The organism is Mucilaginibacter panaciglaebae (genome assembly GCF_039539265.1).
GTDB lineage: Bacteria > Bacteroidota > Bacteroidia > Sphingobacteriales > Sphingobacteriaceae > Mucilaginibacter > Mucilaginibacter panaciglaebae.
The window spans coordinates 57,672-173,014 of sequence record NZ_BAABCV010000007.1 but is presented as its reverse complement, the minus strand read 5'-3'; the positions used below and the strand labels follow the sequence as shown (position 1 = coordinate 173,014).

Here is a 115,343-nt window from a genome sequence, read left to right as displayed (position 1 = left end):
GATTCTATGGAGCTTATTTCAGCATTTTCCGGGCCTTCTTTACACCAGTCAAGGAACATCTCGAGCATAGCAGGTTCACCTTCGGCTTCAATGAATACATCGCCATCCGGCTGATTTTTCACCGTGCCGCGTATACCCAACTGGTCGGCTACTGCTTTGGTTGATGCCCGGTAATATACGCCTTGTACTTTTCCTTTAACCGTAATATCTAGATGTTTCATGATAGGTCAAAAGTAAAAATTAAAAAGTCAACGTGTTTATTTAATACCACACTGTCATTCCGAACGTAGATGACAAATTTAATAATGAAGAGTGACTCTGTATACCTTACACCAATCTTTTAACTTTTGTTTCAGCGGTAATTTTCAGATCGTCCAAACCGGTTATGAGATTGAGGCCAGGCGTTTTATCGGGTTCAATACTACCTTTCTCCTTGTCGATACCTAACAGCACCGCGCCATTAAGTGTCGCCCATTTCAGCAATCGTTCAAGGCTAAGCGATGGAAAACTCTCTTGCAGCACCCGCATCTCACTTAAAATACAAAGCTTGTCGTTAGACGCCAGACTGTCGGTGCCCAGGGTAATATTAAAGCCCTGCTCCAGGAACAGATCAACCTTCGGTAATGTTCCTTCTATATATAGGTTAGCGTTTGGACAAAAGCACCAGTTTATATGGCGGTCAAACCGTTTAATAAAATAAATGTCTTTCAGATTGGTACAGGTATTGTGCACCATAAGTATCTTCTGCTTGCTGGTTAACAGCGGCAAAATTGACTGCAATGAATTACGCGCCTGCGGCTTAAAATAGCTGATATCAATACCAAAATGCTCATACAGGTCATTAAAGTTACCCAGCTTATAGCGATAAAACTTATTCTCGTCCTCGCTCTCCTGGTTATGTATACTGATAAGGTTTTTGTGGGGACGGCTGTCGCAATATTTTTTAATAAGCTTAAACAGCTCTTTTGATACAGAATACGGCGCATGTGGTGTTATCGAGCACGACTGTGCTTTAAATTGATCCATCAATTGCAAGGCACCCTCGAAAGTGGCGTCGGCATTTTCAGGAATAAAGCCGAAGGCCTCAACAAAAGTATGATAGTATATTTTGCTGTTGGCCTTTATAGGCACCGTGACATTACTGTTCGAAATATCGCCCACCGCAACAATGCCGTTTTCGTACATATCCTGATCAGCCTTTATAGCTGCGGCTTCTATTTCTTTTTGATTGGTGTTTCTAAGGCTCTGCAGGTTTTTAATAAACTGAACAAGGCCTTCGCCCTTTGAAACTTTATTGTGTAAATGCGAAAGCTCTACATGGCAATGCGTATTTACAAACCCAGGAATTATAACACCACTCAATTGCTCAACAGGAACATGTTCTGATCCACGCGGCATTTGGTCTGACACCGCGATGATCTTACCTTGATCATCAATGGCGACATAACCATTTTTTATCGGATCGGCACTAATAGGGAAAACGTAATCGGCTCTAAAAATTTTCATTAGTTATAACTTAGCAAGTACCTCATCCTTCTATCAATCCATTAACTAAATACATTAACTTTTGGTTATTGTTTTTACCTAACAATATAAAAGATAGATTTTTTAAAATTTCGTACTTTTGTAGCGTGAGCGCCGAAAAAGAGAAAATTGATATCCGTAGCCTAAGCCTGGCAGACCTGCAAAAGCATTTTATCCAAATGGACGAAAAAAGCTTCAGGGCTAAACAGGTTTATGAGTGGCTTTGGAAAAAATCATGCTTTTCGTTTGAAGAGATGAGCAATATTTCAAAAGAACTTCGTACTAAACTGAACGACAAATTTGTAATTAATAATGTACAAATCAATAACTCACAGTTTAGCGCTGATAAAACTATAAAAAATTCTTTCATTTTGCATGACAAGCACTTAATTGAAGGGGTTTTAATTCCAACACCTGAAAGGATGACTGCTTGTGTGTCATCGCAGGTAGGTTGCAGCCTTACTTGCAAATTTTGTGCAACAGGATATATGGAGCGTAAACGCAACCTCAATCCCGACGAAATTTACGACCAGGTAGTGCTTATTGACAAGCAAGCGCGCGAAAATTATGGCATCCCGTTAAGTAATATTGTTTACATGGGCATGGGCGAGCCTTTGCTGAACTATAAAAACGTGCTAGAGTCGGTCGAAAAACTGACCTCAGAGGATGGTTTGAACATGGCTGCCAAACGCATTACGGTGTCGACAGCAGGGATTGCTAAGATGATCAAAAAACTGGGCGACGACGGTGTTAAGTTTAACCTGGCCCTGTCTCTGCATGCGGCTAACGACGAAAAGCGCAATACCATAATGCCCATCAATGAGCAAAATTCGCTAAAAGCACTGGCCGAGGCGCTTAAATATTATTACGCTAAAACCAAGAACCCGGTAACTTACGAATACATTATTTTCGACGGATTTAACGACAACATCCAGGACGCCGATGAACTGGCTCGCTTTTGCAGGCACCTACCCTGTAAAGTAAACATCATCGAATACAATCCTATTGCTTTTGCCTCCTATTTAAATGCCGGCGAAGATAAAGTTGAAGCTTTCGCCGAGCATCTGCGCAGGCATGGTGTAAATACCCACATACGCCGCAGCCGCGGCAAAGACATTGATGCTGCCTGTGGGCAGCTGGCTATTAAGGACGCTAAGTGACTCTTGGTGAATATCAGCACTGAATGTTGATATTCGAATATAAAAGAACCCGGGCCGGGCAAGGCCTGCCACCCGGCGGTCTAGAAATTTGTATCTTTATTGTCAATTATTTGAACAGCTAAACCTTGAAACTTAAAAGCAGCTATCTGGCCAACTTCTTGTCGTTATTATTCCCTCAGCTGTGCCCTGCCTGCGGGAACGAATTAGTAACGCACGAAAAAGTTATCTGTACAGATTGCCATTATAATTTACCACTTACCAATTTTCATTTACAGGCCGATAACATAGTTGCACGCCAGTTTTGGGGTAAGATAAATTTAGAGGGGGCTTATGCGCTGTACTACTTTAGCAAGGGCGGCAAGGTTCAAAATCTGATGCATCATTTCAAATACAAAGGCATGCAACAAATTGGTAATGTATTAGGTAATATCGCAGGGTTGCAATTAGCAACAAACCCCAGGTTCGCATCTATAGACTATATCATTCCTGTACCGTTGCATAAAAGCCGGTTAAAAGAACGCGGTTATAATCAAAGCGCCTGCTTTGCATATGGGCTGGCCGAAAAACTAAACAGTACAGTCGAAGAAAACAACCTGATACGCACACGCGCAACAGAAACGCAAACCCATCGCTCCAGGTTTGAACGCTTTGAGAATATGCAGGAAGTATTTGCTGTAAAAAACCTGGAGAAACTAAAAGGCAAACACGTGCTGTTAGTGGATGACATAGTCACCACCGGTTCAACACTCGAAGCCTGCGCCATACCCTTACTTCAAATTGAAGGCTTAAAATTGAGCATAGCTACGATAGCGTATGCGGAGTAGTGTTAAGGCTGAATTAATTTGTGATACATAAATTCAATACACCATTAATTCTGTAATTCAACAATTAACCTACTGTTTTTGAAACCTGCTTAATTTTTCGAAGAGGATTTTTGGCTCGAATGGTTTAAGTATATAGTCATTCATACCGGCATTGCCAATGTCGCCCATTTGGCTGGTAAGCATAGAGGCCGTTAGTGCTATGATAGGTAATTGTTTAAAGTATGATTCAGGTTTATTTCGGATGATCTGCGTTGCTTCTATACCACCCATTTCAGGCATATGGATATCCATTAATACAACATCATATTTTTCAGATTCAATTTTGTTTACTGCTTGTACACCATTTTCGGCAAAATCAATCGTAGCCCCCCATTTAGTTAATATCTTATTGATTAATAGTCTGTTAATCTGATTATCATCAACCACAAGTACGCTAATATTTAGTCCTGTATCCACGTTTATATTATTGCTTTTTTTATTATCTGCTTTATTAAACGTTATAGTAAACCAAAATGTTGAACCTTTCCCCAGCTCGCTATCCACGTTTATGCGCGAGTCGTGCAGTTCAATTAAGCGTTTACTAATAGCTAAACCCAAACCAGTACCGCCATATTTACGGGCCGTACTGCTGTCAGCTTGTTTAAACGATTCAAATATCGTATTTAATTTATCACTTGCTATACCGATTCCTGTATCAGTCACAGAAAAACGTATGCGTACTTTTTTTTGGGTTTGATCAATAACTTCCAGGCCTATCCTCACCCCGCCCTGGTTAGTAAATTTAACAGCATTGCTGGCTATATTCAATATTATTTGCGATAGCCTTGTACTGTCGCCAATTACCACATCGGGCACGGCCGGGTCAACTTGTGACTCAAGGTATATATTTTTTTCTTTAGTTTTATATTGTAATGAAGCGGCAATATTTTGTATCATATCCTCCAGATCTACTTCAAGCTGTTCTAACTCGACATTGCCTGTCTCAATTTTAGTAAAATCAAGCACATCATTAATAAGCATCAATAAATTGTCTGACGAAAATTTGAGTACTTCCAGGTTCTCTTTCTGCGACTCAAGCTTTGGCCCTTCCAGCAATAGGTGCGACATGCCGATAACTGCATTGAGCGGGGTACGTATTTCATGGCTCATCACCGAGATAAACATATCCTTTGCGCGGCTTAGCTGCAAGGCTTCTTCTTTAGCGGCAATCAACTCCAGCTCTATCTTCTTTTTAGCGCTGATATCAATAACAACCTCAATGTATTTATCAACCTCGCCCTGTTTGTTCAGGATGACCGAGTTAATTACGGTAAGCCACATCGGCGTGCGGTCTTTACGATAGGCCAGCAAGTCAACCTCGAACGACTGTTTGTTTTTTGAAAGTTCACGGCCCTTCTGAATAATAGACATGTCCGTCAGTTCGCCCTTTAAAACATCGCCCAGATGCAGGTCACGAACGTCGTCGATATTAAAACCGGTAATCTTTTCGAAAGCGTCGTTCACCCACTCAATCTCACCCAAGGCATTGTTGATGACGACACCGCTGGTGGTATTGCTGGCTACTAACGATAACATGCTAAGCTCAGCCTGGGCCACTTTACTTTCGTTAATGTCCATCATGGTAGTAATCTGCCTTTCAACGTTACCGGCATCGTTAAACAACGGGCTATTTGACATAGCTACCCATAATGGCTGAGACTCTTTTGGGTAGATCAATATCTCACAATTGTATGGTCGTTGTTCTTCAATTGCTTTAACCGCCGCTTCAAATACTGCTGTATCGGTATCCTTCCCCACTAATATTTTGCCAAAACGTTTGCCTTGCATCTCCTCCAGCGTATAGCCGGTAATTTTTTCCAGCGCCTCGTTCATCCAGATCACCGTACCATCAACAGCACGGGTCATCATGCCACTTGGCGATTTACGGGCCGCAAACGACAATATTTGAAGATCGAGCTCTGCGTTCTTACGTTTGGTGATGTCATTTATTACGCGAATGTATTTGTCAACCTCGCCATCTTTATCATAAATAACAGTGGTGATTAATGATAACCATACTTCCTGCCCATCCTTACGCGTAGCATAAACGTGTACAGAGTATGATTTCTTGCTGCCAATAGCCTGGTTATAAAGTTGTGTTGGGTCAGGATTTGATTTACCGATAATTACATCGCGCAGACGCTTACCAACTACATCTTCATGGCTAAAACCAGTGATCTTTTCAAAAGCTTCATTGGTCCATATAATGTTGTCCTTGGCGTCGGCAATCATTACGCCGTTAATAATCTTGCTGGCCACCAACGATAGTTGCTCTAAATCGGCCAGTATTTTTTTCTGGTACGTAATATCGCGACCGCTTGCATACCATTTACCACTTTTATAAATACCGCACCAGCCTATCCACTTTTCGCATCCGTCCAGGTTTAAAGTACGCGTTTCCACATCAAACGCCTGACCGCTGGCTTTAGCCTTTTCTATTAAACCCACAAACTGGTCTCTGCCCTCGCCGGCCACAAAACTCCACAATGACTTGCCGATACACTGTTCAGGCACATAACCTAATATATCAGCAACCGCTTTATTGATGAGCTCGATGCTTGAATCTTCAGCTGCTATAAAATGGATATCAGGCGATGAATCGAACAGGTTAAAAAATTGTTTATGGGCTTCGAGTGATTTTTGTAGTTCGCGCTTTTGTTTACGCAACACCAGGTGCGACATCACCTCGTCGGCCAAGGTGCGCAATGCATCACGTTGTTCTTCGGTAAGTTTACGCGGAACAGTATCAACTACACACAATGATCCGAGCCGGTTGCCTTCGGGATCGATTAATGGAGCACCGGCATAAAACCGGATATGGGCCTCGCCTTTAACAAAAGGATTGTCTTTAAAAACATCGTCTTCGGCGGCGTTATTTACTTCCAGTAAGTCATCATTCAGAATGGTATAATTACAAAAAGCATCAACACGCGAGGTCTGATCAATGTCCAGGCCAACCTTTGACTTAAACCATTGCCTTTCGCTATCGATCAAAGAGATCAACGCAACCGGCACCTGGCAAATGTAGGAGGCCAGGCGGGTAATAGCATCGTATTCTTTCTCAGGCAACGTATCTAAAACATTATATGAACTAAGCGCCTCGAGACGCTTAGTTTCACTATCTGTCAAGACCTGTTGCTTTTGAATCATTTAATTTCTATTCCTTATATAACGGAAACTTTTCCGTTAACTTATGGACCTTTTTACGAACCTTCTCTAAAGAATGTTCGTTCTCAGGATCGTTAATTACTTCGTCAATCAGTTCTACTATCGTCTCCATTTGTTTTTCCTTCATGCCCCGGGTAGTCACGGCAGCGGTACCTATACGGATACCAGAAGTTGTAAATGGCGACTTATCGTCGTACGGCACCATATTTTTGTTAATGGTGATGTCCGCTTTTACCAAAGCGTTCTCGGCAGCTTTACCGGTTACGTTTTTATTACGCAGGTCAATCAACACCAAATGGTTATCAGTACCTCCCGATACGATCTCATATCCTCTGTCTAAGAAAGCTTTTGCAATTGCCGCGCCATTTTTCTTAACCTGCAGAATATATTTCATATAACTTTCAGAAAGTGCCTCGCCAAACGCAACTGCTTTAGCTGCAATAATATGTTCGAGCGGGCCACCTTGTGTACCCGGGAAGACAGCCATATCCAAAAGATTTGACATCATTTTGATCTCTCCTTTTGGGGTTTTTAACCCCCATGGGTTTACAAAATCTTTTCCCATCATAATCAGGCCACCACGCGGGCCTCTCAGCGTTTTGTGCGTAGTTGTAGTTACTATGTGGCAATGTGGCAGCGGGTCGGTTAGTAAACCGCGGGCAATTAAACCGGCAGGGTGCGAAATATCAGCCAGTACTATGGCGCCAATCTGATCTGCTACTTTGCGGATGCGGGCATAATCCCAGTCGCGCGAGTACGCCGAAGCACCGCAGATGATCATCTTCGGTTTTTCCTGAAGCGCTACCTGCTCCAGTTGTTCGTAATCAACATAGCCGGTATCCTTTTTAACACCATAGAAAAACGGCACATATAATTTACCTGAAAAATTTACGGCAGAACCGTGAGTTAAGTGGCCACCATGCGAGAGATCAAAACCTAATATTTTATCGCCGGGCTGCAGGCAGGCCAGCATCACGGCTGCGTTGGCTTGTGCGCCTGAGTGTGGTTGTACGTTTACCCATTCGGCGTTAAACAGTTGTTTGGCACGCTCAATAGCAATGGTTTCAATTTCATCCACTATCTGGCAGCCGCCATAGTAACGTTTGCCCGGCAGGCCTTCGGCATATTTATTGGTTGCAACAGACCCTGCTGCTTCCATAACTTGCCTGCTTACAAAGTTTTCTGACGCTATAAGCTCTAATCCTTCTTCCTGGCGCTGTTGCTCTTCGTCTAACAGCTCAAATATAAGTTTGTCTCTTTTCATTATGATATTTAAAATCGCCGCTAATTTAGTAAAGATTAACCTTTTAGACCACTGTTTTGCCGCATTTAAAACCGCTCGTGCAAAACTTTACAGATTTGTGGATAACTATGAAGGGACGCGTTTGCAAGATAAAGTGCTGATGGATTGAAAGAAATATAAGCGTTTGTCATTGCCAGGAGGAACGACGACCAACCGCCACGTATTCGGGCTTTTCTCCTGGCCGCTGCCACGCTTCGCGTTTAACGACAAAAAGTCGTTGATCCAAAAAATGACCTAAAAGTCAGAAAAAGCGATCCAAAGTGATCCATTTTTTTGCCCTCCAAAAATTAAACTGCTAAATATCAAATGGTTACGAAACAAAAGTGATCCAATTGATCCAAAGTGATACACATTCTCGCGTGGATCATTAACAACTAATCGCTAATCAACCAATCACTGCTCACTAACCTTCGCCGATATCCAAAAGTTATTATAACCTAATCCTATCTGGATATTGATCAGCTCCTGTTGCAGCATCTCGAGCACAGCCAGGAAATTGTATACAAAGTGCACCTTATTTTCAGATTCTTTGGCAATGGTTTTAAAGTCCATCATTTTATTGATGCGCAGCAGGTCGTCAATGGCTTTCTTTTGTTTTTCGATGGTATAAGGATATTGTACAACGGTGTGGATAACCTCTTCGCTTCGATTCTGGTAGTTGCGCATCATGCGGTTGTATACCATCATGAGGCGATACAAGCTCAGGTCGGTTAGTTCCTCGCCCGGAGTTGCTACGCGCTCGGCCGATTCAAGATCTGTCAGGATATTACCGCGGCGTTCCTGCATCAGGCGCTCTTCTTCCATCGGCCGCAGTTCTTCGCAGATCTCTTTGAATTTTTTGTATTCGATCAATTTGCGGATCAGCGCCTCCCGGGTGTCGACTTCGTTTTCCGGGTCCTCACTTTCGTGTCGCGGCAGCAGCATTTTAGCTTTAATGCGCATCAGCGTAGCGGCAACAAAAATAAACTCGCTGGCCAGTTCAATGTTCAGACTCGCCATGTGGTGAATATAGTTCAGAAAGTCGTCGGTGATACGCGCAATAGGGATATCCTGTATATCCAGTTCATCGCGTTCAATAAAGAACAGCAACAGGTCAAACGGCCCCTCAAACTGCGGTAATCTTATCTCAAAGCCTTCTTGCTCCATATCTACGGGTAAAAATACATTTTTTTGTCATTGCGCGTTTAAATCCTGCGACTCTTAAGTATAGCAGCACAATTTCAAGACTGTTAAACATATTGTCGGCATGTACCTGACAAGTTTATTTTAAACAAATATTACTGCCAAATGTCCTTAAATTATAAATTAAACTTAGTTAATTTGTAAGTTATTACAGTTGTATAAATATCAATGCAGGTAAAGGCCGGTGAATTATTAGAAAACATCAACTATCCGTCTGATTTAAAGAAGCTTAGTGAAGATCAGCTTGAGCAGGTTTGCCAGGAGTTGCGTCAATATATTATTGACATCGTCTCGGTAAACGGCGGACACTTTGCCGCCAGTCTGGGTGTAGTTGAGCTTACCGTTGCCCTGCATTATGTACTAAATACACCTTACGACCAACTGGTATGGGATGTGGGCCACCAGGCTTATGGTCACAAAATACTAACCGGCCGCCGTGATGTGTTTGACACCAACCGCTTATATGGCGGTATCAGCGGTTTTCCTAAGCGTTCTGAAAGCGAATACGATACTTTTGGCGTTGGCCACTCGTCTACTTCTATCTCGGCAGCATTGGGCATGGCCGTCGCGTCGCATTACAAAGGTGAGACCGGCCGTCAGCATGTAGCCGTAATTGGCGATGGCTCCATGACCGCCGGTATGGCTTTCGAAGCGCTGAACCATGCCGGTATTGAAAGTTCAAACCTGCTGGTTATTTTGAATGACAACAACATGGCTATTGACCCGAATGTTGGCGCATTAAAGGATTACCTTACCTCAATAACTACCTCAAAACCATATAACCGTTTCAGGGACGATATTGCCAGCGTGCTGGCCAAAATATCGTCAATAGGCCCGGACGCCTATAACATGGTGCAGAAAATAGAAAAAAGCATTAAGGGCACGCTGCTTAAACGCAGCAATTTCTTTGAGGCCTTAAAATTCAGATATTTCGGGCCGATTGACGGGCATGACGTAAAAAATATGGTGAAGATTTTGAAAGATCTGCGCGACATACCCGGACCTAAACTTTTACATTGCATTACTACCAAAGGCAAAGGCTATGCCCTGGCCGAAAAGGACCAAACCAAGTGGCACGCTCCCGGTCTGTTTGATAAGATAACCGGCGAGATCAAGAAAACCACATACGAGAAACCCCAACCACCAAAATATCAGGATGTATTTGGCCTTAGCATCATAGAACTGGCCGAAGTTAATCCTAAAATCATGGGTATTACGCCCGCTATGCCATCGGGTTGTTCATTGAACCTGATGATGAAAGCCATGCCAAACCGCGCATTCGACGTAGGTATTGCCGAGCAGCATGCCGTTACATTCTCGGCAGGTTTGGCTACACAAGGTTTGATCCCGTTCTGTAATATTTATTCGAGTTTTATGCAACGGGCTTATGATCAGGTGATCCACGATGTAGCAATACAGAAGTTGAACGTGGTATTCTGCCTTGACCGTGCCGGCATCGCCGGTGCCGATGGGCCTACTCATCACGGCGCATATGATTTAGCTTATATGCGCTGCATTCCTAACATGACGGTATCGGCGCCAATGAACGAGGAAGAATTACGCAACCTGATGTACACTGCTCAGCAGGACGATATGGGGCCGTTTGTAATACGTTATCCCCGGGGCAATGGAGTTATGGTAGATTGGCAACGTCCTTTCAAAGCTATTCAGGTGGGCAAGGGCCGCAAACTAACTGACGGCGACGATGTAGCTATATTAACTATCGGGCATGTCGGCAATCAGGCTGTAAAAGCTATTCAGGAATTAAATACTGAGGGTTACTACCCTGCCCATTATGATATGCGCTTTGTAAAGCCCCTGGACGAGGTTTTGCTCCAGGAGGTTTTCAAAAAATTTAGCAAGGTAATTACTGTAGAGGATGGTTGCCTTGAAGGTGGCATGGGCAGTGCCATTTTAGAATTCATGGCCGATCATAATTACAAGGCGCAGGTTGTTCGTTTAGGTATACCTGACCGCGTAGTCGAACATGGCGAACAACCGGAACTTTGGGCTGAGTGCGGTTACAATGCAGATGCTATAGCCGCCCAGGTGCGCGAAATAGGTATTAAAAGCAGTACCAACACCATCGCCAGTTAGTTAAGGCAAAAACAACAATCCTTGTCATCTTGATGAAGAACGAGGGAGATACCTCTAAACACCTACGACATTATAAAATCAAAAAAGCCATTACTTACATAATGGCTTTTTTATTTATGGGATATGCTTATGTTAATGAGTACGGTAACTGGCTATATCAGTGTACAACGTTTTGAATGAGCTGCGCAGACCAATGGTGATCATAGACGCCTTATCCGTAAATTGCGCATTGTTCTCTAACCGGTAAATACCACCCAATTCTATACGTAAATTATATTTGGGGTTAAGTACATAAGCTACCTTGCCCTCTATATAGGTCATGTTAGTAGTTAGCCCCTGCCCAATGTAATTACCGTACAAATGTGCCGGATTGGTATAAACTTTAAATATATCCTTACCATAATTGAGGCCATTAATATCCAGACCATAGTGCCCATAGTCCAGTTCGCCGCTAAAATCAAAGCGCCTGTAGCTGTAATTGAGCAAAGCTACTAACTCTTTAAAGTTAGCTCCCCAGGGATGTGCCAGCGGTTCGTTCTCTTCGCTATAATTTTTTATCCGCTGTGTTTCGGTATAAGTAAATGGTAGGGCTCCATTATACTCGGCTAAATAGTTCAAATTTTGCACGTCAAACAGGTTGGCTCCTTTAAAACCAAGTTGCCAGGCATATTTATTCTTGACACTACCTTTACCTGAGAAAAAATCCTGGGCTCTGAATTCATCCAACATAAACTGCCCGTAAGCGGTAATGCCGTCAGTGATCTTATATTTTCCGTTGAAACCAATCAATGCATTATCCGGCGATCCGTTTGATGCTTCGATAGGGCGCAAGAAAATAATGGGATTAACATATGCCAAATCCAAACCGCGGTGAACGGCAGTAGCCGAATCACGATCAGCAGCTATAATAGCATCAAAGAAGCCTAAAGACAAGCGCTTGCTCACGTTCCAGTCCAGGTAATGGAATATCCCCCATTTACGGTTATAGCCATTCTCATAACTTAATGCAGGCGATGCAGGGTCGGTCATGTAAGCCCACATAGCCATGTAACGCACATTTCCCAGATTAGCAGTTAGTTTCAGGAATGGATAATTGGATGCATAATCTGACAACAATACAGAGCGATAACCATCGCCAATAAATGTTTTGTCATGCCCCAGGGTAACATTTAGATATTTAACCGGTGTATAAGATACTATTGCGCTGACATCAGACCAATCCTTAGTTTTTTTACCAAAACTGCGGTCATAAGCTTTGCCGGGTATAATGCCCACCTGGTTGATATAGGTATTCAGATATTCAGGAAAAACCGCCTGATTTTCAGACCCGCTCGAGTAGAAATAAAAATTATTACCAACGGTACCACCTAATTGATAAGCACGCGTATTTGTCCATAAACTTTTATGGTCTGAAAAATCTTTGCCTATTATCAGATCAGGCATGAAATCGGCAAAAAAAGTAAAGTCATTAGTCTTTACGTCAAATAAGTGCTCATTAAAAAGCTTGCGGTAAACCCAGCCATGATGCTTTGTAGTATCAACACCATAATTCATCAATGAATCATACTTACCTTGCAATGAAGTATCTATAATGTATGGCTTTATTGCAGTATGCAAGCGGGTTTTGGTAGAATATAGCTCTTCATTAAATTTCTGATAGAACTGATATGAATAAGGTTGGTATGTGGCCTGAGCCATACCAACCTTAACAAATATTAAAAGCAATATTGCACTGCTTAGGATTTTTTTCATGTAGGTAAATTTAGTGAAGAACCTAAAACTTTATTCGAAATAGTTCAAGGTTTTGAAGCCACCTTTTTTCAAATAATCATCTTTCTTAACCAGGTGTAAATCAGATTCCATCATATCTTTAACTAAACCAGCTAAATCATATTTTGGTTTCCAGTTTAATTGTTTCTGCGCTTTCGTCGGATCGCCAATTAACAGATCAACCTCTGCCGGTCTGAAATATTTAGCATCAACTTTCACAACAGTCTGGCCCAGTTTAAGCAGTTCAGGATCTAAATTCAGTTCCGAAGCCCTGTCTTTGTCGACATCAATAACAACGCCACGTTCATTTTCATCTTTACCACTAAACTCAATTGTTATTCCCAATTCGCCAAAAGCCAGTTTAACAAATTCTCTGACAGTTGTGGTTACACCGGTAGCAATTACATAGTCTTCAGCCTTATCCTGCTGTAGTAACAGCCACATGGCCTCAACATAGTCCTTAGCATGGCCCCAGTCGCGTTGTGCAGAAAGGTTTCCCAAATAAAGGCAGCTTTGAAGGCCCAGGGCAATTTTTGATGCCGCACGGGTAATTTTACGTGTTACGAAAGTTTCGCCGCGTATAGGGCTTTCATGGTTAAATAAGATACCGTTACAAGCATACATGTTATATGCTTCACGATAGTTTACAATGATCCAATAGCCGTATAGTTTGGCTACTGCATAAGGTGAGCGTGGGTAAAAAGGTGTGGTCTCGCTTTGCGGAACTGCTTGCACCAGGCCGTATAACTCTGAGGTAGAAGCCTGGTAAACGCGAGTTTTTTTTGTCAAACCTAACAGCCTTACTGCTTCCAGTACACGCAGGGTACCAATACCGTCAGCATTAGCAGTATATTCGGGTGTTTCAAAGCTTACCTGCACATGCGACATAGCACCAAGGTTATAAATTTCATCAGGCTGAATTTCTTGTACCAGTCTGATCAAATTGGTCGAATCGGTTAAATCACCGTAGTGTAGCTTAAATTTAACATTTGGCTCATGAGGGTCATGGTATAAATGGTCTATACGGTCGGTATTAAATAGCGACGAACGCCGTTTAACGCCGTGTACCTCATAACCTTTTTTTAGTAAAAATTCAGCAAGATAAGCACCATCCTGTCCGGTGATGCCGGTAATTAAAGCTACTTTCATTGTAATTGATTAAGTCGGCTGCAATATTATTCAATTTTATTGTAAAACTAATTAGTTATTGCCTTATGTAAGTTCTATTATGCCGATTGTTTAAAAAAGCGCGGTATTTTAGATATTCTCATCATAAACGGCCACTGCTTCTTCAAGTTCGCGATACCATTCTTCGCCGTATTTCCGGGTTAGCGGACCTTTTAAAAATTCATGCACACGCACTTTCAACTCGTCACCAAAACTGCAGGCAGAACTACATATCGTCCAGCGGTCATAATGCAGTACGTCAAACTCGGGATACTTTGTAATACGGATAGGATACAAGTGGCATGAGATGGGTTTTTTCCAGTCGATAACGCCTTCTTCATAAGCTTTTTCAATAGCACATTTGGTTATGCCATTCTCCCAGGTAACATAAGCACATTCTTTATTAGTATCAACGCAGGGAGTTGTATAATCTCCTTCAAAATCGGTTACATAAGCCCCAACCTCCTCAACCGCGGCAATACCTTTTTCGGTCATATAGGGCCTTATTTTCGGATAAATTTCCTCGAGTATATGCAGCTCTTCATGGTCTAAAGGCGCACCCGAATCACCTTCTAAACAACATGCGCCTTTGCACTTGTTTAAATTGCAAACAAAATTCTCGCTCACTACATCGTGGTGTACTAAAACACTACCAACCTCTATCATCTATATTATTTTATGGGGTTAAGGGGATATTTAAGCCCTTTGGCATTGGTTAATTCCATGGTAACACTACCAACTATCAACCCTACATTTGCCTTCACGGGGATACGATTATTATCGTCGGTTATCCACAAATACAATTTACTATCTTTCTTAAAAATATGACCGGCTATTATAGTAGGGTTAAATTTAAGACATCTAAACTTACCGATGGCGCTGTTTATAACCTCCTTGCCGGCATAAGTAATACTCAGTGTATAAATACCATCATCTAAAAAATAGGGCAACACAAACTTATCGCCTACTTTCATTCTGGAAATATCCAACCCACGCGCAAAGTAATAAGCCGATACAAAATCAAATGTCTTCCCTTTGGTAAGGAAAGTACCTTTATTGGCAACGATCTTTCCCTCTGCCTGGTTAAACCTTACCCTATCGGCATGTTTCCAGCTACCCTCTTTCCTGTTCTCTATATACAAATATGGCAACAACGTAGTACGGTCTACATAACTCTCATAGCGGTTACGTACTTTATAAAAAAAATCAAAAGTGCCCGCTGTTTTGCCATCAGCTATAATATGATATGTTGGATGACCGTCTATTTTCTCACCGTCCTCAACGCGTAACGTACCCTCTGCTCCGGTAATAAATCCGTACTTAAACTTATAGCTTAACTGCTCACCGGTTTTAAATACAGGTTCGTTAATGTCCTTTAGCTCCTGGCAAAACCCGGCACTAACACCTAACGCTGACAGTATCAGTAATAAAAAATACTTTTTCATTTAATAGTTATTGCAAAAAGCAATCCAAGTACCGGCTATTATTCTTTCCGCTTATAAATAGGCACGGTGGAGCACGGCTCGCCAAACATCAGGCTTTTCACTATCGGGCTCAGTTTTTTACCTAACTCAACATAGGCGGATACCGGAATATCTATGTCGCCACAGCCTTTAATTACAAGCCGCTGGTCGCGGTACTGTTCTACGTCTACCTTAGTCAACTCCTTTACAAATAAAACAGTTTCTAATGTCTCTAAATCGCCAAAAACAACCTCTTTGGCATAAGGTGCCATACGGTTAGCTAAAAGCAGATAAGCCCAGGCCGGCACTATTGCATCGGCGGTACAGGTAAGGGCCACCAGTTTGTCCTGATATTGTACCCAGTCATGCGCTTTAACAAAGTCGCGAAAGTCTTTTTCGCGTAATATCAGCCCGTGAAACAAATTATCTTTTATATCATAAACCACACGTTCGCCTGCGGTATAAAAATCTGCCGGATCCAGGGTAACTAAACCGCTTTGGGCTACTTTGTTCACAAAGTTTTCTTGTATTTCCATTTTCCTTTTAAAATAAAAATCCGGGATAACGTATTATAAACGCTATCCCGGATACAAAATTACTTTAAATATCGACTACAGCACCCTGGCTCTGTTATCTTTTACATTGTCCTTATCTTTCAATGCTTCAAACAGCTGCCCTTCGGCACGTTGCAATAAGATATTGGTCATTTGCTCTTTCTCTCTTACAGCGTTGGTGAGTGGTGCCGGATTGATAAAGCTATCAACCACCAGTACATAAACACCTTGCTGACCGGCAATTGGCTTAGATATTTTATTAACAGGTAACCCAAATACAGTGCCGACTGGTTTATACTCGGCAGATGAGCCCGGAATAACCGGATTAGCAAAAACTATATTTTGTACCGGAGTAACTTTAGTACCTGCTTTTTGAGCAATCTGGTCTATAGATGATGAGCCATTGGCAGCCGCAGTAAATTTATCGGCCAGCATTTTGCCTTTTACTTGTTTAATCACTTCTGGTTTGATTTTGTCTTTAACCAGATCAAGCGATAAAATACCTTTAGGTTTAATTTCAGTTACTTTGGCCACTACATACTGATCGTCAGCAGTAAAAACCTGATCGCCAATTTCGCCTTTATCAGCTTTAAATATCCAACGTACCAGATCACGGGCTTCAAACAAACCAGGCAATGTTGACGCCGTACCTTGTATATCGTCGGCTTTTTGAATTTTTAAGCCTTCTTTGGTTGCCTCTGCATCAAAGTTATCCTTATTGACAGATGCCAGGAACTTTTGCGCTTTACTATAGGCTGCAGACTGTGTAGCGCTGCTTGCCGTTAATGGCTTATCAACAGTTGCAATCTTAACTACTTTTGATGATCCTTTTTGATCTTGGATCTCAATAAGGTGAACACCGTATTGGGTAGTAACGATTTTCAGGTCGCCTTTTTTACCTTCAAACACGGCGTCATCAAAAGGCTGAACCATTGCGCCACGGCCAAATGTACCAAGGTCGCCACCTTTAACACCTGATGCTTTATCAGCAGAAAAAGTTGTAGCCAGGGCAGCAAAATTTGCTTTTCCTGTTTCGATCAGTTTTTTTAACGAGTCGGCTCTTGCCATGGCTTTTTCCATGCCGCCGGCTTCGCCGGGAGCGATAAGGATGTGTCTGGCTTTTACCGAATCAGGGAACATACGGACAGCAACCAATTTAGACATTTTATAAGATCCGCCTGATTGATACGGGCCATAAATAAATCCCGGATCTTGTTTAAAGACGATGCTGTCGATCTTCGGATCAAGCTCGCCTTTACGCTGCCAGGTTAACGGCGTTTTTGTTTCTGAATTGATCTGAACAAATAACGAGTCGTCTTTTGAGGCGATAAAGTCAGGCAATAATTTAGTCAGCTGATCTTTTACTACTGCCGAGTCGGCTTTTGACGGGGCAGCGTTGAAAGCAACGTAGCTGATCGCTCTTGACTCCTGCTGATTTTTAAACTCATTTTTATGCTCATCGTAATAGTTGCTGTAATCTGCGTCGGTTAACTTAACCTTGTCGTCAGATATAGCAGAGTACTCCAATAAAGCATATTTAAAATTAGCCAGTTTGTTTTTGGCGTCATAATTATCTTTTGCATCAAGCGAGTTAATATAAACACCATTTGACACTAAAGCCATGTATTTTTCAGCACGTTTGGCATCAATCAGATCGGTCACAAAATTTGACCATTGTTCTTTTTGAGGATCACCGTCTTTCATGCTTTTGATAGCGGTTTGCGCATTAGCGACAGCCTGCGGATCAAATTTACCGGTTTGCGGATCGGTAAATGCCTGTACTACGCGAGGATTCGGATTTGAACCCGTCATCATACTTTGGGTTTCAACGCCACCTACAGTAAGGCCTAATTTATCAACTTCTTTTGATAAAATGGCTTTACTAACCAGTTGATTCCAGGTGTTTTCCTGTATATAGGTGGTAATCTGCGAAGTTGTGCGGCTTTGGCCTGATTGCGCTTTAAACTGCGCAAGATTCTGCTCAACAGCTGCATTAAATTTATCCAGCGGAATCTTTTCGTCGCCAACAGAACCTAATTCGTTATTATCACCCTTAAAAAAAGATCCTCCGCTTCTTACCGCTTCAGTAGCAATAAATGCGAAAAGCGAAAGTCCGATCACACCTGCGACAATTTTACCCATCCGGTCGCGCAGATAACCCATTATAGCCATAAACTTATTCTATGTTGTTTTAGTAATGTAATATTCTTAAAAAGAGGGCGCAAGATACAACTTTTAGTAAAATTTTATCATACAATTTTTTATGATAAACACAGCTTACTTTCCGGGGAAGTCTGAGACGTTAAATGAGCCTGTGGATTGTTTCATTTGCGGATACTGCAATTTATCATCACTGGTAAAGTTTATTCCGTTTAAAATGTCGCCGTTAGCCATTATAATTTGCACCGGCTTGTTAGAATACATCGTTTTTTTTGTCGGATCCCAGATTAATTCATCAGATTTAAATGTATCGCCCTTTTTGGTAGTATAAACTACGTGATGGTAAAACTCAACCTTTTGATCCACGGTGTGATATACGCCCGAGTCGGCTACTATATTAGCTGATTCCTGTGCACTATAATCATAAAATACAATTTTTACGCCTTTAGGTAATATATTAATAGGATCTGAAATATCGAAATGAACCATTACGGGGGCGGTCATTCTGCCTTTTACAATAGCTGAGTCGCTATAAATTACATCAACGCCTTTGGTTGTGTCAACTGGCTGGCTTACATATTTAGCTGATATTTCTTTGATCTTATTCAGGTCATTCTCGCACGCACTCAGTAACAGCATGCTTAAAAGCAATGCCGGCAAAATGAAGGATAACACCTGCTTTAACCGACTATGCATCACTCAATTAATCAAATTTGTAACGTTGGAACCACTTGTCATTAAGTGTAAAACCTAATCTGAAGTTTATAAAATTTTCTTTTACCAGGCCATTATTAAGAGTTCCCCGCTGACCAAACTCGGCAGATAAGTTCAATTTATAGAAACTGGTTTGCGAACCTCTGAGTGGTATACCAACACCCACATTAACAGACTTTGCTTTAATGTTGGTATAACCCGAGCCGTTAACATTAGGTACGTTATAATAAGTATTATCAAGCATTAAGCCAAAACGGTAATCTAAGGTAGCCAGCCAGCTGTGTAATGAGTTAATGTCAGGTGTATACTGGCCGCCAATATTAAAGGTACTGTTGTTAACCATGCCTGCGTTGGTACCGTCAATGCGCAAGTCGGCCCATTTACCCATGGAGTAATCAACTCCAACCAGGAATTTCAAGTCTTGCTGATATGATATCCCGAAGTGATGTATTTGAGGCAGTTGTATTTTTGATTGATTATTTTGCTGATTAACAACCGAGTCAAGATCAACATTACGATTGCCGTCAACATCAAAGGTATAATGGCTAATAATGTAGCTGCTTTTTGAGGTAAGCTGTGTGCCGGCCGACCCCGAATAACCCAAAACCAAGTGCCGTGTAAGCGACATATCATAAATGTATTGGAAGCCGTAATCATAATTAAAGCCACCAATAGCGTTATTACGCTCAACACTGGTATTTAAAGCCCCGGTTAATTGCGGCATTTCAACCTGCTGCGTGTGTTTAATATTGCCAAATATATAAGAAGCATTGATACCGAATAAGAAACTGCGCGCTATAGTAAAGCCGTAACCAAAATAAGCTTTATTTAGCCCCCCTTCGCCGCTATAAACGTAATTGGTGGCGTTTGTATCAACTGCCGAGCCGCTTCCGTATCCCTTAATTGATTTGGTGTAATTATAACCCACCTGGCTGTAAGGCATTAAACCAAAACTTAACGCAGAACCGGTGGTAACCGGTATGGCAAACGCTAAATGACTCATCCGGAAATTAGAATTTTTTTGTGTTGATTGCCCGGCTTGGCTTAACGATAGTTTATTAACATAAATGCCCGCATCAATGGTGGTAAAAGATATGGCTCCGTATGAGGCTGGATTTTGCGGGTTGATGCTTGAATACCTGTTTATGGTATTTACCCCGGTAGATATACCACCCATAGCCTGATTTTGCGGCAATGTCATAGGTACAAGGTCACCCAAGCCATATTGCGAGTAAGGCGAGCTTGTTGTAGCCGTTGATTGAGCGCCGGCTTTAAATACAATAACCGTCAATAAAAATGTTATAAAGAGCTTGGTATATTTAATCATTATGCTTTTTGTGTAGCTGCGTTTAATCCTTTAAGAACCAGGTATGGTTCATTTTTTATATAGGGGGCAAAGATGCTATTTTTTAACAGGCTATCAAAAAAAATACCGTCGCCCCCGGTTAGTATAATATTTAATTGCTGCTTGTTATAGGCATAACTTTCAATAAAGCCCAGCAGCTCAAATTTAATTCCGTTTTGTACCCCAGACCGTATTGCAGTTTCAGTGTCGTCGCCACTGTTGTTATCAAACCCGGCGTCCGGCTTAACCACCGGCAGCGCCGAAGTATAGTGGTTAAGTGCATTATAACGCATATTTAGCCCCGGCGATATACTGCCGCCGAAATAATTACCATCGGTATCAACCCAATCATAAGTAATACAAGTGCCACCGTCAATCACCAGGTTATCTGCAGCGGGATATAAATGGCGTGCCCCTATAACGCCTGCCAGCCTGTCCAGGCCTAAAGTATCCGGTGTACGGTAATGGTTGCGGATACTCGTGGTCATTGCTGTATTAAAATATGTCAGCGGTATTTTTTGCTTCAATACCGGCTCCCATTTCTGGCTTTGTTTTTTTACTGACGATATGATTGCCTTCTCAACGTTATATTGATCCAAAAAACCTTGAATTGATGCGGTGTCAAGCACCTCAAAATGTTCAATATAAACCAGCTTGTCCTGCTCAAATATGGCTGCCTTGGTAAAAGTATTCCCGATATCGACAACCAGAACAGGCATCAGGCCCTAACTATTGACAGGATAGATTCAAAAATCGCCAGGCCGTCTTCATTAGCCAGTACAGCATCGGCAGCGCGCTCGGGGTGAGGCATAAAGCCAAATACGTTCCGGTCTTTATTGGTTACACCTGCTATATTTTCTAATGATCCGTTAGGATTGGCATCAGGGGTTACATTGCCAGATTCATCGCAATAACGGAACAATATCTGATCATTATCTTTTAATGATTGCAATAACTCAGCATCTGCAAAATAGTTACCCTCGCCATGGGCTACCGGTATTTTAAGTGCACGCTCGGGATTAATTTGCGAGGTAACCAACGAATTTGTCGTTTCAGACTTCATGTGGATATTGCGGCAAATAAACTTACGGTTGGTGTTGTGTAATAAAGCGCCAGGTAATAAACCGGCTTCTGTTAATATCTGGAAACCATTGCAAATACCCAGTACATAACCGCCATTGTTGGCAAACTGAATTACCTGCTGCATAATTGGCGAAAAACGGGCAATAGCGCCAGAGCGTAAGTAATCGCCAAAAGAGAAGCCGCCCGGCAATATAATAAATTCGGCACCTTGCAGGTCATGATCTTTATGCCAAAGTCTCACCACCTCTTGACCCATTACTTTTTCTAATACGTGTATGATGTCTTCATCACAATTAGATCCCGGAAATATTACAACTCCAAATTTCATCAGCTATGCGTTTTTTGTTTTGTTCTGCGGGGTTATACAACAACCACAGAGATTTGATGCCACAAATCTAATATAACAGCCGAAATTTGAACGAATGTAAAAGTTAAAAAGTGTTAAACTGAAAATAAACAATACCTGCAAGCAATATAAAAAACAAGCTTTCATAAAACCAGCGGGCGCCGGCATACAGAAAATAATAGGCAAAAAATATACTTAGCGGGATAAGGCATAATAAAAAATGTGTTAGCGAAAACTGCGCCTTTACATAGAAGGATAGCCCTGTGATCAAGAAAATTACGAACAATAACTGGAACGATTTACGTATCTGCACATAACTTCTGAAGAATATTTGCTGTATACGTACAATGCCTAACATAAATATGATAACAACTGGTATCAAGACCAGGTAGTTGTAGTAATTAATGCTTATATGGGTAGGAAATTTGGTAGCCAGTGGTGTCCATATATTTGAAAACTGAGGAAGTTTATTACGCAAATAGTAGATCACCGCCAAAAAGAAAAACACGGTAGCATAACCCATAATACCGATAATCCACTCGCGCCAGTAAAATGGCCTGAAAAGCATGAGCGCCACCCATATCGCCAAAAACAAGTAGATAAATGGAAAATAAATGAGCGAGCCTATAGCAACAATCATCCCCAGATCATATGTGATAGATTTTGCATCATCACCTTTATACAGATCAAATAGCTTATACAGCATCCATATCAGTAAAAAGTTACAGATAAGCGGGGGGCTCAAAATCAGGAACGGCGTAAATAAACCAGACAGTGTTACATACATTAACGCCGGCAAGAAACTGGGCTTACCTAACAAACCAAACTGGCTGGTTAGCCTATTCACAAGTAACGCCTGTATAAAAACCAGCACCGCAGCCAAAAACACGTTAAGTAATGGCGGAAAATCATACTGATAAGCGCCCGGCGCCAGCAAACGGGCAAACGGTTCAAGATAAGTGAACTCTAACCTCGCAGGAACGTTGTAAATAAACCCAATGCGCAACAGAAACAATAAAATACCCAGCCATACAATATTAAGCGGGTTATAGGTTCTGAATACGTTTATCATGACTGCAATATTAGCAGAAAAATAGGGGATGTTAAAATAGAGGGGGATATTAATTGTTGCCCTGTCTTTCTATTCTGTCCTTGAATTACTAAATCCTCACAGCAATGACAAATTGTTTTTTTAGCGCCCGTAGCGCTTTACCATATCATGCACAATACCAGCCGTTTCATCAGGAAAATCGACCCATACGCGCTCATCGCTTTTTATCCAGCTATTAAGGCGTTTTACAAATGTATTGTCGATGGCTTGCACTACAGGCACGCCCAGGCGCGAGGCGGCCAGGGCGTTACACTGCTGTTCGTACTGGCCCTGCATCGGTATCATCATTACCTTTTTTTGCAGGTATAGCGCCTCGGCAGGGCCTTCAAAACCGCCGCCGGTGAGCAGGCCGTCACAACTGGCCAGGCTGATGTTAAAACCTTCGTTATTTACGGGTATTACCTGTACATTACCATCTGTATAGCCCCTTTTTTGACGTTTAGAGAAAACGTGCCAGTGCACATCTGTTTGTTTAAGCAGCGCTGTTAACTTCTTATCGTCGTATGCAGGCAGATAAACCGTGTAATGCCCCATGTTGCTGGTTTGCAGATTACGTATCTCGCTCCGAATGACCGGTGTGTGGATAAATTCGTCATACTGCTCAAAGTGAAATCCAACATGATGGGTAGTAGGCGAATAATAATTAAGCACCCACGCACCATAATTAAACCAACCGGACTTTGGACGTGGAGCTTTTGGCGATAAAAACGCACATTGGTGACTTAAAGAAACGGAAGGTATACGTTGCAGTTTGCAAGCCCAGGCGCTAACAGGTTCAAAATCGTTAATAATCAAATCATAGTCTTTAAGTGGCAGACTATGCATATCACGCCACATTTGCGGGAGATTCATAAGCTTGTAGGTTGCCCATCTGTCAACGCCGCCTTTTGTACCAAACACAAAACTAAGACCGTGGAATTTATATTTTACAGGTTGTGCAAGCGTAACCTCGGCTTCGGTACCACTTACCAGTAGGTCAAGCTCGCCATATTTTTGCAGCAAGGGCACAATCTCGCGTGCGCGGCTGATATGGCCGTTGCCGGTTCCTTGTATGGCGTAAAGTATTTTCATGAAATAGCACCGGCAAGTTAACAAACATCAGGCTTAAAAAATACAACCAACTCCACTAGTAGAGTAAGAATTGCAAAATGCAGTTGATCTTTATTAAAAATTCCGACTTGCTACACATCTGGCCAGGCTTAATAAATTAGCCCACCAAGGTTGTTTTTGTCTTAATTAAACAAGTAGCTCACCGTTAAAGCAAAACCGCTGTTTCTTTCGCCGTTCATTAAAATACCGTTGCCGTTGCCGGGACTTTGAAAATCACGGGTGTAGTGCAGGTTTAAGCCAAAGTTTTTATAAAAATTATAGCCCACGCCTAAATTGCCGCCAATTAAAACTTTTGTGAACCCGTTATTGGTATAATTGCTGCCATTTACAATATCAAAACTACCAACCTCACGACGGGTGGTACCTTGTGATAAAAAGAATGATGCCTGCGGACCTGCGGCTATGGTAAGCTTAGGAACAGGTTTAAACGTAATTAAAAGCGGTAATTCTAAGTAGTCAATCTCTCCATCAACCATAGTAGTATTAGAAGCAACAATCGCATTTTTTAATTTACCACCTTTTTGGGTAAATAAAGCTTGGGGCATAAAAGATAATTTATTGTTTATAGGCAGGTCGGCATATAATCCGATTTGTAGTCCGATTCGATAATGGTAACCGTTTACAGTGCCATTTTTGTTCATCGAGCCCAAGGTCATATCATCAACGCCTACTTTAAAACCAACACGTGGTTTGGTATTTTGAGCATAGGTTTTGTTGATACCGGCAAATGTTGCAGCGCAGACAATCATGCCAGAGAGTATAAAGTTTTTCATTGCATTTGTTTTTAGGTGATAAGTAGAATTGATTAACAAAAAGATTATTGAGAAATTAAAACAGATAGCCCGCGGTAAGTGCAAAGCCCTCGTTTTTAGCGCCTTTCTCTGCCCCGGCACTATTCTTGACTATTTTTTGAAAATCAAAAATATAGTTGAGGTTTATACTGGCATGATGGTTCAGGTAATAACCCAATCCTAAGTTGCCGCCAATTATCGCTTTCTGGAAATCATTTGTGCTGGTATTACTAAAATCTTGCGGCATATTGCCAATATTTTGAGTGTAACTTGTTTTTTGTGACAACAATAAAGCTAACTGCGGCCCTGCACAGAAAGAAAGGCTTGAATTAACTTTAAAACCAAACAGAACAGGTATGTCAAGGTAATTTATCAGAATTTTCGAGCTACCGCCAGAGCTTTGGCCTCCAAAACTTGAAGAAGGTTGATCTTCATTACCGCCCTTTTGAGTAAATAAAAATTGAGGCACAATATAGAATTGTTTGCTTACGGGAATCTCGGTAAACACGCCCGCCTGCACACCAATACGGTAATTATATTTAATAGCACTGCCTACTGATGTGGTTGTGGTGATGGACATCAGATCGGCGCCGACTTTAAGGCCTAAGCGGGGTTGTGTATTTTGTGCAAAAGATGGATTAATGCCAGCAAATGCTACTGCGCAGACCACCGCGCATGATAGGATAAGGTTTTTCATAATAGGTTTTTATTAAGTTACGAGTCGCAATATAGTTATTGATCGAAAAAATCAATAAAAACCTACACTAAAATTTTCTCTTAATGATATAATAATTGATAAAAACCTATAATACTTACAACAAAATCTTCCCTTACGATTGCTCCTGCCTGAACCTTTCAAGCAATAAATTTACATCCATCTTAGCGTCAAGATCTTCGGCATCAGTATGATCATCGTCTTCTTCAGTTTCTTTTTTGAAATCTTCGGGGCGATATTTAAAGATATTCCAGTTGCCCTGATGATATTCTAAAGCGGAGAGACTTTCTACCCAGTCGCCGCTGTTGAGATACAATACTTTGCCGGGCTTATCGGTAGCGGTAATTTCCCTGATCTCGGCCTGGTGAATGTGACCGCAGATGACATATTGATATTCTTTATCCACAGCCAGATCGGCAGCGGTTTGCTCAAACTGGTTAATGAATTTAACTGCATCCTTAAACTTTGCTTTGATCTTTTGCGAAAAACTCATCTTCTCGCGACCTATAGCGGTAAGCAGCCAGTTGGTAAAACTGTTCAGAATAATTAAAGTATCATAACCGATAGCACCTAATTTGGCTAACCATTTGGAGTGCTGCATGGTAACGTCAAAAACATCGCCATGGAAGATCCACGCTTTTTTGCCGTCAATGTTCAATACCACCTTGTTCATGAGTTTAAACGAGCCCAGATCAAAGTCGGCAAATTTACGGAGCATCTCATCGTGATTGCCGGTTAAGCAATACACCGGGATACCCTCAGTAATAAATTTCATAATACGGCGCACCACTTTCATGTGCGACTCAGGCCAGTATGATTTGCTGAATTGCCAGATGTCAATAATGTCGCCATTCAGGATCAACATCTTGGGTTTAATACTTTTCAGATACTTAAGCAGCTCTTTGGCATGGCAGCCATAAGTGCCCAAGTGCACATCGGAAATAATTACGATATCAACTTCGCGTTTAGCCATGAAAGTTTTGGGGGATAATAATCTGGCCGGGAATTTCTACCGGAAAATTTACATACTAGTCCAGAGCATAAGCGATTATTCTTCGCTCTTTTCTTCATCTACAGTAAGTTCATATGGGCTAAAGTAAAATACCCCTACCATAGCAAGAAGTATTATGACAACCATATATGCGTACTCAAATTGCATAACCTTAAATTTTAGCAAAGTTCAGATTCTCAGATTATTTTAACATTAAGACTCTGTTAAATATAAAAGGTTTCATCAATCAGAAAATTTATTTTTTATGCGATCGATTTGTTTGAGATGATGTTTTAAATGTATCAATGTAAACTTGAACCATTGCTTACCGTTAAGCATCCCCAGGCGAGAGTGTTTGATTTTATGTATACCGCTTTCGTCGGCGATATGCGGAGTAATGGCATCTATACGCCGGCGACATTTAATAATAAGATTACGGGCATCTTCTTTACTGATCTTGGTGACCGTCATTTTTGAGGCTTCAACTATCGGCGTTGCCACCCGAAAAGGGAATCGCCGAAAAAACAAAACAAACCGCCCCATCAAGCTTAACCCTTTGCGGGTGGTTTCACAGGTGCCATTTATACAACGCTCAACCGCAATTGAAGCGACCAGTGTAGCCTGTAAAATGTGCGAATATATTTCGGCTATGGACCAGCCACCAGCTTTGGGCGACGCGGCAAATTGCTCGTCGGTTAAAGTGTCCAGCAAATCACGGTAAGTATCAAGTGTTTGGTCGATGGCTTTATGTTCGGCACTTATATTCACAGTCAATAGATTGAAATTACTCCGAAATCAAACTTAAAAAATTAGACCTATAACAGTAAAGTTAATTCTTTCAGATCACTAATCTGCACTTTTACTTCATCGGGCTTTGGTGTGTTGAAGGGATTAAAATAGATGGCATCCATACCATAATTTAAAGCGCCAAGTACATCGGCCTCCAGGCTATCCCCTATCATTACACTTTGCTCTTTAGTAGTGCCCGCCAGGTTAACGGCATGCTCAAAAATTGCTTTATCGGGTTTGTTAATGCCTACCAATTCAGAAATAACAATGTGGGTAAAATATTTACTCAAACCTGTGCCATTGATCTTGATATCTTGCGATTCTTTGAATCCGTTGGATATTAAATGCAGCTGGTATTTATCGCGCAGGTATTCCAGCGTTTCATGCGCGTTCGGAAATAAGTTGGTTTTGGTTGGACATAACCTTACGTAGGCATCTTCGAATCCCACAGGTATCACGTCAGGATGTACGCCCAGATCTAAAAAAGTTTGCTTGAAACGCGCTTCGCGCAGGGCCTCTTTGGTAATATTGCCCAAATGATATTCGCGCCAAAGGCGGTGATTGTTTTCAGTATAGGTTTCAATAAAAACAGCTGCCGATGTTAAACCAATATCATTCAGGCGGTGAGTGAGATACAGTTCATGCAGCGCCTCTTCGGCATTTTTATCGAAATCCCAAATGGTATGATCAAGGTCAAAAAAGATGTGTTGATATTTGCTCATCTGCGAGCAAAGTTAAGGTTTTAAAATCACAGCAACCAGCCGGGAGCTGCTACTGTACCGTTATCTGAATGAGTACGATATACTGCCCTCCTGACTCACCGGCGCATGTTTGGCCTTGTTAAATTTCATATCTCCGACAGCATCCACTACTTTGCGTACAAAACGCCTGTCCATTACGGTTGTATGCAGGCGGTCGGCTTCAGCCCAGGTAACGTCGCCTTTGCGGTTCATTTTAAAATCGACGGTTACAGTGCCATAAGCATGACCTAGTTTATTAATACGAGCCTGCATGATAATGCTTCGTCCACGTGGGATGTGCACACTTTCGCGCTTAGGTAATTTTTGAGCAAAAGCTGTTGTGCTGCCCGCAAGGAGCAGTATAGTTAAAAATTTGGTGACAGATATTTTCATAGCGTTGTGAATTATATCGGATTAACTCTTTTGGCACCTGGATTGTTTAATCGAAAATAGATTAATCAATAAATCCGGCATCACACCCAACTCCTAATTCTTCTCTCCAAAAGCCAAATCCCCTGCATCGCCTAAACCCGGTACGATGTATGATTTGCTGGTCATCTCCTCATCCACCGCACAAACCCATATTTTAGCTTTAGGTAGGTTAGCTTTTACATGGGCAATACCTTCGGCACTGGCAATAACTGCAGCAATATGCAGCGAGGTAATTTGATAGGTAGCCAGCAATTCTTTACATACATCCACAATACTCTGGCCCGTAGCCAGCATGGTATCGCACAAAATAAAACTCCGGCCGTCAAGGTTTGGGCTTGATATATGGTCTATCTGTATTGTAAAAGCACCCGACCGTTTAACCTTGCGACAGGCGGTAATAAACGCCGACTCGGCATCGTCAAAAAAGTTCAAAAACCCCTGGTGCAACGGCAGCCCGGCGCGCAATATGGTGCCTAGTACCGGTGTTTCTGCCGGGAGCTTTAATGGGCAAATGCCTAGCGGCGTTTGCACCTCTGTCCATTTATATTTTAACGATTTGCTGATCTCATAAGCCAATATCTCGCCAAGCTTTTCCTGATTGTGCCTGAAACGCTGTTTATCCTGCTGCACCTGACTATTGCGCATTTGGGCCAAAAAAACATTAGCAATAGTGTCTGTTTTATTCAGTACGAAAACCATGGGCTTGGAGTTAGGAGGTTATAGATCAGTGATTAGTCGGATTGGTTAATACGTAAATTTAATTAATCCTCGTACAAAAACTAATCCGCAAAATAATTTTTATATGCTGACATAGGGTTGTCGCCGGGCTATGTTTATTTCGCTGAACATTAAACAGTCATAATCGTTATTACTAATCTCTAACCTCTGATTAACTGATCGGTAATCAGTATTTTTGTAAAAATGGACTTTAAATTAACATCTCAATATAAACCCACCGGCGACCAGCCTGAGGCCATACGCCAACTGGTTGAAGGTGTAAACAACGGCGACCCCTTTCAAACGCTGCTCGGTGTTACCGGCTCAGGTAAAACTTTTACGGTAGCCAATGTGATACAGCAAACGCAAAAACCCACACTAATATTAAGCCATAATAAGACACTGGCCGCGCAGTTGTATGGCGAATTCAAGCAGTTCTTCCCCGAAAATGCAGTAAATTACTTTGTGTCCTATTACGACTACTATCAGCCGGAGGCATTTATTCCTACTACCAATACCTATATCGAAAAAGATCTGCAGATCAATGACGAGATTGAAAAATTGCGTCTGCGTACTACTTCTGCCTTAATGAGCGGGCGTCGCGACGTGATCGTAGTATCGTCTATTTCTTGTATCTACGGTATGGGTAATCCAGAGGACTTTGCTAACTCGGTGTTTAAGTTTGCGGTAGGTACACGCATCAGCCGCAATGCTTTTTTACACCGATTGGTAGAGATATTATACTCACGCACCACTGCCGATTTTAAACGCGGCACGTTCAGGGTTAAAGGCGATACGGTCGACATTTTTCCGGCATATATGGATCATGCCTACCGTATTTCTTTTTTTGGCGATGATATAGAGGAATTAAGCACCTTCGATATTCAAACCGGAAAAACGCTGGAGAAAATGACACATATGGTGCTTTATCCGGCCAACTTATATGTTGCCCCGCGCGATCGTTTTACGCAATCAATCTGGGCCATACAGGAGGAATTGGAGACCCGAAAAAAGCAATTTATTGACGACGGTCGATATCTGGAAGCCAAGCGTCTGGAAGAAAGAGTTAATTACGATTTAGAGATGATCCGCGAGCTGGGTTATTGCTCGGGTATTGAGAATTACTCACGATTTTTTGATGGTCGTCAACCAGGTGCGCGCCCATTCTGTTTATTGGATTATTTCCCTGACGACTACCTGATGGTGATTGATGAAAGCCACGTAACTGTTCCGCAAATACGGGCCATGTATGGTGGTGACCGTTCGCGCAAAATATCATTGGTTGACTATGGTTTCCGGCTGCCTGCCGCGCTGGATAACCGCCCGCTTAACTTTACCGAATTTGAACGACTGGCGCCACAAACTATTTATGTAAGTGCTACCCCTGCTGATTTTGAATTAGAAAAATCGGGTGGGGTGGTGGTTGAGCAGGTGATACGCCCGACAGGATTGTTGGATCCGGTAATTGATGTTCGTCCGGTGATTAACCAGGTGGATGACCTGCTTGACGAAGTAGATAAAACCGTAAAAATGGGCGATCGGGTATTGGTAACTACCCTTACCAAACGCATGGCCGAAGAACTGGCCAAATACATGGACCGGCTTGGTATCAAGTGCCGGTATATCCACTCGGAAGTTAAAACCCTGCAACGCGTAGAGATATTGCGCGACCTGCGTTTGGGCGTATTTGATGTGCTGATTGGTATTAACCTGCTGCGCGAAGGGCTTGACCTGCCCGAAGTGTCGTTGGTGGCAATTTTAGATGCAGACAAGGAGGGTTTTCTACGTAGTGAACGGTCCTTGATACAGACCATTGGCCGCGCTGCACGTAATGACCGTGGACGGGTAATTATGTATGCCGATAAGATCACCGACTCGATGGACATCACCATGAATGAAACCGCACGCCGCCGCGAGAAACAGATTGCTTACAACGAGAAACATGGTATAACGCCAACAACTGTAGGTAAAACCAGAGCCGAGATCATCGAACAAACCTCGGTGGTCGACTTCCAGGGCGGTGTACAGAAAGCTTATGTAGAGACCGAAACACTCACGTTGGCTGCCGACCCTATTGTTCAGTACATGTCAAAAGCCGACTTGAAGAAATCAATCGATAATACTAAAAAAGACATGCTGGCCGCCGCCAAGGATATGGATTTCCTTCGTGCCGCCAAACTGCGCGATGAGATGTTTGCTTTGGAGAAAATGATGGAAGAAAAGTTTGCATAAAGCAATTGTAATGCTGTGCGATAGCCCGGCAATGACATAACGTTTAATAGGCTTCGTTATCATATATCTTAAATGACAATCCGCTGATGTAACAAGCTTAACATACGGCCGTCTTAAACTAAAGGCTCAATCATAACGAAACAATTTTGACGTTATAATAATTATATTTGCAGCCGCTTTAACAGCAAGAACTTAAGTAATGGAATATATACTTCATTTTATATTTTACGTAATTGCAATATTATATCTGGTAAGGGCTTTACTGCGATGGGCAATACCCGCACTTTTTCAAAGCGTGGTAAATAAGGCTCAGCAACAACACCAGCAAGCTAATTATCAAGGTCGCCGGCAAGAACAAGCCGGACGCATAAAGGTTGATTACGTTCCCGAAAAAAAAGATAAAAGCAATTTCACAGATAAGGCAGGCGAGTTTGTCGACTATGAAGAGGTAAAATAAAAGCCTATGGAACCTAGAAGGGAGTTATTTACACGCAGACGCCGGCATAACAATACCCCAAAGTATGTATTGCTGATCATTGCTAACTACGTTGTTTTTTGCGCCCTTATTACGCTCGATTCAAAGTTAAACTGGTTCTTCTTCCTGACTATCGGCCTGCTTGTGGTTTATAACTACTTTAACATCCGCAGAAATATTGAGGAGTATACCAAGCCTATAGTTATCTCCTATATCGTCAGCATAATCGTGCTTATTATTCTATTTTTTCTTGCTCACAGCCAGATGGCATAAATCCTTTTCAACAATAATTCCTATTGTCAGGCAATTTTCTATTTTTGAGCATTAATTATTATCAATTTAAACGAGCCTAAATGAGCAACTGGTTTAAGCGCAACGGCATTCATTTTGCCATCGGCGCCATTTTTTTTGTTATATGCTTTCTGTATTTAACGCCTGCCTTTCAGGGGAAAGTACTGGGTCAGGCTGACGTAATCGGCGCGCGATCAACCACTACCGAAATTGAGGCCTACAAAGCCAAAGACACCACCATACTCTGGACCAACCAGATATTTGGCGGTATGCCAGCATTCCAGTTATGGGCTCCTTATAAAGCCAATATTACTACACACGTTATTCATGCCTTGAATACGGTGTTCCCCAACCCTATTGATACCTTGCTGCTATTTTTATTCGGTACTTACTTTTTATTCATTGTATTAAAAGTTAATCCCTGGCTGTCAGCAGCGGGTGCTGTAGCTTTTACATTTTCGTCGTATAACATTATCTTGCTGGTAGCCGGACATTCTAACCAGGCATTTGCCATAGCTTATTTTGCACCTTTACTCGGTAGCATTTTGTTAGCTCTTCGTGGCAAACCTATTCTGGGAGGCGCTCTTACCGCGCTTTTCTTGTCGTTGGAGATACGCGCCAACCACGTACAAATGACCTATTACCTTATGCTTGCTATTCTTATTTTAGCAGGCATTGAGCTTTACCACGCTATTAAAGCTAAAACACTTAATAATTACCTTAAATCATTAGCCTACCTGGGCGGTGGTTTAGTAATTGCTTTAATGGTAAATGCTTCTATACTTTGGAGTACCTATGATTATGGTAAAGACACGATACGTGGCCAGTCTAACCTGACCCAACATACCACCGAACCAAGCACCGGTTTGGCTAAAGATTATGCTTACCAATGGAGCCAGGGCGTTACCGAGTGTTTTACCTTCCTGGTACCAAATGCTTACGGTGGCGGTAGCGGCACTGAACACCTCGACCAAAATTCGGCAACAGCCAAAGTTTTCACACAGATGGGACAGCCGGAAGATCGCGCTGTAGGCATTGCCAACCAGATTGCCTCCGGCTCGTCGCAAATAGGGTTACAGGGACTTGGCACTTACTGGGGCAATAAACCCGGCACCAGCGGGCCATTCTATTTCGGCGCTGTTATCTGTTTCTTATTTGTTTTTGGTTTGTTGATTGTAAAGAGCCGCCTGAAATGGTGGATACTTGCTACCGTTATCTTAACCATGCTGTTGTCATTCGGGGGTAACTGGCCGGTGGTTTCAGATCTGTTCTTTAATTACTTCCCGCTGTACAACAAATTCAGGGTAGTTGAATCTATATTATCGGTCGCCGGACTTTGTTTCCCAATTCTGGCCTTCCTGGCGTTGAAAGAAATTATCGAAGCGCCCGACAGCAAAGAAATATTTAAAAAGCTGAAACTGTCTTTCTACATTGTCGGCGGCTTGTTATTAGTTTTAATTGTAGTGCCTGAGCTTTTATTAAGCTTCAGATCGACCGAGCAGGCTAACAGCGTAACTAATCTTACGCAAGCTCTACAAAATGATTCCCGGACAGCTCAAGCGGTTTCAAGCGCTATTGTACAAGACCGTATAAGCCTTGAAAAAGCCGATGCCATACGCTCACTGATATTTGTTGTTGTTGCATTTGGTTTGCTGTTCGCCTTTGCTAAAAAGAAAATCAACGCCACCATTTTGTCGGTTGGCTTCCTGGTATTGGTTTTGGCTGATATGTGGCAGGTTGACAAACGCTATTTGAAATCTGAAGACTTTGCTGACAAACAGGAATCTGTAACGCCACAACCGCGTGAGGTTGATCAGTTTATCCAGCGAGATGCTGATCCTGATTTCAAGGTGTTCGACGCAACAGCACCTTTGTTATATGACACACATAACCCGTTCTTTCACAAATCGTTTGGTGGTTACTCTGCGGCCAGATTAAAACGCTACCAGGAAATCATCGACAATCAATTTACCAAAAGCGTAAACCATGATGTATTGGATATGATGAATGTGAAATACATTATCACTGCCGATCCGAAAACCCAAAACGTAACGATGCAGGCAAACGCTACCGCTTGCGGCCATGCATGGTTTATACAAAAAGTTAAATATGCTAAAAATGCCGATGAGGAAATGCAGGCCATCAGCAGTTTTAACCCTAAGGAAGAAGCTATTATTGATCAGAAATACAAAAGTCTTATCAATGAAAAAGATGCTTTACTGGATACCAATGCTACCATTAAATTGGTGAACTACAGTCCCGACCACATGACCTATCAAAGCAGTTCAAGCGGTTCGCAAATTGCAGTATTTTCTGAGGTTTATTATGACAAGGGCTGGAAAATGTATATCGACGGGCAGGAAGCTCCTTATTTCCGTGCCGATTACATTTTACGTGCTGCACAAATACCGCTGGGTAATCACAAGGTTGAGTTTATCTTCCACCCGGCATCATATTATACCGGCGAGACTATTTCAATGGTAGGATCTATCTTACTGGTATTGTCCCTGGGTTTTGCGGGCTATATCGAAAACAAAAAGAAAACCACACCGCCGGCTAAGGCAGCAAAAGCATAAACAAGACAGGCGATGAGTGATCATCGCCTGTCTTGTTTTTATTACCGCCTGGTTAAGTGTCTACACTTGCGATTGATGCGAAGTGTGCGCAGACGCTTGAACAGGCGCGGGGTGTAGATACGATTTAGTCGTTTGTTCGGCGGTGTTTAAACCAATACCGACCCAGGTTAAAGGCAATGACTACATGATTCAGCAATGTTGGTATCAAACCATAATGCCGTTTCATAATGTCAAAACGCTCCACCAAACTTTGGCGGTGCTTGAATTTTGACATGCCACCTACTTTATATTTGGCCACGTATTGATGCACGTTGACGATGGTCTTAGCTTTTTTAGCAGCATTCAGTATCCAATCAATATCGGCACTTAACTGATATTTTGGATCATAAGCTTTTACCAGGGAGCGTTTGATGTAGATAGCCTGGTGACTGATGCTCATGCCATATTTAAAATCGCGCCAGCTAAAGTTTTCAGGGGCTTTATGGCGGCGCTGGCCAAGGCTTTTATTATTAACGCCAATCATTTCTGTTTCGCCATAATAAATATCGGCATTGGGTGTGGTAGCAAACACATTGGCTACGGTATCTGTAGCATAAAACTCATCGGCCGAGTTCATAAAGATCATGTAATCGCCCGTAGCAAGGCCCAGGCCTTTGTTCATGGCGTCGTAGATCCCTTTATCCGGCTCGCTAACCAGCATGGCTATTTTTTCTTTATATTTTTCGATGATCTGCAGGGTGCCATCGGTTGAGGCACCATCGATCACGATATATTCAATATGCTGGTAGGTTTGGTTAATAACCGACAGCAGCGTGCGCTCAATATCAGCCGCGTTATTATAAACCACGGTGATGACACTCAATATAGGCTGCCCGCTTTTCATTTATTGAGTAATGATTGATAAACGTTGATATATTGTTGCGCGACCTTTTCGTTGGTATAATTATCCAACACCTTTTGCCGCGCGTTGGCCGATAGCTTGACAGTAGCTTCGTTTAATACTTCGCCTAAGCCTTTGGCCATGTCGGCAGCATCTTTAAAAGCAGCCAGGTAACCGTTTTGCTGATGGTCGATCATCTCAGGAATGCCTCCGGTTTCAAACGCCACCACGGGCGTTCCGCAGGCCATGGATTCCATAATAGTATTGGGCAGATTATCCTCCAGCGATGGTGTTACAAAAACATCAGCCACGCTATAAACCTCAGCAAGTTCTTGTTGCGATGTGATTAAATGCAGCTGATGCACGGTAAAGTGCAGCTGAGATATGTCAAAGTCTTTGTTTTTGCCAAAGATGATAATTTCTATTTTTTCGCTACCAGCATATTGACCTTTAAGGATACTCAAGGCTTCCACCAGGTAACCGATACCCTTACGGCGATCATTAATATTGGCAGCCCCAAACAAAATAATTTTAGCTTGGGGGTCGATACCGCGCTTTTGACGGGCGGCAATTTTATCTTTTGGCGAAAAAATATCAATATCGACAGGATTAGGTATCGCTTCGATCCTGAAGTTTTTGATCAACGAGCTTTGTTTAGCTATACTTGCCAGCCATTTACTGCAAGTTATAAAAGTGACATTTGTTGCACCGGCATACATGGCCGCTTTACGTAGCCAGCCCTGATGCGAAATGTCGTGATAACCCGCATCACGCAGGAAGGGGCAATTGCCGCACTCCCTAATAAAACCGTCGCAAGTGCCCGAATAATGGCAGCCACCGGTAAAAGTCCACATGTCGTGCAGGGTCCAAACTATTGGCGTGCCTGTATCAATCAGTACTTTTAAATCGGTAATGGAAAGGAACCCTGAGTTTGTCCAATGCAAGTGGATAATGTCGGCGTCCTTAACCAATTGATGGTCTATCAGGCTTGTACCTGCATTAGCTGTCGAGAAAGCAAATCTTACCGACTTGTCCCGCTCGTGAAATAAAATGAAAGGTATCCGCTCGCGCAAAAAATTGACATTGGCTCTTAGTCGGGTTAAAAAATTGGTGGCGATGCCCACAACCCGCTCATCATTAGTCTTTTTATGCTGAACCAATAACCGAGCCTCTGTTTTTTGCGATACCAGTGCTTTCAGTAAACGAAAGCAGGCAGCAGGTGCGCCGCCTCCGGCATCAGATGTATTGATGAGGGTAACTTTCATTATCACAAGTATACTAAGTAAACCTGAAAGCGTAAAGCTGAAAGTAACCCGCTTATAAAAGCGGCATCTATAATCCATCTAACCAAAACAATTCATAGTATGCCGAAAATTTTTACTTTTGAATATTAATCAAACACACGTCAACGCGTAAACCGGCATGAGTTACTTATTTCAGGATTGGCAATCAAACCGCCGGAATTTCAAGGGGCAACTTGTTCTGTGTATGTTCAGGCTGGTATCGCTCATTAACCGGTCAATGGTGGCCAAAGTAATATTTTTCCCGTATCTGATGCTTTATCGTTATGCGGTTGAGTGGGTTTGGGGCATAGAAATACCGCGCAAAACAAAAATCGGTAGAGGACTGTCGCTTTACCACGGACAGGCTTTAGTGCTTAACCAGGGCGTAATATTGGGCGATAACTGCACATTAAGAAACAGCGTTACCATAGGGCACAAAAAACTGGCTAATGGCACTTTTAGCCGTTGTCCGCGTTTAGGTAATAACGTTGATGTGGGCGCTAACGTAGTAATTATCGGCGATATAGAAATTGGCGATAACGTGGTGATAGGTGCCGGCTCGGTGGTGACCAAAAGCATCCCGGCTAACAGTGTGGTAGTAGGTAACCCAGCACGAATACTGGAGAAAGAAACTTTATAATAAACAGCGAAACTGGATTAATGGATAATAATTTAACTGATCGTTCTTTTTGGAAAGCATTTTGGGAGTCGAGACTGGGGCTGATATTTGATATTAAGCGCGATTATGTTTTTGGTAACATCCTGGGCAAATTAAAAGCCGACAACGGTTACCAAACCGCCGTTGAGCTGGGCGGATTTCCCGGCTATTATGCCGTCTATTTAAAAAAGTATGAAAATATGGATACTACCCTGTTTGATTATTTTGTTCATCAGGGGCTGATCAATCAATTGCTGGAGACTAACGGTTTAAAGGAGGGCGATATCCATATCATTGAAGCCGACCTGTTTGACTACAAGCCCACTCAACAGTACGATATTGTTTCGTCTTTCGGTTTGATAGAGCATTTTAAAGACACTAAAGCCATCATAGAAACGCATCTGCCTTTTCTGCGCGATAGCGGGACACTGTTTATTACCCTGCCAAATTTTAAAAGCATAAACGGCTGGGTACAGCGCCGGTTTGACCGCGAGAATTACGACAAACACTATATCGACTGCATGGACCCTGTCCTGCTGGCTGGTATTTTTAAGGAAGTGGGGTTAAAGAATGTAGAATCATACTACCACGGGAAGTTTTCAATGTGGCTTGAAAACAAATCGCATCAGTCGGCCTTTGCTAAAGCGCTTGTTAAGACGCTGTGGTTTACCGGTAAGATACTTACTAAGATTGCTCCGTTTGAGAGCAAGGCACTGTCGCCTTATATCGTAGTAAAGGGAATGAAGTAGTTCATTTGGCCTGCCGGGACGTCAAAGCATGAGGGATGGCATTGCAAACAGGCGGGCCCGCCTTTACCCTTCGAGGGCCTCAGGGCGCCTCCCCATTTATTTTCAATTACGCTTTTTTAGCCGCTCCCTTAATGCGCCATTGTTTCAATAACCGCATGCCTCGCTGAAGCAAAGTCCCCTTACGCTTTTTCAGGAAATTACGGATGGCAATGTGCGCCTGCTGGTTTTCCTTTATTTCGGTTGGAAAATATTTGATAGGTTTTTCAGCTACATCAACGCCATACATATGTTCAATATTGGAGTGTACCCCCGTGCCGTCATGCCCTATATTATGCACTAACGAATGTGCCGGGTTAAGTGACAATCCGCCGTTCAGAAACATGGACGCATACCAGCGTATGGCCCATGAGTTATTTTTCTTTGTTTTGAATTCTACCATCTGCCGCCAAAAGTTCATGGTATACTCAACAGAAAAATTATACCGTTTTTCAACGTCGAACCGGCTCATCAGCACATCAATATCCGGCTCAAAATTTTTCCAGGCACGCGCCCACGTAGCCCAACCCCAACTGGTGGCTATGCGGTAAAAGAAAGTCTCGGGCAAGCTTCTATCCTCCAACGGATACATATAAGCCCCTATATGCATTACAGTATCATCGGCCAGATATTTATCTAATGCTTCATTAAAATATTGTAGTGTGTATGGCGACGATATCAGGTCATCCTCAAAAACAATAACCTTACCAAACTCAACTACCAACTGACTAACGCCAATGATAATAGAATTAGCCAGACCCATATTCTCTTTACGGGTAATCACTTTAACCGATTTAAACCCGGTAACTTCATTAGCCAGCACACGCACTTCGTCCACCTTCTCTTTGTCAGCCTCAGTCTTTGGCCCGTCCGAAAAAATAAAAAGCTTGCTCTCGGCTGCTAATACGTTTTTTTGTAAATAAGCAATCGTCCGGCGCATATGGTCGGGGCGGTTATAAACAAATAAAGCTATCGGGGCCAGGTTTTGCATAAGTTAAAAGATATCTGGTTGGTGTTCTGCCTTTTTACATAGTACGGTATAGTAGTTCGCAAATTTTTCTTCCAGCTTTTTACCAAAGACGGATGCCGCAACTTTTTTTATGCTATGTTCCAAATCAATCTTAAAGGTGCTCACAAAGTTTTTAGGTTTTTTCAAAGTTTTAAAGGTATAAAACTTAGTTACCTCAGGCGCAATGGTATCGGTCAGGTCTTTTATAATTTCGAAGCCTTCTGTCAGCAATAAATAACGCAATGATGTCGGCGTATAAACGTTGATATGCCCGTAGGCCAGGAAATGTTTAATGCGGGTATCAACACCGGTACGATAATCGCGCGGCACCTCAATTACCACCATTTTTGCTACACGCTTCAATTCGCGTAATAACATTCGCTCGTGCTCCACATGTTCCAATACGTGGGTAAGGATAATCAGGTCCATACTCTCATCGCCAAAAGGCAAATGATAGCCGTCAAACTCCTGTATCGATTTTATGCTGGGAATATTACGTTCTTTAATACGCTCTACGCCGCTTGCAGAAAGTTCAACTGCATGATATTCAGTAGCAAAATTTCTGTCGGACAACAACTTTAAGATCACGCCGTCGCCGGCGCCAACCTCCAGCACTTTATTAAATGTGTAGCCTTTGCAAACTTCTACAATATGCTCAACCTTGTATTTGGCACCCAGCATGCGCCATGTTTCATCATTATTTTCATAATAATTATCGTACGCCGTTTTTAAATTCTCGCTGCTGTTAACTTCCTGCATTTTGGTTTTGTAGTGATTTTTGTGTTGACAAAATTAGCATATAAATGCTAAAACGGACAGTATCGGGCCATCAAATATTACCTGATCAATGATACCCACCCTGACAGCGGTTGAGTGCCATCTTTTAAATCGATCACATAATAATAGGTACCAAACGGTAACGGTTTACCCTGATTGGTGCCATCCCAGGTTTTGGCGTAATTTACGCTTCTGAACACCGCTACCCCGCTGCGGCCAAAGACCGTCAATACACTACCCGGGTACGTAGCAAGCGATGGGATTTCCCATAAATCGTTTTTACCGTCGTTGTTGGGGGTAAAGCCGGTAGGTATGATTACGCGCTCGTAAACATTTATTTTAACCTCGTCGGTGGTTATACTACAACCATGATCTGTTGTGACGGTAAGCGTGTAGGTGGTGGTTTTAGGCGGGGTTACCAGCGGCGCCAGACTATTCGGATCATCAAGATAAGTAGTGGGCGACCAACTGTAATGTGTATCAGCACCGGTAACTTTACCCTCGAGCCGGGTAGATTCGCCTCTGAATATCCGTTTATCGGCTCCTGCATTAACTATAACTCTGGGAACAACGATAACTTTAATCAAGCCTGTAACGCTGCACGAGCCTTCGTTTGATACCGTTACAATGTAAGTAGTGGTAGTTTTAGGAGATGCGCTCAGCGACGCATGATCAGTAGACGATAACCCGTCAGACGGAGACCATTTGTATTGAGTACCACCAGATGCGGTTAGTGTAACATTATCGCCTAAACAAATGTAAACACTATCGGCCGACAGCTTGACAACAGGTGTCTGGAAAATTTTGATAGCTACCACTTTGCTGACCGATGGGACATTACACACCGCTGTGCTCACAGCACGGCGATAATACACCGTTGAGGTTTGCAAAAGCGGAGCGTAATCAGGATAGTTTCCCTGATCGGTGATATCTGAAAACGTGAGGCTGTCAGTCGAGCTTTGCCATTGATAATGCACACCATTGCCGCTTACCTCAGACCCTTTAATAACCTCCGCTTTACCTATATCGCAAAAAACAGTAGTAGCAGGTGCCGTAATAATATTGCTTGAGGCGATTGGCGATACATTTATTGTAAGTATGTTACTATAAAGCGGCGCTGCACAACCACCCGGCACAACAGCAGCCCGACGGTAAGAAGTGGTTTGGGTAATTTCTTTCGGGTCGAGATCTTTACCTTTCTCGTTAGCAATGTCCGTAAAATTGACCCCATTGGTTGAGCTTTGCCATTGGTAGCTAAAACCACTGCCTGTAGCATTGCTACCTGTTATTTTTTTAGGTTTAGCGGGTATCGAACAGATCATAGCCGAATCTGGCACGAATTGAGAAATAGTATTATTAGATACGTTAGCTGTTTGCACACTAACGGTCAAAATATTGCTCATGCTGGGAATACTGCATGAACTGGCACCGGACGATGTTACTACCCTGCGATAATACGTTGTCCCGGTTATTTTTGGCGGATCGAAATCGCGATTCGTCGCACCTGTTATGTCAATGAAATTTACGTTATCTGACGATTGCTGCCATTGGAAAAAAATATCACCCGCACCACCGGCCGGGATGCTGCCAGTTATCATTGACGGATCGGCATTGGCCAGGCACAGTGCGCCATCGGGTGTTGCTTGCGAAATAGTGTTATTGGCAACCGGAGCCAGTTGTTTAATCGTAACTATTATGGCGTTTGAGTTATTCCCGGGGTCGCCGGTGTAACACGGCCCTGACAACACCTCACGCTTAAAAAAAGTTGTCTTGGTAAGTACACCGGGCTTGTAATCAGCGCTGGTAGCGCCAGGTATGTTTTGAAAATCATTTGTAGTTGTCGATTTCCATTGATAGGTGTAAACACCAGTGCCGCCTGTAGGTGATCTGTCGCTGGTTAACGTGCCAGGATCGCCCGAATTGCAAAACTCAGTTGCACCGGTAGCATGTATCGTAATATTATCCAAACGGGCAACTGCTGTAAACGTCATAGTCGGGCTTATTGACGGAATGTTGCATCCTGGTATCCTGACTACTCGCCTTACATAAAAAGTCCTGAGATAACTTATCGCACCAAGATTTTGTTGAGAAGGTGTACTCACAGGAGATGTTAATAAAGCCGTCCAGTTGACGGTGTCAAAAGACATTTGCCAGTCGTAGCTATAGGGCCCACCCCCACCCCCGGTAGGCAAACTCCCATTTAAATGTAAAGCACCGGCTCCCCCGCAACCTGATAGGGGCTCAGTAGGCGGAATGATAAAGTTATTTTGTATGGTGAGAGGCTTTGATGGATCTACCGTAAGCACGTTACTTAAAGAAGGTGTTACGCATGGTCCTGAAAACACCTTTCGCAGGTAATATACCACACCGGTTTCAGCAGGTGGAGAGTAATCTTTGGCGGTCTCACCAAATATCTCTGTGTAATGAAGGCTATCCGTTGATCGTTGCCACTCATAAGTATAAGTATCTATACCACCGGTAGGGGTCGATCCCTGTAAGGTACCGGCGCTACCACCACAATTAGCCGGGTTAACAATAACATTATTAACTATAGGCTTAGGTTGGCTATATTCAGCTAAAAACATATCAGTACTACCTTTGGCAGATTCATTAAATGTGGTACAAGCCCCGCCAAAAGCACTACTAGAGCAAAATGTGCCTATCATCATGACCTTATTATTATTGGTTATTGCCAAAGCATTACTTTGGATAGCGCAAGAATTATTACCTACATTAGTATTAACTACAATGTTACCATCTGTTTGATTGTATTTAGCCAGAAACAAATCTTGCTGGCCATGATAATTGACAATAGAAGTATTTGCATTAGTACTAAAATCAATGGATCCTGTGAAATATCCGGTCACATAATAATACTGATTGTCGGTAGTTATACCTATATCTGTAGGAACAATGGATCCGCCTGCTTTACCAATGTTTTTATTCAAAGTTAAAAGGCCGGCTGATGTATATCTGGCAACAAAAAGGTCTGTATTACCTTTAGCAGTTAATGAAGTGCTTGTGTTAAACTTTGCCGTACCAGTAAAAGCACCGGCGACGTATATGTTATCGGAGCCATCTAAACTCATGTTGATGTTATTATTACTGGAAACAGCTGTATTTGGAAAACCTTGCTCAATGTCTTTCACCCAGTTTAGCTTACCATCGGGCAAATATTGAGCAATATACATTGCCTTTTGCGGGGCGCTTAGGGCATAAGCGGGCCCAAGCGGGTTAAAATTAATTGGTCCGTTTAAGAAACCGATAACATCGATATTCCCATTCCTGTCAACAGCAACACCTGATGCAGTATTTTCAACGCCGGTGTATCCAAGATCTAAAGCAAACACTACATTGCCGGTCAGATCATATTTAACAAGCATTCCATCGGTGGTACCTTTTGCGGTATAGCTGGTACCTCCAACATCAACAGTAGATTGAAATTGTAATGCGACATAAACACCCGCGCCGTCGCTGGCTACTTTATTACCGAAGTCGTCGTTTGTACCACCAATAGTTTTGGCCCAAATAAATCCGGCATTTTGATTAAGGTGGGTTATAAATACATCACTACCGCCAAATGATGTCAGCGCATTTATACCTATAGTTGGACCAGCATCCACGGCCCCTGAAAAATTCCCGATAATGGTAATGGAACCATCGGTGCCAATCGTTAAGGCTGTGGGTTTAACATTTGTACCCCCCAGGGTGTAGGCCCATACATATGTGCCATCTGCTTTATACTTAACTATAAACCCCGAAGTAGAACCCGGCGGGCTCCCTAAATTTGCTGTGGATGCCGACGGATCAAAATCAACAGTACCCGTAAAATAGCCGATTACATACACATTGCCAGAGGCATCAGTCTTTACGGCTGTCGCGGTCGTGCTATTGCCGGGGCTACCTATATCATTAAACCATTCGGGCGACAACACCGCTGACTGGCAAAAGCCAGCCACCGGCAAAATAGCCAGGCAAAAAATTATTAATATATATCTCAGGCCGGGCGTCACTGGGCATAATTGAAACGAACAAGTTACAAAAAACCATTTGATAAAACAATTATATTCAGTATGGACAGTATTAATTAACGTTTCCACGTATCCTGACACATTTCAGAATCGCCCCTCACGTCATTGTAATGACAGAGAGTTGTTTGGGCGTTTATAAAACACGGGCGGCTTAGCTATAAGCATAGCTAAAGCTATGACGGTTTAACGCGCGGGCAAAATGAGCAGCGAAAACTACTATCAGATTTTATTTGAACGTTTTAAAACACCGTCAATTAACTGATTTACGTCATCAGATATTTTAAGCAGATACGCCAGTGATATATAAATGACTCCAACTATTGATGACCGTAAGATCAAATCAATATATACATTATGGCCCAGGGGTAAATATAAGCCGGTTATCAGTGCTATTACGCTTATAATAATGATTAATACATGGGTCTTGCCAAAAGGCTGCAGCCCGAATTTCACTTTTACAAATATCCAATACAAAAAATTAAGAACAAACGTAGTCAAGAAATAGGCCGCGGCCGCCCCCATCATGCCTATACGTGGTATCAGCAGCCAATTTGCTGCAATACAAAAAAGCACCGAACCCACTATAAAGTAGGTAGTGTACCGGTAATATTTAGAAAGATTAACAATATAGCCATTCACTCCACCGGTTATATCAGTTAAAAATCCGAGACCTACTACTACAAATACATCAAAATAAGCCCGGTATTCGTTTTTGTGTAATAGCACCATAATGAAGGGCTTGTTTACAATAAGGCCAATAAATAATAACGACCCGATAAGCATTTGCATTACCGATGTCTTGTAATAGATCTTGCCAATTTTAGGCAGGTTATTATCGGCCCAGGCCTGGGCAATAATTTGCAGTGATGTGCGGTTTAAAGCCTTGGCCGGCAAACTGATAACTAATGCTATAGCAAAAAAGGCAGTATAAATGCCGAGTATTTTTAAATCCTTAGTTATATCCAGCAACATTATATTGTCAAGCGACTGTATAAGCGCTGCCGATGTGCTGCTTAACAATGTAAAAAAGCCATACTTAATAAACTCTTTTTTTTTGCTGACTATTTGCGGTGATATACCGGCAAGTTTAAAATCCCGCCCCTTATATATATATAATAGCATAATGGCTATCATAGCTACATTACCAGAGAGATAGATGGATAAAAAATCATGATAATTTATAAGTGATGCCCCGATCAACAATACACTTACCAGTGTAAATACCCGCAAAAAAACCTCACGTAAAAATGAGGACAATATGTTTTTAAAAACGGTGATGGCCAAGCTCTCCAGCACTGTAAAAACCATCGTTAAAAAGGCGAGCGGAATTAAGTAATAAAAATATTGCACCAGTAGCTTCGCACCGGGGGCTAATTCATCCGAACCTGGTTTTCTGCTGTAATGATTTACAATTGCCCCCTGGAAGTACAGGAAAACTAAAGTAAAGATCACAAAACTTATAACGCACCAAACAATTACAAAGGTTACAAAGCCGCCGTGCTTTTTATCGTCGCTACGAAAATGAGGCAGGTATTTAAATATGATATTGTTTATACCTACCGATGCTATTTGAGCATACAGTAAGGTAATAGTATTCATGATGGTGAAAAAGCCTATCTCCTCGAGCGTTAAAATTCGCTGAAATAAAATCGTCAAATTAATAAAGCCAAGGGCAGTACCGGCATATAGTATAATGCTGTTATAAAAGCCTTGTCTCTTTAGTAAATTCATTTGCCTCTTTTTTGTGCGATGCTGCTTTGTATGATGCTATCAAGCAACGCTATGCGCAACTTAATATGATAGTTGTTTATCATGTGCTCCCGGCCGGCTCTGCCTAATTGAACAGCCAGTTCGGGCGACTCAGCCAATTTAATCATTCCCTGGGCCATACCGTCAATGTCATGCTCGTCAGTTAAAAACCCGGTCACACCATCAATAACGGCTTCTTTGATACCGGCATGACGTGTTGATACTACCGGCAGGCCTGATGAAGAAGCTTCTAACACAGAAACCGGCGTACCCTCGCTGTCGCCATTAGCAGCAGTAACCGAATGCTGTACATAAGCGCGTGCATTTTTTATCAACTCCTTAATCTGCGCCTTGTTCAATACCCCGGCTAAAGTTATCTGTGATTGCAGATTTAAGGCTGTAATCAGCCTTTGGGTCTCATCAAACAGTGGGCCGTTGCCAACCATCCACAATCTGGCGTCCTGAAATTTATCAGCTACAATCTTGAACGCTTTTACTACTGATGAGGGCGATTTTTTTTCGACAAACCGCCCAATTGCCAAAAAGTTGCGCGGCGATTTGGAGATATCCGCCAACGGGAAATCTTCAGTATCAATACCACACGAAGCGTTATATATCTTATCGGCAGGAGCGCCTATTTCCTTTAATTTTTCAACCATGTCTGCCGATACGGAAATCAGAGCACTTGCATAATTGAAGGAATCATGGTAAAGGTCTTTATAATCTTCAACTACTTTGCTTTCATAAACATCGGCACCGTGATAGTGAATAATAAGCGGGATTCCGGCCTGTTTGCAAGCCTCGGTTACCATCGCACCAACCATGCCATACTCGGCAAACACGGCATCTACCTGTTTTTCGAGTAAATAGCGTTTCAGGGCATTTGTCCTTACAGCGATGCTTTTGCGCTTTAAAATCTTTTTTTGAAACAAATAGCTGAGCAGCCCCCATTTTGACTGGATAAGTGGCTTATCCTCATTGTCATAAACCGGGAAAGCTCCGCCATACAGCACCAACTTATTGCCGGCCAGCATGTCGATATGCGCCTGTACAAATGTTTCTGAAAAAGTGGATTTATTAGGCTTTATAATGCACAATGTATAGCCGCCACTCATGTCTATCCTAATTTGCGACGAACAAAAGCTTTACGGAAATAACTACCCAGTTTAGCCTTTGCCTTTCCAATTATTCTTTTTGACCTTTGAGCTGCAGTCACCGGTTTTGGTGTAAAAAACGCGGTTAAGAAATCATCATTCTTTTCAAGCACAATATGGGTATAATCTGCAGTGTGCCAAACATCTTTTTGATGGTAAAGTATCACCTCAGTGCCTGTGTCTTCTGCCAGTTTACCTACAACACTAAAGGTTATATGTTCATCAACCGGCTGCATGGTTTCAGGGCGATTAACCAAACACCATTTAAGGTTATGCGGGGTAGGTACAGTCAGTATTATTTTCCCTTTGTTCTTTAATATTTTTGCTAAAGCCCCATGTACTACAGGTCTGTCTTCGACAGCTATATGTTCATAAACATCCATAAAAACAATCAGGTCAAACTGATCGTCTTTAAATGTTTCAGGGGTTAATATGGTTTCTCTAAAATCAAGCTTATCATCAGCAAACAGTTTTTGCGCGATCTGGATAGACATGGTACTAATATCGATACCTGTAACATGGGCATTTGGCCAGCGCTTGTGCATGCGGTTACAAATGCTGCCCATGCCGCAGCCTACTTCTAAAATACGTACAGGCTGTTTAGGTGCAAAACGAGTAATGGTTTCCCATCCAAACTCTATGCGCGGATTAACGATGACATAGTCGTTCAGTTTATATTTAACGTGTTCATCATAATATGACACTACGTTTTCACGGTCTACTTTTTCTTCCATTTATAATTACCAGAAAATAGATTTGCTCTAGTCAGTCAACAAAAGTACTTAAATATTCATTATAGTGGTTTTTGGGCAACCACAATATACAGAGCACTGTCTCGATCGCGCTGAGCCTGAGTGTGAATTTTATCAAACAAATTAATTACACCCTGCATAATAACAGACCATACCGGTACCAAAAACCGCGGCAATTTGAATAATATACCATCCTGAAACAATTGGAACCCGCTTGCAGTAAGACCTAATACACCTGTGAATGAGCTTATAGCAAAGGCTTCTTTTTCGACAGTCTTTCTTAATCCGGCTCCGGTCCAACGCCAATAATCATTTGGAGTGGGATGATACAGCCAATAGCCATGTGTAGTTAAGATCATAGAGCCGCCTGGTTTTAATAAACGCCAGGCTTCTTGCAAATAACCTTCCGGCGAATCAACATGTTCTAATACCTGGTTTGATAGGATAATGTCAGCATAATTATCTGGCAGTGTAGTTTTGCTATCAAAATCTATATGATGGTCTGCCTTAGGGTTCATCTCCAGGTCAACGCCCACATATTTACCTACATGCGGCTCAATAACAGGTTTATATGGCATGTCGCCACAACCAAAATCTATTAAAACAGAATCTTTATTGTTAGCGGTAAGCTCTTCAATTTTTTTAACGGTTGCATCCCTTAATTGTGTAAGTACTACATAACGCGGGTTGAATATACTGGGATACAGGCGGTCATTACCTTTCATCCGGCTAAGTTAATTCTTTTTTATTCAGCTATAAAAATCCTTGTTTACAATTAGGGTAAACCTTGCTACTTGTCGTAAATGTACAGTTTTTGTATACCATTAAAGCTTAAAGCCGGCTGTACAGGCATATATCGTCAAGCGCTCCATAAAGATGGTATCCATCACAAGCTAAAAAATATTTCTATCGATGTTTTAGTCTTATAAATCAGCTTGTTAACAATATCCTTACGCCATTTATTTAGTCCACCGTTAGTCAATTACAAAAAAACAGCCAAACAAAAGAGCCGCGGAAAGCGGCTCTTTTTACTCAACAATTTAATTGTTTTTAAAATTGTGTGTTTTTTATGGTATTGATTTCGGTTGAGGTAAGAGCCTTATTGTAAATCCTTATATCATCCAGATTTCCATTAAAGAAATAGTTAGGACCCAGGTCATCGCGTCCTATAACCAAACCATTAGTTACTGAAGTTGGTGTTGGGAAAACACCAGAATAGCTTCCTGCCGCAACTCCATCCACATAATGGGTAAGCAACCCGGTTGAATATTGGTAAGTTACTGTAACCATATGCCAGCTACCTGCAGTAATGGCTGTTGTACCGGTTGAACTGGTCATTCCACCTCCTGGGCCAAAGAAATCATAGCCAGACGTTGTTATGCTCCATCCCCAACCTCCGGCAGTTGATGAACGCTTGGCCATTATCTGCATTGCCGAGCCTAAAGTGGGTACTTTAACCCAGGCATTTAGCGTAAAGTCAGTATTATTTAAACGCAGGTTGCCAAATGCAGCCAGGTCAGGAGCAGTAATATAGCTGCTGGTTCCATTGAAGTTATACGCACTGTTGGCATTACCAAAACGATCGCCTACGGCAAGCGTATTGTATGGTGTACCAAAAAAATGATTACCGGAAAGATCATCTGCATTGTTGTCGAGCGACCAATACGCAAGTAATCCTGTCGGATTAGGTGCATTGTATAAAACACCAAGATCAGCGGCATTAAATGCCACACTATATATTCTTGCATCATCCATAGCACCAATAAATGCAGCGTTATTTGGAGTTGCTAACTGATCAAATCCGAAATGTACATTGGAATTAGAGGTAGAGCTAGGCGACGCTATTCCGGTGGTTGTGCCGCTAAGAACGCCATCTATATAAAAAAGTATTTCATTGGCAGAATACAAGTAAACAGTTGAAACCATGTGCCATGTATTTAAACTCACAGTGCCGGTGCTATAAGCCGTTGAAGAACAATTGCTGAATAACAAATGACCATGACCTGCCGAAAAAGTATCACCCGAAACACTGAAATACCAACCATCAGTGGCAGGATAACGTTTATCCATTATTCGTGAATCATTCCCTGTATTATAACTATCTAATTTAATCCAGATATTTAATGTGAAATCTGTTCCGGAAAGTCGCAAATCATTAGGGTAATAACTTGTAGTCGAAAATCCATCAGGATATGTTCCTGTTACCGGTATGTAAACAGCAGCATTAGCATTTCCATAACGATCTGTGGCACCCGTAATATAAGGGCCGAATGAAAGGACATGGTTATTTGGCCCCGCATCTTCTGTTGATTGCCCAGTGCCATATCCGCCCGGACTAGTTCCATAAATAAGTGGCCACGAAGCAAGTAGATTGCCATCCAGGCTTTGAATTTTTTGCGGCCGGGCATTTGATGTTTGCGGGCTGGGTTGATTTAAGTTACTGTTTGTTTTTGCATCTTTCTTGCAGGAAGGCATCAGAAACGCGCCAACCGCCAATGCGGCCAGTAAGCCGCTTTTTGTAAGGTTTTTCATTTGTTTTAAGATTTAGGTTAACTTGTTGAGTTAATCAAATATAAGAGAACAGAAATGAAAAAACCAAATAAAATTTACTTTTAGTTACAAACGAAATCCAACAACTTCAAAAAATAACATATAAACGAATTAAAATAAATAATTTGTTAATTATAAATTAACTCACAATTAATGTTTGTTTATAACAGACGCATTAACAGGTTTTCAGAAGACGTCTCTCCCCAAACATCAACAAAAAAGGCCCCGTAATATGGAGCCTTTTAAGAGGTAACAAACTTGCAGTATTAGGACTGAAATTTCTTAGCGTTTACTTTACGCTCGTTTTCATTCAGGTATATTTTACGCATGCGGATGCTTTGAGGCGTAACCTCAATGTATTCATCAGCCTGGATATACTCCATTGATTCTTCTAACGAGAATTTGATAGCGGGCGCAATACGGACATTGGTATCACTACCAGATGCACGCATGTTGGTTAACTGCTTACCTTTGGTTAAGTTAATAACCAAGTCGTTATCGCGGATGTGTTCGCCCAATACTTGACCTTCGTAAATATCAACACCCGGATCAATAAAGAAACGGCCGCGATCTTGTAATTTGTCAATTGCAAAGGCGGTAGTTTTACCGGTATCCATTGATACCAATACACCGTTCGACCGACCCGGAATAGTGCCTTTCCAAGGCTCATAAGCTTTAAAGCGATGCGCCATAATAGCCTCGCCGCCGGTAGCGGTCAATACGTTGTTACGCAAACCAATGATACCGCGTGCAGGTATTTCAAACTCCAGGTGTTGTAAATCGCCTTTAGGTTCCATTACTAACAGGTCGCCTTTACGCTGCGTTACCAGCTCAATAACCTTACCTGCTACATCAGACGGAACATCAACAATCAAAGTCTCAACCGGCTCACATTTAACCCCGTCAATTTCTTTAATAATAACCTGTGGCTGGCCCACTTGTAACTCGTAGCCCTCGCGACGCATAGTCTCGATCAATACAGATAAGTGAAGAATACCACGTCCATATACTAAATAAGAGTCAGGCGATTCGGTTTCGACAACTTTAAGCGCCAGGTTTTTCTCCATCTCTTTATACAAACGGTCTCGCAGGTGGCGTGAGGTTACAAATTTACCTTCTTTACCAAAGAAAGGCGAAGTGTTGATGGTGAACAACATGTTCATGGTAGGCTCATCAATATGAATAACCTCAAGCTGCTCCGGTTTCTCAAAATCAGCTATGGTATCGCCAATATCAAAACCCTCAATACCTACAACAGCGCAAATATCGCCTGCACTTACTTGGGTAGCTTTAACTTTACCTAAGCCTTCAAAAGTATAAAGTTCTTTTATTCTTGTTTTCTGGATAGTACCATCACGTTTTACCAATGATACCGGCATATTTTCTTTAATAACGCCACGTGCAACACGGCCAATAGCGATACGGCCCACAAACGAAGAATAATCTAACGATGTGATTTGCATTTGTAAAGAGCCTTCATTTATAGGTGCCGGTGGAATGTTCTCCAAAATAGCATCCATCAACGGGAATATATCAGTGGTTGGTTTTTTGTAATCCATACTCATCCAACCTTGTTTGGATGAACCATAAATTACCGGAAAGTCCAGCTGCTCTTCAGTAGCCTCAAGGTTAAAGAACAACTCGAAGATTTGCTCATAAACTTCTTCAGGGCGACAGTTTTCCTTATCGACTTTGTTTACAACGACAATAGGCTTTAAACCTAAAGCTAAAGCCTTTTGGGTTACAAAGCGTGTTTGAGGCATAGCGCCTTCAAAAGCATCGCAAAGCAACAATACGCCATCAGCCATTTTCAATACACGTTCAACCTCGCCACCAAAGTCGGCGTGGCCCGGTGTATCTATAATGTTGATCTTAACGTCCTTGTACATTACCGAGACGTTTTTTGACACGATGGTGATACCTCGTTCGCGCTCCAGGTCGTTATTATCCAATATCAGCTCTCCGGTCTCTTGTCCTTCGCGGAAGATAGCGCAGCTGTGCAGAATTTTATCAACCAAAGTAGTTTTACCGTGGTCAACGTGTGCGATAATCGCAATGTTTCTTATTTTTTGCATGAAATGCCTTTAAAATTTGGCGCAAAGGTACGGCTAATTTATGGCAAATGAAAGAGTTTGCACCTTTTTAACGCAAGCATAATTCAGCAAAAAGTAAAATTACCGGTTAACACATAACATACCGGTACCGTGCACGTTTCTTAATAAAATGTGTAATTTTGCGACTATGAATATACAGGCGATATTAGTTATCATATTATTTGCAGGATCTGTATTTTACATTGGCAGGATGCTTTACAGAAGCATGTTTGTAAAAAAAGGGTGCGGAGAAAACTGCAAGTGCGGCGTTGACTTTTCAAATATCAATCCTGAAAAAAGCACCAAATAATATCAACCTAAATATTTACTAAACTTTTAAATGTCCAAACAGGTTTTTCAAGCTGATACCCCCGGTAGATGGAACCGTTTTAAATGGCTAAGCCGCATTCTGCTTGTTGTGTTGATATGCAGTGTCATTGGCTCGGTCGTTACTATTACCTCACAGCAATATCCCAACCTGCCTAACCTTAATCCAGCGCCAAAAAAAATCACTAAAGAAGAGCTTGAACAGCTAAAAAAATCCAGGCAGTTTAAAGATTTTAAGATAGACGAGTACCAGATACAAAAGCTTGAACGTACCCGCAATGCTTATCGCCTGCATCATCCTAATAACAAAGACCGTATTAACGCTGCTTTTTATCGTGCATGGGAAGCCCAGGCTTATAACTCGCTGGTAGATCATATTGCCCATATCGATATGATAGTAAGCGAGGGTTTTTTAATTAAACCAGGCGCCGACACCATACAGGCTGTTATTGATACGGGCCTGGTCAACCTTAACAAAAAGTACAAAAAGCCCATACTGGTTACGCTTTCAAACTATGTTAATTATAACAACGCTACCGGTGGGTTTGATGCTAAAGACGTTGAACGCATTGTCAAAAACAAAAAGCTGCGGACCGCCTTTGTCAACAGCATTATAAAGCAGTTAAATAAGTATAAATTCCAGGGCGTCAATCTTGATTTTGATAATATCGCAAATCGCAATTCGCCTAATTTTATCAAATTTGAACAGGAGCTTTACAACACCCTGCACCCTATCGGTTACATGGTGACGCAAAATGTTATCCCTGATGACGAAGATTATAACATCAAACTACTGCAGCATTACAACGACTATCTTTTTGTGATGGCTATTAACCAGCACACTGAGGATAGTAATGCAGGCGACATCTCAAACCAACACTGGGTTGAACAGATACTAGACAAGGTTTGCGACCAGATACCAAGCGAAAAAGTTATCCTGACCGTTTTTGGCGGCGGTGTAGACTGGCCTCAAAACAGCATAGGCAAAGCTGTGGGCTATCAGGCGGCAATCAGTACAGCGCATGAAAATGAAAGCAAGATCGTCTATGATCCGGCTTCAGCCAATTTGCATTTTGCTTACAACGGGCAAGACGGACTCGAGCATACGGTTTACTTTACCGATGCAGCAACCAATTTCAATATTATCCGCATGGCCGACGACTGGGATACAGGCGGCGTGGCTCTATGGCGCTTAGGCGCCGAAGATCCGCGCTCGTGGAATTTCTTTCAGAAAAACCTGGCTATTGACTCGTTGAAGAAAACCGGTGTCGATATTAAGCGGCTTACTTATGTTGGCCTGAACAATAAAATCAACTACGAAGGCGATGGTGAGGTACTTGACCTCATAACTACTCCGGTTGAGGGCAAGATAGACGTCAAGCTGGATACGACCAACTATGTCATTACCAATCAAAACTATATCAAGCTGCCTACCAAATATGTGATACGCAAATATGGTTATAAACCGGGTAAAATAGTTTTAACGTTTGATGACGGCCCTGATCCGGATTTCACGCCCAGAATACTTGATATATTGAATCGTGAAAAAGTTCCGGCAGCGTTCTTCATAGTCGGCTCAATGGCCGAAAAGAATATGCAGATCCTTCGCCGCGAGTATGATGAAGGTTTCGAGATCGGTAACCATACTTTTTTTCATCCGGATATATCTACAGTCAGTATTGACCGGGTGAACCTGGAACTGAACGCTACACGTAAACTGATCGAGTCTGTAACCGGCCACAGCACAATATTGTTCCGCCCTCCATTTAATGCCGACGCTGAGCCGCAAACGCTGGCAGAAGTTATTCCGGTGGCCGAGAGCCGTAAGCAAAGCTATATCAACATTGGTGAATCTATCGACCCGTGGGATTGGCAGCCCGGTGTAACTAAAGACAGCATAGTCGCGCGTACTATCAGGCAGGCTAATAATGGCTCGATGCTGTTACTGCACGATGCCGGCGGCGACACTCGTGAAGAAACGGTTAAAGCATTACCTGAGATCATCCATTACTTTAAAAGTCATGGCTACCAGTTTACCACCATTGCCGATATTTTAGATAAAAGCAAAGATGATCTGATGCCGCCTGTTAAGCACGAATCAGGTATTTACAACTCATTATACGACATTTTTGTAGTCGGCTTTTTTTATGGCAACTGGTTTTTGCTTTACTTGTTCCTGGTCGCAATATTCCTGGCTATAGGGCGCATAGTGCTGATAGGAATTTTGGCTTCAAGACAATTTGCCGAGAACAAAAGTTTCGGTAAATATCGCAATCGCATAACTAAAATGCAGCTGCAGCCGGTGAGCATTATTGTACCTGCGTATAATGAAGAAGTGACTGCGGCTAAAACCATTGAGTCATTGCTTAAAACCGAGTACAAGGACTTTGAGATCATTTTTGTAAACGATGGTTCGAAAGATAAAACCTCTGAGGTTGTTCAGAAGGCTTATGGCGATAATCCGCGTGTTATGGTTTTGGATAAACCTAACGGCGGTAAAGCCTCGGCCCTAAACTTTGGCATCGCCCATGCCCGTCATGATTTTGTGGTTTGTATAGATGCCGATACCCAGTTAAAAGACGATGCTATCTATCATCTGATGACCTATTTTACAGATGACGAGATAGGCGCAGTAGCCGGGACGGTTAAAGTAGGTAATGAGAATAATATCATCACCTTGTGGCAGTCTATCGAGTATATTACAGCTCAAAACATGGATCGCCGCGCATTCGATCTCATCAATAGCATTACCGTAGTACCTGGTGCTATCGGGGCCTTCAGAAAGTCTGCGGTATTCAGAGCCGGCGGTTTTACTACTGATACTTTAGCCGAGGATTGTGACCTTACTATGCGGATACTTAAAAAAGGCTACATTATTAAAAACTGCGGCGAGGCGATAGCTTACACTGAAGCACCCGAAACCATCAGCGCCCTGCTGAAACAACGTTTCCGCTGGAGCTATGGTGTAATGCAAAGTTTCTGGAAAAACCGCAGTGCGCTGTTCAACAAAAAATACAAGTACTTTGGTATGGTAGGCATGCCTAACATCCTTATCTTCCAGATCATACTACCGTTATTCTCGCCGTTAGCCGATCTGTTTATGATCTTTGGCTTACTGGGCGACAAACCAGGCCGCATATTGCTGTATTACGTTTTATTTGTGATAATCGACTTTATTGTAGGTGTGATAGCCTTCCGGATGGAAAAAGAGGATTACAAAAAGCTGGTATATATCATTCCGCAACGATTTATCTGGCGCCAACTGATGTATTATATACTGTTTAAATCAATACGCAGGGCGCTTAAAGGCGAACACAGCGGTTGGGGCGTATTGAAACGTACAGGTAATGTGAAGCAGATGGCGGAAAAGAAAATCCCCCGGACGTAGAGGCCAGTACTTTGCGTCTCTACAAGATTCAAACTTTATTGCGCGCGCTCAATCAAACAGACAGCATAAGCCACCACACCTTCCTCACGGCCAATAAAGCCCAGTTTTTCGTTGGTAGTTGCTTTGATGGAGATATCTTCCCCGCTAATGCCCGCGGCCTGCGCAATGTGGGTTTTCATCGCCGGTATATGCGGATTGATCTTTGGTGCTTCTAAACACACCATAGCGTCTATATTGTTTATCTCCCAGCCTTTTTCGCGCAGCAAGATCATCACATGCTGTAGCAGCTTTAAACTACTGATGCCTTTCCAGCGATCGTCTGTATTAGAAAAATGGAAGCCGATATCGCGCAGGTTGGCCGCGCCTAATAAAGCATCACAAATGGCATGCAGGAGCACATCGGCATCGGAATGCCCGTACGCACCTGCATGATGCTCAAGCCTTACTCCGCCCAAAACAAAAGGGTGTTGCTCTTTTAACTGATGAACATCAAACCCAAAACCTACCCTTATCTTACCCATATTATTTGTTACCGCCGAAATTTAAGGCCAATGTAAAGCGTAATGTATTTGCTAACGGACTGGCTTGCTGGGTTGCGGCCAGGTATGAAAAGTCGAAACGGTAAACATCATATTGCAAACCAAGCCCTATAGTCAGGTACTGGCGCCCGCCCTTGTCGGCATTTTCATAAAAATAACCTGCACGGATAGCAAACTGCTGATTATACAAATATTCAAAACCCGGCGAAAAAGTTATTTCTTTAATCTCTTCGCTAAAGCCTCCGGGCGCGTCAGTAAATGATCCAAATATACCGGCTGGTACCGACACATCGTCATTTTTTCCTTTTATAATATTTCCACTATTATCACGTATAGGTGGCGTGGGTACCAACAATTTATTGATATCAAAAGCAAAAGTAAGCTGGTTAACATCGTCTATATTGAGAGTATTTGCAAAACCAATCCTTAAGTTAGTTGGTAAAAAGTAAGAAGGGCCAACATCGGTATAGCTAACCTTTGTGCCGATGTTTGAAATATCAACACCATAGCTAAAGGTAGCGTCCTTACCAAACTGCCGATGGGTGCCCGTATGATACATTGACACATCGGCGGCAAAAGCATTTCCAGCCTTTGTTTGCTGGCTTGCACCAGACGCAAACGACTGATTCGACAAGTTGGAGTGGATATAACGCGCTGTTAAGCCCAAGGAAAAATCATTCCCAAACTTACGCGCAAATGAAACATCGAACGAGAACTCACTCGGGCGATAGGTTCCCTGTTCGTTCTGATTAGCGTCAATCAATTGTATCGATCCTAAATTAAAATAACGCAATGAAGCACCCAGCGTATTCCTGCCGTCCAGTTTATGAGCATAGCTTAAGTAAGACAGGCTTACGTCGGGAACTAAATGTCGTAACCAGGGGCTATATGACAACGCTACCGAATTGCTTGCTGTATCTAAAAAAGCCAGTTTTGACGGGTTCCAATAGTTAGCGTTAACATCTGGCAAAATAGCCGCGCCGGCCTCGCCCATAGCTCCTGAACGTGAGTCGGGTGAAATATTTAAAAAAGGGACTGCTGTAGGTATTGCATTTGCGCTACTTCCGTTGGTGTTTGAGCCTGTTTGAGCAACGGCAAAAAAAGGTATCAGTAGTACGATATATATTAGAGAGGTCTTTCGGTAAGAAAACTTCATTGGACAGGCCGTTTTTATTTGATCGGATAAATATATACTAATTATGATTTGTTAACATGGTGCGGTTTAAGTTTTTTTAATTAAAATTATCCGTTATGCAACACTGTTCGCACTTTCTACGTTAAAGTGCAAAGGCGATTAAATTCTTTATTTAACGCCAGACTAAGTTTAGTATTTTATTTAAAAAAATTTATAAATTTACCCCTATATAATTTGTGTAAAAATATGAAAATACTTTTTACTTACACTGCTTTAGCGTTGTTGGGAGTTGGGACGATATTAAGCGGGTGTCATAAAAGCCAGAAATCGCAAAAAACAGGGATTCCATATAACGATAAGAAATATGGATATTCAAAGTTTAGGCAAACCCATCCCGCTCCGGGCCCGGGTCTGGTAGCTATTGAAGGTGGTACCTTTGTTTTAGGTGGAAGTGCCGATCAGGATATTAATTTTGAATACAACAATGTACGCAAAAGAGTAACTATCCCTGCCTTTTATATGGACGAAACAGAAGTTTCTAACCAGGACTGGCTGGATTATCTGCACTGGATCAGCGCTACTTTCCCTCAGGATCATGAATTATATTATAACGCCGTACCCGATACATTGGTATGGCGCAGACCATTGTCATACAATGAGCCTTACGTAAACAATTATTTGCGTCACCCTGCTTTTCAGGACTATCCGGTTGTAGGTGTCAGTTGGGATCAGGTGCAAGATTATTGCGTTTGGCGTACCGACCGTATGAATGAGTTTATCCTGCAACAACAGGGCAAAATTCTTAATCCCAGAGCTGTTAAAGGCACCCAAGCTAACGCCGCCGCTAACGCACAAAAGATACCATTCAATACCGATATATACCTGAACAACCAGTACAGAGGCCAGGGTATTGATGGTAAAAAGATGCAGCCAGACTTAACCGGCAAACCTGCCGCAGGTCAGAAAAAAGCGGTTAGAACGGTAACTGTTGAAGACGGTATTCTGAAACCAGCTTACCGTTTGCCTACAGAGGCCGAGTGGGAATATGCAGCTATGGCTTTAGCAGGTAACACTCAATTTGAAAATATCACTGACGGTAAAATATATCCATGGAACGGCTTAGGTGTTCGTTCTGCTAAAAAATCTACCCGGGGCTTGATCCTGGCCAACTTTAAACGCGGCCAGGGAGATAATGGCGGTGTTGGCGGATATCTAAACGACAAAGCGTTTATCACGGCGCCGGTGCGATATTATCCACCTAATGATTTTGGCTTATATAACATGGCCGGCAATGTTAACGAGTGGGTACAGGATACTTATCGCCAAATGACATTTGAAGATGTTGACGACTTTAACCCATTCCGTGGTAATGAGTTCGTTGACAAACGCTTAGCTGACCCGGCAACCGGCAAATACGCTAAAGATAAATATGGCCGCCCAATTAAAGATCCGGCAAAATCAGCTAAGAAAATGAGCTATGCAGATTTGATCGCCTCTCAGCAGGGTGGGGCTACTACTGCCGGCGCCCCTGGTACGGGTGCTGCTGCATCTGCTGCGCAAAAAGATCCTTTAGCCGGCAAACCTTATAACCCGGATGCGCGAGGTTATCTGGATACTGTAAACAACAGTTTATACGGTACCACGACTTTGGTAAGCAACAAATCAAAAGTTTATAAAGGCGGCTCATGGAATGACATGGCTTACTGGTTAAACCCTGCCACACGCCGTTTCATGAATGAGGATGATGCAAGTGCCGAAATTGGTTTCCGTTGCGCTATGGACCTTGTAGGCGCACCTGAGATACACCCTCAAGGCAAACCTCACTTCAGCGTTAAAAAAGCGAAATAATAACAACTGGTTATATATAAAAAGGGCTGTCTGATATTGAAGTAAACCCCAAAAGTTTTTGTCTAACTTTTGGGGTCACACCATATTCAGACGGCCCTTTTTATTAAGTTATGTACAACGTCGAGTAAACCAAAACTCTTCTAAGACAGTTTTGTCTGAGCTGCGGGCATTATAGCACATGTATCTTACATAAATTGCAAAAGTATTTGCCCCTTCTCCAGCTTATCCCCAGGTTTGACTTTTATGGCCTTGACTACTCCGTCAACCGGCGATTTAATAATGTTCTCCATCTTCATAGCCTCCAGAATAAAGAGATTATCCCCTTTTTGTACGGTAGCCCCATCCTCCGTAAAAACTTTTAATACAAGGCCAGGCATAGGTGCCTTAAGTTCACTTATTGTAGCAGACGTTAAATTACTGAGGCCCATTTTATCAAGCAACAAATCAAAGCGATCTTTGGCTGTAATATCATAGATATTATCATTAACTCTGATCTGGGCCGTCTTGGCAACTTTATCGAGGCTTATTAACGTCACATTATACGATTTATGTTGCGCGATAACATGCCAGGTAGCAGGGCTTAATTGTTTTATATCTGCCTGTACCCTATTATCATTCACTAACAGGTTATCGCCTGCGCTGTTGATAGCAAAACTATATTTGTTATTGATATTAAATTGGTACATGATCTTATTGGGTTAATACATACTGTATCAAGTTAGCGCCCATTTTTAAAGCTTTTAAACGACTTTCCTGGGTATCACCGGCATAAGTGCCGTAATCTTCCCATCCGTTGCCTAAATCGCATTCATAAGTGTAAAAACACACCAGCCTGCCTTTATAGATCAGGCCAAAACCCTGGGGGCGTTTGCCATCATGTTCATGTATTTTAGGCAAGCCGTTAGGGAATGGGAATTTTTGGTGATATATGGGATAATTTAATGGCAACTCCACAAAATCAAGTTCAGGGAATACTTTTTTCATTTGCGGACGGATAAACTTATCCAAGCCATAATTATCATCAATATGCAAAAAACCGCCGCCTGTTAAATACTTGCGCAGGTTGGCCGCCTCCTGGTCAGAGAAGATCACATTACCGTGACCCGTCATAAATATAAACGGATAATTAAACAGCTGTGCGCTACCCGGCTCCACAATGTCATCGTCAGTTTCAAAGTTCGTTTTCAGATTTTCATTACAAAACTTGATCAGATTGGGCAGCGCTGTGCGGTCGCCATACCAATCTCCGCCACCACTATATTTGAGCTTTGCCATTTTGTAGGTAGGCACGTTGAAACTGCTGATCAGGATAAGCAAACAACTTGTACAAATGGCGTAAATGGCTCTTTTCATTTTGCGATAATAATAACCAGTCTTATCCTGAGCGAAACGAGGGATGTAAAGGACATTTAAGATCCTTTACTTCATTCAGGATGACAAAAAAGCAAAGTGCAAATTATCTATTCAAAAAATTTACCTCAAAGCAAGCTTCCAGCGCAGCCGTTTCTGTACGCAGCCTACTTTTACCTAAAGTTATGGCTTTATATCCATTATCCAAAGCTGTTTCTATCTCTGCCGGCGAGAAATCGCCTTCGGGGCCTATCAATATCAGGTAACGGCCAAGCTTTTGCAATTCAGTCGGCAAGCTGCTCTTCTCTTGATCTTCGCAATGTGCTATAAATTTCTGTCCCTCGAATGGTTGTGTCAGAAATTTATTTAAAGTAATAGACTCATTCAACACGGGGTGATAAGCTTTTAAAGATTGTTTAATAGCCGAGGTAATGATCTTATTCAACCTTTCGGTTTTAGCCTCTTTACGTTCGGAACGCTGGCATATAATCAGAGATATTTCATCAATACCAATTTCGGTAGCTTTTTCCAGGAACCATTCCAGCCGATCCAGGTTTTTAGTAGGCGCTATCGCGATGTGGAGATAGTGATTGCGTTTATTGTATCCGGTAGTTACATCAGTAATCTGCAGGATAGTACGTTTAGGGTGCGCATCCTTGATCTGCGCCGTATACAGTCCACCCTTGCCGTCAATCAGTTGCACTTCAGAGCCAACCTCCAGGCGCAAAACGCGCACTGCATGCTTACTTTCTTCTTCGTTTAAAAAATATTGGGGATGTGATGGGGCGATATCTGGCGTATAAAAAAGATGCATGAGCGAAGCAGATTAGTGTAAATCTACCGTATCTTCTTCATTCAACAATAGTTCCAGCTTAACCGACTCAATGTTTTGGTCGGATTTTTTGAGTACGGTGATATTGTAGCCATTTGATTCCTTTTGCTCGCCGACGTCGGGTATTTTACCAAAAATATCGCCTAACCAGCCCGACACCGTATCAAAATCGCCATCCTCAGGCAAGTCGTGCGGCAAGTGTCCATTCACGTCGTATATCGGCGCTAAGGCATTCACAATAAACTCACGGTCGTTCAGGGCTTCTACAATTGGTTTTTCCTCATCATACTCATCCTGTATCTCCCCTACCAATTCTTCCACTATATCCTCCAAAGTAACCATACCGGCAGTGCCGCCAAACTCGTCAGATACTATAGCTATCTGTATGCGTTTTTGCTGCAGCTCGGCCATCAAGTCATTGATCTTTTTAGTTTCCGGGATAAAGTACGGCTTGCGGATAATATCTTTTAAAACAATCTCCTCGTTACGTGCCAACAGTGGCAGGATATCTTTAGCGTGTACAATACCTACAATCTTGTCAATCACCTCGTCATAGACCGGTAAACGCGAGTAACCTTCTGTAATCAGCAGGTCTAATAATTCTTCTTTACCCGTGCTTACTTCGACACCAGATATTTTGGTACGCGGTACCATGATGTTTTTCACTACACGCTCGTTAAATTCAAATACATTCTGGATCAACTCGTGCTCACTTGAATCAATAGCACCGGTCTCTTTGCCCTGCTCCAACAGGTATTGCAATTCTTCAGAACTGTGATGCGCCTCATGGCCCGGAATGATGTTGATTCCTATTAATCGTAAGATCAAATTGGCAAAAGCATTCAGTACCCATATAATGGGCCTAAAAACCAAAAAGAATATCCTTAAGGGGGCTGATACGGCCAGTGCCGTACGCACCGACCTTTGTATAGCAAGTGTTTTAGGAGCCAGCTCGCCAAATACTATACTTAGAACAGTGATCAGTATAAAGGCTATAACATGACTCGAAGTATTAACAAAACTCGACGAGATATCAACGCCAATAGACACGAAGCCTTTTAACACCACATTTGTAAATACTTCTTCTCCTATTACCCCCAAACCTAACGAGGCTATGGTGATACCCAACTGCGTGGCGGCTAAGTAGCCATCCAGATTGGCTACAATACCCCGGGTAACTTTGGCAATGCGGCTGCCGGCTTTTGCTTTAACCTCGATCTGCGATCCGCGTACGCGAACCAGTGCAAACTCGGCAGCAACAAAAAAACCGTTCAATAAAACCAGTAAAAAGGTTAGGAGTATAGAATAACCGTTTATGTCGTGTGTCTCGGGGCCCATCAATTAATTATTGGTACACAGGAAAAGTCGACTTATACAGTTCCAGACTTTCGTTAATTACTTTATGAGCATACTTTTTGCCCAGCATGTGCTCAATAGTCACCTGCTTATTTTCTAATGCCTTGTAATCTTTAAAAAAGCGTACAATCTCTTTCATCGTATGTGGGGGCAACTCATTTAAATCATTTATATAGTTTACCGACATATCGTTTTTTGCTACCGCGATGATCTTATCATCCTGCTCGCCATTGTCAACCATATGCATCACGCCAACAATCTTAGCTTCGATGATCGACATCGGAAACACATCGGTTGAACATAGTACTAATATATCTAAAGGATCTTTATCATCACAATAAGTTTGCGGAATAAAGCCGTAGTTAGCCGGATACATTACTGACGAAAACAACACACGGTCAAGCTTTAACAAACCAGACTCTTTATCAATCTCATATTTTGCTTTTGAGCCTTTAGGTATCTCAATAATAGCATTTACAAATTCAGGAACGTTATCACCCGGAGAAACCTGGTGCCAAGGATGTTGTGTACTCATTTATTAGATGTATATTATATTTATCTTATTCGCTTTTTGCTAATCGCTTTTTTAAGAAAGCAAAAACAAGCGGAATTGTTGTAATTATTATTAATCCGATTACCACATATTCCAGGTAATCTTTTAGTTGGGGATACCGTCTGCCTAAAAAATAGCCTGACAGGATAAATGTGGTTGCCCAGGCTATGCTGCCGGCGAGATTATAAATAGTAAACCTTTTAAAATCAACCCTAACTACACCTGCAAAGATAGGAGCAAAAGTTCTTATTATCGGGAAAAATCTGCCTAAAACTAAGGCCATGCCACCGTGCTTTGCATAAAACTCCTGTGCTACTACAATATAACGCTTCTTAAAAAACCACGAATCGTTTTTGCTGAACAGCACCGGCCCCGTTCGATAACCAAACCAGTAGCCTGTATAATTACCCAAAATGCCTGCTAAAATAACCGATAGGAGCAGTGTACCTAATGACACATCGATCATCCCCGACGAGCATAACAATCCCGCCATAAACAGCAAATAGTCGCCCGGTAAAAAGAATCCAAAAAACAGACCCGTCTCGGCGAAGATCACAACAAGCAGAAAGTAGAACCCACCTTTGCTTAAAATGGATTGAGCGTCTGTAAGATTTTGCAGGTGTTCCCAGAAATTTTCCATTCAGATATTTGTAAAACTACAAATATTAAATCATTTTCCGGGGATTTTGGCGGCCCATTATATAAGGCCGCTTATCAACTGAGGATACACGCCGATGGCTATAGTTGCTAAAGCTGCAAAGCCCAAAACAAATATATAGCTCGGCGACAGGGCAATTTGCTCGCGCTCTGCACTGCGGAAATACATGGCAATAATAACCCTGAAATAATAAAATATGCTGATGATAGCGTTAATTACTGCTATAACCAACAAGGTAACATGGTATTGGCCCATGGCCATGTTAAATGCATAAAACTTACCTATAAAACCGGCTGTAAGCGGTATCCCTGCTAATGAAAGCATGGCGATGGTCAACACTAAAGCAAGAAATGGATTTTTCTTACCCAGGCCATTAAAACTTTCAAAAGTGTCGCTATTGGTTTCTTGTTGTACCAGTATCAATGCGCCAAATGCTATAATAGAAGCAATTGAGTAGGCGGTAGCATACACAAAAATGGTATTTGCTGACGACGCGCCTAACGAAAGGATAGCAAACAACAGGTAGCCGGCATGCGAGATACTTGAATAAGCCAGCATGCGTTTAAAGCTTTGCTGATATAAGGCAGTAATGTTACCGATAAATAGTGTGATGACAGCTATAGCAATTAACCCCGGCTCCCAGATGTTTGAAATAACCGGGAAACAAGTAAAGAACAAACGCAGGAATGCTGCAAAGCTCGCCGTTTTTGCTACGGTTGACATATAGGCAGTGATCAGTGAGGGTGAGCCTTCATACACATCCGGGGTCCAGAAGTGAAAAGGCGCTACACCCACTTTAAAGCATAAGCCAACAATTACTAATATTACACCTGCACAAAGCATGGGCGTCATGATTTTTTGAGTGATTACCCAATTTTGGATACCTTCCAGGCTGAAAGAGCCAGTTGACCCATAAATCAAAGTGAAACCAAACAGTAGGAAACCTGTTGAGAATGCCCCCATCAGAAAATATTTCAACGCAGCTTCGTTTGAAGCAAAGTCGCTCTTTTTGATACCTGCCAGTATGTACAAACTTACCGACATAATCTCTATGCCGATAAACAGCATCGTCAGGTTATAGTAAGATACCATTAATATTACGCCGGCTAACGAGAACAGGATGATAGCGTAATACTCGGCCACGTGGTTACTTATCCGCTCAAAGTACCCTTTTGATAATAACAGGATCAGGATAGTTGATATGATGGTGACCGCCGAAAAAGCAACAGAGAAGTTATTAAACAAAAGCATGCCGCTATATTGAGGCAGCGCATTGCCATTCCATTGACCAATCGCTAAACCTAATGCAACCAGCAAACCCACGATAGTTACGGGCAGCAACGCTTTTTGCATTTTATATAAACCTAAATACAAAAGCACTATAGGTAAAACAGATATGACTATTATCGTATTCATGATTAAAACTTACCTGATGATTTTACAATGTATATCAAATTGTCAACCGCAGCTGCCGAAATATGTAGTATAGGTTGCGGATAAATACCTAAACCGATAATCAATAAACAAATAATACCTAATACTAATTTTTCTGAGCCGCTGATGTCGGCAAAGGTTAGCGTAAGCTCATTAGTGGTGCCCTGCATTACATTTTTGTACATGCGAAGCATATAAACTGCACCAAAAATGATAGTTAAACCAGCGGCAGCAGCCACCCAAAGGCTATATTGATAAACACTGTTTAATAATAAAAACTCGCCAATAAAACCGTTGGTTAACGGTAAGGCCACTGTACCTAACGTTATAATTAAAAAGGCGATGGCAAACTGAGGGGCGACTTTAGCAATGCCACCCAACTGGCTAATGGTACGTGTACCTAAACGGCGGCTGATGATGTCCCAGATAAAAAACATCCCTACCACGTTAATACCATGGCTTAACATTTGGATCATTGATCCTTGCAAGCCTTGCTGGTTGAAAGCGAAAATACCGGCAGCTATTAAACCTACGTGTGCGATTGATGAATAAGCTACTAAACGTTTACCGTCGGTTTGTGTAAATGCGATAACCGAGGCGTAAACAATACCAATTACTGCCATTGCCATTGCTACGTTTTGCCAGGATAAAAAGCCTTCAGGCGCTATCGGGATCATCCATCGGATTACACCGTAGATACCCATTTTTAGCATGATACCTGATAGCAACATGGTGCCCGCGGTCGGCGACTCGGTATAAGTATCCGGCTGCCAGGTATGGAACGGAAATAAAGGCATCTTGATAGCAAACGCGATGAAGAACGCCCAGAATATTAAACTTGAATGACCTGACACCATGCGTGCGCCGCGATACAGATCAGCTATATCATACGTTTGACTTGGCGATTGCAGGTAAACAAAGATCATCCCCAGCAACATGAATAAAGAGCCGGCAAATGTATAAATAAAGAATTTTATGGTAATGCGGACCCGGTTTTCGCCGCCCCATAAACCGCTGATGAAATAGATCGGTATCAAAGCAGCTTCCCATCCTACATAGAACAAGAAACCATCTAATGCGGTAAATACAACCAGCATACCGGCCTGCATAAACAGTATCAATGCGTAAAATGCATTGGCGTTGCTATACTGATGTTTATATGTACTTAAAATAATTAATGGCACAAGTGCTGTTGTTAACAATACCATGATCATGCTTATACCATCAATGCCAGCCTTAAAATAAATGCCCATTTTAGGAATCCATGGCACATCAATTCCGAATTGGCTGCTGGCGTCAGGTATAAACTTGGCTAAAAATACCCCTGCAATCGCCAGCTCAATAACAGAGAAAAATAATGCAGCATGTTTAGCCGACTCGTTTTTGAACAGCAAAACAACAAGCGCCGCTATTACCGGCAAAAATATTAATATGCTAACCGTCATTTTATATTGTAAACAATTTTAAACTATATATTAAAATGGCAACAATACCAGCTACCATCATAAAGATGTAAAACCCAACATTACCCGTTTGCAGCAAGCGCAAAGCCTTACTTGTTTCTAATGTGCCTTTACCCAGGTCATTCACTAAACCATCAATACCTAAGCGCTCAACAATGTTGTAAAAAAAGCCTGAAAGCCCATCCAGTGGTCTGCGGACCAGAAAATCATAGATCTCGTCAACATAAAACTTATGGTATGACAGGTTTGAAAGTATAGAGCGTTCCTCTGTATCTTCAACCGGTACGTGAGCGTTTTTAACATATTTAACGTAAGCGTAAACCATAGCTATCAACGCTCCGGCTACCGATAAACCCATCAATGTCCATTCAGTACCACTGCTTAACTCATGTTCGCCAAGTAATTTGGCTGAGCCCTCAAAAACCGGCGACAGGTAAGCATGTAATTCATGATGACCGCCCATTACTGCAGGCACACCGATTGCCCCGCCGATTGCCGATAAAATAGCCAGCACAATTAAAGGGATAGTCATATTGGCCGGCGATTCATGCACGTGGTGCTCCTGCTCATGTGTGCCCCGGAATTTTCCCCAGAAAGTCAGGTACATCATGCGGAACATATAGAATGAGGTCAGCATAGCAGTAATGACACCTATTACATAGTAAGTAGTGTTATGAGCGTAAGCCGCAGCTAAAATTTCATCTTTCGAAAAGAAACCAGAGAATGGCGGGATACCTGCAATGGCTATAGTGCCAATAAGCATGGTAATAAAAGTAATTTTGATCTTACCGCTCAAGCCGCCCATTTTGCGCATATCCTGTTCGCCACCCATAGCATGAATAACAGAACCTGCACCTAAGAATAATAAAGCTTTAAAGAAAGCATGAGTTAATACGTGGAAGAAAGCTCCGGTATACGCACCAACGCCTAAACCCAGGAACATATAACCTAATTGAGATACGGTTGAATAAGCCAGTACTTTCTTAATATCAGTTTGTGTAAGGGCTACCACGGCTGCAAATGCCGCAGTGATTAAGCCTACCACAGCAACCACCTCCATCGTTTCAGGTGCCATGGTGAAGAGAATATTTGAGCGGGCAATCATATAGATACCTGCTGTAACCATGGTCGCAGCGTGGATTAAAGCCGATACCGGGGTCGGGCCCGCCATTGCATCAGGTAACCAGGTAAATAATGGTAGTTGTGCCGATTTGCCTACCGCACCAACAAATAACAATAAAGTAATTAGCACAAATGGCGCGTCATGAACATTCGGTGCTCTTAAAAACACCTCGTGATATGATATGCTGTCGAATGTTGTAAAGATCAGGAATATGCCCAGCAGAAAGCCCAGATCACCAATTCGGTTCATAATGAAAGCCTTTTTGGCAGCATCGGCATAACTTGGGTTAGTATACCAGAAACCGATCAGTAAATAAGAGCAAAGACCTACACCCTCCCAACCAATGAACATGATTAGGTAGTTAGAGCCCATTACCAGCAAAAGCATAAAGAAAACGAACAAATTCAGATAAGCAAAGAACTTACCGAAACCATCATCATCATGCATATATCCAACTGAGTAGAGGTGGATTAAAAAGCCTACCCCCGTGATGATCAGCAACATAATTGAGCTTAACTGATCAATCAGGAAAGAAAAATCAACATGCAGCTTACCTACCTGAAACCAGGAAAACAAGTTAACATCAATAGCATGACCTGTTGATTTTATCTGGAAAAAAGTAGCAACACTCAGTCCAAACGCTATCAGCACCAGTAAACTGCCGATAAACCCAATTATACCCTTTGAAAGCGTATTACGGCCCAGGCCGTTAATAACGAAACCTGCTAACGGCAATAAAGGAATAAGCCAGATGTATTTCTCCATATAAGTCCCCTCTAAATCTCCCCCGGTAGGAGAGATTTAAGATGATTTTTTTCTAATTATTATATATTATTTGAACCTACTCTTAAAGCCCTCCCTTCCAGGGGAGGGTTTGGGATGGGCTCTACCATTTTAATCTGTTCAGCACGTTAATATCTATCGAGTTTGTATTGCGATAGATCATGACAATGATGGCCAGGCCTATAGCTACCTCGGCAGCGGCCAGGGCCATAATGAAAAACACAAATACCTGTCCGCTGGCATCGCCTAAATAAACAGAGAAGGCGGTTAATAACAGGTTCACAGCATTCAGCATCAGTTCAACTGACATAAAAATCACGATCGCATTGCGACGTACTAATACCCCGATAACCCCTATTGCAAATATTACAGTACTTAAAGTGATGTAAGCATTAAGTGGTACCGTTTGTATGGTTTGTGTTAAGTGTTCCATGATGATCTTTACGCTGTGTGTTTTGGATCTTTAGTGGCTAATAAAACAGCACCAACCATTGCCGATAAAAGCAATACCGATGATACTTCAAAAGGCAACAGATACTCGTTGAACAATGTCTTTCCTAAATTTTTAACCAGGCCCAGGTTGGTGTCTTTTAACACAACAGGTGCCGAGTGTCCAAATGTCTTTAAAGCCGCCACTATGGTTACCAGGAAGCATCCACCGCCTATAACCGCTGCAATTTTTATCAGGTTTGATTTGGCCGCCTCACTCTCTTTGTTCAGGTTCATTAACATCAGCGTATACAGGAAGAGTACTAATATGGCACCCATGTACACAATGAAGTTAACTATAGCCAGAAACTGGGCATTCAGTAAAATATAGTGAATAGTGAACGTGAAGAACGTTAATATCAGGTATAGTATGCTATACACCGGATTTTTAGCAGAGATCACCAAAATAGCGAAGACTACAGACAAAAATGCAATAAAGTAAAATGTATTCATGCTTAACTATTACAAGACATCCGCCCCTTTTAAATCGGGGGCAAATGTATAAAACTTCTTTATTGATTTAACGGCGCCTCAACTAATTTGTCTTTGCCGTAAATAAAATCCTTTCTTAAATAATCAGACGGAACGATATCGCCATCCAGATAGATTGCCTCTTTAGGGCAGGCTTCTTCGCACAATCCGCAGAAAATACAACGTAGCATGTTGATCTCATACACCGCTGCGTATTTTTCTTCGCGGTACAGATTCTCCTCGCCCGGTCTGCGTTCGGCGGCTATCATAGTGATAGCTTCAGCAGGGCATGATAATGCGCACAGGCCGCAGGCGGTGCAACGCTCTCTGCCTTGTTCGTCGCGCTTTAATGAGTGCATACCACGGAAATTCTCTGAAAACTCGCGTTTTTGCTCCGGATAACTAATGGTGACCGGCTTTTTGAAAAAGTGCTTCAGCGTAATTGAAAGCCCTTGCGCAATCGCAGGCAGGTAAGAACGCTCTAAAAAGTTGAGCGGCTTATTATTTACTTCTTTTCTTTTATTACTCAGTGGTTCCATCTTTATCCTCTAATAAAAGTAATCCAAACTCCGGTTATAATAATGTTGGCTATGGCCAGCGGGATCAGGCTTTTCCAGCCCAGGTCCATCAATTGGTCATAACGGAAACGCGGGATCGTCCATCGCACCCACATAAAGAAAAATATGAAGAAAAACACTTTCACAAACAGGGCTACTACACCTAAAATGGCAACCAGGTTTGGCGAGTGGATCAAATCCATAAACGGGAAGTTATAACCGCCAAAATAAAGCGTAGCCATAACTGCTGATGAAATAAACATGTTGATATACTCGGCAAACAGGTAAAAACCCAGTTTCATTGATGAGTACTCGGTGTGATAACCACCAACGAGTTCGGTCTCGCACTCAGGCAAATCGAATGGCGAACGGTTGGTCTCCGCAAAAGCACAAACCAGGAACAGCAAAAAGCCCAGCGGCTGTTTAAAAGCGTTCCAGGTAAACCAGCCGTTAGCCCAAAAGCCATGCTGTTGCTCGGCAATCTGGCGTAAGCTCAAGGTACCGGTAACCAGCAATAAAGCAATGATTGCCAAGCCCATTGATATTTCATAGCTGATATTTTGAGAGGCTGCACGAATAGCCCCCAGCAAAGAATACTTATTATTTGATGCCCAGCCACCTATCATAATACCATAAACACCCAACGATACTACACCAAAGATGTACAGAATGCCAACATTGATATCGGCAACCTGTAAATCGATAACATGATTACCGATAGTTAATTGCTGACCCCAGGGAATAACAGCAGAGCCAATACAGGCTGTCATGATAGCCAGCGACGGACCTACGATAAACAGAAAGCTGTTTGAATTGGTTGGAATGATCTCTTCTTTTAAAAACATCTTACCACCGTCAGCCAAAGGTTGCAATATGCCCCATGGCCCGGCGCGGTTAGGACCTATACGGTCCTGGAAAAATGCCGCAAATTTACGCTCGGCATAAGTGGAATACATGGCTATCACCAGGCTTATCGCGAAGATGATGATCACCAGTATAAATTTAATTATGATGTCTGCTAATTCCATTATAAGCGTGTTTCGCGTTCAAATTGTGTTTTATTAGCCTCTTTCAATACCGGATTGGTTTTTACAACCGGTAACGGTTTCATGGTTTCGTAATGGTTAGCGCTGATTACCGAGTGATGCGATATTTTGCGCGGACCTTCAATTACCCAGTCAGAAGTTTTCTTTTTGTCGAAGCGGCAGGTGTTGCAGATAAATTCTTCAACTTCGCCATATTGATCTTTACGTGCAGTAACACGCAATACGTCATCGCCTTTATACCAAAGGGTTACTTTGCCATTGCATTTCTCATGATCGCAATCGCGGTGAGCCTCTACCGGCTTGGTAAACCAAACACGATTTTTAAAGCGGAAAGTTTTATCAGTTAAAGCACCTACCGGGCAAACGTCAATAACATTCCCTGAAAAATCATTATCAACAGCAGCCTGAATATAGGTTGATATTTCTGAATGATCGCCCCTGTTCAGGATACCATGTATACGATGGTCGGTAATTTGGTCGGCAGTATAAACACAACGGTAGCACAGGATGCAACGGGTCATGTGCAATTGTATCTTATCACCAATATCGATCTTATTAAACGTACGACGATCGAACTCGTAGCGTGTTTTAACAGCACCGTGTTCAAAGCCCAGATCCTGTAACTGACACTCGCCAGCCTGATCGCAGATAGGGCAATCCAGCGGGTGATTAATCAACAACATTTCTACCACACCTTTACGTGCCTCAATCACCTCGGGTGAGGTAATGTTCTGCACTTCCATTCCGTCCATCACCGTGGTACGGCATGATGCAACCAGCTTAGGCATAGGCCGCGGGTCTTTTTCAGAACCCTTACTAACCTTTACCAAACAAGTACGGCATTTACCACCACTACCTTGCAGTTTAGAATAATAGCACATAGCAGGCGGCACAATATCACCACCTATTATCCTTGCGGCGTTTAGGATGGTGGTTCCGTCTGGTACTTCTACCGATATTCCGTCTATTGTAACTTTCATTGACATTTTATCTTAGTCAAGTTCTTATTAAACTATGTCATTGCGAGCGTAGCGTGGCAATCGCGAACTATGCATGACTGCCTTTCTCCTTGAGATTGCCACGCTACGCTCGCAATGACAATCGAGTTTTTTAAGCCGCCGGTTCTGCTTTCGGCTCAAGCTTTGGCAATGGATCAGCATAATGAGCGATCCCATAATTTCTGCTTACCGCCTCACCTGCATGCGATACATGCCACTCAAACTCATCGCGGAAGTGGCGTATTGCGCTGGCTACCGGCCAGGCTGCTGCATCTCCCAGCGGGCAAATGGTATTGCCTTCAATCTTTTTAGATACATCAACCAGCAGGTCCATATCGCTCATGCTGCCGTGCCCATGCTCTAAGCGGTGCAACACTTTTTCCATCCAGCCGGTACCCTCACGGCAAGGCGAACATTGTCCGCAACTTTCGTGGTGGTAAAAACGGGCGAAGTTCCAGGTGTTTCTTACGATACACTGATCTTCGTCAAACGCAATAAAACCACCCGAACCCATCATCGAACCACTAACAAAACCACCGTCAGCGAGAGACTCATAGCTCATCAGGCGGCCTTCGCCATTAATAGTTTTCAGAAACAGGTTTGCCGGCAAGATCGGCACTGACGATCCACCTGCAACAACCGCTTTCAGGCGTTTGCCGTTAGCGATACCGCCACAATACTCGTCGCTGTATAAAAATTCTTCAACCGGCAGGCCAAGGTCAATCTCGTAAACACCCGGTTTAGCCAGGTTACCGCCAGCAGATATCAGTTTAGTACCGGTACTACGGCCGATACCTATTTTAGCATACTCCTCGCCCCCGTCATTTACAATAGGGACAACAGCTGCAATTGATTCAACATTGTTTACCACGGTAGGGCGGCCATACAAACCGGCAATAGCGGGGAATGGTGGTTTAATGCGCGGGTTACCGCGTTTACCTTCCAATGATTCTAACAGCGCAGTCTCTTCGCCGCAGATGTAAGCACCACCGCCCGGTTGTACATACAGCTCCAGATCATAACCACTGCCTAAAATATTTTTACCTAAGAAACCGTTTGCTTTTGCTTCGGCAATGGCCTTTTCAAGGATGCGGATCTGCGGCATCATTTCGCCGCGTACGTAAATGTATGAGGTATTGGCTCCTAAAGCGTAACTACTGGTAATCATACCCTCAATTAATAAGTGAGGGATATAGGTCATCAGGAAACGGTCTTTAAAAGTGCCCGGTTCAGACTCATCACCGTTGCAAACCAGGTAACGCGGAACGCCCTCGGGTTTAGCCAGGAAACTCCATTTCATACCGGTAGGGAAACCGGCGCCGCCACGGCCGCGCAAACCCGACTTCTTCACCTCTTCCACCACTTCATCGGGTGTCATTGTCTTTAAAGCTTTCTCAACCGATGCGTAACCGCCTTTCTGGCGATATACCTCAAAGGTGTTGATGCCGGGTACGTTAATATGTTCTAAAAGTAATTTGCGTCCCATGTTATTAATATATTTTTCCGGTTGCTTTATAATAGTTAACGTGCTGCCAAACGCGTGTGCCTAAAGCTAAAATCGCAATCAGTATTTTATAAATGATATTAACTCCCGGAAAAGGGTTCAGATGGCCCGGAAGTAGCAATAGCACAATTAGTACTGTATACAGTACGTCCCTTATGATCATCATTGTTTTAGCGCTCATTCGCTTTAAAAATACCTTCCGGTTTCGTTATAATAGTTAATGTGTCTTACTGCACAACTGGCAAATGCTATAACAAGCAAGGGTACCAGTATAATTCCGTACTCGTTTAATCCGCCGGTTAACATTGTCAGGATAAAGCCCAATGCAAATAATGAATCTCCAAGTATCAAATTTGCATTATCCATCGCCTGGTACATTGTTATCCTTTGGCTTTAAGGTCTGTGATCAATTGATCAACCGACTCGTTAGTTAATTTTTCGTAAAAAGTATATTCCGGCCCTATTTGTAAAACCGGGCCAAAACCGCAGGCAGCCAGGCACTCAACACCCCGCCAGCTAAATAAACCGTCAGCAGTAACCTCGCCCTCTTTAACACCCAGTTTTTGCTCCAGGTGATCCATGATCTTTTCGGCTCCTACAAGGCAGCAAGGGCCTGTGCGACACACCTCCAAAACATATTTGCCTTGCGGGCGCAAAAAGTACATGGTATAAAATGAGGCTACCTCATAAACTTCAATAGGCTGAATTTTAAGGTACCCGGCTACTTTATCCATCGCCGGGGCGCTTGTCCAGCCATACTCGGCTTGTACTAAGTGCAAAATTGGCAACAATGCCGACTTTTGTTTTCCGGCCGGATAACGACTTACAATCTCGTCGAACTTAGCTGTCAGTTCGGCTGAAAACTCAACCGGTGTTAAATCGGTATCTTCAACTCTAAGCATCTAATTCTCCGGCTATAATATTTAAACTACTCATGTTAATTATCGCGTCAGACAGTAACATGCCCCTACTCATTGGGGCATACATCTGGTAATTAATAAAACTTGGCCTGCGGAAGTGCAAACGGTATGGCGCACGGCCACCATCATTAACCAAGTAAAAGCCCAACTCGCCATTAGCACCTTCAACCGAGTGATATACTTCGGTGGCAGGTGTAGGTATTTCGCCCATCACAATTTTAAAGTGATAGATCAGCGCTTCCATATTATTATATACTTCTTCTTTCGGAGGCAAATAAAATTCAGGAACGTCAGCATGGAAAATATCGCTTGGTTCTTTTTCCAGCTTAGCTAAAGCCTGTTCGATAAGGCGTAAACTTTGCCACATCTCTTCATTACGTACCAGGAAACGGCTGTATACATCGCCATTCTCACCCACGGGCACTTCGAAGTCAAAATCTTCGTAAGACGAGTATGGGTTCATCGCCCTAACATCATAATCAACACCGGCAGCACGCAACAACGGGCCACTCCAGCTATAGTTCAACGCATCTTCGGCAGTAACCGGAGCTACACCTTTAGTACGGTCGACAAATATGCGGTTACGGTTAAACAGTGATTCAAATTCTTTCAGCGTTTTAGGGAACTCTACCAAAAACTTGCGCAGTTTGTCGAATGCTTTGGCATTAAAGTTACGCTCAAAACCGCCTATACGGCCAATATTGGTTGTAAGGCGTGAGCCGCAAACCTCTTCGTAAATTTCATAGATCGCTTCGCGATACTCCATCATGTACAAAAAGCCTGTAAACGCGCCGGTATCTACACCCAATACGCCGTTACAAACTATGTGGTCCGAAATACGAGCCAGCTCCATTACAATAACGCGAAGATAGTCTACGCGCTTAGGAGTAGTAATACCCAATAGCTTTTCAACCGTCATGTGCCAACCCATGTTATTAATTGGCGATGAGCAGTAATTTAAGCGGTCTGTTAATGGAGTGATTTGATAAAATGGCCGGTGTTCGGCTATCTTTTCAAAAGCACGGTGAATGTATCCGATGGTTGATACGCCACTAACAATTCTTTCACCATCTAACTGCAGTACGTTTTGAAATACCCCATGCGTAGCCGGGTGGGTTGGACCCAGGTTAAGCGTCGAGTTTTCGTTCTGCGGATCGTTATCTGTGTATACCGGATGGTTTTGCATCTCTTATCTTCCGAAAAAGTAATCTTTTTTATCAACACGATTTGGGTCTTCCAGCGGGAACTCTTTCCGCATCGGGAAGGCTGTCATGTCGTCAACATTCAATATTCTGCGCAGATCCGGGTGGCCGTCAAATATCACCCCAAAAAGGTCATAAGTTTCGCGTTCCATCCAGTTGGCGCCTTGCCATAAGGCAGTAGCAGTAGGTATATGGCAATCAACAGCATCAATAAACACTTTAATGCGTATGCGCACATTGTTTACCAAACTGTGTAAATGGTATAGTACACCAATAGCTTTCTCCTGTTCAGGGTAGTGTATGGCGGTAATGTCTGTTAAATAAATGAATTGAAGTATCGGGTCGTTTTTCAGATAGCTTAACAAATCAATAATACCATCTGTTCTGGTTTCTATAGTCAGCAAGCCAAAAGGCTCGCCTGTTACCGTAATTTGTCCTTCAAATTTACTATTGATGCTATTTAAAAGCTCTTGGTTAGTGATCTTACCCATTTACTGAATTCCGTATGAAGCTAATAGTTTTTGATACTCAGGGGTATTTCTCCTGCGTAATGATTCGGTTTTAACCAATTCCTGTATGTGCATAAAGCCATCAATAATACCTTCAGGGCGCGGTGGGCAACCGGGCACATAAACGTCAACCGGGATGATCTCATCAATACCCTGCAATACAGAATAAGTATCAAATATACCGCCGCTTGACGCACAAGCACCAACAGCCATAACCCAACGCGGCTCTGCCATCTGCAAATATACTTGACGAAGTACCGGGGCCATTTTTTTGGCAATGGTACCCATAACCATTAAAAGGTCGGCCTGACGAGGCGAAAAGCTTAGACGCTCTGCACCAAATCTCGACAAGTCATAGTGTGAAGACATGGTAGCCATGAATTCTATACCGCAGCATGAAGTTGCAAAAGGCAATGGCCATAAAGAATTTGCGCGGGCCAGACCTACCGCCTGATCCAGCGAAGTAGCGAAAAATCCTGCTCCCTCCACACCGGCCGGAGCATTAACTATTTGAATATCACTCATGAATCAACTACTACAAATACCTATCCAAAACGCGAATAGAAAGTGCAAATTTATGATAAAAAACCTTGTATTTAACACATTAAAACCAGCTGCAGATATATTTAGAACAATTCTAAACAAAACGCTCAAATTATTGTATAAATTACAAAACCAAGCAGCATTTTGACAGATGTATAGACATCTTTCTTCTGAAAATTAGTCAGAAGTGGCAGGCTAATCCCAGTTTAAAGCTCCTTTTTTGATGACGTAGATAAAGCCCGCCAGCAGCGTAGCCATGAAGATAAACATCTCAATCATTCCGCTTGAGCCAAGCTCTTTAAAGTTTACAGCCCACGGGTACATAAAGATCACCTCGACATCAAACAAAACAAACAGTATAGCTACCAGAAAATATTTGATGGAGATAGGTGTACGGGCATTACCGATAACTTCGATGCCCGATTCAAATGGCGTCAGCTTATCTTTAGTTACGCGTTTAGGACCAATTTTGTGGGTAACAAACATTGTAGTAACCACAAAACCTATAGCTACAATCATTTGAAAAATAATCGGCAAATAATTTACCGGTAAACTTTGTACTTCCATGGGTGCAAATATACAAATGGACTGTAAATAAAAAAGGCTCCGTTTGGAGCCTTTTTTATTTTAATATTATTTTTTACCTGCCTTCTGTGGCTTTGCCGTGTTATCTGTTTTTGCAGGGGCATTCTTATTATCGAAATAGAACTTAGCATATGAGTTATCAGGATTATACTCTTTTGCTTTGGTAAAATATTCTTCAGCTTTAGCGTCATCTTTATCATGATACTCAGCATAGTTACCTAAGTATGCATAAGCATTAGCCAATGCTCTCTTATCAGCAGCGGTTAACTCTGTTTTTGCACCAACTACCTGAATGATCTTTTCATAACGAGGTTTGGCTATCCCTTTAAGGTCGCTATAAAGGGTGTCTTTATAATCAGCAATATAAGCTCGTGTCGTTAAAGCTTGCGTTACCGGATTAGTGGTTAAACGTTCATATTGCGATAATAAGGTATCAGCCTTCACTAATAAGCCTGAATCAGGCTTAACAGCGTGTGTTTTTCTGTAAGCCGAAGCCTGATCGCTAAAAGCAAAATAATATGAATAACCAGCATAAAAATGCTCATTTAATAATGGTTTGCCATGTATTCTATTTACAACTTCTTCATAAGCCTTACCAGCGTCAAGATACTTCGCTTTAGTAAAGAACATCTTGCCAAGATCATCAAAAATATCCTCGGCTTTAGTTGAATCTAGCTCTGCGGCCTTAGTTAAATTAGCAACAGCTTTTGCGGTATCTTTACCGGCAGCAAGTTGCAATTTACCTAAGTATTCATAATCGCGCGGCAATATGCGGTTAGGGGTAGCTTTAGAGAACCAATTATTCAAAGCTGTTAAACCCGCGTTATAATCTTTATTTTCATAAGCTGCATAACCCAAATAGCGGTACACTCGCGCGTTAACATTTGCGTCTCTTGACAATTTGGTTGCAACTTCCTGCAGCGTAGCATAATCGCCGGCATTAACCAGGAAGTCGGCATAACGTAGTAATGATTCAACCGACTCGTCGGTTAAGCTGATGTATTTTTTATAATTCTCAACCGCCTCTTTAATTTTAACCGATGCGACTTTAAGATCTGCCTGAGCTTCATCTTTTTGAGTTTCAGCCAGTTCGCGGTAAGCAGGGCCATAGTTAGCATCGATAGCTATAGCTGCGCGGAATTGCTTTTCAGATTCTTCGTAGTTATGCGCATAATGCCACAGCACACCGATTGCGACATTAGCAGCAGGCGATTTTGGGTCAAGCGCCAGAGCAGCCTGATAAGCATCGTAAGCAGCATTGCTATTTAACTGTGAGCGGTAAGCGTTACCTAAAGTAACTTGTACATCGGCATCTTTTTTGTCAATATCTTTTGCCTTAGTTAAAGCGTCAATAGCTGCATTTGCTTTTGCAGGCGGAAATTTGCCATCTTTTGCATCCAGCAAATAAGCTTTACCTATGTATAAATAAGGCTGGTCGTCCTTTCTGCCGGCAACCGAGATAGCCTGATTAAAGTTTGATGTAGCGCCCGCATTATCATTAGATGCCAGTGCAACAGCGCCTAAACCCACGTAGTTTAAGGCTGATTTTGGTTCAAGTGCTATCCCTTTAGTGAAAGTTGCTTTTGCAGAATCGGCATAATCTTGAATAAGGTATACCCATCCTAAATAAAAAAGGTTTTCATCGCTCTTTGGTTGTGTAACTGTCAGATTTTTCAGCATCCCCTTTGCCTTCTGGTATTGTTCGGCATCAATCGCTTTTTTGGCGTCGTCAAGACTTTGACCAAAAACTGCTGATCCGATAAATACCAGTCCTAATGCTGCATTAGCTATTTTACTGATCATTTTCATTGCTTAATTAATTTTTAGTTAGTATGTGTTTAAAAGTTTCGTTTAATAATAATTTCCCTTTGAGGCAGTGAGTCGGGCAATATGCCCGATCTTAAAATTATCCTTTGCCCACGCTCACTCAATATAAATTGACTGAAACCTGACGCGAGCCCCATTTTGCCCGTGCAGTTGACAAGGTACAAATTTCGTGCAAAGGGATATTGTTTTAGCGCCAAAGTTGTTTGTGATGGTTTAAAGTATTGGTTGGGAGCCTCTTTACTGTTTTCATCCCTTATGCCTACAATCTTCACCTTCCTTACCGCATCTGCATAATCATCATCCGGATCATTTAACCAGTCAAACCCGGTTATGCCGATGGCTTGCGGATGCTGGCTGATGTACTTTATAACCTCTTTATTATTTTTGACAGCAAAAACGTTCTTTAGTTTAAAGTCTTTATTTCCTGAAAAATCCTTTAAATACCTTACTAAGCTTGAGTTTGGATTATCAAACACGATATCTGTAGTGGTTTTTGCCTGGCCGCTAAGCATTTTTTTTACGTCGCTGACAGTCATCTGTGTGTCTGCCGATGCCTGGTTTACAATAAATGTAACCGCATCAATAGCAAAACGGTTAATTACCGGCGGTAGTGTGCGCTCGGTTAAAATCTTTTTTTCTTCAGGGTTCAGCTCGCGCGCTAAAATGGCAAACCTTACGCTGTCGTTTAACAAACGCCGTAAAACGGTGTTTTCTGTTTGATAAGAAATTTGGGGGCGCGCCTTTTCGTTGAATCGTTTAAAAATATAAACCTCCTCATCAACAATAGGCTGTGCTGATTCATCAGCGGCTATGTTTATAGTACCGGAATTAACGGTTTCTTCCTGCACTGCCGGGGCCGATTTTTGCTTGCAGCTTTGCAAGCAAACCAGTGCAGATAAGCACAAAATTAAAAACCCCGTGTGTTTATTCATCAATGTCTTCTTTTTTAAATAGCCTTATAAATCTGTAAACCCCATAAATTATAAGGAGTATGCCAAATATTGTCTTTTTAATGCCGTAATCGGGCAATATCTCATCCCAAAAAATTACGGTCAGACCGGCGGCTAAATAACAAATAAATGCAAAAACTCCAAAAATGAACAGAAATCGCCTTTGGAGCGATTTCTGTTTATTACGAGAATATGATGACATACTCTATTCGGTATCCAATGTAAAGTTGATTGGAACAGTGTAAGATACACGAACCGGGCGACCATTTTGGTAACCGGGCGACCATTTTGGTGAATTCTTCAATACGCGGATCGCTTCGTCCTTCATAGTTTGGCTTGGGCCACGTACTGCAACGATATCGGTTAATCTACCGTCTTTCTCAACTACGAAAGTACAGATAACTCTCCCGCTCACGCCATTCTCTCTGTCGACAGCAGGAAATTTCATGTGATCTCCCAGGTATTTAAGGAAGGCTTCCATACCGCCCGGGAAATCCGGTTGTCTTTCTACCTGAGTAAATATCTTGTTAGGATCTTCCTCAGTAACGGCTTTGGTGTCGCTGTTACCTACGGGCTCATCAATCCTGATATCGGCTGATGGGTCACCCTTTTGATCTTTCTGACCCGGATCTGATGTTTGCAGGTCCTTTTGGCTTGGTGGCTCCTCATGTACCTCGTTATCCGGTTTTACAATCGGAGGCGGGAATTTCACCTGATCCGTTTTTGGTTTTGGCGGTTCTGGTGGCGGCGGAGGAGGCAGTTTTTTCTGATCAACCGGAGGTGGCGTTAACACCACGTCGGTGATCTTTACTTTTACCGGAGCCTTAGGAATAAATCCTTTGATCTTATTGATAATTGTTGGTAACGAAATTACAAATATGAAAAATACAGCACCGATAATAAGAGCGCGAATAGTTCTGCCAGGGCTATTCTTTCTTAATTCATACGCACCGTAAGATTTGTTTCTGCCGCTAAAAACAACGTCGATCCACTCTGGATTTAATATGTCTAATTTAGATCTAAGCATTATTTGAAGCTTTAAATTTTAAATTACTGTTAATAAATGTTATCTCTTTTCAGAAGATCAATTTCAGGCTGAGATATCTCGACAATAGCACGTTGTTCATTACCAACAATATTCAACTCATCCATCATGGTAACCATGTCATAATAAGTAGATTTATCGCTTGGCTTGATCAATACGATCATCGGTTTGCCTGATTTTGCTAAAACCTCTTTGCCTTTATCCAGTAAAGATTCGCGTATGCCGGTTTTACCAAAACCGGTAACGGTTGGTGCCGTTAACGGGTTTGTAGGCATACCCATAAACCATTCTACCTTGTTGTTTGTACCCAACAATACAGTCATTGTGCGGGTTTCTGGTACAGGTAGCTGGTTATTATTTTTCTCATCTTTATCCGGCATGGTCAAATCCATTGCTTTGGGTTTTTGCAGCGTTGTGGTAAGGATAAAGAAAGTGATTAGCAAGAAGGCCAAATCCACCATTGCGGTTAAATCCACACGGGTCGATTTTTTCTTGGTTCTTACCTTACCACCGTCCTTTTTACCCCCACCGGAGGTATCTAATTCTGCCATGTTTCTTTATTTTGCCACCGTTCTTAACGATGTAATTAAACCAAATTTGTTAACTTCTTGCTTTTGCAAGGTTTTAATGATCTTCGCAATAGTAGGATACTCTTCTTTGGCGTCGCCTTTTATTGCAATTCTAAGCTCTTTGTTGTGAACCAGCTTATCAGCCTTACGAGCGTTTTTAATCCACCAGAAAAGCTCATTATTGTCGGTAGTATCTACAGGCACGCCGGTTGCCGGATATTTTGCTCTGTCTGCGCTGCTCATAGCCAGATATTGTTTCAAAAACTGGATTGAATATCCATAATTGTCAATGCTGGCAAATTGCTTGATCTCTTCTGGTGTGAAGCTGATCTTATACTGATCTGCCATACCTCTCAGCGTTTCCATACGTACGTCGGCACCCTCCACACTAAAAATCACCTTTCCCTGAGCAACTAACAGACTTGAAAAATCAGACTCAGGCAGAGCTTCTATAGTTGTAGATGCAGGGATGTCCGCATGTATCGGATCCTGAACTTTTGGTTTTGCAGATAATATGAAGAAGGTAAGCAGCAAAAAGGCAACGTCGCACATTGCCGTCATGTCAATTGCTGTACTCTTCCGTGGGACTTTTACTTTAGCCATAATCTTTGTTTAAATATAGTGTTAATGAAATAGTTAAATATCAGGCCCGGCCTTTACCGGGCCTGATTATACTAACACTAAAATTTATTTGTTTTTATGGGTTGCAGCAAATGTAGATACAATGCTGAAACCTGTTTCGTCGATAGCGTAAGTCAAGCCGTCAATTTTTGATGTAAATACGTTGTACATTACAATTGAGATAGCTGAAGTACCGATACCTAACGCGGTATTAACCAACGCTTCAGAGATAGCTGCTGATAATGCTGATGTATTTGCACCAGTGCCTGCTAACTCGTGGAACGCCTTGATCATACCGATTACCGTACCTAACAGACCGGTTAATGTACCGATAGATACCAGGGTAGCTATGATGGTTAAGTTTTGCTCCAACATTGGCATCTCTAAAGCGGTAGCCTCTTCGATGTCTTTTTGGATCGCTAATGTTTTTTGGTCAACGTCTAAAGTTGTTTCCAACTCCATTTCGCGGTATTTTTTCAAACCTGATTTGATAACGTTTGCTACTGAACCTTTTTGTTTGTCGCACTCTGCAGATGCTGCTTCAATGTTACCAGCGCTTAAAAAGCCTTGTACTTTTCTAACAAAAGCGTCGATGCTTGCAGTACCTGATGCTTTGCCGATAACGATAAAACGCTCGATAGAGAATACAATTACCATTAATACGTAACCCATTACCAATGGTACCAGGTAACCACCTCTGTGAATAATACCGAATACGTCAACTGGCTCACCATTTGTAACATCGCCACCTTTGTAATGGCTTTGGTCTGCCAATATAAACACGAAAATACAGATGGTAACTACAAGACAAAGAGGAATAGTTAAGGTAGCGAACAAGCTAGATGCACTTGAGCTTTCTTTCTTAACGGTAGTTGGTTTTGTTGGTGCGTTTGCCATTACTTTAAATTTTAGATTTTAGTTTTTGTTTATTTTTAGTTAGTTAATTATATGCATTTTTTTTAGCGGATAACAAAAATAGAATTTTACATAAATAAAAAAAGACTTTTGTTATTCTTTAACATTAATTTAATGTTGCCCTTTCTATACGCTTTAACGAAGCGTTAACCGGGGTAAAAACAATACTTGTTACAACAATTTTTTACAATAAAACTTATTATTTTTTTAATTAGCAAGCTACACACTGCAAAAGTTATGTAATTATACTGTTATAAACCTGTAATTATCCTGTTATAAATCTTACTCAATAAACTGTACTCAACAAACTGTTTTAATACCTTACAAAGGCTAATAGCTCTGTATTAATAAGATTGTCCAATAAAAACACTTTCCCTCCGCAGCGGCAACATCACTTATAACGTATACTTTTTAAATACATTATATGGGGTAAGTGTAATTGCTTAAATATTATTTATAATCGGTAACGCAATATTAGCACCTTTATGTACTAAAACAAGCAAATGGCCAAATATTTTTATTACTTCACAATATTAACTAAAAAATTAGTCAAAAAATCAAATTGAATGCTTTTTTCTATTTAACTAACAATCACCCGGTTACATATTATCATCCATGCTCTGATTTTGCGTAATAAAGTATATTATTAATATTATCCCCCGGCTTTTTTTACTTTGTAGCCTTCGGCTTGTAACAAGCCCATTATCTTGTCTCTGAAATCGCCTTGTATCAATATTTCGCCGTCTTTTATACTACCACCAACACCGCATTTGGTTTTAAGTTTTTTTCCAAGTATTTCAAGATCATCGGTTGTACCTGTAAATCCGCCGACAGCCGATACCATTTTACCTCCACCTCTACGGTCAAGATATATCTTTAGATTTTGCTGCTGCGGAGGCAATGTTTGCTTTACAGCTTCATTACTGCCCTTATATTGAAAATCAGGATCAGTTGAATACATGACGCCTGAAATATTTTTATTTTTCTTCGACATAAATAATCTCTTTAAGCCACGTTGTTAAAGCTGCCGCCCACCAGGATGTTTAATGATGCGGGCAAGATATCGACCTTAACCTCCGCCTCGGCAATTTCCGGCTCGCCATCCAGGTGTAATGGCCCTTTGGCTTTACGTTTTACCACTATATGTTTACCACAGATAATTTCAACAAAGCTCGATTTGTTTGCCGTTTTATTAAACATCCGGACAACCAGCTCCGGAAAACGGTATAACGGAAACGGCTTGATAATACAAACGTCAAGCAAACCATCCTGTACAGAGGCCTGCGGCGACACGTGTGCATTATTACCGTATTGCGACGAATTGGCAAAGCTTAACATAAAAGCCCGGCGCTCATAAACTTTTCCGTCAATTTCAATATGATAGTCCTGCGGTTTATATTTTACAATCTCTTGCAACGACGATTTTACATAGGTAATGAACCCCCGCGCCTTTTCGTGCGAAAAGACTTCACTGATGTGGGCATCAAACCCCATCCCTGCCATATTAAAGAACGGCTTACCGTTAGCCCGCGCAGAATCAATCATTGCTATATTGCCCGAATTAAGGTTTTTAATAGCCGCTTCGGTATCCATCGGTATCTGCAAAAAACGAGATAACCCGTTACCCGACCCGCATGGCACCACACCTAAAATGGTTTTACTGCCCACCAATGCCGATGCTATTTCGTTAATTGTACCGTCGCCGCCTACTGCAACTACCATATCGTATTCATTTATTGCGGCTGCAGCAACCTCATGCGCATGCGATACTCCGGTGGTAAATACTATTGTTGCATCCCCCTTAAAATGAGTTTTAACCAGTTCTGGCACCCCATCCTTCTTCTTCCCACCCGATATTGGGTTAATAATAAATAACGTCTTCCGTTTCAACAAAATATTTTTTTGGCGGTCAAAAGTAAATGTATTTTCGGCTTTGTAAAAATTGTTTTAATTTTGGCGCCGATAGTGGACTGATTTAGTCGTCTTGCCCAGTCAAGACCGGATTGCAACCACGTAAAAAAGTGCTAAACCCATCTTCTTTACAAAGTTCCCGTTAAGTCCTTCTTCTTTTTACTTTATTAATACATTTAAAAAAATGCCATACTTATTTACATCAGAGTCCGTATCAGAAGGACACCCGGACAAAGTAGCCGATCAGATCTCGGACGCGCTAATTGATAACTTTTTGGCTTTAGATCCTGAATCGAAAGTAGCCTGCGAAACTTTGGTTACTACCGGCCAGGTTGTGTTAGCTGGCGAGGTTAAATCAAAAGCTTATTTAGACGTTCAGAAAATTGCCCGCGACGTGATCAACAAAATTGGTTACACCAAAGGCGAATATATGTTTGACGGAAACTCCTGCGGTGTACTGTCAGCCATTCATGAGCAGTCGCCTGATATTAACCAGGGTGTTGACCGCCAGGCCAAAGAAGAGCAGGGCGCCGGCGATCAGGGCATGATGTTTGGCTACGCTACCAGTGAAACAGACAACTATATGCCATTGGCATTAGACCTGGCTCACGCTTTATTAATTGAGCTGGCTGCTATCCGTCGCGAAAATTCTGATATTAAATATCTGCGCCCCGATGCGAAATCGCAGGTAACGTTAGAGTATGATGACAATAATGTACCTACCCGTATTGATGCTGTCGTTATTTCAACCCAGCATGATGATTTTGGTGACGAAAAAGCGATGTTAGAAAAGATCAGCAAAGATATTATCGGTGTCCTGATCCCGCGGGTAAAGGCGAAATATCCAAAATACGTTCACTTGTTTAACAACGATATTAAATACCATATCAACCCAACCGGCAAATTCGTTATAGGCGGCCCGCATGGCGATACCGGCTTAACCGGCCGCAAGATCATTGTTGATACTTACGGTGGTAAAGGTGCACATGGTGGTGGCGCATTCTCTGGCAAAGACCCCTCAAAAGTTGACCGCTCTGCTGCTTATGCAACCCGCCACATTGCTAAAAACCTGGTTGCTGCCGGTGTTTGCAACGAAGTATTGGTACAAGTATCGTATGCTATTGGTGTTGCTCAACCTATGGGCATTTATGTAAACACCTATGGCACTGCTAAAGTTGGTTTAAGCGACGGAGAGATTGCTAAAAAGGTGGAAAGCATTTTTAACATGACCCCATATGCTATTGAAACCCGCTTTAAACTGCGTAACCCAATCTACAGTGAAACTGCTGCCTATGGCCACTTTGGTAAACCAAACACTACCGTAACTAAAACCTTCACTCACCACGACGGATCTGTAGTTACCAGAGAGGTTGAGTTGTTTACCTGGGAAAAACTGGACTATGTAGACAAAGTAAAAGCTGCTTTCGGATTATAACAATATTTTCTGATTTGATTTTTTTAACTTAGAGCGATAGACAAACTATCGCTCTTTTTTTGATACCACAGTCCCGGATTAGCGCGTATGAAATTATTAAAAACTGCTTTGGCCTTAACACTGATTACTTTAGTTTTTAACCCTGCCAACGCACAGCAACGCGGATTGAGCTTTGCACTGAAACTTGCTGTTAATGATTATCTGGATTTAAAGAATGCCTTATTGGCCAACAAGGTATCGCTGGCGCAAAACAAGGCAGGTAAGTTTGTTTTTGACTTAAATACAGTACCTGATAAAGACATGAACAGCCAGCAACATAGCGCGTGGTTCAATTATCTGAGCCGCCTGCAAAGTACCAGCCGTGCAATGGGCGAGACTACGTCTATTGAAGCGCAGCGCAAAGAGTTTTCCGCTTTATCAAACGCTATGTATAGCATGCTGAAAGATCTGAAACTGACACCATTTATGCTTTACAGACAATATAGCCAGGCTAAGGATGCTTACTGGCTAAGCAACAGCCGCCTGATAAAAAATCCTTATTTTGGCATTGCCGAAAAGCAAATGGTTAAAGAAGGTGTTACCCGCGAGGTGTTGTCACCTTCAAAATGATTTTATCGATGCAGCATCCCGAAGAAAATCCCTGGCAAATAACCGCCGAAAAAGAGGTTTATAATAATCCCTGGATCAACCTGACCGAATACCAGGTGATCAACCCGTCAGGCAACCCGGGCATTTATGGCAAGGTGCATTTTAAAAACCGGGCCATCGGTATTGTGCCGCTGGATGCTAACTTGAATACTTACCTGGTAGGGCAATACCGCTTTACCCTAAGCCAGTACAGCTGGGAGATACCCGAGGGTGGGGGGCCGTTGGATGAGGACCCGCTGGACGCTGCCAAACGCGAACTATTGGAAGAAACCGGCCTTACCGCTGCTAACTGGACGCAAATACAAACCATGCACCTAAGCAACTCAGTAACTGACGAATACTGTGTTATATATACCGCAACCGGTCTTGAACAACATGAAGCAGAACCCGAAGATACCGAGCAACTCACTATCAGAAAAATACCGTTTGACGACGTTTACAGTATGGTTTGTAATGGAGAGATTACCGACTCGGTAACGGTAGCAGCCCTTTTAAAGGTAAAACTGCTGTTATCAGAAAACCGTATAAACCTGTAATTACCAAAATATTCTTAATTTCGCCGCAATTTTTTTTGATTAGTATGAGAAAATTTTTAGGCTACATTTTATCGCCGATTGCCATTATTGCCTTTATGGTGGTACTGGTGATCTTTCAGCCTTTACAATGGTTAGCTTATAAATTGTTTGGTTACAGCGCGCACAAAAAAGTGGTCGACCTTTTAAACCTGTGCCTGTTTAGCACGGTATATTTGGTGGGCAATACGGTTACTTTTACCAATAAACAAAACCTTCCCGCAGGCCGCCCCATCATCTTTATGGCTAACCACCAGAGCTTGCTTGATATACCGCCGTTAATTTATTACCTGCGTAAATATCACGCCAAGTTTATATCTAAGATCGAGCTAACCAGGGGCATCCCCTCTATCTCATACAACTTAAAAGTGGGGGGCGGCGCTAATATCGACCGCAATGATCCGCGCCAGTCGCTTATGGAAATAGGCAAGCTGGGCACCCGGATGAAGGAGAAACGGTGGTCGGCAGTAATATTTCCCGAAGGCACCCGCTCAAAAACAGGCAAGGTAAAACCTTTTCAAGCGGGCGGTATCGCTATCATCTTAAAAAAATGTCCTGACGCGCTCATTGTCCCTATTGCTATTGATGGTTCATGGGAAATGATCAAATATGGCTTATATCCGCTTAACACTTTTACTAAAATGACCTGGCAAGTTCTGGAACCTATAGAGCCCGGCTTCGGTACAGTTGAAGAAATAGTTAAAGAAGCTGAGAATCGCATTAAAATTGCGCTTAACCAATAAAAGCTAAACTTAACCTAAACCACATTATGAAAAAAACCATTTTAGCCTTAGCATGCCTGCTATTGCTTACAAATACTTACGCTCAGAAAAATAACAGTTTGCTTTGGGAAATTAGCGGTAATGGCCTTAAAGCGCCGTCATACCTATTTGGCACTTATCATTTTGCGGGCAAAAAATTGGCGGATAGCTTATCGGGCATTAAAAAATATTTTGGTTCATGCAAAGCCATTGTGGGCGAGATACTGATGGATTCGGCCGCCATAACCGGTATGGCCGACCAGATGATGCTTAAGGATAGCCTTACTTTGCAAAAGCTATATACACCTGCCGAATATAAAACAATAGGTGATTACACGACAGCTACTACCGGAATGAATATTTCGACATTAAACCTTTTTAAACCTTCCGTTGTACAGCTATTGATATCGCAACATGATATGGTAAAAACGTTTGGCCCTGATAATCCACCTATCGATATGTATTTTCAACAAGAGGGCAAACGGCTAAATGACAAAGTACTTGCTTTTGAAACCATGCAAGAGCAAACCGAGCTGATATTTGGTGCGCCGATAGCCGAGCAAAAAAAGCAACTGCTGGATATGGCCGCGAAAAAAGAAAAATTTGCCGACGAAGGCCGAAAACTATACGCGCTCTACCTGCAACAAGATCTTGACGGAATAGAAAAAATGGTTAATGCCGCTATGGCAAAAAACAATGCATCGCCCGAGTTAGGCGATAAAATGCTAAAGAACAGAAACCTTAAATGGATAACCAAAGCCCCGGGAATTATGAACGAGCAACCTTCATTTATAGTAGTTGGAGCTGCACACCTGGTTGGACAATACGGGTTGATCAACCAGCTTAGGCTAAAGGGTTATACGGTTAAGCCGGTAAAGATATAGTTAAGAAAGTTATTAAGTAAGCCGGGCTTACCTTGCGGTTACATCCCTTATATGAGATTTTGCGTTGCGCATGACAGAAAAGGAGCATGTCATCTCGACGAGGAACGAGGAGAGATCTATACACAAGCAATTCCTAGCATATATAGATCTCTCCCTACGGTCGAGATGACATCGAAATAAAAATCATTGTATGCTCTTCAGAGTCCCGGATTTTAAAACTATCCATGACATAATAACCCATGTCATGCCTCTTTAAGAAGCCGCCGATTTAAAATTCAGAATGACAAATCAGGTGTTTCACCCTCAATTATCTAAAATACCGAGAAAAAAGCTTAAAACACTTGAAAACAGAAGGTTAGCAATTTTACCTAAAGTATTACTACTGTTTCAAAGTGTTTCACCGTATTTTCACAATAATCTAATTTACAGGAAGTTATCACATAAAAGTGTTTCAGGTGTTTCAAAGTGTTTCATTTTTAATGAAACAGATAGCCACTGGTAGACCCCCCTTTCAAATGTCCGGGTCTATACGTTCTTGCCGTCGATGATCTTAAAGAAATCGTCGCGATAGGTGTCCCCTACCGGGATGATCTTGTCGCCAATGCGGATGCGGCTGCGCTCTATGCTGTCGATCTTGTTGAGCGCCACAATGTACGACTTATGTACCCGCACAAAATGCTGCGACGGCAGCGTGTCTTCCATCTTCTTCATATTCTGCAGGGTGATGATACGTTCGGTGGAAGTGAAGATAGAGATATAGTCTTTCAGTCCCTCAATAAACAATATCTGGTGCAAGTACACCTTCTGTATCTTATGCTCGCTTTTCACAAAAATAAAATCGCTCATAAAATCATTCGGTGGCTGGTGGGTCTGCTGCACAAGATGGTCGGCAGACGCAGTAGCCTTTGAGGGATGAATGATAGTTTGTGCCTTCTGTGCCGCCTTAAAAAAACGGTCGAAGGCTATAGGTTTTAGCAGGTAATCAACTACGTCCAGCTCATAACCTTCCAACGCATATTGCGGGTAGGCCGTGGTCAGTATAACCTTGGTTTTACCGTTGGCAATGCGCAGAAACTGGATGCCGGTTAGTTCGGGCATTTGCACGTCCAGAAACACCAGGTCGATATTGCCATCCTGCACCATGGTCAGCGCCTCAATAGGATTGGTAGTTGATTTTACCAATTCCATAAAAGGCACTTTGGATATATAGTCCTCCAGTATATGCAGGGCCAAAGGCTCATCGTCGACTATAAGGCATCGTAACATGGCTATAAAACTAAGGATAATTCGCAAGTGTAGGTGTCATTTTCATCCCTGATGTCCAAATTATATTTCCCGGGATACAGCAAATCAAGCCTGCGCTTAACATTGGCCAAACCAATGCCACCTATTGAATCGCGGTTATGCGTGTGTTTTTTATTGCGGATATAAAACTGCAAATGCTGCTGGTTTACATTCACAAACATGGTAATGGGTAACATTGAATCATTGGCAATACCATGCTTAAAAGCATTCTCTATAAAAGCGATGAGCAGCAACGGTACAATTTTTTGGTCTGTTACCTCGCCATCAATTTTAAAATCAATAAAAGCCTTATTGCCAAAGCGGATCTTTTGCAGATCGATGTAGTTTTGCAGATATTGCAGCTCTTTAGTCAGATCAACCTTATTATCATTACATTCATAAAGCATATATCTCATTATCTCTGATAATTTGAGTATAGCATCCGGCGTATTCTCAGATCGCTGGTAAGCCAGCGAGTAAATACTATTTAACGAGTTAAACAAAAAGTGGGGATTGATCTGCGATTTCAAAAAAGCCAGCTCGGCAGTAAGGCGCTGGTTCTCCAGGTCGCGCTGTATACGCTCATTCAAGAACCAATCGACGGAAAACTTTAGCAGTATGCTCAGTAGTACAAATATGGTGCTGGTAAACAGCGTGCTTATAAAGAATGGAAGAAAGCTAAGCACACTTTTATTGCCGTTCATATCTTTATGTCTCAGCACCTCTTCTTTAAAAAGCAGCGCCACGCCATATTTATCGAACCCATAAATGACAATAGTAATTACAATGGCCAGTATATAAACGCTGTAACGCTTCTTATTTAAAAATTGAGGAATAAAGAACAGGTAGTTGAGATAAAAAAGGCTGATATTAATGATACCAAACAAGACAATGTTCACCATCATACTTTTTATTGGCATTACATTGCTGGTATTTATTATAAACAGAAAAAAGGATACAGTACATACCCAAATAAATACATGCCAGAAGATTTGCCAGCTTTTTTTCATCACATCAAAATTAATATTTTGAATTGCCGTGCTATATTATTTAGATAGAGTTGCTCGTTTCATCGATGAACTGGCGATAAACTTCGACGAACCGGCAACCTGGATAAACAGGCGTTCATCTATAATTTAGGGGGGTTGGTATAAATGTTTTTAGCAGGTTGTAAAAAAGGCATTCTTTTGTTGCATCAAAAAAATCAATCGCAATGAAAAAGCTGTTTACAAACACCAATCCATTTGTTCTGTTACTTGTTCCTGTAATGTTCGCATTTATTATGGGCATTAGCTATCAGTTTGAACAAAAGAAACATGAAGCCGAAGATGTGACTGTATCTGCAGTACATGCGACTTCATTGTTTGTAAAAGGCGTTCACCTGGTAAAAGCAGTTTGCTCAATCAGCAAACCTGACGTTTGGTAATACGAACATTTATCAATATATAATATATATCAAGTCCTGCTGATCAAGCCCTGCAGGACTTAATTTTCATTTACCTCACCGGCTTCGGATATATCGGCAAGCTTTCATGCCCCCCGGCATCTACCGACTGTACCGCGAAGAAATAGTTATCCTTCGAGTAATCCAGCGTAGTTTGGTTGCCGGTTACATAAATCTTCCTTTCCCACAGCGGGCTGGTTGTTTCGCGCATCAGGATATAGTACCCTACAGGCTTTTTGCCAATTTTAGGATCTTGCCATTGCAGTGTCGTATTATTGGTTAGTTGGGTTGTAGTTACGCCAACGTTGATTGGCGACGCTGGTGCCGATGCCAGATTGGCCAGCACCGATAAATTCATGCGGGCTACTTTTTGAATATAGTTGAAATCAGCAAACTCGGGCAAGTCGCCGTAAACGATGCCCTTTTCCGTACGGAGGTCTTGATGCTGATGGGTAAAGTCCTCATTCATTTCAGTTAAACGCACGGCCGTAAAGCCTTGCAACTGGAACGAGGTTTGGTCGCCGCCCCTTAAAAAACGGTCACGGCGATAAATCAGTTTTACATCCAGTTGGTCTACGTAGCGCTCGGCAGTTTCTTTTGTGTAACGAGCCAGCTGGCGCGAGGGACTATCGTTCTCTCCACCGTTACCAATCAGGCTACTGATAGCTGCCGCTACGCGACGTGTAGTATCGTTTCTTAATACAGCATCTATAGAGGGTATCCCCTCGCTGAACACACGCACATGAATATTATCTTTCAAATCATTATCCTGACCGTGAGTATTGCCTACAATGTCATTATTCAACATGGCATCAACATTCCAGTGTTCGTCTTTGGCGCGCTTAGCCACATGCGCCGAGCCATTCAGCCCCTGCTCCTCACCCGGTACAGCCATAAAAATTATTGTGGCCGGAAACGAGCGCTGAGCCATTACCCTGCATAGCTCCATAGATACAGCCGTACCAGAGGCATCATCAACCGCGCCGGGTTCAACAGCATTGGCATTCATTACATTAGTTACCCTCGAGTCGTAATGCCCTGAAACCATATATACGCGCGTATCACCAGGGTCAGTACCCTTCAGGATAGCCAGTACATTCTTCAAAACGGTAGGCTTATCATATCGTCCGCCTGCGGGTTGAGTAAAAGTATCAAATTCGACTTTCATCCTTCCGCCTGATGCTGCGGCATACCGTTCCATTTCGCTTTTTATCCAGTTGCGCGCCGCGCCTATGCCTTCAGTCCTGCTGGTGGTGTCGCTTAGCGTATTACGACTTTTAAAGCTTACCAATTTGCGAATGATCGTCTCAATGTTTTTTGAAGATACCTCGTCTGCCATTTGCTTAATGGCAGGGTCTTGTTTGATGGTTGTTTGCGCCATGGCAGGCACGGCGATGCATAGTACGAATAAGAGTTTGATGTGTTTCATTTTACTTTCTTAATTATAAAACGCGTGGCTTCATCCTGAGGCGCCCGAAGGATGAGGTCAAAGGCCAACACATCCTATGTATTCTTTTTGACAATTTCCGTCAATTTTCCTCAATCGCTGCCCATTAGCGCTTGCTTTTTCTTTCTATTACGTACACAAAGTATTGATACAGCTTAATAACATTTCGTAAGGCCAACGCTCATGCGTCGGGAGGCTCGGCATAATAACCTTTTTAACCCTGTTCAACTTTCTATTCATCTCCCTCATCACTCACTATTGTCAGCATATCATTTACCTGCTTAAAATTACTGCGCACAAAATGGCACCAATCACATTCTTTTCTGCCACAACCGGTGTTGAAATCGTGGGCCATGATTTTTTGATATACGGTTTCAATCTGGCCGGTTACAATTTCAATATCCTCCGGGCTTATCACAATTTTTTCCTTATGATATTCGCCTTCGCTAACCGGCTCCACAAAATCAAATATAGTAGTAGTCACCTCCCAATCGTTGGTGCGGTCGTTGTCAATCAATATTTTATAAAACACCGCCTGGCGCCAGTAGTCGCCGCCTTCGGGTTTTTCATCGTCGGGGCGTTTTAATTTTTTGACAGCATTTTTAAGCTTACCTGTTTTGTAATCGACAATGGTAGCTTGTTTGCCCACAAACTCAATCTTATCCAGGTTACCTTTTATCGGTATGCCTTTAACCTCGATATTTTTAATAGGGCGCTCGGTTACGGCTACTTTATTCCACTGGTCTACATTTTGTTCGTAATAATCAGCTAATATCTTATCGCCATAATCCACTTTTAGCTTAAAATCTTCTTTTGTAAATGAGTCGCGGTTGCGGTACATATACCATCTAAATTCTTTCAGGAATTGCTCGGTTGACGGGAAATTATCGTCATCATCCTTTAACCACCTGAAAGCCTTGTTCAGCGCCCAGTGTACCGCCTGACCAAATGTGGCCGACGGACTTTTCCCCGACGGTACCCGTATCAGACACTGAAAATAAAAGCGCAGCGGACAATCAAGGAAATTGCTCAAATGCGTAACCGACAGCGTATAGTTTTGCAGCAGTTGATTGATATAATTTCTATCCAACAGGTCAACTTTTGGTTTATCCGCTTCGCTGAACTGAGTGGCATAAAACTCTAACATTGCCATTTCGCCAACCTTAGGGTGCTCAACCTCCATATCGGTTTGTGCCAATATCTCGCCAATAAACTGCGAAGCTTCCTGATCCTTCCCATTTTTGTCTTTACCGGCGAACGATATATGAAGACATTGCTTGGCGCGGGTAAGCGCTACATAAAACAACCTTCGCGATTCCTCTTTTTGTGCAATATCATCATTAGCAGCCTGCGTAAGTGTATCCGGATAGCTGAAGCCAGTGTTACGGCCCTTACTATCCCACGTCTTTTTATCGCAGCCTATAAAAAACACATGCTCAAACTCCTGCCCTTTTGATCCATGGGCGGTAAAGAAATTCACGCCATTTTCAGAGAAAATCACCTGGTTCAAATCCAGGCGGATACCGTGATCTTTCATGGTGTCGATAATTTGCAGCAACTCGCCTATGGTCAACTCCGGATTTTTTCGACTTTCATCCTTCAAGAAATCAAAGAAATTGGTGAGCATCTGCATGTACATGCCTTTATCAGGCTGCATCATAATGTACCGCAGTATACCCATCTTGCTTATCACCTGCTGAAAAAGCTGCTGTAGTGTAACGCTTACCGCATCGCGCAAAAGCTCGTCGATGTTGTTAAGCAGATACTTCATGTTGGTATTAGGCACTGCATCAAACAAGCCTTGCTGAGCAGGAACACGTATCTCATAAATATACCGGCGCAACGAGGTTTTGGGCGCATTGTTAGCAGACGTCACAAAGTTTTCTTTTGATACCGCAACGCTGGCCTTGGCAATCTCAATAGGCGGAATATCAAAAAAGTCGTAATGCAGTATCTGAAACAGCAGTTCGTCGCCACTATAGGGCGAATCCAGTTCCATAGCCAAATAACGCAGTATGGTAATAATCTTTTCGCCAAAAGGCATTGTCAGCACATCAATTTTACGGCGGGTGTTTACCGCTATTTTTTGGGCATTCAGAAAATGGATGAGGTCTTCAACCTGGTTGTGGTTACGGTAAATGACCGCAATCTCCCCCGGCTCAGTCCCGCTGTCTATTAAATGCTTGATGCTATGCGCCACGTCAACCATTTCCTGGTCGGGATTTTCATATTCGCGGATCACTGGTTTTACGATCAACTCACTAAACCGTGCATGCGAGGCCTGTAACGTTTTGTCCAGGTTTAACTGTTTGGTCAATCGCTCGTTGTTATGGTCTATCAGCGCACGCGAAATATCCAGGATATGCTGATTGGAGCGATAGTTATGTTTGAGCACCACTGTCGACAATGTGGTTACATAATCATTAGCAAAATCAAGGATGTTTTTCATGTTAGCCCCCTGAAATTTGAAGATGGACTGATCGTCATCGCCTACCACAAACACATTTGGTGTTTCCCAGTAATTCAGCAAAAACTTTAGCAGCTCATTCTGCGATCCGCTGGTATCCTGAAACTCATCCACCAAAATGTAATGATAGCGCTCCTGGTAGCGGCGCAGTATCTCCTCATTCTCGCGGAAGGCTTTAAGCACCCAAATGATCATGTCGTCATAATCATAGCGTCCGCGGGCTTTCATCTTGGCGTCGTACTTATTATACTCGGCAACAGCGGCCAACAGTTTTTTCATTACCTCGTGCTGGGCTTCGATATCTTTTTGCTTCAAATCGCCTACGGCGATGCCTTTGGCAACGTTGGCCCGTTTGTAAATAAACTCCGCTCGATTTGGCAGATCTTCCAGATATTCGTTAATAGCCTTTTTAATAAATTGCTCATTCCAGTTTTCCCGTTTCATGGTGGAGAAAAGACTTTTTAACCGGGGCACATCGTAATAAATATCGCCGGTAAAACGCTTTAGTAAGTGATCATTGGGAAAATCATTTACCAGCTCTCTGAATAGCATCGCCGACTCCAAATCAGATAGCGGCTCCAGGTTCAGTTTACCAAAATATTCCAGGTTTTCCTGGATCACCTCATTACAAAAGGCGTGAAAAGTATAAATATGGATACGATAAGCATCCGGACCAATAAACTCAAACAAACGTTTACGCATGGCTACAGCGCCTGCGTCAGTATAAGTCAAACACAAAACCTCGCCGGGCAGCGCATCGGTATCGGTTAATATTTTGCCTATACGAGCCGCCAGAATTTGGGTTTTGCCGGTACCGGGGCCGGCAATTACCAGCACCGGGCCGTCCATTTTATTAACGGCAGCCAATTGCTCGGGGTTTAATCCTGCCAGCGCTTCCTGAAATTTTTGATTGTATTTATTGGGATTAGATGGTATCATGTTTAGTAAAGATAATAAAGGATCAGATGATCTGCTAACACCCAGACGTATAAAGATGGATACAAACTACCTAACGCAATGCATCCGTCCGCAGAAAATAAAATTGATTTTATAAACTGGCGCCCGCTCCTGTGGTAAAGAAAACGTTTACACTTACCGGCAGCCTGCCGGTTGGCTTCAACTGCCCGGTTATCACTCTAACTGCTGAACGCTGCAAGTCGTCGCTCATTTGATAACATACCAGCAGGCCGGTGCTTTTTTCGATACCCGGTAACCCGGCTAAGGTATAGGCGTTGGCAAAAACGCTGGTTATGGTTTTATTTTGGCTGCATACCGCTGCTATGAATTCTTTAACGCCATTACTATAATCAAGTTTGCTCGCGGGGCGCATGCGTGTGTCATTAATACTCATATAAACCTGATCGTACTCTTTCAGCATTTGAAGTATACGATTTAACGTAGTAACAGGTGTATTTTTATTAATGGTAAACAAATGGCAGGCAGACGACCAACGGCCAAGTTCCTGCTGAAAAGTGGTGTAATGATCAACGCCAATACTCACAATGGCCGTTTTTTGCAGTGGATTTAACCTGATACCGTCGCTTGTACCTTTTACCATAGTTACGGCGGCATCGCTTAGCTGTTGTATCAGCTGGCGGGCAGGGTCACGATTCAAATCGCCTGGAAGGCCTATGGGGCTCATATCCTTTCTGTCGTTTAAGCCGGCCCAATATTTAGCGGCCAGTACTTTTTTTACCTTAGCCTCAAACTCGGCTTTGCTGATCAGCCCCTTACGCACTGCCTTTTTTATTTTAAGGATAGACTTATGCAGATTTAATGAAAGCTCGATGATATCATTGCCCGCTAAGAAAGCTTGTAGTTCGGCTTCGCCCTCAGGAAAATATTTGGTGACCGCCTTCATCTCCATTGCATCAGAAACCACCAGACCCTTAAATTGCAGCGAGTCTTTTAATACACCGGTCACTATCTTGCGCGAAAGTGTTGAAGGACGGTTTTTTGCACTGTCTAAGGCAGGTATACTCATATGGGCTATCATGATGCCGTTTACGCCATTTGCAATAGCTTCACGAAAGGGGTATTCTTCTAACGAATCCAGTCGCTGGCGGGTAAAGGGCAACAAAGGGAGGTCAAAATGTGAATCGACATTGGTATCGCCATGCCCCGGAAAGTGCTTGGCGGTAGTTAGCAACCCGGCGTCCTGCATGCCTTTAAAATAGGCAATACCCTTTTTGGCAACATTATATTTATTATCGCCAAAACTGCGGTAATTAATAACGGGATTGTCGGGGTTATTATTGACGTCCATATCGGGGGCAAAATTCATTTGCATACCCAACCGCTTAAAATCATAAGCCACCTGCTGGCCCATTTTATAGATCAGGTTATCGTCCTGTATAGCGCCTAATGTCATCTGATAGGGATAAGACAACGTTGAATCCAGGCGCATGCCCAACCCCCATTCGCCATCCTGCGCAATAAGCAGCGGCACCCGGGCCAAATGCTGATAACGGTTGATCAGATTTAACTGTCTGCCAGGCCCTCCCTGAAAAAAAACAACCCCGCCAACCTGTTCGGTTTCAATAACCTTAGCTACAGAATCTTCATAAGCTTTGCCAAGATTAGTATGAGCACGGACAAAGAAAAGCTGTGCAATTCTTTGCTTGCGAGTCAGCTTTTTATATACCGAATCGACCCATTTATTCTGCTGGCTTAGCATTTGAATATAGCTACTCTGTTGAGCAAAGGTGTTTGTAAAACTAATAGCTACAAACATGGCACAACAGTAAAAACGGAGTTTTATAGAAGTCATGGAAGTCAAAAGTAAAACTAAAATGATAAAATTGAAACCCTTTATAAATAAGGATCGTATAAAACAAGCATAACCCTGGGCTATCAAGGTATGTTTGGATTAGGTGTAGATATTACTAAATAATTTATATCTATTGCCGGTTAATCGTTCGATTTAAGTGGTAAGGCTGTCAATGGCAATGCCCGTTCGAACTTATGGCAGCCACACATTCAATTTGGGTTTGCATACGTATATAACTGATCTCATAATTATATTTAGTGGAAAGTCACCCGTTGTGCTCGGGTGGCTTTTTTTTATTATCCCCCAATGTACAATACAATTGTGACGCACCGTAAATTCCGCAATCCCTATATTTGCGCTATCTATGCAAAACTTAATTAACGATGCCCCCGGCAAAAAAAATTATGATTTTATAGACGCCATACGGGGAGTGGCCATGATGAGCATCGTTGCTGAGCATAGCGTTGCTTTTAACGTGCCCAATATCGTCTTTGGCACTACAAAATACTGGGTATTTATCAGCCTGATACAGTTCACCAAATTTGGCACTATTGCCTTCTTCTTACTGGCAGGCTTTCTTATCGGCGAAAAATTTGCTGATTATTCGCCATCCCAATATTTAAAACGGCGTATATCAACCACATTTGGTCCCTGGGTTTTCTGGAGCTTGGTGTATGTATTGGGCATGATCATTAACCTGCATATCAAACAACGTATCTATCATAACCACCAGTTTAACTTGCATAACATCCTGGAGCAGGTTAAAATTGTTTATTTGTACACCAGCTATTGGTTCATTATCAACTTCCTGATCAGCATTAGCATTTTGCTCATTTTCAGGAAATACCTATACTCATTATATCTGGGTGGCACACTGATGTTATTTACCTTATTTTACGTGGTAGATATTCATTATGAGTGGATAGACCCGAGACACACCACCGCTATCCTGGGTTTTGTCTTCTTTTTATGGTTGGGTGCACAATTGCGTAAATACTGGACAAGGATTGAAGATAGCGCAGCTAAAGTCCCGTACTGGATTTTAGTTAGCCTTGTTTTGCTCACATTTGGTGCATCGCTCTATGAAATGACGCAATTGCGCGGCCATAGCATCGACCCGTTTAATACCCTGCGGATAAGTAATATCTTTTTTTCGCTGGTATTTTTTGCGCTGCTGTTAAGAATTAAAAACTACAAGTTTGTGGCCTCACTTAAACCGCGCCAAACCACCTACGGCATATACCTGATACACTATATTTTGCTGGTATATTTATTTCCTGAGCTAATGATGCATTTGGGCTTCGATATTAACAACCTGCCCGTCGGCTTATTTGTGCTGTCAAAAGCGACGATATTTGTGCTGCTATATGCATTGACCTGGTCTGTGGTAATACTTATAGGTAAATCCAAGGCAAAAAAATTGATAGGGGTCTAATTTTTACCTGGCCTTTAAGATATTTTTTGATCGATTTTTTGGCTCGCTTTATTTTACCTTTAATATCCCTGGCCTCTAAATATTTAGCTACCTGATAGCCCTCAGCCGTATAGTTCTGGCGCATAGCATCTTTGGCATGTGCCTGATAGTGTAATGTCACGAATCTTATCAACTTACCGCTTGCCTCATTTTTGCCATAAGGCAGATTGTTTTTCCAATATATCTTTTTAATACCGTTTTCAGTCTCGTAACCATCAGCACAGTTTATATTGCTGTCCACCGCGATCTCATCTGTAAGCAGGTCTACCTTTATAGCACCTTCGGGATAGTCCTTGAAATAGAGGTGAAACAGGGCCATATCAGATATTCCTCCTAAAAGTTGCGGGTTGTCTTTAAAAGGTTGATAGAGGTAGTCAAGCCTGGCAATGGCTGCCGGGTCTGTATAGTAACGGATCAGATGATCGCAAAAATCATTGATCACCCCCTTATCCCTAAAATATGTAAATGCAGGCATTCCCGTATCATCGCAGGTATTGGCGATGCGGCAATTGTTAAACAATGGCACCAGTTCGGTCAAATTTTGATAGCATAGTACGTCAGAATCCAGATAAATAAATGAATCGATGTCATTAGCTTTACAAAATTCCCGGATATAAAACCATCGCAAAAAACAAATTAATTCGTAGTTCAAATCATTGTCAGAACGATGCTGATAAATGGATCTGAACTGTTCAGTGGCCGGCTCAAACGCAGCTATTGATATATGGGTAACAAATGGGTACTTATTGTTTTCCTTATCGCCCAATAAGTATATATCGGCATCAGGATTATAATACCTGGCTTGTTTCAGGGCATATTTTAAATATAACGGATCTCCGTAGTGAAAAAAGATCACAGGTATTTGCATAGGCTTATCAGTATAATTCAAATTAACAAAATATTTGTATAACCTAACTTTGAGTCCAAAAAACAGCTTTGTTATTTCTTGTTCTTAAACAGGCCTTTAAGCCAGCGTTTGAATCTCTTACGCGGTATGTTCTGCCGTTTTTTTTCTTCGATATAAAACTCCTTGTTCAAGGTAAACAGGTCGGCTTTCTTTTCCGGGAGCACATATAAAGGGTGTTTGATCACGCCGAGTTCTTCTAACGGCATTTTCGAAAATGCGCTGTCCTCGTTAAAGGTATTGGTTGCATTTGCGCCAAAGCCTATATTGGTTATCAGGTTATGATTGGGTATGATGCAGAGCCCATTATTAAAAAAGCTGCTAAAGCCAAATTGATAATCCCAGGTATCGATCTGGCCCGACTTTGTGCGCACAAACAAATCATGCCAGATGTCAATGATCATCTGATCATTAAAGACATTCGACAATTTTTCTTTGACATCCCTTTCATCGTATTGTTTAAGATCGATATCGTATTCTTTCCAGACCCGTCTCCAGCCGGCCCATCCCCATGAATGGATCAGGTTGGAAAAATAATAACTGGCATCACCCCATTTCCTGCCTTGCTGAAAGTTAGATCCGGTAATTATCCTTATCCTGGTATCGTGGCGATACCTGTCCAGCATTTCATCACAGAATCTGAAAAAACTATTAGATGGCAAGGTGTCATCCTCTAAAATAATACCTTCTTCCTCGTTATCAAAAAACCATTGCATGGCTGTGGCTTCACCCAGTTTGCAGCCTACGTTGTCCTCTTTAAATAATGTCCTTATTTCACAATCCCAGTCAACTTTAAGGGCCGCCTCACGGGTTTGCCGGCATATTTCTTCTTCGCCGGGTCTGTCGGCACGCGGGCCATCAGCACCAATATATAAACGTGGCGGCCGAGCCTCTCTGATCTTCTCTAACACGGCAGCTGTCTCAGCAGGGCGGTTAAACACAATAAACAATACAGCTGACCTGGTTTTGTAAAGCGTTTCGTGCGGATTCATAGAAGTATGCTTTAAAAATGGAGATTAGTCAGCATTGAAAGTCTGCATGTCGATAAGCTTACGGTATAAGCCATTGTGGTTGATCAATTCCTGGTGACTGCCCTGTTCTACAATCTGCCCGTTCTCCAGCACTACAATAATATCTGCATTTTGGATAGTGCTTAAACGATGCGCAATAATGAGCGAGGTACGGTTCTTCATTAGGTTATTCAACGCGTCCTGTACCAGTTTTTCTGATTCTGTATCCAGGGCCGATGTCGCCTCATCCAGTAACATGATTGGCGGGTTACTTAATACGGCACGGGCAATACAAATACGCTGACGCTGCCCGCCAGATAGTTTAGTACCACGGTCGCCGATGTTGGTGTTATAACCATTCTCGGTTTCTAAAATAAAGCTGTGGGCATTGGCAATGCGTGCGGCAGCTTCAACTTCGGCCTGCGTAGCATCTGGTTTACCAAAGGCTATGTTGTTGTAAATGGTATCGTTAAACAAGATAGAATCCTGGTTTACCGTACCCATTAACGCGCGCAGCGAATGCGCGGTAACATGTTTGATATCCTTATCGTCAATATAAACAGCACCCGATTTCGGGTCCATAAAACGGGGGATCAGATCCATCAAAGTCGATTTGCCGCCACCCGAAGGGCCCACCAATGCCACTGTTTTACCACGTTGCAGGGTTAAATTGATGTTCGCTAATACCTGGCGCTCGCCGTAAGCAAAACTTACGTCTTTAAAGTGGAGGCCCTCGTTAAAGCCGTCGACTGTAACAGCGTCAGGCAGGTCAGTAACCTGTGCTTTTTCGTCAATTAAAGCCAATACACGTTCGCCGGCGGCTATACCTGAGTGAATATTACTAAATGAATCGGAGATAGCTTTGGCGGGGCGGGTAACTTGCGAAAACATGGCGATGTAACCAATAAATGCCGCGGCCGTTAAGCCACCCGATTGTTTATTAAGAATCAGATATCCGCCATATAAAACAATACAGGCAATCATGGCAACACCCAAAGTCTCGGATACCGGCGAAGCCAATTGTTGCCTGCGGGCCATAGAGCGCGATATTTTGGAATAATGCTCATTCTCCCGATTAAAGCGGCCCTTGATGAATCCTGTAGCATTGAATGCCTTGATGATCTTTATACCACTCAGTGCCTCATCCAGATAACTGATCATGTTGCCATAACTTTGCTGAGATGCTATTGCCTGTGCTTTAAGCCGCTTTACAATACGGGATATGATAAAAGCAGACACTGGTATCACCAACAAAGAATAAATGGTAAGCTTGGCACTTATAGCAAATAACGCAATCACAAAGAATATTAACTGCGCCGGTTCTTTAAAAATAACTTGAAGCGTGGCCGTAACAGAATACTGCACTACCTGCACATCTGATGCTACTTTTGAGATAATGTCACCTTTACGCTCATTACTGAAATAACCCAGGTGCAAATCCATTACATTATCAAAAACTGCTTTACGCAGATTTAACAAAGTATGCACACGCAGGTTCTCCATAATGCGTTGCGATATGTATCTGAACAGATTGCCTAATATTACCGACACCACCAACACTCCGCAAACAAACTGCAGCGTGGTCCAGGCCGAATAATGTTGGATAAAGTAGTGGACGTAATAATTAAAAGTATCGCTTAAATTGGTAAAAGACGGCTTTTTTACTATAGTTTGTGCAGCTGCTGCACATTTATCAGCGTTCCCCTCAGAAAACAAGGTCTGTAATAACGGTATAAGCAGAGCCAGGTTGAGTGTACTGAAAAACACGTACAATAATGTAGTGATGATATAAGGGATAGCAAATTTTTCAATTGGCTTTGCAAACGAAAGCAGCCTGAAATATGTCTTCATTCAATATGATAAAAGTGTGCAAAGGTAACGTAATTATTTAATTACTGTTGTGTTGAGATAAGCGGCAAAGTAGCCTGCCATACCTTTTCAAGGCTAACTGTCGAAATACAAGGGAAGGGCTCGTGGCTCTCGGTTTTATAAATACAGATCCAGTTGCAATAATAACAAGGCAATTTTTCATAAACACAAACCGGCGCACCTGGGGTGCCGACAGGATACGGCGCAAACCGCTCGAAATGCCCTCCACCCAAAATACATATTGAGGGTGTTCGTGTAGCCACCGCTATGTGGATAGCGCTGGTTTCATTGGCAATCAATAAGCTCGAATTACTTATGGTATCGATCAATTGCGGCAGGGTGGTTTGGTTGATTTTATTTTCAACGCTTCCTTCGGGCAGGTTTTGCATCAGAAATTCGCCATGTTGTACTTCGCCTGGTCCGCCAATAAGATATATGGGGCCGGCAGTTTGTTGCATTAGGCGCTTGATAAGTTCCAGGAACTTCTCTCCTTCCCAACCGCGCTTAAAGGCGCCGGCGCCAGGTAGTATGGCTATACCGTTTTTGTTAGCGGCATTAGCTTTAATGTACGGCCGTTGCAGATCGATCTTTTCACCAAGTACCGTCTCAAAGAAAAACACATTGCGGTTAAATTCAAAGTAGTGTTCCGGAGCCAGTGGCAAAAGTTGCGTATAAAACTTGTCGGTCTTTTGCTTATAGCGGGGGACGATTCCTTCATTGTCGCTTTCATATCCGATGATCTCCCTGGCACCAGTCAATGCGGCGAAACCATCGGTAATAAAAACCCGGGTATAGGTTGGTTGTAACACCACCTCATAATTATTTCCAAACAGCCGCCAGGCTTGTTTTAAGGTTCTCAGTGGTGCTTCATAAAAACTGTTAGGATTGATAAAATAGGTGTTGTTAAGATACTGTTTGTCGTATGCCTCATTCAAATCCTGCCAAAGGATGTTGCCGAGCAGATCTACTTGATGGTTCTTATATTTTTCCGACTTCTTTAGTATCTCAATAAAATTGCGGAACAGGATATAATCGCCAATAGCATCCGTCTTGATGAGCAACAAACGTTTGGCAGGTTTACGAAACAGCGCAAGGAAACTAAAAACCGCCGGCAGCTTAAGCAGCACAAATCGCGTCAGTCTGAATAATTTGCGGTTTTTAATATCCATCAGGTAAAGGCTGCGTCAAGTTCTTTGTAGAGTACCGCCTTACTAAAGCTATGGTTGAACATATCTCTCGCAAAATCGCTCTGTAAAGCGTAAAATTCTTTATCGTTAAGTAAGGCGACAATATTTTGGGCAAACACTTCCGGATCATCACTCACCAGGCAACCATTCAACCGTTTATTGGGCAAGCCATCAATACCACGGAGGTTACAAACTACCGGCAGGCCATGCGCTAAAGCTTCAACCACCTTTACCTTTACACCTGTACCCGTCAGCATAGGGCAAAGTGCGATTTTAGACGCTGCGTAATAATCATCCAAACTTTCGGCATAAGCTATCTGCTCAATCTTATACTTTTCAGGAATCGATTTATTAATCAATCCAATTACACAGATCTTTATGTCGCGCGGCAACAAGGGATAAACGTTTTCAAAAAACCAATCAGCCGAGCGTTTATTATGTACATTATCGCTGGCTACGTAGATCAGATCGTATTTCTTTTCGACGGTTGGTTTACCGGCCAGATGCTCAGCATCAATCATCAACGGAACAAGCCTGACGTTTGATTTACTAAACTGCCCGAAGACATATTGCTCTTCGGGCGATATCGCCCAAACTTCATCAAATTTATTCAACCTGCTGATCTCATCCTGCAAAGTAACACCCAAATGAAAGTTCTTTTTGTATTTGAATTGCGCGGTGATAAAATCGTGCGTATCAATTATCGTTTTGGCACCTTTTATTAATGACCTGTCAGATATTAACCCCGCACAGGTCACGTAGCTTATAATGATGTCATCATAAGTATTAACTTTCAAAATATCCTCAAAAGCGTTTTTTAAAGCGATGGTCAGGAATGTGGGTATATTTGACCGCAATGGATAAGCCATCCAGTAATAGATCAAATCCCATAGCTTATTTTTAAAAAAGTAAACTAAAGGATTGCCTTTAGCGGGCTTGCGTGGCAGCAGGTGAACGTTATCAGCCAAATTATTATTTAGCAAATAATCTATAGTTTGCTGCTCAGTGCCTATGTCCATCTTTTCATGCTTCAGGCTGACAAAGTCCACGTGATAACCCCGATCCTTTAAGTATTTGAGTAGTTGTATGGCGCGGGTTTTATTGCCGGCAGTTTGTTTACCTACGTTATCGGGAAAGAAGTATAATACCTTTCTCATTTAAGCAGTTTATAGTTTCTATACTCGCTTACCCGCCAGCCGGTCCAGTCCTCTATTTTTTGCAGCGCCCTGCGGCGAAAAGTCATTTTGTCCTTCAGCTTTTTAAAGTCGACGTCCAGCTTCCAGTTGGTAGCAGCAATACGTTTTTGCATTACTGCCGGATGCGTACCGGCAAAGAGGATGAGTCTGTCGGCATTTTTATAGTCGAATTCAAAAGTTTCGGGTACGTTTTGCTCTATCCATGCATCGTCATGATAAAACTTGTTAAAACTACGCAGCTTATTTTTTAAACCTCCAGGTGGCTTTACCCAGCCGTAATGATAAATATAAGCGTCTATGAGCTTTACGTTGATCTTTCGGTCATTCCATCTAAAACCCTGTGCATCGCGATAGGCATGTATACCTTTATTATTACGCAACACCCGTATCTCGCGGCGGTACCAACGGCGCGAATGCCCATAGTAATCATACGAGCCATAAAAGTGCAGGTATTTAAATAACAAGCCCTCGACTTCTTTTTTGTCAAGGTTTTCTTCCATCTCCTTTTTAATAACCGGAAGATATTTTTCATGCACGCATTCATCACCCTGGATATAAAAACACCAATCGGCATCAGGCGAAATAGCCTGGTAGGCTTTGTCAGTTTCGACCGCAAACACGGCTCCGCCTTCGCGCAAATCATCGTTCCAAACAGTACGAATGATCTTGATTTTTGGCGAGTCGATGCCCAGGATCAATTGCTCGGTATCATCGTCGCTATTACCCAGGGCCACAACAAATTCATCGCAAACAGGTAAAATAGACGTAATGGCTTCAACCACCGGATAGTCGTTTTTTACAGCATTGCGTATAAATGTAAACCCTGCAACCTTCATGTATGATATTATAGTATAAACCGTTACTTTGTGCTATAACGATACGGCCAAATATACGCTACTCCTTATAAATAATTGATATCTTAAAATTGTGAAAGCAAACGCGCCCAAAATATCCATCGTCATAGTAACCTATAATGTCGCCGGCACACTGCAGGCCTGCCTTGACAGCATTTACAAACAAAAATATCCTGCGCTTGAAATTGTGGTTATTGACGGCGCAAGCACAGACGGCACCGTTAATATCCTTGAACAAAACACCGATCGGATAGCCTACTGGAAAAGCGAAAAGGACGATGGTATTTATGATGCCATGAACAAAGGCACCAAACACGCCACCGGCGGTTGGATCTATTTTTTAGGTGCCGATGATATTTTGTTCGATGATTTTACTAAGCTGACCTATGAAGTGGAAAATGACCATGTTATTTACTACGGCCGGGTGATGACCCTGGGCGGACCAACAATTCCGGTTACCGAATACGGCTTTGCCAAGTACGGGCTTTGCCACCAGGCAATGATCTATCCGCGGGCAGTGTTCGACAAACATCATTTTAACACCCGTTATAAAATCTCCGCTGATTATGTGTTGAATATGCAACTGTACAACAGCGGCGAATATCGGTTTGAATTCAGAGACCATCTGGTAGCTAACTTTAACCAGACAGGCGTATCAAGTATATCTGTAGATAAGGTCTTTGAGAAAGACCGGGGGGCACTAGTACGCAAACACTTCGGCAATAAAATATGGCTTCGCTTTTTATTTTGGCGGATGAAGAAGAACAGGAAGGCTCAAAAAAACAGATAGCAAAGGAATAAACCAAGAGTCGTAGCCTCGGCACATTCATTAGCAACGGATTTTAATCCGTTGAAGAAAAACAAACAGTCAGAAAGCCATTGGTTCGGTTCATTTAAATAGACAAGCACATTGTCAATTATTCAACAGATTAAAATCGTTGTTAAAGAATACATCGGGCCAATGGTTTTTTATCCTCGTTTTAAATAGGTTTCAACACCTCCTCATACAAAGCCAAATACTTTCTGGCTGCGTTTTCCCAACTGAACAGATTGGCATGTTCCATAATTGCGGCTTCGCGACCATTTTCTTTCCAATCCTTCATTCCTTCAGCAAAAACAGCTTGCATGTGCGCAGGTTCAAAACCATCAAAGTAATACGCCACGCTGCCACCAATCTCGGGCAATGAAGTTGCTTTGGCTAAAAACACAGGCTTGCCAAAATACTGCGCCTCAATAACCGGCAAACCAAACCCCTCGGCAATAGACGGGAAAACAAAGGCGCTGCAATTTTTAAAGTACCAGGCTTTATCATCATCACTAATTGGCCCGGTTATCGTTATGCGGTCAAGGCAATTGTATTTTTGTGCTTCTTCAATAATGCGTGCCTTGTGGGGTGTTTCAATGCCTGATATTACCAGTTCATAGTCGTTTCCCTGCAACAACGAGGGCAAGTAATGAAATCCCTTTTGCGGCGATAGTAAACCAATTGTAAACAGAAAAAGTTTTTTAGGGCTGTGTGATGGTTCGTGATTTTCAGGTACAACAAGTTTTTCGGCACCATTATGAATCACACTTATCTTACTTTTTAGTTCGGGAATAAATCGCAGGATATCGTCGGCTACAAATTGCGATATGGCAACTACCCTATCACACAGTGAGGCATAGTAACGCAGTTTGTTAATATGCTTCCTGATCTTGCTTTGTTTGCTACCGGGCAGATGCACCTTATTAATATCATGAATGGTCATGATCTTTTTTCCATTAACCCGGTACGGTTTTAGCCGGCAGGTTTGATCGGTCAAATGCACCACATCAAACTTATTATAATACGGAAAAAAAATAGTATGCAGCCGGTACAGGTAAATAATATCCACTAACTTATTAAATAAGTAAATGGTATTTTTAAACATATAATAGGTGAGCCTAAATCTGGCCTTGTTTTCTTTAATCAGCGCGTCGCCCAGCCCTTTGCCAAAACTGAAATAACCGGAGTTAGGGTTTTTCATTGAATCGAAGGTAACTAATATGCGCGGCTTGGACATGACATAGCTTTGCTGCAATTATAAAGATTATCTTAATTTATGTGGCGATATTTTTATTCATTTGTATTAGCATGAGCCAGGCAGCAAATCAATCATCCATCCTATCAGGTGCCGATTTCAAATCGGTTGCCCGGGCTTTGACTATTGTTGAGAATGACTTGGCTGGTGCCAATGATTTACTGAAAAATCTAAAATTTGCTAAACCGGCACCTATAATAGGTATTACCGGTCCGCCCGGCGCGGGTAAAAGCACCTTAGTTAATAGCCTAATTACGCAACTGGTTAGCAAAGGCAATAAGGTAGCCGTTTTGGCTATCGACCCGACCTCGCCTTTCAACTTCGGCTCTTTGCTGGGCGACCGGATACGGATGAGCAATCATTTTAACAGTCCGGATGTATTCATACGTTCGCTGGCTACCCGTGGTTCTTTGGGCGGCTTATCAGCCAAAACCATCGAGATGACCGATGTACTGCGCGCCGCGGGTTTTGATTATGTGCTGATTGAAACGGTAGGTGTCGGTCAATCGGAAATTGAGATTGCCGGATTGGCCGACCTCACTTTTGTGGTGTTGGTGCCCGAATCGGGCGATGAGATCCAGAACATCAAATCGGGCCTCATGGAAATTGCAAATGCCTTTGTCATTAATAAAGCCGACAGAGACGATGCTGATCTTTTCGCCAATAACCTACAAAAGATCATCCACCAAAAAGAAGACATCCAAACGCCCGTTTTTAAAACCATTGCAACAACTAATGAAGGTATTGATGAGATAACACGGTTTATCCTATCGGCTAACAATATTCAAAACACGCGTAAAGAATTTCTGCTGGCAGAAAAGGCTTACAAACTCATCGGGCAAAAACGTATGGCCGGCATCGACAAAAAAAAGCTCCGGCAGGATATTGCCGAAGCTTTGCTAAATGAAGGGTTTAATCTTTATAATTTTTTGGAACGATATTAACCGAATTCCTGTTACGAATTCATGATCTCTTCAATATGCTCTGCCTCGATGGGGATAGCAGCCATTAAATCGACATTACCGCCTTTGGTAATCAGGATATTATTTTCTATCCGGATACCCAGGTTCTCAGCCGGAATATAAATACCCGGCTCACAAGTAAGAATATTACCTGCCTCAAAAGGCTTGTAGCGGCTGGCATAGTCATGCACATCTAAACCTAAATGGTGCGAAGTGCCATGCATGAAGTATTTTTTGTACGCCGGCATTTTAGGGTCCTGCTTTTCGACGTCATGCTTAGTTAGCAAGCCCAGGCCAATCAGCTCACTGGTCATGATCTTGCCTACTTCGTCGTGATATTCATTCCAGACGGCACCCTCCACTATCATTTGAGTAGCTGCGCGCATCACGCGCAACACCGCGTCATAAACCTGGCGCTGGCGTTTGGTAAAACGGCCGTTTACCGGGATAGAGCGGCTCATATCGGCATTGTAGTTCGCATATTCAGCGCCAAAATCAAATAATATCACATCGCCATCATTACAAACCTGGTTGTTATCAATGTAATGTAATACTACAGCATTCTTACCTGAGGCTATGATTGGGGTATAAGCGTGGCCGGTGGCGCGCTGCCTGATAAATTCATGAATGATCTCTGCCTCGATCTCATATTCCGTAACTCCCGGTTTGGTAAATTTCAAAACACGCTCAAAGGCATCTTTAGTAATAGCGCAGGCTTTTTTAGTTAGCTCGATCTCAGTTTCAGACTTTATCGGGCGCAGATCGCGCATGATAGGCGCCGAGCGCTCATAGTGATGCAGTGGATACATAGCCTTCAGTTCATCCAGCATTCGCAGATCGCGATATGGAACTGAAAAATTGAAGCGGTCATTCTCGTTGGTATTTATGTAGATATTTTCGGCATAATTTATAATACTATGTAATATGGTATTAAAATCGCTCAACCAATATATATTTTCAATGCCTGAGGCTTCCCTGGCCTCTTCCTTAGTATATTTATGACCTTCCCATACAGCAATATGCTCATTGGTTTGTCTTAAAAATAGTACTTCTTTGTATACAGAATTAGGACAATCAGGAAACAATAAAAGAATACTTTGTTCCTGGTCAATGCCGGTTAAATAAAAAAAATCGGCATTTTGTTTAAAAACGAAGGCTTGATCACCACTTCTTGGAAATTCATCATTAGCATAAAATATTGCCACAGATGAGGGTTTTATTCGTGAAACGAAATTTTTTCTATTATTTATAAATAAACCATTATCAATAGGTAAATATTTCATTGGGTTAATTTTATTTGTACTATTTATAGAACATTTTTTATTTCTTTGTGTTGGTATTATGATTTTTTGGAACAGAATTTGGTATTCGTTTTCAAACATAATTACTATTTTTGGAAAAAAATCACAATTAAAACATTGTTTAATCTTAAAACTATGAACTATTCTACATTAAAAAAAACAGTCGCTCTTTCTCTTGTTTCTTTAGTGGCAGTAGGCGTAGCTAACGCCCAAACCACAGAAACAACGTCGTCGACTACAACCACCGCCAAGGTATTTGGTGGTTCGGGGCAGTACAATACCTGGAGTATTGGCTTAAATGTTGGCGCAACATCACCTACACTTGCAACCGGCGGTTCAAGTGATTTTAACGGCAACAAAATTAACTTAGGCTATGGCTTAGACATCAAAAAGCAATTAGCACACTCTTTCTCTTTGCAATTGAACTTACGCGGTGGTAAAGTAGAAGGTACTGCTGGCGGAAGAAACCTTGATGCTAACGGCGTTCCTTACGTTACTGACGGTGTAACCGGTAGCAACTACACTAAATTCTCAACTCCGTTCTTTCAAGGTGTTATCAGCGGTGAGGTTAACGTAGCTACTATTGATTACTTACGTCGCGCAAACGCAATTAACTTCTTGGTTAATGCTGGTGCCGGTTTAATAAACTTTAACCCTACTATTTACGGTGCTACCACTCCTGGTTACGCAACTGTAGTTTCTCAAACTTACAACACTGCAAGCGCAACAAACACTAACCCACACAGAGTAACTAACTTGGTTATCCCTGTAGGTGTTGGCGTTAAATTCAAATTGTCTGACGCTATCGGTCTTAAATTAGGTTACACTGAAAACTTCATCGATGGTGATGTTTTTGATGGTGTTAACAAAGGTTACCCAACTAAAGATCACTACTCTTATGGTTATGCTGGTTTAGACTTCACTTTAGGTTCAAAATCAAAACCAAACTTAGAGTGGGTGAACCCGGTTGCTATGATGTATGACGAATTATACGACGAAGCTTTACGTAAAGAAGTTGAAGCATTAAAAGGCCGTGTAACCAACGTTGAAAACGCTGTTAACGATCTGAAAAAAGATTCTGACGGTGACGGTGTAGCTGATCAATTTGACAAATGCCCTAACACTGCTGCTGGTACAGTAGTTGACGGTTCTGGTTGCGCTATCGTATTCCCTAAAGCTGACACTACTGCTGCTGCTCCTGCTGCTGCTGCTTACTCAAACATCCAGTTTGAATTTGATAGCTCAGTATTGAGAACTTCATCTTACCCAGTTTTAGATGCTACTTCTGCTGACTTACGTGCAACAGGTGCAAAAGTTGAATTAGATGGCTTTGCTTCATCTGAAGGTACTGCTGCTCACAACATGTCATTATCAAGAGACCGTGCTAACTCAGTAAAAACTTACTTAGTTAACTCTGGCGTTGATTCTAAAAAGATCAAAGTAAAAGCATACGGCGAAACAAGACCAATTGCTGATAACTCAACTGAAGAAGGACGTGTATTAAACCGTCGTGTTCAATTCAAAAGATAATTTTTGAAAATCAGTTTAGTTAAACAATATAAAGGCTCTCCAATTTTGGGGAGCCTTTTTTGTTTGTCTATATTTGTGTTATAAGCGCAAACAATATTAAAATCTGTATCATGTATTTTTTTCGAAAAAAAGATCCGAACAGGCCTACCAGCTTTAACCTAAAGGTGATGCATGCCATTAATGCTACTGCTATAACGATATTTCTATTAGGCATAATCTGGAAGCTGATACAATGGCTTATCTTAAAAAAACATTAACAGCTGATCAGATCAGCATAACCATTATCATATACTATGAACAAAGTAATTAAAACTACAGATGCTCCGGCGCCTATCGGGCCATATAACCAGGCTGTCCAGGCAGGTAACACTATTTATATTTCGGGACAGATACCGTTGCATCCTTTCACCGGCGAATTGGTTACTGATAATATCACTTCGGCCACTCACCTGGTAATGGAAAATATCGGCGCCATTTTAGCGGCAGCAAAAGCCGGTTTCGGCGATATAGTCAAAAGCACCATCTTCCTGACCAATATGGCTGATTTTACCGAAGTAAACGAAGTGTATGGTTCTTATTTTGAAGATAACTTCCCCGCGCGCGAAACCGTTCAGGTGGCTGCACTACCTAAAGGCGTTAGTGTTGAGATTTCTGTAATCGCTGTTAAATCCTGATTATAACCGTTGAACGATCAGCCATTTCAAACCCCGATTGAATATTTAAAGGGCGTTGGCACCGCACGTGCCGATGTACTTAAAAAAGAACTGGCCATTAAAACCCTGGAGGACTTGCTTGAGCATTTTCCTTTCAGACACATTGACCGTACCCGTTACTATAAAATTAAAGACATACAGCAAGACCTGCCCTATGTGCAGGTAATAGCCCGCCTTATTCATAAAGATTTACTGGGCGAAAAACACACCAAACGCCTGGTAGCCCAGGTACAGGACGAAACCGGCGTAATGGAACTGGTATGGTTTCAGGGCATTAAATGGGTTGAAAAGAACCTAACGGTGGGCAAAGCCTACATTTTGTTTGGCAAGCCAGGCTCATTTAATGGCAAGGCACAAATGTCGCATCCCGAGTTTGATCTTTACTCGGCCGAGGCTATGCAGCGCAAGGGCAACATAACGTTGCAACCTGTATACAGCTCTACTGAAAAGCTTAAGCAGTTTAGTTTGGATAGCAAAGGCCTCCAAAAACTAATTGTTACACTATTAGAACAACATGCCAAAGACATTCG

At 42.2% G+C, this 115,343-nt stretch carries 103 protein-coding genes (2 of these 103 cut by a window edge); 24 read left to right on the top strand and 79 right to left on the bottom strand.

The annotated features are described in order from the left end of the window. Together ABD772_RS11300 and ABD772_RS11295 are read right to left on the bottom strand one after the other, a co-directional pair. Positions 1–221 carry the 5' portion of an acylphosphatase gene (locus ABD772_RS11300; RefSeq protein ID WP_345104180.1) on the bottom strand. 64 nt of this gene lie to the left of the window's left edge, so 221 of the gene's 285 nt are visible here — the first part of the coding sequence; the start codon lies at positions 219–221; its stop codon lies off the left edge, out of view. Positions 222–327: 106 nt separating this feature from the next. Next, the gene (locus tag ABD772_RS11295; RefSeq protein WP_345104178.1) at positions 328–1,506 is read right to left on the bottom strand and encodes an amidohydrolase family protein; all 1,179 of its coding nucleotides are present in this window, start codon (positions 1,504–1,506) and stop codon (positions 328–330) included. Positions 1,507–1,631: 125 nt separating this feature from the next. Here ABD772_RS11295 and rlmN point away from each other — a divergent pair, with 125 nt between their 5' ends. Together rlmN and ABD772_RS11285 are read left to right on the top strand one after the other, a co-directional pair. Further along, positions 1,632–2,684, top strand: coding sequence for a dual-specificity RNA methyltransferase RlmN (rlmN, locus tag ABD772_RS11290; RefSeq protein WP_345104175.1), 1,053 nt, complete (start codon positions 1,632–1,634; stop codon positions 2,682–2,684). Between the two features lie 125 nt (positions 2,685–2,809). Then, positions 2,810–3,508 (top strand): ComF family protein, encoded by a 699-nt coding sequence (locus ABD772_RS11285; protein ID WP_345104172.1) that lies wholly within the window; start codon positions 2,810–2,812, stop codon positions 3,506–3,508. 69 nt (positions 3,509–3,577) lie between these two features. On the opposite strand, the gene ABD772_RS11280 is transcribed toward ABD772_RS11285, so the two are convergent. The 3 genes from ABD772_RS11280 to ABD772_RS11270 all read right to left on the bottom strand — a co-directional run bounded on the left by ABD772_RS11280 (position 3,578) and on the right by ABD772_RS11270 (position 9,164). After that, entirely contained in the window at positions 3,578–6,697 is a 3,120-nt protein-coding gene (locus ABD772_RS11280) for a PAS domain S-box protein (protein ID WP_345104170.1), read from the bottom strand. A gap of 7 nt (positions 6,698–6,704) precedes the next feature. Further along, positions 6,705–7,979 carry a serine hydroxymethyltransferase gene (locus ABD772_RS11275; RefSeq protein ID WP_345104167.1) on the bottom strand — a complete coding sequence of 425 codons (1,275 nt, stop codon included), beginning with the start codon at positions 7,977–7,979 and terminating at the stop codon, positions 6,705–6,707. Positions 7,980–8,411: 432 nt separating this feature from the next. Then, positions 8,412–9,164, bottom strand: coding sequence for a segregation and condensation protein A (locus ABD772_RS11270; protein ID WP_345104164.1), 753 nt, complete (start codon positions 9,162–9,164; stop codon positions 8,412–8,414). A gap of 204 nt (positions 9,165–9,368) precedes the next feature. On the opposite strand from ABD772_RS11270, the gene dxs reads away from it, so the two are divergent. After that, positions 9,369–11,297 (top strand): 1-deoxy-D-xylulose-5-phosphate synthase, encoded by a 1,929-nt coding sequence (dxs, locus tag ABD772_RS11265; RefSeq protein WP_345104161.1) that lies wholly within the window; start codon positions 9,369–9,371, stop codon positions 11,295–11,297. Between the two features lie 132 nt (positions 11,298–11,429). Here the strand turns inward: dxs and ABD772_RS11260 are convergent, their stop codons facing one another. The 19 genes from ABD772_RS11260 to upp form a co-directional block, all read right to left on the bottom strand. Continuing rightward, complete coding sequence (locus ABD772_RS11260) at positions 11,430–13,049, bottom strand: gliding motility protein RemB (protein WP_345104158.1); 1,620 nt, start codon at positions 13,047–13,049, stop codon at positions 11,430–11,432. A gap of 30 nt (positions 13,050–13,079) precedes the next feature. Then, a complete protein-coding gene (gmd, locus tag ABD772_RS11255; RefSeq protein WP_345104155.1) occupies positions 13,080–14,216 on the bottom strand; it encodes a GDP-mannose 4,6-dehydratase in 1,137 nt (378 codons plus the stop codon). A 108-nt stretch (positions 14,217–14,324) separates the two neighbouring features. Beyond that, complete coding sequence (locus ABD772_RS11250) at positions 14,325–14,900, bottom strand: DUF3109 family protein (protein ID WP_345104152.1); 576 nt, start codon at positions 14,898–14,900, stop codon at positions 14,325–14,327. A 5-nt stretch (positions 14,901–14,905) separates the two neighbouring features. Continuing rightward, positions 14,906–15,679 carry a DUF3108 domain-containing protein gene (locus ABD772_RS11245; RefSeq protein WP_345104148.1) on the bottom strand — a complete coding sequence of 258 codons (774 nt, stop codon included), beginning with the start codon at positions 15,677–15,679 and terminating at the stop codon, positions 14,906–14,908. A gap of 38 nt (positions 15,680–15,717) precedes the next feature. Continuing rightward, positions 15,718–16,233 (bottom strand): DUF2480 family protein, encoded by a 516-nt coding sequence (locus tag ABD772_RS11240; RefSeq protein ID WP_345104145.1) that lies wholly within the window; start codon positions 16,231–16,233, stop codon positions 15,718–15,720. 75 nt (positions 16,234–16,308) lie between these two features. After that, entirely contained in the window at positions 16,309–18,423 is a 2,115-nt protein-coding gene (locus ABD772_RS11235) for a peptidylprolyl isomerase (protein WP_345104142.1), read from the bottom strand. Positions 18,424–18,528: 105 nt separating this feature from the next. Beyond that, positions 18,529–19,050, bottom strand: a complete 522-nt coding sequence (lptC, locus tag ABD772_RS11230; protein WP_345104139.1) for an LPS export ABC transporter periplasmic protein LptC — start codon at positions 19,048–19,050, stop codon at positions 18,529–18,531. A 64-nt stretch (positions 19,051–19,114) separates the two neighbouring features. Further along, positions 19,115–20,452: a BamG family beta-barrel-assembly machinery protein gene (gene bamG, locus ABD772_RS11225; protein ID WP_345104137.1), complete on the bottom strand. Its 1,338-nt coding sequence runs from the start codon at positions 20,450–20,452 to the stop codon at positions 19,115–19,117. Further along, positions 20,452–21,189: a type III pantothenate kinase gene (locus ABD772_RS11220; protein ID WP_345104135.1), complete on the bottom strand. Its 738-nt coding sequence runs from the start codon at positions 21,187–21,189 to the stop codon at positions 20,452–20,454. The genes bamG and ABD772_RS11220 overlap by 1 nt, the downstream gene beginning before the upstream one ends. Beyond that, positions 21,189–21,881: a phosphoribosylformylglycinamidine synthase subunit PurQ gene (gene purQ / locus ABD772_RS11215; RefSeq protein WP_345104132.1), complete on the bottom strand. Its 693-nt coding sequence runs from the start codon at positions 21,879–21,881 to the stop codon at positions 21,189–21,191. Before purQ ends, ABD772_RS11220 begins: the two co-directional genes overlap by 1 nt. 103 nt (positions 21,882–21,984) lie before the next feature. Further along, positions 21,985–22,971, bottom strand: a complete 987-nt coding sequence (locus ABD772_RS11210) for a DUF6427 family protein (protein ID WP_345104130.1) — start codon at positions 22,969–22,971, stop codon at positions 21,985–21,987. Positions 22,972–23,091: 120 nt separating this feature from the next. Next, positions 23,092–24,081: a glycosyltransferase family protein gene (locus ABD772_RS11205; protein ID WP_345104127.1), complete on the bottom strand. Its 990-nt coding sequence runs from the start codon at positions 24,079–24,081 to the stop codon at positions 23,092–23,094. 161 nt (positions 24,082–24,242) lie between these two features. Next, positions 24,243–24,893 (bottom strand): porin family protein, encoded by a 651-nt coding sequence (locus ABD772_RS11200; RefSeq protein ID WP_345104124.1) that lies wholly within the window; start codon positions 24,891–24,893, stop codon positions 24,243–24,245. Between the two features lie 55 nt (positions 24,894–24,948). Beyond that, positions 24,949–25,608, bottom strand: coding sequence for a porin family protein (locus ABD772_RS11195; RefSeq protein WP_345104121.1), 660 nt, complete (start codon positions 25,606–25,608; stop codon positions 24,949–24,951). A 133-nt stretch (positions 25,609–25,741) separates the two neighbouring features. Next, entirely contained in the window at positions 25,742–26,599 is an 858-nt protein-coding gene (locus ABD772_RS11190; RefSeq protein WP_345104118.1) for a UDP-2,3-diacylglucosamine diphosphatase, read from the bottom strand. Positions 26,600–26,860: 261 nt separating this feature from the next. Then, the gene (locus ABD772_RS11185) at positions 26,861–27,385 is read right to left on the bottom strand and encodes a DinB family protein (RefSeq protein ID WP_345104116.1); all 525 of its coding nucleotides are present in this window, start codon (positions 27,383–27,385) and stop codon (positions 26,861–26,863) included. A gap of 47 nt (positions 27,386–27,432) precedes the next feature. After that, positions 27,433–28,128, bottom strand: coding sequence for a YjjG family noncanonical pyrimidine nucleotidase (locus tag ABD772_RS11180; protein WP_345104113.1), 696 nt, complete (start codon positions 28,126–28,128; stop codon positions 27,433–27,435). Between the two features lie 60 nt (positions 28,129–28,188). Next, positions 28,189–28,539, bottom strand: coding sequence for a hypothetical protein (locus ABD772_RS11175; RefSeq protein WP_345104110.1), 351 nt, complete (start codon positions 28,537–28,539; stop codon positions 28,189–28,191). A gap of 93 nt (positions 28,540–28,632) precedes the next feature. Continuing rightward, on the bottom strand, positions 28,633–29,277 hold the full coding sequence (gene upp / locus ABD772_RS11170) for a uracil phosphoribosyltransferase (protein ID WP_345104107.1): 645 nt from the start codon (positions 29,275–29,277) through the stop codon (positions 28,633–28,635). Positions 29,278–29,499: 222 nt separating this feature from the next. Here upp and uvrB point away from each other — a divergent pair, with 222 nt between their 5' ends. The 4 genes from uvrB (at position 29,500) to ABD772_RS11150 (ending at position 34,869) form a co-directional block, all read left to right on the top strand. Then, positions 29,500–31,527, top strand: coding sequence for an excinuclease ABC subunit UvrB (gene uvrB / locus ABD772_RS11165; protein WP_345104105.1), 2,028 nt, complete (start codon positions 29,500–29,502; stop codon positions 31,525–31,527). Positions 31,528–31,726: 199 nt separating this feature from the next. Then, positions 31,727–31,984 carry a DUF4834 family protein gene (locus tag ABD772_RS11160; protein WP_345104102.1) on the top strand — a complete coding sequence of 86 codons (258 nt, stop codon included), beginning with the start codon at positions 31,727–31,729 and terminating at the stop codon, positions 31,982–31,984. Between the two features lie 6 nt (positions 31,985–31,990). Beyond that, positions 31,991–32,275, top strand: a complete 285-nt coding sequence (locus ABD772_RS11155; protein WP_345104099.1) for a hypothetical protein — start codon at positions 31,991–31,993, stop codon at positions 32,273–32,275. Positions 32,276–32,355: 80 nt separating this feature from the next. Continuing rightward, positions 32,356–34,869 (top strand): YfhO family protein, encoded by a 2,514-nt coding sequence (locus ABD772_RS11150; RefSeq protein WP_345104096.1) that lies wholly within the window; start codon positions 32,356–32,358, stop codon positions 34,867–34,869. 124 nt (positions 34,870–34,993) lie between these two features. Here ABD772_RS11150 and ABD772_RS11145 read toward each other — a convergent pair whose 3' ends face one another. Next, complete coding sequence (locus tag ABD772_RS11145; RefSeq protein ID WP_345104093.1) at positions 34,994–35,752, bottom strand: glycosyltransferase family 2 protein; 759 nt, start codon at positions 35,750–35,752, stop codon at positions 34,994–34,996. Next, the gene (locus ABD772_RS11140) at positions 35,749–37,014 is read right to left on the bottom strand and encodes a glycosyltransferase family 4 protein (RefSeq protein WP_345104090.1); all 1,266 of its coding nucleotides are present in this window, start codon (positions 37,012–37,014) and stop codon (positions 35,749–35,751) included. Before ABD772_RS11140 ends, ABD772_RS11145 begins: the two co-directional genes overlap by 4 nt. A gap of 157 nt (positions 37,015–37,171) precedes the next feature. On the opposite strand from ABD772_RS11140, the gene ABD772_RS11135 reads away from it, so the two are divergent. After that, on the top strand, positions 37,172–37,672 hold the full coding sequence (locus tag ABD772_RS11135) for a serine acetyltransferase (protein ID WP_345104087.1): 501 nt from the start codon (positions 37,172–37,174) through the stop codon (positions 37,670–37,672). Between the two features lie 20 nt (positions 37,673–37,692). Continuing rightward, positions 37,693–38,439 carry a class I SAM-dependent methyltransferase gene (locus ABD772_RS11130; RefSeq protein WP_345104084.1) on the top strand — a complete coding sequence of 249 codons (747 nt, stop codon included), beginning with the start codon at positions 37,693–37,695 and terminating at the stop codon, positions 38,437–38,439. 106 nt (positions 38,440–38,545) lie between these two features. On the opposite strand, the gene ABD772_RS11125 is transcribed toward ABD772_RS11130, so the two are convergent. From ABD772_RS11125 to typA, 9 genes are all read right to left on the bottom strand, one after another. Continuing rightward, positions 38,546–39,466 carry a glycosyltransferase gene (locus tag ABD772_RS11125; protein WP_345104081.1) on the bottom strand — a complete coding sequence of 307 codons (921 nt, stop codon included), beginning with the start codon at positions 39,464–39,466 and terminating at the stop codon, positions 38,546–38,548. A gap of 3 nt (positions 39,467–39,469) precedes the next feature. Then, positions 39,470–40,243, bottom strand: a complete 774-nt coding sequence (locus ABD772_RS11120) for a class I SAM-dependent methyltransferase (protein ID WP_345104078.1) — start codon at positions 40,241–40,243, stop codon at positions 39,470–39,472. Between the two features lie 77 nt (positions 40,244–40,320). Next, entirely contained in the window at positions 40,321–44,274 is a 3,954-nt protein-coding gene (locus ABD772_RS11115) for a T9SS type B sorting domain-containing protein (RefSeq protein WP_345104075.1), read from the bottom strand. 237 nt (positions 44,275–44,511) lie between these two features. Beyond that, complete coding sequence (locus tag ABD772_RS11110; RefSeq protein ID WP_345104072.1) at positions 44,512–46,023, bottom strand: lipopolysaccharide biosynthesis protein; 1,512 nt, start codon at positions 46,021–46,023, stop codon at positions 44,512–44,514. Next, positions 46,020–47,156, bottom strand: a complete 1,137-nt coding sequence (locus ABD772_RS11105) for a glycosyltransferase (protein ID WP_345104069.1) — start codon at positions 47,154–47,156, stop codon at positions 46,020–46,022. Before ABD772_RS11105 ends, ABD772_RS11110 begins: the two co-directional genes overlap by 4 nt. 2 nt (positions 47,157–47,158) lie before the next feature. Next, positions 47,159–47,929: a class I SAM-dependent methyltransferase gene (locus ABD772_RS11100; protein ID WP_345104066.1), complete on the bottom strand. Its 771-nt coding sequence runs from the start codon at positions 47,927–47,929 to the stop codon at positions 47,159–47,161. A 59-nt stretch (positions 47,930–47,988) separates the two neighbouring features. Beyond that, the gene (locus ABD772_RS11095; protein ID WP_345104062.1) at positions 47,989–48,672 is read right to left on the bottom strand and encodes a class I SAM-dependent methyltransferase; all 684 of its coding nucleotides are present in this window, start codon (positions 48,670–48,672) and stop codon (positions 47,989–47,991) included. A gap of 325 nt (positions 48,673–48,997) precedes the next feature. Beyond that, positions 48,998–50,479: a LamG domain-containing protein gene (locus ABD772_RS11090; RefSeq protein ID WP_345104059.1), complete on the bottom strand. Its 1,482-nt coding sequence runs from the start codon at positions 50,477–50,479 to the stop codon at positions 48,998–49,000. Between the two features lie 284 nt (positions 50,480–50,763). Then, a complete protein-coding gene (gene typA / locus ABD772_RS11085) occupies positions 50,764–52,572 on the bottom strand; it encodes a translational GTPase TypA (protein WP_345104056.1) in 1,809 nt (602 codons plus the stop codon). A gap of 358 nt (positions 52,573–52,930) precedes the next feature. On the opposite strand from typA, the gene ABD772_RS11080 reads away from it, so the two are divergent. Beyond that, positions 52,931–56,305 carry a trifunctional glycoside hydrolase family 18/polysaccharide deacetylase/glycosyltransferase family 2 protein gene (locus ABD772_RS11080; protein WP_345104053.1) on the top strand — a complete coding sequence of 1,125 codons (3,375 nt, stop codon included), beginning with the start codon at positions 52,931–52,933 and terminating at the stop codon, positions 56,303–56,305. Between the two features lie 35 nt (positions 56,306–56,340). Here the strand turns inward: ABD772_RS11080 and ispF are convergent, their stop codons facing one another. Then, the gene (gene ispF / locus ABD772_RS11075) at positions 56,341–56,826 is read right to left on the bottom strand and encodes a 2-C-methyl-D-erythritol 2,4-cyclodiphosphate synthase (protein ID WP_345104050.1); all 486 of its coding nucleotides are present in this window, start codon (positions 56,824–56,826) and stop codon (positions 56,341–56,343) included. Position 56,827: 1 nt separating this feature from the next. Continuing rightward, positions 56,828–58,000, bottom strand: coding sequence for a type IX secretion system outer membrane channel protein PorV (gene porV / locus ABD772_RS11070; RefSeq protein ID WP_345104047.1), 1,173 nt, complete (start codon positions 57,998–58,000; stop codon positions 56,828–56,830). Between the two features lie 225 nt (positions 58,001–58,225). On the opposite strand from porV, the gene ABD772_RS11065 reads away from it, so the two are divergent. Continuing rightward, complete coding sequence (locus ABD772_RS11065; protein WP_345104044.1) at positions 58,226–59,827, top strand: SUMF1/EgtB/PvdO family nonheme iron enzyme; 1,602 nt, start codon at positions 58,226–58,228, stop codon at positions 59,825–59,827. Positions 59,828–60,012: 185 nt separating this feature from the next. Here the strand turns inward: ABD772_RS11065 and ABD772_RS11060 are convergent, their stop codons facing one another. The 29 genes from ABD772_RS11060 to ABD772_RS10920 all read right to left on the bottom strand — a co-directional run bounded on the left by ABD772_RS11060 (position 60,013) and on the right by ABD772_RS10920 (position 86,020). Next, a complete protein-coding gene (locus ABD772_RS11060; protein WP_345104041.1) occupies positions 60,013–60,513 on the bottom strand; it encodes an acyl-CoA carboxylase biotin carboxyl carrier protein subunit in 501 nt (166 codons plus the stop codon). A 4-nt stretch (positions 60,514–60,517) separates the two neighbouring features. Continuing rightward, a complete protein-coding gene (locus tag ABD772_RS11055) occupies positions 60,518–61,180 on the bottom strand; it encodes a DUF4159 domain-containing protein (protein WP_345104038.1) in 663 nt (220 codons plus the stop codon). Between the two features lie 103 nt (positions 61,181–61,283). Beyond that, positions 61,284–61,991 carry a 16S rRNA (uracil(1498)-N(3))-methyltransferase gene (locus ABD772_RS11050; RefSeq protein WP_345104035.1) on the bottom strand — a complete coding sequence of 236 codons (708 nt, stop codon included), beginning with the start codon at positions 61,989–61,991 and terminating at the stop codon, positions 61,284–61,286. A gap of 12 nt (positions 61,992–62,003) precedes the next feature. Further along, on the bottom strand, positions 62,004–63,347 hold the full coding sequence (locus ABD772_RS11045) for a hemolysin family protein (RefSeq protein WP_345104032.1): 1,344 nt from the start codon (positions 63,345–63,347) through the stop codon (positions 62,004–62,006). Positions 63,348–63,354: 7 nt separating this feature from the next. Continuing rightward, positions 63,355–63,900 (bottom strand): inorganic diphosphatase, encoded by a 546-nt coding sequence (locus ABD772_RS11040; RefSeq protein WP_345104029.1) that lies wholly within the window; start codon positions 63,898–63,900, stop codon positions 63,355–63,357. 25 nt (positions 63,901–63,925) lie between these two features. Further along, positions 63,926–64,558, bottom strand: coding sequence for a DedA family protein (locus ABD772_RS11035; RefSeq protein WP_345104027.1), 633 nt, complete (start codon positions 64,556–64,558; stop codon positions 63,926–63,928). Positions 64,559–64,615: 57 nt separating this feature from the next. Then, positions 64,616–65,992 carry an NADH-quinone oxidoreductase subunit N gene (locus ABD772_RS11030; RefSeq protein WP_345104022.1) on the bottom strand — a complete coding sequence of 459 codons (1,377 nt, stop codon included), beginning with the start codon at positions 65,990–65,992 and terminating at the stop codon, positions 64,616–64,618. A gap of 2 nt (positions 65,993–65,994) precedes the next feature. Beyond that, on the bottom strand, positions 65,995–67,455 hold the full coding sequence (locus ABD772_RS11025; RefSeq protein ID WP_345104019.1) for a complex I subunit 4 family protein: 1,461 nt from the start codon (positions 67,453–67,455) through the stop codon (positions 65,995–65,997). A gap of 1 nt (position 67,456) precedes the next feature. Further along, positions 67,457–69,361, bottom strand: coding sequence for an NADH-quinone oxidoreductase subunit L (gene nuoL / locus ABD772_RS11020; RefSeq protein WP_345104016.1), 1,905 nt, complete (start codon positions 69,359–69,361; stop codon positions 67,457–67,459). Between the two features lie 121 nt (positions 69,362–69,482). Next, positions 69,483–69,812, bottom strand: coding sequence for an NADH-quinone oxidoreductase subunit NuoK (gene nuoK, locus ABD772_RS11015; protein ID WP_345104013.1), 330 nt, complete (start codon positions 69,810–69,812; stop codon positions 69,483–69,485). Between the two features lie 8 nt (positions 69,813–69,820). Next, the gene (locus ABD772_RS11010; protein ID WP_345104011.1) at positions 69,821–70,321 is read right to left on the bottom strand and encodes an NADH-quinone oxidoreductase subunit J family protein; all 501 of its coding nucleotides are present in this window, start codon (positions 70,319–70,321) and stop codon (positions 69,821–69,823) included. 59 nt (positions 70,322–70,380) lie between these two features. Next, entirely contained in the window at positions 70,381–70,878 is a 498-nt protein-coding gene (locus ABD772_RS11005; RefSeq protein WP_345104008.1) for a NuoI/complex I 23 kDa subunit family protein, read from the bottom strand. A 2-nt stretch (positions 70,879–70,880) separates the two neighbouring features. Beyond that, positions 70,881–71,924 (bottom strand): NADH-quinone oxidoreductase subunit NuoH, encoded by a 1,044-nt coding sequence (gene nuoH, locus ABD772_RS11000; RefSeq protein ID WP_345104005.1) that lies wholly within the window; start codon positions 71,922–71,924, stop codon positions 70,881–70,883. Continuing rightward, positions 71,924–72,922, bottom strand: a complete 999-nt coding sequence (locus ABD772_RS10995) for an NADH-quinone oxidoreductase subunit G (RefSeq protein ID WP_425562827.1) — start codon at positions 72,920–72,922, stop codon at positions 71,924–71,926. The genes nuoH and ABD772_RS10995 overlap by 1 nt, the downstream gene beginning before the upstream one ends. A gap of 130 nt (positions 72,923–73,052) precedes the next feature. Beyond that, a complete protein-coding gene (gene nuoF / locus ABD772_RS10990; RefSeq protein ID WP_345103999.1) occupies positions 73,053–74,426 on the bottom strand; it encodes an NADH-quinone oxidoreductase subunit NuoF in 1,374 nt (457 codons plus the stop codon). 4 nt (positions 74,427–74,430) lie between these two features. Further along, the gene (locus tag ABD772_RS10985; protein WP_345103996.1) at positions 74,431–74,625 is read right to left on the bottom strand and encodes a hypothetical protein; all 195 of its coding nucleotides are present in this window, start codon (positions 74,623–74,625) and stop codon (positions 74,431–74,433) included. 199 nt (positions 74,626–74,824) lie between these two features. After that, positions 74,825–75,346 carry an NADH-quinone oxidoreductase subunit NuoE family protein gene (locus ABD772_RS10980; RefSeq protein ID WP_345103993.1) on the bottom strand — a complete coding sequence of 174 codons (522 nt, stop codon included), beginning with the start codon at positions 75,344–75,346 and terminating at the stop codon, positions 74,825–74,827. Continuing rightward, complete coding sequence (locus ABD772_RS10975) at positions 75,339–76,550, bottom strand: NADH-quinone oxidoreductase subunit D (protein WP_345103990.1); 1,212 nt, start codon at positions 76,548–76,550, stop codon at positions 75,339–75,341. The genes ABD772_RS10980 and ABD772_RS10975 overlap by 8 nt, the downstream gene beginning before the upstream one ends. 3 nt (positions 76,551–76,553) lie before the next feature. Next, entirely contained in the window at positions 76,554–77,057 is a 504-nt protein-coding gene (locus ABD772_RS10970; protein WP_345103987.1) for an NADH-quinone oxidoreductase subunit C, read from the bottom strand. Continuing rightward, positions 77,058–77,600, bottom strand: a complete 543-nt coding sequence (locus ABD772_RS10965) for an NADH-quinone oxidoreductase subunit B (RefSeq protein WP_345103984.1) — start codon at positions 77,598–77,600, stop codon at positions 77,058–77,060. A gap of 213 nt (positions 77,601–77,813) precedes the next feature. Next, positions 77,814–78,185: an NADH-quinone oxidoreductase subunit A gene (locus ABD772_RS10960; protein ID WP_345103981.1), complete on the bottom strand. Its 372-nt coding sequence runs from the start codon at positions 78,183–78,185 to the stop codon at positions 77,814–77,816. A 66-nt stretch (positions 78,186–78,251) separates the two neighbouring features. Further along, entirely contained in the window at positions 78,252–80,012 is a 1,761-nt protein-coding gene (locus ABD772_RS10955; RefSeq protein WP_345103978.1) for a tetratricopeptide repeat protein, read from the bottom strand. A 29-nt stretch (positions 80,013–80,041) separates the two neighbouring features. Then, positions 80,042–80,962: a PstS family phosphate ABC transporter substrate-binding protein gene (locus ABD772_RS10950; RefSeq protein WP_345103975.1), complete on the bottom strand. Its 921-nt coding sequence runs from the start codon at positions 80,960–80,962 to the stop codon at positions 80,042–80,044. Between the two features lie 223 nt (positions 80,963–81,185). Continuing rightward, complete coding sequence (locus ABD772_RS10945; RefSeq protein WP_345103972.1) at positions 81,186–82,007, bottom strand: energy transducer TonB; 822 nt, start codon at positions 82,005–82,007, stop codon at positions 81,186–81,188. Between the two features lie 29 nt (positions 82,008–82,036). Then, complete coding sequence (locus ABD772_RS10940) at positions 82,037–82,576, bottom strand: ExbD/TolR family protein (RefSeq protein ID WP_345103969.1); 540 nt, start codon at positions 82,574–82,576, stop codon at positions 82,037–82,039. 6 nt (positions 82,577–82,582) lie between these two features. Continuing rightward, complete coding sequence (locus ABD772_RS10935; RefSeq protein ID WP_345103967.1) at positions 82,583–83,197, bottom strand: ExbD/TolR family protein; 615 nt, start codon at positions 83,195–83,197, stop codon at positions 82,583–82,585. Positions 83,198–83,281: 84 nt separating this feature from the next. After that, positions 83,282–84,112: a MotA/TolQ/ExbB proton channel family protein gene (locus ABD772_RS10930; protein WP_345103964.1), complete on the bottom strand. Its 831-nt coding sequence runs from the start codon at positions 84,110–84,112 to the stop codon at positions 83,282–83,284. A 670-nt stretch (positions 84,113–84,782) separates the two neighbouring features. After that, positions 84,783–85,124: a translation initiation factor gene (locus ABD772_RS10925; RefSeq protein WP_345103961.1), complete on the bottom strand. Its 342-nt coding sequence runs from the start codon at positions 85,122–85,124 to the stop codon at positions 84,783–84,785. 11 nt (positions 85,125–85,135) lie between these two features. After that, positions 85,136–86,020 (bottom strand): diacylglycerol/lipid kinase family protein, encoded by an 885-nt coding sequence (locus tag ABD772_RS10920; protein ID WP_345103958.1) that lies wholly within the window; start codon positions 86,018–86,020, stop codon positions 85,136–85,138. A gap of 205 nt (positions 86,021–86,225) precedes the next feature. On the opposite strand from ABD772_RS10920, the gene metK reads away from it, so the two are divergent. The 5 genes from metK to ABD772_RS10895 all read left to right on the top strand — a co-directional run bounded on the left by metK (position 86,226) and on the right by ABD772_RS10895 (position 90,341). Continuing rightward, positions 86,226–87,476 carry a methionine adenosyltransferase gene (metK, locus tag ABD772_RS10915; protein WP_345103955.1) on the top strand — a complete coding sequence of 417 codons (1,251 nt, stop codon included), beginning with the start codon at positions 86,226–86,228 and terminating at the stop codon, positions 87,474–87,476. Positions 87,477–87,563: 87 nt separating this feature from the next. After that, complete coding sequence (locus ABD772_RS10910; RefSeq protein ID WP_345103952.1) at positions 87,564–88,085, top strand: DUF3347 domain-containing protein; 522 nt, start codon at positions 87,564–87,566, stop codon at positions 88,083–88,085. Between the two features lie 8 nt (positions 88,086–88,093). Beyond that, a complete protein-coding gene (locus tag ABD772_RS10905; protein WP_345103949.1) occupies positions 88,094–88,660 on the top strand; it encodes an NUDIX domain-containing protein in 567 nt (188 codons plus the stop codon). A gap of 44 nt (positions 88,661–88,704) precedes the next feature. Further along, positions 88,705–89,439, top strand: a complete 735-nt coding sequence (locus tag ABD772_RS10900; RefSeq protein ID WP_345103947.1) for a lysophospholipid acyltransferase family protein — start codon at positions 88,705–88,707, stop codon at positions 89,437–89,439. Positions 89,440–89,465: 26 nt separating this feature from the next. Continuing rightward, a complete protein-coding gene (locus tag ABD772_RS10895; protein ID WP_345103945.1) occupies positions 89,466–90,341 on the top strand; it encodes a TraB/GumN family protein in 876 nt (291 codons plus the stop codon). A 525-nt stretch (positions 90,342–90,866) separates the two neighbouring features. Here ABD772_RS10895 and ABD772_RS10890 read toward each other — a convergent pair. Then, positions 90,867–91,607: a LytR/AlgR family response regulator transcription factor gene (locus ABD772_RS10890; RefSeq protein ID WP_345103942.1), complete on the bottom strand. Its 741-nt coding sequence runs from the start codon at positions 91,605–91,607 to the stop codon at positions 90,867–90,869. 2 nt (positions 91,608–91,609) lie between these two features. Then, positions 91,610–92,545, bottom strand: coding sequence for a sensor histidine kinase (locus ABD772_RS10885; protein WP_345103939.1), 936 nt, complete (start codon positions 92,543–92,545; stop codon positions 91,610–91,612). Between the two features lie 293 nt (positions 92,546–92,838). On the opposite strand from ABD772_RS10885, the gene ABD772_RS10880 reads away from it, so the two are divergent. Beyond that, positions 92,839–93,051 (top strand): hypothetical protein, encoded by a 213-nt coding sequence (locus ABD772_RS10880; protein ID WP_345103936.1) that lies wholly within the window; start codon positions 92,839–92,841, stop codon positions 93,049–93,051. 70 nt (positions 93,052–93,121) lie between these two features. Here ABD772_RS10880 and ABD772_RS10875 read toward each other — a convergent pair whose 3' ends face one another. The 3 genes from ABD772_RS10875 to ABD772_RS10865 form a co-directional block, all read right to left on the bottom strand. Next, positions 93,122–94,498: a M20/M25/M40 family metallo-hydrolase gene (locus ABD772_RS10875; RefSeq protein ID WP_345103933.1), complete on the bottom strand. Its 1,377-nt coding sequence runs from the start codon at positions 94,496–94,498 to the stop codon at positions 93,122–93,124. Between the two features lie 250 nt (positions 94,499–94,748). Then, complete coding sequence (locus tag ABD772_RS10870; protein WP_345103930.1) at positions 94,749–97,922, bottom strand: ATP-dependent DNA helicase; 3,174 nt, start codon at positions 97,920–97,922, stop codon at positions 94,749–94,751. Between the two features lie 109 nt (positions 97,923–98,031). Beyond that, complete coding sequence (locus tag ABD772_RS10865; protein WP_345103927.1) at positions 98,032–99,717, bottom strand: glycoside hydrolase family 3 protein; 1,686 nt, start codon at positions 99,715–99,717, stop codon at positions 98,032–98,034. Positions 99,718–100,117: 400 nt separating this feature from the next. Between ABD772_RS10865 and ABD772_RS10860 the strand changes: the two genes are divergently transcribed. Then, entirely contained in the window at positions 100,118–101,188 is a 1,071-nt protein-coding gene (locus ABD772_RS10860; RefSeq protein ID WP_345103924.1) for an acyltransferase family protein, read from the top strand. Here the strand turns inward: ABD772_RS10860 and ABD772_RS10855 are convergent. The 6 genes from ABD772_RS10855 to ABD772_RS10830 form a co-directional block, all read right to left on the bottom strand. Then, positions 101,148–102,095: a hypothetical protein gene (locus ABD772_RS10855; RefSeq protein WP_345103921.1), complete on the bottom strand. Its 948-nt coding sequence runs from the start codon at positions 102,093–102,095 to the stop codon at positions 101,148–101,150. The two genes, ABD772_RS10860 and ABD772_RS10855, sit on opposite strands and share 41 nt — an antisense overlap. Before the next feature lie 71 nt (positions 102,096–102,166). Beyond that, positions 102,167–103,123 (bottom strand): nucleotide-diphospho-sugar transferase, encoded by a 957-nt coding sequence (locus tag ABD772_RS10850; RefSeq protein ID WP_345103918.1) that lies wholly within the window; start codon positions 103,121–103,123, stop codon positions 102,167–102,169. Positions 103,124–103,147: 24 nt separating this feature from the next. Further along, complete coding sequence (locus tag ABD772_RS10845; protein ID WP_345103914.1) at positions 103,148–104,992, bottom strand: ABC transporter ATP-binding protein; 1,845 nt, start codon at positions 104,990–104,992, stop codon at positions 103,148–103,150. Positions 104,993–105,033: 41 nt separating this feature from the next. Then, positions 105,034–106,179: a glycosyltransferase family 9 protein gene (locus ABD772_RS10840; protein ID WP_345103911.1), complete on the bottom strand. Its 1,146-nt coding sequence runs from the start codon at positions 106,177–106,179 to the stop codon at positions 105,034–105,036. Beyond that, positions 106,179–107,354: a glycosyltransferase gene (locus ABD772_RS10835; protein WP_345103909.1), complete on the bottom strand. Its 1,176-nt coding sequence runs from the start codon at positions 107,352–107,354 to the stop codon at positions 106,179–106,181. Before ABD772_RS10835 ends, ABD772_RS10840 begins: the two co-directional genes overlap by 1 nt. Continuing rightward, complete coding sequence (locus ABD772_RS10830; RefSeq protein ID WP_345103906.1) at positions 107,351–108,229, bottom strand: glycosyltransferase family protein; 879 nt, start codon at positions 108,227–108,229, stop codon at positions 107,351–107,353. The genes ABD772_RS10835 and ABD772_RS10830 overlap by 4 nt, the downstream gene beginning before the upstream one ends. Positions 108,230–108,320: 91 nt before the next feature. Between ABD772_RS10830 and ABD772_RS10825 the strand changes: the two genes are divergently transcribed. Then, positions 108,321–109,037: a glycosyltransferase family 2 protein gene (locus ABD772_RS10825; RefSeq protein WP_345103903.1), complete on the top strand. Its 717-nt coding sequence runs from the start codon at positions 108,321–108,323 to the stop codon at positions 109,035–109,037. 190 nt (positions 109,038–109,227) lie between these two features. Here ABD772_RS10825 and ABD772_RS10820 read toward each other — a convergent pair whose 3' ends face one another. Continuing rightward, positions 109,228–110,253 carry a glycosyltransferase family 4 protein gene (locus ABD772_RS10820; protein ID WP_345103900.1) on the bottom strand — a complete coding sequence of 342 codons (1,026 nt, stop codon included), beginning with the start codon at positions 110,251–110,253 and terminating at the stop codon, positions 109,228–109,230. 107 nt (positions 110,254–110,360) lie between these two features. On the opposite strand from ABD772_RS10820, the gene meaB reads away from it, so the two are divergent. Next, positions 110,361–111,251 (top strand): methylmalonyl Co-A mutase-associated GTPase MeaB, encoded by an 891-nt coding sequence (gene meaB, locus ABD772_RS10815; RefSeq protein WP_345103898.1) that lies wholly within the window; start codon positions 110,361–110,363, stop codon positions 111,249–111,251. 11 nt (positions 111,252–111,262) lie between these two features. On the opposite strand, the gene ABD772_RS10810 is transcribed toward meaB, so the two are convergent. After that, a complete protein-coding gene (locus ABD772_RS10810; RefSeq protein ID WP_345103895.1) occupies positions 111,263–112,552 on the bottom strand; it encodes an aminopeptidase P N-terminal domain-containing protein in 1,290 nt (429 codons plus the stop codon). 153 nt (positions 112,553–112,705) lie between these two features. Between ABD772_RS10810 and ABD772_RS10805 the strand changes: the two genes are divergently transcribed. The 4 genes from ABD772_RS10805 to recG form a co-directional block, all read left to right on the top strand. Further along, on the top strand, positions 112,706–114,100 hold the full coding sequence (locus ABD772_RS10805) for an OmpA family protein (protein WP_345103893.1): 1,395 nt from the start codon (positions 112,706–112,708) through the stop codon (positions 114,098–114,100). Positions 114,101–114,210: 110 nt separating this feature from the next. Next, positions 114,211–114,357 carry a DUF6728 family protein gene (locus tag ABD772_RS10800; protein ID WP_345103890.1) on the top strand — a complete coding sequence of 49 codons (147 nt, stop codon included), beginning with the start codon at positions 114,211–114,213 and terminating at the stop codon, positions 114,355–114,357. A gap of 36 nt (positions 114,358–114,393) precedes the next feature. Then, the gene (locus ABD772_RS10795; RefSeq protein WP_345103887.1) at positions 114,394–114,774 is read left to right on the top strand and encodes a RidA family protein; all 381 of its coding nucleotides are present in this window, start codon (positions 114,394–114,396) and stop codon (positions 114,772–114,774) included. A 9-nt stretch (positions 114,775–114,783) separates the two neighbouring features. After that, positions 114,784–115,343, top strand: partial view of an ATP-dependent DNA helicase RecG gene (gene recG / locus ABD772_RS10790; protein WP_345103885.1) — the 5' portion only. 1,549 nt of this gene lie beyond the right edge of the window; the window shows 560 of its 2,109 coding nt (coding positions 1–560); the start codon lies at positions 114,784–114,786; its stop codon lies off the right edge, out of view.

What these genes read in the sequence shown, in the direction of transcription:
- ABD772_RS11295 (WP_345104178.1), bottom strand. Translation starts at nt 1,506, where the DNA reads ATGAAAATTTTTAGAGCCGATTACGTTTTCCCTATTAGTGCCGATCCG.
- ABD772_RS11280 (WP_345104170.1), bottom strand. Translation starts at nt 6,697, where the DNA reads ATGATTCAAAAGCAACAGGTCTTGACAGATAGTGAAACTAAGCGTCTC.
- ABD772_RS11275 (WP_345104167.1), bottom strand. Translation starts at nt 7,979, where the DNA reads ATGAAAAGAGACAAACTTATATTTGAGCTGTTAGACGAAGAGCAACAG.
- ABD772_RS11270 (WP_345104164.1), bottom strand. Translation starts at nt 9,164, where the DNA reads ATGGAGCAAGAAGGCTTTGAGATAAGATTACCGCAGTTTGAGGGGCCG.
- dxs (WP_345104161.1), top strand. Translation starts at nt 9,369, where the DNA reads ATGCAGGTAAAGGCCGGTGAATTATTAGAAAACATCAACTATCCGTCT.
- ABD772_RS11260 (WP_345104158.1), bottom strand. Translation starts at nt 13,049, where the DNA reads ATGAAAAAAATCCTAAGCAGTGCAATATTGCTTTTAATATTTGTTAAG.
- gmd (WP_345104155.1), bottom strand. Translation starts at nt 14,216, where the DNA reads ATGAAAGTAGCTTTAATTACCGGCATCACCGGACAGGATGGTGCTTAT.
- ABD772_RS11250 (WP_345104152.1), bottom strand. Translation starts at nt 14,900, where the DNA reads ATGATAGAGGTTGGTAGTGTTTTAGTACACCACGATGTAGTGAGCGAG.
- ABD772_RS11245 (WP_345104148.1), bottom strand. Translation starts at nt 15,679, where the DNA reads ATGAAAAAGTATTTTTTATTACTGATACTGTCAGCGTTAGGTGTTAGT.
- ABD772_RS11240 (WP_345104145.1), bottom strand. Translation starts at nt 16,233, where the DNA reads ATGGAAATACAAGAAAACTTTGTGAACAAAGTAGCCCAAAGCGGTTTA.
- ABD772_RS11235 (WP_345104142.1), bottom strand. Translation starts at nt 18,423, where the DNA reads ATGGCTATAATGGGTTATCTGCGCGACCGGATGGGTAAAATTGTCGCA.
- lptC (WP_345104139.1), bottom strand. Translation starts at nt 19,050, where the DNA reads ATGCTGTTACTGAGTGCGTGCGAGAATGACCTGAATAAGATCAAAGAA.
- bamG (WP_345104137.1), bottom strand. Translation starts at nt 20,452, where the DNA reads ATGATTAAATATACCAAGCTCTTTATAACATTTTTATTGACGGTTATT.
- ABD772_RS11220 (WP_345104135.1), bottom strand. Translation starts at nt 21,189, where the DNA reads ATGCCTGTTCTGGTTGTCGATATCGGGAATACTTTTACCAAGGCAGCC.
- purQ (WP_345104132.1), bottom strand. Translation starts at nt 21,881, where the DNA reads ATGAAATTTGGAGTTGTAATATTTCCGGGATCTAATTGTGATGAAGAC.
- ABD772_RS11210 (WP_345104130.1), bottom strand. Translation starts at nt 22,971, where the DNA reads ATGATAAACGTATTCAGAACCTATAACCCGCTTAATATTGTATGGCTG.
- ABD772_RS11205 (WP_345104127.1), bottom strand. Translation starts at nt 24,081, where the DNA reads ATGAAAATACTTTACGCCATACAAGGAACCGGCAACGGCCATATCAGC.
- ABD772_RS11200 (WP_345104124.1), bottom strand. Translation starts at nt 24,893, where the DNA reads ATGAAAAACTTTATACTCTCTGGCATGATTGTCTGCGCTGCAACATTT.
- ABD772_RS11195 (WP_345104121.1), bottom strand. Translation starts at nt 25,608, where the DNA reads ATGAAAAACCTTATCCTATCATGCGCGGTGGTCTGCGCAGTAGCATTT.
- ABD772_RS11190 (WP_345104118.1), bottom strand. Translation starts at nt 26,599, where the DNA reads ATGGCTAAACGCGAAGTTGATATCGTAATTATTTCCGATGTGCACTTG.
- ABD772_RS11180 (WP_345104113.1), bottom strand. Translation starts at nt 28,128, where the DNA reads ATGAGCAAATATCAACACATCTTTTTTGACCTTGATCATACCATTTGG.
- ABD772_RS11175 (WP_345104110.1), bottom strand. Translation starts at nt 28,539, where the DNA reads ATGAAAATATCTGTCACCAAATTTTTAACTATACTGCTCCTTGCGGGC.
- upp (WP_345104107.1), bottom strand. Translation starts at nt 29,277, where the DNA reads ATGGTTTTCGTACTGAATAAAACAGACACTATTGCTAATGTTTTTTTG.
- uvrB (WP_345104105.1), top strand. Translation starts at nt 29,500, where the DNA reads ATGGACTTTAAATTAACATCTCAATATAAACCCACCGGCGACCAGCCT.
- ABD772_RS11160 (WP_345104102.1), top strand. Translation starts at nt 31,727, where the DNA reads ATGGAATATATACTTCATTTTATATTTTACGTAATTGCAATATTATAT.
- ABD772_RS11155 (WP_345104099.1), top strand. Translation starts at nt 31,991, where the DNA reads ATGGAACCTAGAAGGGAGTTATTTACACGCAGACGCCGGCATAACAAT.
- ABD772_RS11150 (WP_345104096.1), top strand. Translation starts at nt 32,356, where the DNA reads ATGAGCAACTGGTTTAAGCGCAACGGCATTCATTTTGCCATCGGCGCC.
- ABD772_RS11145 (WP_345104093.1), bottom strand. Translation starts at nt 35,752, where the DNA reads ATGAAAAGCGGGCAGCCTATATTGAGTGTCATCACCGTGGTTTATAAT.
- ABD772_RS11140 (WP_345104090.1), bottom strand. Translation starts at nt 37,014, where the DNA reads ATGAAAGTTACCCTCATCAATACATCTGATGCCGGAGGCGGCGCACCT.
- ABD772_RS11135 (WP_345104087.1), top strand. Translation starts at nt 37,172, where the DNA reads ATGAGTTACTTATTTCAGGATTGGCAATCAAACCGCCGGAATTTCAAG.
- ABD772_RS11130 (WP_345104084.1), top strand. Translation starts at nt 37,693, where the DNA reads ATGGATAATAATTTAACTGATCGTTCTTTTTGGAAAGCATTTTGGGAG.
- ABD772_RS11125 (WP_345104081.1), bottom strand. Translation starts at nt 39,466, where the DNA reads ATGCAAAACCTGGCCCCGATAGCTTTATTTGTTTATAACCGCCCCGAC.
- ABD772_RS11120 (WP_345104078.1), bottom strand. Translation starts at nt 40,243, where the DNA reads ATGCAGGAAGTTAACAGCAGCGAGAATTTAAAAACGGCGTACGATAAT.
- ABD772_RS11110 (WP_345104072.1), bottom strand. Translation starts at nt 46,023, where the DNA reads ATGAATTTACTAAAGAGACAAGGCTTTTATAACAGCATTATACTATAT.
- ABD772_RS11105 (WP_345104069.1), bottom strand. Translation starts at nt 47,156, where the DNA reads ATGAGTGGCGGCTATACATTGTGCATTATAAAGCCTAATAAATCCACT.
- ABD772_RS11100 (WP_345104066.1), bottom strand. Translation starts at nt 47,929, where the DNA reads ATGGAAGAAAAAGTAGACCGTGAAAACGTAGTGTCATATTATGATGAA.
- ABD772_RS11095 (WP_345104062.1), bottom strand. Translation starts at nt 48,672, where the DNA reads ATGAAAGGTAATGACCGCCTGTATCCCAGTATATTCAACCCGCGTTAT.
- ABD772_RS11090 (WP_345104059.1), bottom strand. Translation starts at nt 50,479, where the DNA reads ATGAAAAACCTTACAAAAAGCGGCTTACTGGCCGCATTGGCGGTTGGC.
- typA (WP_345104056.1), bottom strand. Translation starts at nt 52,572, where the DNA reads ATGCAAAAAATAAGAAACATTGCGATTATCGCACACGTTGACCACGGT.
- ABD772_RS11080 (WP_345104053.1), top strand. Translation starts at nt 52,931, where the DNA reads ATGTCCAAACAGGTTTTTCAAGCTGATACCCCCGGTAGATGGAACCGT.
- ispF (WP_345104050.1), bottom strand. Translation starts at nt 56,826, where the DNA reads ATGGGTAAGATAAGGGTAGGTTTTGGGTTTGATGTTCATCAGTTAAAA.
- porV (WP_345104047.1), bottom strand. Translation starts at nt 58,000, where the DNA reads ATGAAGTTTTCTTACCGAAAGACCTCTCTAATATATATCGTACTACTG.
- ABD772_RS11065 (WP_345104044.1), top strand. Translation starts at nt 58,226, where the DNA reads ATGAAAATACTTTTTACTTACACTGCTTTAGCGTTGTTGGGAGTTGGG.
- ABD772_RS11060 (WP_345104041.1), bottom strand. Translation starts at nt 60,513, where the DNA reads ATGTACCAATTTAATATCAATAACAAATATAGTTTTGCTATCAACAGC.
- ABD772_RS11055 (WP_345104038.1), bottom strand. Translation starts at nt 61,180, where the DNA reads ATGAAAAGAGCCATTTACGCCATTTGTACAAGTTGTTTGCTTATCCTG.
- ABD772_RS11050 (WP_345104035.1), bottom strand. Translation starts at nt 61,991, where the DNA reads ATGCATCTTTTTTATACGCCAGATATCGCCCCATCACATCCCCAATAT.
- ABD772_RS11045 (WP_345104032.1), bottom strand. Translation starts at nt 63,347, where the DNA reads ATGGGCCCCGAGACACACGACATAAACGGTTATTCTATACTCCTAACC.
- ABD772_RS11040 (WP_345104029.1), bottom strand. Translation starts at nt 63,900, where the DNA reads ATGAGTACACAACATCCTTGGCACCAGGTTTCTCCGGGTGATAACGTT.
- ABD772_RS11035 (WP_345104027.1), bottom strand. Translation starts at nt 64,558, where the DNA reads ATGGAAAATTTCTGGGAACACCTGCAAAATCTTACAGACGCTCAATCC.
- ABD772_RS11030 (WP_345104022.1), bottom strand. Translation starts at nt 65,992, where the DNA reads ATGAATACGATAATAGTCATATCTGTTTTACCTATAGTGCTTTTGTAT.
- ABD772_RS11025 (WP_345104019.1), bottom strand. Translation starts at nt 67,455, where the DNA reads ATGACGGTTAGCATATTAATATTTTTGCCGGTAATAGCGGCGCTTGTT.
- nuoL (WP_345104016.1), bottom strand. Translation starts at nt 69,361, where the DNA reads ATGGAGAAATACATCTGGCTTATTCCTTTATTGCCGTTAGCAGGTTTC.
- nuoK (WP_345104013.1), bottom strand. Translation starts at nt 69,812, where the DNA reads ATGGAACACTTAACACAAACCATACAAACGGTACCACTTAATGCTTAC.
- ABD772_RS11010 (WP_345104011.1), bottom strand. Translation starts at nt 70,321, where the DNA reads ATGAATACATTTTACTTTATTGCATTTTTGTCTGTAGTCTTCGCTATT.
- ABD772_RS11005 (WP_345104008.1), bottom strand. Translation starts at nt 70,878, where the DNA reads ATGGAACCACTGAGTAATAAAAGAAAAGAAGTAAATAATAAGCCGCTC.
- nuoH (WP_345104005.1), bottom strand. Translation starts at nt 71,924, where the DNA reads ATGGAATTAGCAGACATCATAATTAAATTTATACTGGTGATCATCATC.
- ABD772_RS10995 (WP_425562827.1), bottom strand. Translation starts at nt 72,922, where the DNA reads ATGAAAGTTACAATAGACGGAATATCGGTAGAAGTACCAGACGGAACC.
- nuoF (WP_345103999.1), bottom strand. Translation starts at nt 74,426, where the DNA reads ATGGGACGCAAATTACTTTTAGAACATATTAACGTACCCGGCATCAAC.
- ABD772_RS10985 (WP_345103996.1), bottom strand. Translation starts at nt 74,625, where the DNA reads ATGAGCGCTAAAACAATGATGATCATAAGGGACGTACTGTATACAGTA.
- ABD772_RS10980 (WP_345103993.1), bottom strand. Translation starts at nt 75,346, where the DNA reads ATGCTTAGAGTTGAAGATACCGATTTAACACCGGTTGAGTTTTCAGCC.
- ABD772_RS10975 (WP_345103990.1), bottom strand. Translation starts at nt 76,550, where the DNA reads ATGCAAAACCATCCGGTATACACAGATAACGATCCGCAGAACGAAAAC.
- ABD772_RS10970 (WP_345103987.1), bottom strand. Translation starts at nt 77,057, where the DNA reads ATGGGTAAGATCACTAACCAAGAGCTTTTAAATAGCATCAATAGTAAA.
- ABD772_RS10965 (WP_345103984.1), bottom strand. Translation starts at nt 77,600, where the DNA reads ATGAGTGATATTCAAATAGTTAATGCTCCGGCCGGTGTGGAGGGAGCA.
- ABD772_RS10960 (WP_345103981.1), bottom strand. Translation starts at nt 78,185, where the DNA reads ATGGAAGTACAAAGTTTACCGGTAAATTATTTGCCGATTATTTTTCAA.
- ABD772_RS10955 (WP_345103978.1), bottom strand. Translation starts at nt 80,012, where the DNA reads ATGAAAATGATCAGTAAAATAGCTAATGCAGCATTAGGACTGGTATTT.
- ABD772_RS10950 (WP_345103975.1), bottom strand. Translation starts at nt 80,962, where the DNA reads ATGAATAAACACACGGGGTTTTTAATTTTGTGCTTATCTGCACTGGTT.
- ABD772_RS10945 (WP_345103972.1), bottom strand. Translation starts at nt 82,007, where the DNA reads ATGCTTAGATCTAAATTAGACATATTAAATCCAGAGTGGATCGACGTT.
- ABD772_RS10940 (WP_345103969.1), bottom strand. Translation starts at nt 82,576, where the DNA reads ATGGCAGAATTAGATACCTCCGGTGGGGGTAAAAAGGACGGTGGTAAG.
- ABD772_RS10935 (WP_345103967.1), bottom strand. Translation starts at nt 83,197, where the DNA reads ATGGCTAAAGTAAAAGTCCCACGGAAGAGTACAGCAATTGACATGACG.
- ABD772_RS10930 (WP_345103964.1), bottom strand. Translation starts at nt 84,112, where the DNA reads ATGGCAAACGCACCAACAAAACCAACTACCGTTAAGAAAGAAAGCTCA.
- ABD772_RS10925 (WP_345103961.1), bottom strand. Translation starts at nt 85,124, where the DNA reads ATGTCGAAGAAAAATAAAAATATTTCAGGCGTCATGTATTCAACTGAT.
- metK (WP_345103955.1), top strand. Translation starts at nt 86,226, where the DNA reads ATGCCATACTTATTTACATCAGAGTCCGTATCAGAAGGACACCCGGAC.
- ABD772_RS10910 (WP_345103952.1), top strand. Translation starts at nt 87,564, where the DNA reads ATGAAATTATTAAAAACTGCTTTGGCCTTAACACTGATTACTTTAGTT.
- ABD772_RS10905 (WP_345103949.1), top strand. Translation starts at nt 88,094, where the DNA reads ATGCAGCATCCCGAAGAAAATCCCTGGCAAATAACCGCCGAAAAAGAG.
- ABD772_RS10900 (WP_345103947.1), top strand. Translation starts at nt 88,705, where the DNA reads ATGAGAAAATTTTTAGGCTACATTTTATCGCCGATTGCCATTATTGCC.
- ABD772_RS10895 (WP_345103945.1), top strand. Translation starts at nt 89,466, where the DNA reads ATGAAAAAAACCATTTTAGCCTTAGCATGCCTGCTATTGCTTACAAAT.
- ABD772_RS10890 (WP_345103942.1), bottom strand. Translation starts at nt 91,607, where the DNA reads ATGTTACGATGCCTTATAGTCGACGATGAGCCTTTGGCCCTGCATATA.
- ABD772_RS10885 (WP_345103939.1), bottom strand. Translation starts at nt 92,545, where the DNA reads ATGCCAATAAAAAGTATGATGGTGAACATTGTCTTGTTTGGTATCATT.
- ABD772_RS10880 (WP_345103936.1), top strand. Translation starts at nt 92,839, where the DNA reads ATGAAAAAGCTGTTTACAAACACCAATCCATTTGTTCTGTTACTTGTT.
- ABD772_RS10875 (WP_345103933.1), bottom strand. Translation starts at nt 94,498, where the DNA reads ATGAAACACATCAAACTCTTATTCGTACTATGCATCGCCGTGCCTGCC.
- ABD772_RS10870 (WP_345103930.1), bottom strand. Translation starts at nt 97,922, where the DNA reads ATGATACCATCTAATCCCAATAAATACAATCAAAAATTTCAGGAAGCG.
- ABD772_RS10865 (WP_345103927.1), bottom strand. Translation starts at nt 99,717, where the DNA reads ATGTTTGTAGCTATTAGTTTTACAAACACCTTTGCTCAACAGAGTAGC.
- ABD772_RS10860 (WP_345103924.1), top strand. Translation starts at nt 100,118, where the DNA reads ATGCAAAACTTAATTAACGATGCCCCCGGCAAAAAAAATTATGATTTT.
- ABD772_RS10855 (WP_345103921.1), bottom strand. Translation starts at nt 102,095, where the DNA reads ATGCAAATACCTGTGATCTTTTTTCACTACGGAGATCCGTTATATTTA.
- ABD772_RS10850 (WP_345103918.1), bottom strand. Translation starts at nt 103,123, where the DNA reads ATGAATCCGCACGAAACGCTTTACAAAACCAGGTCAGCTGTATTGTTT.
- ABD772_RS10845 (WP_345103914.1), bottom strand. Translation starts at nt 104,992, where the DNA reads ATGAAGACATATTTCAGGCTGCTTTCGTTTGCAAAGCCAATTGAAAAA.
- ABD772_RS10840 (WP_345103911.1), bottom strand. Translation starts at nt 106,179, where the DNA reads ATGGATATTAAAAACCGCAAATTATTCAGACTGACGCGATTTGTGCTG.
- ABD772_RS10835 (WP_345103909.1), bottom strand. Translation starts at nt 107,354, where the DNA reads ATGAGAAAGGTATTATACTTCTTTCCCGATAACGTAGGTAAACAAACT.
- ABD772_RS10830 (WP_345103906.1), bottom strand. Translation starts at nt 108,229, where the DNA reads ATGAAGGTTGCAGGGTTTACATTTATACGCAATGCTGTAAAAAACGAC.
- ABD772_RS10820 (WP_345103900.1), bottom strand. Translation starts at nt 110,253, where the DNA reads ATGAAAAACCCTAACTCCGGTTATTTCAGTTTTGGCAAAGGGCTGGGC.
- meaB (WP_345103898.1), top strand. Translation starts at nt 110,361, where the DNA reads ATGAGCCAGGCAGCAAATCAATCATCCATCCTATCAGGTGCCGATTTC.
- ABD772_RS10810 (WP_345103895.1), bottom strand. Translation starts at nt 112,552, where the DNA reads ATGAAATATTTACCTATTGATAATGGTTTATTTATAAATAATAGAAAA.
- ABD772_RS10805 (WP_345103893.1), top strand. Translation starts at nt 112,706, where the DNA reads ATGAACTATTCTACATTAAAAAAAACAGTCGCTCTTTCTCTTGTTTCT.
- ABD772_RS10800 (WP_345103890.1), top strand. Translation starts at nt 114,211, where the DNA reads ATGTATTTTTTTCGAAAAAAAGATCCGAACAGGCCTACCAGCTTTAAC.
- ABD772_RS10795 (WP_345103887.1), top strand. Translation starts at nt 114,394, where the DNA reads ATGAACAAAGTAATTAAAACTACAGATGCTCCGGCGCCTATCGGGCCA.